Source organism: Bradyrhizobium sp. C9 (assembly GCF_002532045.1).
Lineage (GTDB): Bacteria > Pseudomonadota > Alphaproteobacteria > Rhizobiales > Xanthobacteraceae > Bradyrhizobium.
Genome location: NZ_NWTG01000001.1, coordinates 518,640 through 633,982, shown reverse-complemented (window position 1 = coordinate 633,982; position 115,343 = coordinate 518,640). Strand labels below are relative to the sequence as shown.

Here is a 115,343-nt window from a genome sequence, read left to right as displayed (position 1 = left end):
ATTCTTCATCGGCCCGTCGTTGAAGATCGAGCCATAGAGCAGCGACAATACGCCGCCGAAGCAATAGCCGATCACGGAGACGTCCTTTTCGCCGGAATCCTGCTGCACCCGGCGGACCGATTCCGGGATGAAGTCGAGGACGTAGTCCTCCATGCGCAGCGATTTCTCCTCCGGCTTCGGCGCGGTCCAGTCCAGCATGTAGACGTCGAAGCCGCGCTTCAGCAGGAACTCGATGAAGCTCTGGCCCGGCACCAGGTCGAGGATGTAGCCGCGGTTGGTGGTCGCCATCACGATCAGGACCGGCACGCGATAGACTTCGTCGGCCTGCGACCGGTAATGATAGAGGTTCATGGTGCCGCGCGAATACAGCACGTCCTTCGGCGTCGAGCCGAGTTCGGGGCCAGAACTCGAGAAGTACTCGACGCCCTTGATGCTGCGCTGGATCGCGCGCTGCACCTCGGACTGGACCCGCTCGGAGATCGAGGCGAAATCAAAGGGGGTGGAGGTGGGAGCATTCATTTGCCGTCTCCCTCCGATGGCGGACGCCTGGTGCGCGGCGGACGCGGCGTTGCGCCATGGCCGTCGTCCGGCGCCAGCGAATTGTGATGCACCTGCTGCAGCAGCGTCTTGATCTCGTTGAGCTGGGTCTCCATCGACTGCAGACGCTCGGCCATGCCGACGAGCTGCGCACGACTCGGCAGGTTCATCGCCAGCAGATATTTCTCCATCAACTCGCCGAGCTGCTTCTGCGCGCCCGCCGCAGCGCTGCCGGCCTGATTCATCACCTTCGAGAATTCAGGCGAGCTCATCAACTGGTTGCCGAAGGAGTTGAACCCCTTCTCCATCTCGCCAATCATCGTCTGCCAGATCACGGCAGGGTCGTTGCCCTTGTCGGCCATGCGGCCCTCCTCCATACCAATCTCGAGCGCTTGTCGCGCTTCCACTTGTTTGTGCCATACGACACTGTTGCCGTTGATCGGTCAACTGCGCGGCGCGCCCAGCGACGTCGAAGCTCTTCTGCGCTGCGTCAATCCGTGGCAGCATGCAGCTTCCTGACTGCGAACCCAGGAGAGGACGCCCGTGACCACGCTCGCCCATCAGTTGCCGCAACTCACCCGCGCCAACGGCATAGACATCTGCTACGAGATATTTGGCGATGCGAATGCGGAGCCGCTGCTTCTGGTCATGGGCCTCGGCGCCCAGATGATCCATTGGGACGACGAATTTTGTCGCCGGCTTGCCGCGCGCGGTTTTCGCGTGATCCGGTTCGACAACAGGGATATCGGCAAGTCCTCCCGCATGAGCGGCGGCAAGCGGCTGACCGCGCTCGAGCTGCTCAAGCTGCGCTTCCTGAAGATTCCGGTCGCAGCGCCGTACCGGCTGGCCGACATGGCGCGCGACACGATCGGATTGATGGATGCGCTCGGCATCCGCAAAGCGCATCTGGTCGGCGCCTCGATGGGCGGCATGATCGCGCAGGAGGTTGCCATCACCTTTCCCGAGCGCGTGCTCTCGCTGACCTCGATCATGTCGACCACGGGCAATCCGAAGATACCGGGTCCGACCCGCGAGGCCACCGCGGTGCTGATGGCGCCGCCGCCGAAGAGCAAGGAGGAGTATTTCGTCCGCTTCGGCCAGACCTGGAAGGTGCTGCGCAACGGCTCGTTCCCCGAGGATGAAGCGCTCGATCCCGAGCGCGCCCGGCGCACCTTTGAGCGCGGCCTCAATCCGGAGGGCGTCGGCCGCCAGCTCCGCGCCATCCTTGCCTCCGGCAGCCGCAAGGAGCGCCTGCGCAGCGTCAAGGCGCCGACGCTGGTGATTCACGGCACCGTCGATCCGCTGGTGCATCCCGAAGGCGGCAAGGACACCGCGGTCTCGATCCCCGGCGCAAAGCTCCTGATGGTCGAGGGCATGGGCCACGCATTGCCGATCCCGATGTGGCCGCAGATCATCGACGCCATCGACAAGCACGCGCATGGGGCTGCGGTGAAGGCGGCGTGAGGCCAATCGGAACGAGGCTCCAGTATCTCACGGTAACCATGTGAGCCGGGAGTGCGTTCTTCCGGCGCCCGCGCGGAGGCTGTAGAGAGCGCTGTGCGCCGCGCTTGTTGCGCGCCACCAGCCTCGGGAGCACCAGATGAAGACCCTTCTCCGGCCGCGGACAGCCGTTGCCGCTCTCTTCCTCACGCTCGCCTCTTCCGCCGCGATGGCCGCGACCAGCGAGGCGCAGCAGGAAGCCAACCGCAAGGCGGTACTGGCGTTCTACGAAAAGGGGTTGAACCAGAAGGACGCCGACGCCGCGCTCGCCTATGTCGGCAACCGCTATGTGCAACACAATCCCGGCGCGGCCGACGGCCCCGAAGGCTTCCGCAAGTTCATCGGCTTCCTTCGCGAGAAGTTTCCGAACTCGCACAGCGAGATCAAGCGCTCGTTCGTCGACGGCGACTACGTGATCCTGCACGTCCACGCCGTGCGCGAGCCCGGCACCCGCGGCAATGCCATCATCGACGTCTTCAAGCTCGAGGACGGTAAGATCGTCGAGCATTGGGACGTGGTGCAGCCCGTTCCGGAAAATCCGGCGAACAACAACACGATGTTCTGAGCGAGGTGAGGGCGTCGGATCGCGCAGCCGGAGCTACTGGCTGCGGCCGAGCCAGCGCTGCGTCGGAAACAATTGCACCTGCCAGCGCCGCGCCGCCGCACCCCACACGCCCCTCGGCATGAACAGCATGATCAGGATGGCGAGCGTGCCGAGCACGACGAGATACAGGCTGCCATACTGGGCGAGCCAGGTGACGAGCCCCCACAGCAGCAGCACGCCGACCATCGGACCCTCGATGGTGCGCACGCCGCCGATCACGACGATGAAAATGACATAGGCGGTCCAGTCGGTGACGCTGAAGGCGGCGTCAGGCGAAATGCGCGCCTTCTGCAGATAGACCACCGCGCCGACCATGCCGGTGGCGAAGGCGACCGCAATCCAAAGAACATGGCGAATCCGCGCGGTGCGCACGCCGACGCTGCGCGCCGCCGCCGCGTTGTCGCGGCTGGCCGCCAGCGCAAGGCCATGGCGCGAACGGATGAAGGCGTAGATGCCGAGCGTGACCATCACGGCCAGCAGCAGCGCCAGCCAGTAGACCAGCACGTCGCGCGCGGCCGCGGGGCGCAATCCGAGCAGCGCCTGCACCGCCTTCAGCCCGAACATCTGCGACAGCTCGCCCGGCGAGATCGACATCCCGGTGCCGCCGCCGAGCGACTTGAACTGGGCGCCGATCAGCCGCAGCGCTTCGGCGGCAACCCAGCTCCCGATCGCGAAATAAGGCCCTTCCAATCGAAAGAGCAGCGGGCCGAGCACCGCCGCGATCAGCGCCGCGAACAACCCGGCCAGCGGGATCGCCGCGACGGGATCGAGTCCGGCCAATACGATGCCGGCAAACAGCGCATAGGCGCCGAGCCCGACGAATGCCTGCTGCCCGACCGACACCAGCCCGCCCCACCCGGCCAGCACGTTCCAGAGCTGCGCCAATGTCAGCATGGTGAGGACGAAGATCAGATCCTGGATCAGGTTACGCGATGCGATCGCCGGCAGCGCGGCGAGCACCACCACCAGCACGATGCCGGCAACGGCCGCACCGCGCGACAACCGCGTGCCGACCCGAACTTGCCACACCGGCGGCTCCACCGCGCGCTCTCCCCGGCTTGCCGGCATATCGATGCTCTCGACGCTCATGTCCGCCTCGCCGGGAAGAGACCGCGCGGCCGCACCATCAGCACGGCCAGGAAGGTGAGATGGCCGGCCAGGATCTGCCACTCCGGATTGATCCGCCCGCCGATCGCCTGGGCGAGCCCGAGCACGATGCCGCCCGCCAGCGTCCCCCACAGGCTGCCGAGGCCGCCGATGATCACGGCCTCGAACGCATAGAGCAGCCGGGCCGGGCCGATCGACGGATCGAAGCTGGCGCGGATGCCGAACACGACAGCGGCGATCACCGACACCGCGAGCGAGAGCCCGACGGCGATCGCATAGACATTGCGCTCATTGACGCCCATCAACTGCGCGATCGCCGGATTGTCGGCGGTGGCGCGGAAGGCGCGGCCGAGCGAGGTGCGGTAAAAGATCAGCTGCAGCAGCGCGACGGCGGCGATCGCCGTCACCAGCGCGATCAGCGGCGCGAGGCCGACGCTCAGGCTTGGGGCGAGCGTCACCGACGAGGACTCGAAGGCGCCTGCCTGCAGCCGCCGGCTGTCGGCGCCATAGCCGAGCAGCAGTCCGTTCTGGATCACGATCGACAGGCCGAAGGTGACGAGCAGCGGCGGCAGGATGTCGTCGCCGAGCACGCGCTCCAGCACCAGCCGCTGCAGCACGAAGCCAAGCACGAACATCGTCACGACCACCAGCAGGGCTGCGGCTGCAAGCGGCAGGCCGAGCGCCGTGGTGGCGCTGAGCACCAGATAGGCCGCGAGCAGGATCAGGTCGCCATGCGCGAGGTTGACGAGACGCATGATGCCGAAGATCAGCGACAGGCCGAGCGCGAACAGCGCGTAGACGCCGCCGAGCAGCACGCCCTCAATGATGGTATCGAACCCGCTCATGGCTCCCTCATGCTCCGAAATAGGCCGCGCGGATCGTGTCCTGATCCACATCCTTGGGCCGCCCGCTCAGCGTCACCCGTCCCTCCTGCAGGCAGTAGAACCGATCGGCCGCGCGCAGCGCGCGGGCGATGTCCTGCTCGACCAGCACGACGGCGGTGCCGCCGGCGCGGATCTGCGGCAGCATGCGATAGATATCCTCCACCACGATCGGCGCGAGGCCGAGGCTGATCTCGTCGCACAGCAGGACCTGTGGATTGGACATCAGCGCGCGGCCGATCGCGACCATCTGCTGCTGACCGCCCGACAGCGCCGTGACGGCGCCGCGCCGCCTCTCCTTCAGCACCGGGAACATCCGGTAGACCGCGGCCAGATCCCACGGCGCGCTGCGTTCGCCGCCATAGGCGCCGATCAAGAGGTTCTCCTCGACGCTGAGCGAAGGAAACAGCTGACGGCCCTCGGGGACCAGAGCGAGGCCGAGCCGCACGATGCTGGCGGCGGATGCATCGCCGATTGCCCGCCCGCCGAGGCGGATCGCATCGGAACGGTTCTTCACGAGCCCGGCCAGCGACTTCAGCATGGTCGATTTGCCGGCGCCGTTGGCGCCGATCACCGCGATCGCCTCGCCCTCCGCCAATTCGAAATCGATGCCGAACAGCGCCTGGAAGTCGCCGTAGAACGCATCGAGCGCCGTGACATTGAGCAGCGCGGTCATGCCGGCACTCCCATGTAGATGGTCTCGACCTCGCGCGAGCGCATCACCTCTGATGGCACGCCTTGCGCGACGATCTTGCCGAAGTTCAGCACCACCAGCCGCTGCACCACCGCGAGCAGCGCGTGCACCACATGCTCGATCCAGATGATGCCGACACCCTCGGCATGGATGGTGCGGATGGTCTCGACCAGTTCGTGGCATTCGGCATCGGTGAGACCGCCTGCGATCTCGTCGAGCAGCAGCGTGCGCGGCTTGGTGGCGAGTGCCCGCGCCAGTTCGAGCCGCTTGCGATCGAGCAGCGGGAGGCTCCCCGCCAGGCGATTGGCCTTGGCTTCGACGCCGGTCAGTTCAAGCATGCGGCCGCAATGCTGGACCGCATCGGCCTCCGAGAGGCCGCCACCGAATTGGGCAGCGACCGCAAGATTCTCGAACACCGAGAGGTGGTCGAACGGCTGCGGGATCTGGAACGAGCGCCCGATGCCGGCGCGGCAGCGTGCTTCGGGCGACAGGCCCGTGATGTCGACGCCATCGAGCACGATGCGGCCGGCATCCGGCCGCAGCAGTCCGGTGATCAGGTTGAACAGCGTCGATTTGCCGGCGCCGTTCGGCCCGATCACGCCCAGCGCTTCGCCTGATACGAGTGTCAGATCGATCGCGTCGGTAACCACGATGGCGCCGAACCGCTTCGAGACGGCATGGAGTTCGAGCATGGTCGCTCACCGCGTCCGTTTGCTTCGAGGAGATGCGCGGGATCCCGCGCATCTCCGATGGCCAACCTGTCTGGAACGCACGCGTTAGCTCAGCGCCTGCATGTCGCCGCCGAGCGGAATCTGCGGCGCCAACTTGTTGTCGGTGATCACCATGTTGTACTTGTCGCCGTTCAGCCGCCATTGGCCGCCGACCAATGGCGTCTTGGCGATGTTCTTTGCCGCGAACGGCGGCACCGCGCTGGAGCCGAACGCGACCTGGCCCACGATGGTATCCAGCTTGGTGGCGCCGATCGCTTTCGCCAGCGCCGCACCATCCGCCGGGTCACCCGAGCGCTTGATCGCATCGATGGCGACCTCGAACAGCGAATGCACAAAACCGATCGGCTGGGTCCATTGCTTGCCCGAGGCCTGCTCGTATCCCTTGGCGAGATCGGCAGCGCTGACGCCGCTGAGGCTCGATTTGTAGGGATGCGTCGGGGTCCACCACACCTCGGTCGAGATGTTGTTGCCGCCCTTGCCCAGCGCCTGCACCGACGCCGGGAACAGCAACGCCTTGGCAACCGACACGACCTTCGGCTTCAGCCCCTTCTGCCGTGCCTGATTCCAGAACGTGGTGAAGTCGGGTGGGATGATGACGCCGGTGATGATCTCGGCATCGGCCCCTCGAAATGCGGCGATCTGCGAGCTGAAATCGTCGGTGAGATTCTGGAAGCGGCCGGGATCGGTGAGCTTGAAGCCCTGCTTGGCCATCACAGGCGGGAAGCCGATCGTGGTGTCGCCCCAGGCGTTGCCGTCGGCATCGTTCGGAAACAGCGCGCCGACCGACTTGTTGGTCGCGACCTGGCTCCACATGCTGGTGAAGACGCCGATCACGTCCTCGAGCCCCCAGAAATAATGGAAGGTGTAGTCGAACGGCTTCCAGCTCTTCGGATCGCCCGGATTGGCCTGCCGGCCGATGAAGTTGGTCTGCCACGGCGCGACGGTGGAGATGCACGGCACCTGCTCGAGCTCGCACTGCGTCGCCACGGGATTGTTGGTCTCGGGCGTGGCGCCGACCACGATCAGGCTGACATTGTCGCGGGTGATCAGCTCCTTGGCGACCTCGGCGGCGCGGTTCGGATTCGACTGGCTGTCCTTGGTCACCACCTCGACCGGATAGGTCTGCGATCCGACCTTGACGCCATCCTTGATGAACTTTCGGAATTCGCCGAGCACGAAATCATCGGCCTCGGCGAAGGCGGCGAGCGGTCCGCTCTTCGGCGAGACGTAGCCGATCTTGATCGGCTTGTTGGCTGCGCGCACTGCCGGCGCAAACAACGTCGTGCTGCCTGCGGCGGCGAGACCACCGGCGATACCCTGGAGCACGCGGCGGCGATCGAAAGACATGACGTTCAATTGATCCTTGCTCATTTTCCCCTCCTTGTGGCGAGCCGGTTGCATGCCGGCTGCCGTTCATTTCGTTCTGAAAAAGAATTGCCGGCGTCGCGCCGCATCACGCGGCGGCGACGGACTTCGTCTGCGCGCTCGCGCTGCGGCCGAGGATCCGGCCGAACACGTCGAGCAGCACGTCGGTGGCATCAGCCACCGCCTCTTTGGCGCGCCAGGCGACGTACATGTCGGGACGCACCAGCACGCAGCCGTCCTCGTCGATCTCGCTCTGGCGATACCAGTCGGCATAGATATCGAGCGCATCGCAGCCCTGCGGGCCGATGGTGACGACGTCGACCGGCAGGCCGTAGGCCTTCTCGACCGCGGCCGCGGCGGTCTTCCAGCCGTCGCCGCCGATTCCGGTGAGCAGCGTGAAGCGGCCCTTGCCGGTGAGATCGAGCGTCGACTTGCGCTCGCCCTGATGCTCGACCCAGACATGCGGCAGATGCGCGCCGGGCCAGGTGGTGGCCTGATAATAGAGCTCGTGATCTCGGGTGAAGGCCGGCATCGCCGTGCCGTCGGACACCACGGCGGTCGAGCCGTAGCGCTGGTTCATCTCGACGCCGTGGCAGTTGAACTCGTAGCTCTTGTTGGCGATGGCCTGATAGAGCTTCTTGCGGCGCGCCTTGCCTTCGGCGGTCGGCGCCTTGCGCGCGGCGATCGCCTTGCGCGCCTCAGTCGGATCGGTCGAGGCGACGAGGCCCACCGCCTCGAAGATCGGCGGGAAGTCGCCGATGCTCTTGTTGGCGCGGGTCACGATCTGCTTGCCGACCGGCTGGCGCTCAGCGGAATAAGTCTCGAGCAGCGAGGGCGCGGCGTGGCCCTCGAGCACCAGCTTGAGCTTCCAGCACAGGTTGAAGGAATCCTGGATCGAGGTGTTGGAGCCGAGGCCGTTGGTCGGCGGATGGCGGTGAACGGCGTCGCCGACGCAGAACACACGGCCGGACGAATAGTGGCCGGCATACATCTCGTTCACGGTCCAGGTCGAGGTCGAACGCACCTTGACCTCGAGCGTCTCGTCGCCGACGAGATTGCGCACGATCGAGATCGCCTCGTCATTGCTGAGCTTGCGCTCGCCCTGCTCGATGTCGTAGCCCCAGATGATCAGCCATTCGTTCCATGGCCGCACCATGCGGATCAGGCCGGCACCGATGCCGCCGATCTCGGCGCCGGGCTGCAGCACCCAGTACAGCACGCTCGGCCGGTGCGCGACGTACTTGCTCAGATCCGCCTGCACGATGATGTTCATGCTGCCAGCGCAGCCCATCTGGCCCTCCATCGGCAGTCCGATCACTTCGGCAACGCGGCTGCGGCCACCGTCGGCACCGATCAGGTATTTGGCGCGGATCTGATAGGTCTCGCCGGACAGACGATCCTTCACCGTCGCGGTGACGCCGTCGGCATCCTGTACCAGGTCGACGAACTCGGTGTTGAAGCACAGCGAGGTGCCGCGCTGGCCGGCGGCCTCGATCAGGATCGGCTCCAGGAAATTCTGCGGCAGGTCGCAGATGCGCGCCGGACTGGCGAGATCGTAATCCGCCTTGCGCGAGGGATGGTTGCCCCAGGAATACAGCCGGCCGAACTCCTCGCCGGCGAGGCTCTCGCAGAATACGTTGTTGGCCATCAAATGCTGCGGCACGGCCTGCGCCACCGCCTTGTCCTCGAGGCCGAGATCGCGCAGCACCTCCATGGCGCGCTGGTTGGTGATGTGGGCGCGCGGCGTATCGGCCAGCCAGCCATATTTCGTCACCAGGATGTGCTTGACGCCGTACATGCCGAGCAGCGCCGCCGCCGTCGCGCCGGCCGGGCCACTGCCGACGACAAGGACGTCGGTCTCGATCGGTTTGCTGGTCATGGTCGTCTCCTCCGTCGTCTTGTTGGTTGTGATCGTCATTCCGCGGCCGACATCATCGGCTGCGGCACCAGGCCGGCGCCGGGCCGCATCTGAAAATCGTAGGACATCAGGTGCCACGGGCCGGAGACGCGCTCGCCGTTCGGCAGCGCCGGCTCGCTCTTCGGCTCGACGCGCGCAATGAGTTCGTCCTTGACGCCGAACACGACGTCGCTGCGCAGATATTCGTCACCATCGAGGAAGACGTGGGTAATCAGCGGCTCATAGCCCTCGGCCTTGACCAGGAAATGCACATGCGCCGGCCGCATCGGATGGCGTTTCGTGGCGGTGATGAGATCGCCGACCGGGCCGTCGGTCGGGATCGGATAGCTGCACGGCAGGATGGTGCGGAAGGAGAAGCGGCCGTCGACATCGGTGACGAAGCGTGCGCGCAACGACGGGCCGTGCGTCGCGTAGTCCGCCTTCTGCGAATCGTAGAAGCCATCGTCGTCGGCGTGCCAGACGTCGATCTCGGCACCGGCGAGCGGTTTTCCGGCCAAATCCGTCACGCGGCTCTGCACGAACATCACTTCGCCGTCGATGCCTTCCGAGATGTTGGCACCGTGCGGCGTGACGCGGTGCTCGCCGACATAGAACGGGCCGAGCACCGTGGTCTCGGTCGCGCCCTCGCGCTCGCGCTCGCGGTGATTCACCGCGTCGACCAACATCGAAACGCCGAGCACGTCGGAGAGCAGGATGAACTCCTGGCGCAGCGGCGTGCAGGTCTGACCGGTGCGGGTCAGGAATTCGATCGCCTGATTCCATTCCTCGAAGGTGAGCTCGGTGCGGCGCACCAGATCGTGCAGCGACTTGACCGTCTCCTCGATGAGGAACTTGAGCCGCGCGTTCGGCGTGTTGGCGAAGCTGCTGATCACCTCGTCGGTGAGGTCATGCTCGTTGAAATTGGCCATCATGTTGTCCTTGAGCTGGTGAGGTTCAGTGCGGCATGGGCGCGTCGCCGCGCCAGGCCGCCGCGATCAGTTGCTCGATCCGGGCGCGTTCGACCGGTCTTGGATTGGCATAGGGGTTGCGCACCGCCATCTCGGCAGCGCGCGCGATGCCGTCTTCGGGCATTCCGATGTCGGAGAGCCGGCGCGGCAACGCGAGTTGCCGGGCAAGGTCAAACAGCCCCTGCGGTGCATTGGCGCTGTGCACTGCGCGCGCGACGCGGGCCATCGCCTCCGGCGCCGCGGCGGCGTTGTAGGCGGCGGCGTGGGGCAGCACGATCGCGTGGGTCTCCGCGTGCGGCAGGTTGAACATGCCGCCCAGCACGTGGCAGAGCTTGTGGTGCAGCGACATCCCGACCGCGCCGAGGCAGACGCCGCACAGCCAGGCGCCATAGAGCGCGTCGCGGCGAGCGCCGGGATCGGCCGGCGCCGTCATGATGCGCGGCAACGCGCGGGCCAGCGCGGCGATGCCCTCCTCCGCCATCAGCGAGGTCAGCGGATTGGCGTCGGGCGCATAAAGCGCCTCGACGGCGTGGGCGATCGCATTCATGCCGCTGGCGGCGGAGATGTGCGGCGGCAGGCTGACGGTGAGATCGACGTCGTAGATGACGGCATCCGGCACCAGGTCCTGGGAATGCTGCGTGGTCTTGATGCCGTTGCTGGTCTCGCCGAGGATCGGCGTCATCTCCGAGCCGGCATAGGTGGTCGGGACAGCGATATGCGGCAGCCCGGTGCGCAGCGACAGCGCCTTGCCGAGCCCGACCGTCGAGCCGCCGCCGATCGCGACCAGCCCGTCGATGTCGCGGGACTCGACGATGCCAAGCGCCTCGTTGGTGACCTCGACCGGCGTATGCATCCGTGCGCCGGCAAACAGCCCCGCGAGCCGGTCGCCGAGGCCTCTGCCGAGCCGGCGTCCGAGGTCCTGCTGCTCAGGCGTGGTCAGCACCAGCGCCCGCTTGATGCCAAGCCGCTCTGCCTCCTCGCCAAGCCGCGCCGAGGTGCCGGCGCCGAACACCACGCGATATTGCTGCGAGCAATACGCAAATGTGCCGCTGCCGGCATCTCCGGCCGCCACGACCGGCGGGGGTACGGCATCGGGAATCGCGACGCTCATGGCATTTCTCCCAAGCCGGCGAACCGGCAATTTCGTCTTTGTTGGGAGAAAGCTAGCGGCGGGCGGCCCCGGCGGGCCTGCACGAAACCGGAGAAAATCTGCACGAAACCGGAAAAATCATCCGCAGGCCTGGGCTGGCGCCTTCGCCCGTCCGAATCGCCGAGGGCCTAGTGGCTGCGGCGGTAGCGCCCCGGCGTCACGCCGGTGAAGCGGCGGAACATGCGCGTAAAATGCTCCTGATGGGAGAAGCCGCAGGCCAGCGCGATGTCGGCGAGACTCTGCGTCTCGTCGGCGAGCAGCGCCCGCGCGCGCTCGATGCGCAGATTGAGCACGTATTGGTAGGGCGAGATGCCGCTGGTCGCCTTGAACAGGCGCACGAAATATTCGGTGCTGCGGCCGCAGAGCTCCGCCAGCTGGTCGAGCCGGATATCGGTATCGAGATTGGCGTCGACGAATTCGCGGATCCGGGCCATCTGCCTGACGCTCAGCAGATTCGGATGCTTGCCGGCCTCCACGCTCGGCTTGTGGAAATTGATTGCGACGAAGCGGTTGGCGATCGCCTGCGCGATCGGATCGATGAACAGCGACGAGGCCGGCAGGCCGCCGGTGATGGTGTCGCCGATCGCCGCTGCGAGATGCTCGAGCACGGAATCCTGGTCGCCGAGCATCGGCGCGAGCCCGCCGATCAGGCTTGGGGCTCCGTCGCGGCCTGCGAACAGGTCCGCGCGCAGATAGATGTGGGTGGATTCCAACGCCTCGCGCAGCACCACGTTGCAGGCGTGCCCGGCCGGCAGGAAGAACACCCCGCCGCGCGGGATTTGCCGCGCAACCGACTTGCCGTCCATCACATAGGTGATCTCGACCGGGCCACCCCGGTGCAGCACCATCAGATTGTCGGACAGCGCGTGAAAGTGCCCGTCAAACGGCCGCTCGCGCTGGACCGAGGCATAGGCCGACGACCAGCCGAGCCCTTCGCTCGAACCGCGGAATTCGGCCTGAAAACGGTCCAGGATTCCGTGCGTCTCCTGCACCCCAAAATTCGACGTCGCCTGCATCCGACAGACCAAGGGCTAGAGGCTTCGGTGCCGGCGAGTGAAACCCAACGGCTCTCGATTTTCAATACATCGAACCGGAGGGGTCCCGGCGGTCTTGTTGCGTCGCAATAGCGGCGCCTGCTACTCCTTGACCGCGATCCAGATCACGTGGCGCACGCCGCGGCCACGGCCGGTGGCGCGGACGGCGATCTCGTTGACCGCGAACCCGGCCCGGGACAGCGATTTCGGGAACTTGGCGTTCGGACCGGACGACCAGACGGCGAGCACGCCGCCGCGCCGCAACGCCGTGTGCGCGATCTTCAGTCCGGAGATGTCATACAGCGCGTCGTTGGCCTTGCGGGTCAGGCCTTCCGGGCCGTTATCGACGTCGAGGAGGATGGCATCGTAGGTGCGCGGATTGCGCTCGATCACATCGGCGACATCCACCTCCAGGATGCTGACGCGCGGATCGCTCAGGCTGTCGCCAAAAATCTCCGCCATCGGGCCTCGCGCCCAGGCGACCACTGCCGGCACCAGCTCGGCTACTGTGATTTCCGCCTCGGCTCCAAGCACGGCAAGCGCGGCGCGCAGCGTAAAGCCCATGCCGAGGCCGCCGATCAGAAAATGCGGCTTTGCGACGTTCCCGATCTTCTTCGCGGCAAGCGTCGCCAGCGCGGCTTCCGAGCCCGACAGGCGGCTGTTCATCAACTCGTTGGTGCCGAGCATGATCGAGAACTCGCGGCCGCGCCGCATCAGGCGCAATTCACCTTCGGTGCCGGGAATGCGCGCGGTATCGATCTTTTCCCAGGGAATCATGCGGCAGCTTGTAACATGGCCCACGCGTTTGCGTAGCCCGGATCAAACCTACCCTCCGGCCCAGACGTCGAGCACGTAGCGGTTCCTGGTGCCCATCTCCTCGATCCAGCGCGCGGCCGCGTCGGCGTCGGCTCCAGTGCGCTCGCGATAGATCGACATCAACGTCGCCTTGACGTCGGGCTCCATCTTGCCGCCGTCGCCGCAAACATAGACGATCGCGCCTTTCTGGATCAGCTCCCAGACGCGATCCTTCTGCGTGGCAACGAGATGCTGCACATAGGTCTTCGGCCCGTCGGCGCGCGAAAAGGCGGTGTAGAGCTCGCTGACGCCATCGGCGGCAAACGCCTTCAGCTCATCCGCATAGATGAAGTCCTGCTCCGGATGGCGGCAGCCGAAGAACAGCATCGCAGGCCCCAGCGTCGCGCCCTTTGCCTTGCGCGCGGCGCGCTCCTGCAGGAAGCCACGGAATGGGGCTAAGCCCGTGCCCGGTCCGATCATGATGATCGGCACGGCGTTGTCGTCAGGCAGGCGGAAGCCGGCCTTGGTCTCCTTGATCGTGGCGTGGACGGTGTCGCCGGCGCGGCGGCGCGCCAGATAGTTCGAGCAGATCCCCTTGTAGATGCCGCGGCCCGAGCTCGCAGGCGCTTCCACCACCCCGACGGTGACGCTGCAGCGCTGAGGCCCGCCCGCCGGAGACGACGAGATCGAGTAATAGCGCGGCGCCAGCAGCGACAGCATTTCGAGGTAGAGGTGGAACGGCAGCTCGCAGGCCGGATATTCCTCGAGCAGGTCGAACACCGATTTGCGCTTCGCCAGCACCTCGATGCGATAGCGCTCGGCCGCGGCATCGTCGTCGCCGACATAGGCCATCAGCTTCGGCTTGGTAACCGGGCAGCGGGTGTGCTCGGCCATGATCTGGATCTGCTTGCGGGTCGCGACCTGTTGCAGCTCGACGAACTCGGTGAGCAGCCGCCCGACCGAGACGGCGTTGCCGACCGGTAGCTGCGCGCGGCGGCCTTCGGAGACCTGCAGGCGGATCTGGTCGGCCGGCAGGAAGCCGAACCGACGCGCCACGGAATCGACCAGGGTCGGATCGTTGCGCGGCACCACGCTGAGATGATCGCCGACGCGATACTTCAGATTGGCCGGCAGCTCGACCTCGATATGCCGGGTCGAGCGCTCCGACGGATGGGCACCTTCCTTGTTCTGCAGCTCGTTGTTGGCGAGCACCTTCATCGGCACCGCGCCGCCCTGCGTCACGATGGTGTTGACCGCGCCCTGCGCCACCGGCTCGATCGCATAGAGCGGTTCGTCCTCGGCGGTGCGGGTGAAATTCCAGTCGATGCCGAATTCCTTGGTCGCGACCTTCGCGGCCTCCGGGAACCATTTCTGGAACTGACCGTCGAGATCGCTGCGCGCATCGCCCTCGCCGCGCGGATAGACGGCGCGGGCGCCATGCTTGGTCAGCTGCTCGTCGATGAAGCGCGGTACCGACTGGTAGGTCGCGGCCCAATCGCTGTTGCCGCAGCCGAACACCGCATAACGCACCTTGGCGAAGGCATCCTTCGGCAGGTCGGTCTCAAGCCATTTGACGAACTGCGTCGCATTGTCCGGTGCCGCGCCGTTATAGGACGCGCAGATGATCAGGACGCCGCCCTCCTCCGGTAGCTTGCCGACATAATCGTCCAGCGGGCCAAGTCGTGTGGCAAAACCATTGATCTCCGACAGATCGGCCATCCGGGTCGCCAACTCCTCGGCCGAGCCGAGGTTGGAGCCGTAGAGCACCAGCATCGGCGTGTTGTGGCCGGGACGCGTGGTCGGCGCGCGCGGTGCCTTCGGCGCTGCCGCAACCGCGCCGGTGCTGCCGGCGAACGCGCCACGATCCCTGTCGTCGCGCGGCCGCACCTTGATCCTGAAGCCGTCGGGCTTGACCGTCAGCGTCTCCTTCAGATGCATCTGGTAGCGATGCGCGTCGAGCAGCTTGAAGCGCTGCAGGATCATCCCGATCGCGAGCGCCGCCTCGTGCATGGCAAAGCCGCGGCCGATGCAGGCGCGCTGGCCGTTGCCGAACGGCTTCCAGGCGTTGATCGGCCGCTTGGCCTCCGCCTCGCGGCTGAAATTCTCGGGATCGAACGCATCGGGGTTCGGGCCCCAGACCGAGGGATCGCGATGCAGCGCCATCACCAGGATGGTGATGAAGGTGTTCTTCTTCAGCTTGTACTTACCGCCGATCGTCTCGTCGTTGAGCGGCGCGATGCCGTAGGCCGGCGCCGGCGGCCATAGCCGCAGCGCCTCCTTCAGGCACTGGGTGATGTAGGTGAGCTGCGTCACCTGCTGATAGGTCGGCCGCGCATCGAGGTCGGGACCAAGGACGCGGTCGACCTCCTCATAGGCCTTCTTCAGCACCTCGGGATGCTTCAACAGCGCATAGATCGTGCACGACAGCAGGCCGCTGGTGGTCTCGTGGCCGGCGATCAAAAACGTGTTGATCTGGTAGCGGATGTTGACGTCGTCGAGCTGCTCGCCGGTGGCGCGGTCGACGCCGGTCATCATCGCGGCCAGCATGTCCTTCTTGTCGTCGGTCGCGGCGGTGTTGCCGCGGCGCTCGGCGATGATCTCGTCGACCATCTTGTTCATGAAGGCGACGTCGTCGGCGAGCGTCTTGCGCCGCTTCTGCATCCACAGGCCTTCGAGCGGCAGGCCGCGGGTCATCATGATGGTTTCGAGCGAGCGCACCAGCGATTCCACGAAGGGGTGGTAGTCGCGGCGATAGAACGAATTGAAGCGATAGTCGAAGCCGCACAGTCCGATGGTGTCGAGGGTCAGCGCCGTCATGTCGTGGACGACCTCGATCTCCTCGTCGGCGTTGAGGCGCTCCCATTTCTTGACCAGCTGCTCGGCGATATCGACCATGCTCGGGTGATACGACTGCATGGCGCGGTTGCCGAACGGCTGCATCAGGATGTTGTGCGCCTTGCTCCAGTTCGGCTCCTTGGTGTCGGCGGTGAACAGCCCGTCGCCGCCGACCGCGCGCACCCGGCGCAGCGAGCCGCGCACCGCCTTGTCGAAGCGCTTCTCGTCGGAGAGCTCGTCGACCAGATCGTGACCGGAGACGATCACGATCGGCGCGCCCATCATGTCGAGCCAGAAGATCGGCCCGAGCTCCTTGGAGAGCTTGACGAGATGCTGCACCGGCGCGTTCGAATCCAGCGACAGCATGTTGCCGACCACCGGCTTCGTCGGCGGATGCGGGATCGGACTCAGTCTGTTGCCGGATGCCATGTCGAGATTGCCCCCTCACTACGCGCCGTCATCCCTGCATAACGGCTTTGCCGTTATTGCTCGAGGAGCGCGCACCGCGCGCGTCTCGAAGGATGGCCGTTTGCTTCAGTCCCTCTCATCCTTCGAGGCGCGCCGAAGCCGGCGCGCACCTCAGGATGACCACTATCCGAATTTTCGCTTACGCCACTCGATCAGCTTGGAGCTGACCTCGTCCGGCTTTTCCTGCTGCGTCCAGTGGCCGCTGTCATGGACCAGATATTTTTCGAGGTCCGGCACCAGCTTCTCCATGCCGTCGGCGGCCGAGGGCGGAAGCACCGCGTCGTTCTCGGCCATGATCATCAGCGACGGCACCCGCACGTGATGGTCGAGTCCCGCCGACCGTTCCCAGTTGCGGGTGAAGTTGCGATACCAGTTGATGCCGCCGGTGAAGCCGGTCCTGGTGAAGGTGTCGACGAACACCTTCTTCTCCTCGGCCGACAGGATCGGCGTCCGCGGATCGTGCTTGGCGTCGTAGTTGGCGATCATCTGCGGGAACGCCAGGTTGAGCCGCGGCGAGGCGCCGACGCCGGCGATCGGCTGTTCCTCCGGCGCGCCCGGCGGGCGGGCCGCCGGCTTGCGCATGAATGCATCGAAGGTCTGCTCGACGCGGCTGCCGAAGATCCGGTCGGGCTCGCGCGCCGGATCCTGGAACTGGACGATGTACATCTGGTCGCCGAAACGCTGGCGGAAGAGCGCGATCGGGTCCATCGGCGCGCGGTTCAAATGCGGCGTGTTGACGCCGACGACACCGGCGACCCGCTGATGATGCCTGAGCGGCATCTGCCAGACGACGAAGCCGCCCCAGTCGTGACCGACGAAGATCGCCTTGTCGATCTTGAGATGGTCAAGCAGGCCGACCAGGTCGCCGGTCAGGTGCTCCATGTCGTAGGCCTCGACCGGCTCCGGCCGGTCGGTCGCGCCATAGCCGCGCTGGTCCGGCGCAATCACCCGGATGCCGGCCTCGCTCAGCGCCTTGATCTGGTGGCGCCAGGAGAACGCCAGTTCGGGCCAGCCGTGGCACAGCACCACGGGCGGCGTGTCGGTCTTGGGGCCTGCTTCGTAAAACCCCATGCGAATGCCGTTCGTCTCGGCGAACTGCAGCGGTGGCATGTCGATCATTGCAGGAATTCCTATTCGGCCGCGCCCTTGATGTCGGCAGGCGGGGGCGCGAACGCCGCCTCGAGTGCATCGAATTCGAGCGGCAGCATGTCGCACATCACCTGCACGTGCGGAATGATGTTGGCGCCGACGATGAAGCCGAAATCGAGTTGATCGCGGTAGCTCTGCACGGTGATGTTGAGCGCCACGCCGTGGGTCGAGATCGAAACCGGGAAGATGTGCAGCAGCTCCGCGCCGGCCGCGTACAGCGTCTGCCGCGGCCCCGGCACGTTCGACACCGTGATGTTGATCGCAGGCGGCAGCACGTTGGAGAGATCGGAGCGGCTGTAGAGCAACGCCAAGACCTGGACCACGATCGGCGCCCCCAGCAGCGAGATGTTGGAGACCTGCGGCACCAGGGCGCGCAGCGGATGCGACATCTCCTTGGACTTGGTGGACTGCGCGATGATGGTTTCCAGCCGCTTCTTCGGATCCTCGACGTCGGTCGCGATCGAGCAGATCATGCCGAACACCTGGTTGTTGGATTCGGCGTTGCCCTCCTCGCGCAGCGAGATCGGCACGCCGGCCGTCAGCGACTTGTTCGGCAGCGCGCCCTGGCTGATCAGATAGCGCCGCACCACGCCCGAAGCGAGCGCCAGCACGACGTCGTTGAGCTTGCCGCCCGATGCTTTCGCCAGCGCCTTGGCGCGCGACAGCGAGATCGAGGTGCCGGCAAAGCTGCGCTCCGACGAGATCGCCTTGTTGAGGATGGTCGGCGGCGAGGACATCGCCTGCAGGCTCTCGCGCGACCTCGGATCGGCGACCTTGGCGACGACGTCGGACAGGCTCTTGAGCACGGTCGGCATGGAGCCTGCGAATTTCACCGCGCTCTCGATCTGGAACATGGCGTTGTCGAACAGGATCGAGCCGAGGTCGCTCTTGCCGGAGCGCGGCAGCTCCAGGCTCTTCTGCGCGGCGGCTGCCGCCTCGAACGGCTGGGTCCAGAGCTGCTGATAGGCGTCGATCAGATTGGCCGCGATGTCGCGCGGCTCCTGCGCGATCTTTTTCGCGCTCGGCGGCTCGATCTGCCGCGGCACCGGCGTCAGGTCGTAGATCATGCTGGTCAGCGCCGCACCGGCGCCGCCGTCGATGCAGGCGTGGTGCATCTTGGAATAGAGCCCGATCTCGTTGTCCTTCATGCCCTCGAAGACGTAGAACTCCCAGAGCGGGCGGGCGCGGTTCAACAGCTTGGCGTGCATCCAGCCGACGATGCGCTCCAGCGTCGCGCGGTCGTGCGGCGCAGGCAGGCTGGCGCGGAAGATGTGGCGGTCGATGTCGAACTGGTCGTCCTCGACCCAGGAGGGGTGATCGATGTCGAGCGGCGCCTTCTGCAGGCGCGCCTTGAGGATCGGCGCGACGTGCAGCCGCGAGGCGATCATCGCCTTGAACTCCTCGAAGAAGTCGCCCTTGTAGCCGTCGGGCAGCCGGAAGATCGCCATGCTGCCGACATGCATCGGCATTTCCGGCGTTTCCAGATACAGAAACGATGCGTCCAGCGAGGACAGCTTCTTGGCGTCGCTCATGATTTCCTCCCGAGAGCCAACTCACGCGGGCGCCTTGGCGGCGCTTCTCGTCGTTCGGTCAGGATAGTGCCTGTTCTGCCGGCCCATAGGCAATGGCAAAGGGGCCCGAGCGGTCAAAATGCCGGAACTCCCCTTCCGGCTGTGCCAGCCGGTCCGCGATCGCCCACAAAGCTGCGGGGTTGACGCCGAGGCCGAGATGGCTGGCGAAATGCACCTCGATGTTCTCGGCGGTTACCGACGGCCGCACCCGCGAGGTCCGCCAGTTCACGATGCCGTCGGTGCGGGAATAGATCGAGGTTGCCGGCACCGGCATGTCGCCGGCGATCGCCGCGCGAATCTCGGGAATATCGTCCACCCCCTCGCCGGACAGCAGCTCGTACAGCCGGGTCGCGTTGGTGGCGCGGATGTCGTCGGCGAACGGGCTGCCGAGCGTGACGATGGAACGCACGAGCTCCGGCATCTGCGACGCCAGGTCGCGCGCATAGACGCCGCCGAGGCTCCAGCCGATGATCGAAACCTTGCGCCCCGACGCTTCATGGACCCGCTTCAGCAGGTCGCGCAGCGCAGCCCGCCTGCTGGAGATCCCGCCGAAATTGCGGCCCATGTTCCAGGCGTAAGCGTCATAGCCGAGCTGCTTCAGATAGCGCCGCATCGGCGCCATCGACAGGTCGCTGGCGAGGAAGCCGGGCAGCGCCAGCACTGGATGACCGTCACCCTTCGGGGCCTGCATCAGCAGCGGCGACAGCAGCAGGCTCGAATTCAGCTCGAGCACGCCGCGCGCTTCCGCCAGCATCAGAAACAGGCTGGGCGGGCGCAATCGGCGTTCGGTCCTATCGGCGCTCCCTTTCGCGGCCGCCACTATTTCTTGTCCTTCTTGCCCATGCCGCCGAGACCGGCCATCGTCACAAACATGTCCTGGAAGCGCTCGGCGAGCTTGGGATCGAAGGTGAACCAGCTTTGCATCAACGCTTCCGGCGAAACCTTCTCGATGTTCGACAGCATCTGCTGCTGCAGCCGGTCCATCACCGCGTTCTGCATCGGCGCCACGTCCGGCAGGCCGAAGAACTGCCGCGCTTCAAGGGGCGTACAATCTATCTCGACGTTGACCTTCATATCCGCCTCCTCAAATGCGCCTGGCTCGCCGCAGTATCGCCGGGACGGGGCCGGTCACGCAAGCGAGCCGTACCTGCCCCGATGTCTGGTCGGCCTCAATCATCCGTTATGGTCAACCAAACCGTTTGGAAACGACGGCTCCAAACCGTTTGGAGCGACCGCTCCGAACCGATTGGCGCGATCGGCATCAACCGGCCTCGCCGGCGATCGCTCCGGCTGCCGGCAAGCGGCACTCCGAAAGTCGAATGTCACGCGAGCGCACCAACCGCCTACTCTCATATCGCATTCATTGCGCTGCACCCGCGCAAGGTGATTAACCCTTTGGGAAATCGCGCTTGCGCAGCCGGTAAACTCTGGCAACATGCATCAATAATACCAGCCGGACAAAGCAGCCGGCGGACAAAAACGGGGACGCGGGATCACATGTCGGTACGTTGGAGTTCGTTTGCGGCGGCTGCCGTCGCGCTCGTCGCCTTTGCCTTGCCGGCATCGGCCCAGACGCTGAAATATGCCAATCAGGGCGAGCTAAAGTCGCTGGATCCGTACACGCTGAAGGAAACCACGACGATCGCGCACCACGCGCACGTCTACGAAGGCCTCACCGCGCGCGACAAGGACCTCAAGATCATCCCGGCGCTGGCCGAAAGCTGGGAAACGCTGAGCCCGACCAAATGGCGCTTCCATCTGCGCAAGGGCGTGAAATTCCACAATGGCGACCCCTTCACCGCCGACGACGTGCTGTTCTCCGCCGATCGCGTCCGCGCCAAGGGCTCCAACTTCCTCAGCAACGTGCCGGCCGACGCCAAGTTCACCAAGGTCGACGATTACACGGTCGACGTGACGCTGGACTCGCCCAATCCCATCCTGACCTCGCAATGGGATAGCTGGTACATCATGGACAAGAAGTGGTGCGAGGAGAACAACTCGGTCGCACCGACGCCGGCCTCCGCGACCACGCCGAGCTACGCGGCGCTGCACGAGAACGGCACCGGCCCCTTCACGATCGAGAGCCACCAGCCCGGCGTGAAGACCGTGTTCAAGGCGTTTGCCGGCTATTGGCGCAAGCCCGAGCATAATCTCAAGGAGATCATCTTCACCCCGATCGGCTCCGACGCCACCCGCGTCGCCGCGCTGCTCTCGGGCGAGGTCGATGTCATCGAACCGGTTCCGCTGCAGGACATCCAGCGCGTCAATTCCAGCGGCGTCGCCACCGTCATGACCGCGCCGGAGATCCGCACCATCTTCATCGGCATGGACATGGCGCGCGACGAGCTGCTGTATTCCAACGTCAAGGGCAAGAATCCGTTCAAGGACATCAAGGTCCGCGAAGCCTTCTACAAGGCGATCGACGTCGACCTGATCAAGACCCGCGTGATGCGCGGCATGTCGACGCCCTCGACCCTGATGATCGCGCCCGAGCTCTATCCGCTGTCGAAGGAGTTCACCCGGCCGAAGCTCGATCCGGAAGGCGCCAAGAAGCTGCTGGCGGAGGCCGGCTATCCGAACGGCTTCGAAGTCACGATGGATTGCCCGAACGACCGCTACGTCAACGACGCCGCGATCTGCCAGGCGGTGGTCGGCATGCTGGCCCGCATCGGCGTCAAGGTGAACCTGCTGGCGCAGCCGAAGGCGCAGTATTTCGGCAAGGTGCTGAAGCCCGGCGGTTACCAGACCTCGTTCTTCATGCTGGGCTGGACGCCCGCGACGTCAGACTCGCACAACGTGCTGCACGACATCCTCGGCTGCCGCGACGATCCGAAGGATTCGACCCGGGGCGAGGCCAATCTCGGCGGCTATTGCAACAAGGAAGTCGACGCGCTCACCGACAAGGTCCTGGTCGAGAGCGACACGGCCAAGCGCGACCAGTTGATCAAGCAAGCCTACGAAATCGTCATCAAGGACTACGGCTACATTCCGCTGCATCAGCAACCGCTGGTGTGGGGCGTGTCGAAAAAGGTCAAATTGACCCAGCGCGCGGACAACCAGGTGCTGCTGTACTGGGCGACCAAGCAAGGTGAATAGTGGTTGCAGCGAATTGGGTCCCGGAAGCGCAGGCTTCCGGGACCTCTCGGTTTTCGGCCGCGCAAAGCCGCGCGCGCCGGATGTCAAAAGCAGTGAAAGGTAGAGATGCTCGCTTTCACTCTTCGCCGCGTGCTGCAGGCGATCGGCGTGATGCTCGCCGTCGGCGTCATTGCGTTCGCGATGTTCCGCTTCGCCGGCGATCCGGTGAGCCAGATCGTCTCGATCGACACCTCGGCCGCGCAGCGCGCTGAGATCCGGCGCTCGCTCGGCCTGGACGATCCCGTGCTGGTGCAGTTCGGCCGCTACTTCATCAATGCGCTGCAGTTCAAGTTCGGCGTGTCCTACCAGTTCCGTCTGCCGGTGTCCTCGCTGCTGGCCGAGCGGCTGCCGGCGACGCTGGAGCTTGCGATCTGCGCGACGCTGTTCGCCATGATCGCCGGCATCCTGATGGGGGTCTATTCGGCGCTGCGCCGTGACACCGTGCTCGCCAAATTATTCCAGGCAGTATCGCTGATCGGCATTTCGTTGCCGACCTTCCTGATCGGCATCCTCCTGATCTATCTGTTCGCGGTGACGCTGGGCTGGCTTCCCTCCTTCGGCCGCGGCGAGGTGGTGAAGCTCGGCTGGTGGTCGACCGGGCTGCTCACCGCCTCCGGCCTGAAGGCGCTGATCATGCCGGCGATCACGCTCGGACTGTTCCAGATGACCCTGATCATGCGGCTGGTGCGCGCCGAAATGCTGGAAGTGCTGCGAACCGACTATATCCGCTTCGCCCGTGCCCGCGGGCTGACCACGCGTGCGATCCATTTCGGCCATGCGCTGAAGAACACCCTGGTTCCGGTGATCACGGTCGCCGGCCTGCAGTTTGGCTCGGTTATTGCTTTCTCGATCATCACCGAAACCGTGTTCCAATGGCCGGGCATGGGACTTCTGTTCGTGCAGGCCGTGCAAAACGTCGATATCCCGATCATGGCCGCGTATCTGTTGATGGTCTCGCTGATCTTCGTCACCATCAATCTGGTGGTCGACATCCTCTACACCGTGGTCGATCCGCGCTTGCGCTCGACCGTCGGCCGCGCGACGTGAGGGGCTGACCGATGTCCGACGCCGTTGTCCCCCATCGCTCCGAAGCTCACCCGCAGACGTCTGCCGGCTGGTTCAGGCGCGCGCTCGACAGCGACATCGTCTATTCGTTCCGCCGCTCCCGGCTGACGATGGTCGCCGCCGTGATCACACTGTTGTTCTTCCTGCTGGCGATCTTTGCGTCGTGGCTTGCGGTGCAGAATCCGTTCGATCCGGCCCAACTGCAGCTGATCAACTCGCGGATCGCACCGCTCTGGACCGCCGACGGCCAGAGCCCGTTCCTGCTCGGCACCGACGAGCAGGGCCGCGACGTGCTCTCGGCGATCCTCTACGGCCTGCGCATCTCGCTTGCGGTCGGCGTTGCCGGCGTGGTGTTCGCCGGTGCGCTCGGGATCGCCCTCGGGCTGGTCGCGGGTTATTTCGGCGGCGTGGTCGACAGCGTGATCATGCGGATCGCCGACGTCCAGCTCACCTTCCCGGCGATCCTGATCGCGCTGCTGGTCAACGGTGTCGCCAAATCGCTGCTCGGCAACCGGCTCGACGAGATGAGCACGTTCGGCGTGCTGATCATCGCGATCGGCCTCAGTTTCTGGGTGCAATATGCCCGCACCGTGCGCGGCTCGGTGATGGTCGAGAAGAACAAGGATTACGTGGCGGCGGCGCAGCTGATAGGCCTGCCGGCACCGAAGATCATGCTGCGGCACGTGCTGCCGAACACGATGGGCCCGATCCTGGTCATCGCCACCATCAACCTCGCGCTTGCGATCATCACCGAGGCGACGCTGTCGTTCCTCGGCGCCGGCATGCCCGACACCATGCCCTCGCTCGGCACCCTGATCCGGATCGGCAACAACTATCTGTTCGCCGGCGAATGGTGGATCGTCGCCTTCCCGGGCATTGCCCTAGCCGGCCTGATCCTCTCCATCAACCTGCTCGGCGACTGGCTGCGCGACGCGCTCAACCCAAAGCTCCGATGACCCAGCCTGTTCTCTCCGTGCGCAATCTCGAGGTGGAATTCGTCACCCGCCGCGCCACATTGCGCGCCATCAACGGCGTGTCGTTCGACATCGCCAAGGGCGAGGTGCTCGGCGTGGTCGGCGAGTCCGGCGCCGGCAAGTCGGTCACCGGGCTTGCGGTGATCGGGCTGATCGATCCGCCCGGCCGCATCTCCGGCGGCCAGATCGAGCTGTCGGGCACCCGGATCGACCATCTTCCGCCGGAAGATATCCGCCGAGTCAGGGGCAAGCGGATCGGCATGATCTTCCAGGATCCGCTGACCAGCCTCAATCCGCTCTACCGGATCGGCGACCAGATCATCGAGACCATTCGCACCCACACCAACCTGAGCGAAAGCGCTGCGCGCCGGCGCGCCATCGATCTTCTGGCTGAGGTCGGGATTCCCGCGCCGGAGAAGCGCATCGACGGCTATCCGCATGAATTCTCCGGCGGCATGCGCCAGCGCGTCGTGATCGCGCTTGCGATCTGCGCCGAGCCCGAGCTGATCATCGCCGACGAGCCGACCACCGCGCTCGACGTCTCGGTGCAGGCGCAGATCATCGCGCTGATCAAGCGGCTCGGCCGCGACCACGGCACCGCCGTGATGCTGGTGACCCACGACATGGGCGTGATTGCCGAGACCTGCGACCGCGTCGCGGTGATGTATTCCGGCCGCATCGCCGAGATCGGCCCGGTGCAGGAAGTGGTGCGCAACCCGCTGCATCCCTACGCCAAGGGCCTGATGGGCGCGATCCCAACGCTCGCCGGCGAGGACAAGCGCCTGGTGCAGATCCCGGGCTCGATGCCGCGGCTGTCGGCGATCCCGCAAGGCTGCCCGTTCAATCCGCGCTGTGCGTTCGTCTTCGATCGCTGCCGCGTCGAGCGCCCCGAGCCGATCCGGCAAGGCGACCAATCGGTCGCCTGCCATCTGTTCGAGCCGGCGGAGGAGACGGCGGCATGAGCGGGACATTGATCGAGGTCAGGAACCTGCGCCGCGTCTTCGACGTCTCCAAGCCGTGGCTCAACCGCGTGATCGAGGGCGGCCATCTCGAATTCCTGAAGGCCGTCGACGGCGTCAGCTTCGACATCAAGCGCGGCGAGACCTTTGCGCTGGTCGGCGAATCCGGCTCCGGCAAGACCACGGTTGCGCGCATGGTCGTCGGCCTGTTGCCGCCGAGCTCGGGCGAGGTCATCATCGACGGCGTCTCGATGACCGATCCGCGGCAGGGCCAGGCGCGCCGCCGGCTGCGCCGGCGTATCCAGATGGTTTTTCAGGATCCTTATGCGAGCCTCAATCCGCGCTACCGGGTCGCCGCCATCGTCGCCGAGCCGATCCGCGCCTTCGACCTGATCGAGGGCGAGCGCGACATCAAGGCCCGGGTCGGCGAATTGCTCTCGCTGGTCGGCCTGCACCCCGACGACGGCCAGAAGTTCCCGCACGAATTTTCCGGCGGCCAGCGCCAGCGCATCGCGATCGCCCGCGCACTGGCGTCGGAAGCCGAGTTCATCGTCTGCGACGAGCCGACCTCGGCGCTCGACGTCTCGGTGCAGGCGCAGATCCTCAATCTGATGCGCGACCTGCAGGACAAGTTCGGCCTGACCTATCTCTTCATCAGCCACAATCTGGCTGTCGTCCGCCACATGGCGAGCCGGATCGGTGTGATGTATCTCGGCCGCATCGTCGAGATCGCCGAGGGCCGGAAATTGTTCGAGAACCCGCGGATGCCCTACACCAAGATGCTGCTCGGCGCGGTTCCGGACCTTGCGATGTCCGGCCGCCAGCGCATTCCGGTCAAGGGCGAGATCCCCAACCCGATCGATCCGCCGCGGGGTTGCGCGTTCAACCCGCGCTGTCCCCTCGCCTTCGATCTCTGCCGCGAGAAGGCGCCGGAACTGATCGACGGCGTCGCCTGCCACGCCGTCAACAGCCCCGCCGCCGCCGTTCCGGCATGATCACGCGGATGGGAGCGGCCATGTCCACCAAGCGGTTGGCATACCAGCCGGCCTGTGATCAAGTGCGCGCGCCAAGAGACCCGTTGAGAGACCCAGCCGGAAGCGCCGCCCCATGAGCAACGTCAATCCCGATCCATTCACCACAAGGCCCGAGATCGAAGGCACCTTCGGTGTCGTCACCTCGACCCACTGGATCGCGACCGCCGTCGGCATGGCGGCGCTGGAAAAAGGCGGCAACGCCTTCGACGCCGGCGTTGCGGCGGCGTTCACGTTGCAGGTGGTCGAGCCGCATCTGAACGGCCCCGGCGGCGACGTCCCGCTCATCGTGCATGACGTCAAGCGCGGCAAGACCGAAGTGATCTGCGGCCAGGGACCGGCACCGGCAAAGGCGACGATCGCGCATTATCGCAGCGAAGGTCTCGAAATGGTGCCCGGCACCGGCCTGCTCGCGGCCTGCGTGCCCGGCACGTTCGAAACCTGGATGCTGTTGCTGCGCGACTACGGCACGATGAAGCTGCGCGACGTGCTGGAGCCCGCGATCGCCTATGCCCGCGACGGCCATCCGCTGGTCGAGCGCGCCTCCGCCACCATCAAGACCGTCGAACAGCTGTTCCGGAAATACTGGTCCACATCGGCCGACGTCTATCTGCCCAACGGCGAAGTGCCGAAGCCCGGCACCCTCTTCACCAACAAGAAGCTCGCGGAGACCTACGCACGCATCCTGACCGAGGCGGAGAGCGCCGGCAGTGACCGCGTCGCGCAGATCGAGCGCGCGCGGCAGGCCTGGTCGAAGGGCTTCGTCGCCGAGGCGATCGACAGGTTCTGCCGCACCCAGGAGGTGATGGACGTCTCCGGCTCGCCGCATCGCGGCGTGCTGTCGGCCGATGATATGGCGCGCTGGCAGCCGACCATCGAGGCGCCGCTGACCTACGATTACGGCCGCTACACCGTGCAGAAATGCGGCGTCTGGAGCCAGGGTCCGGTGATGCTGCAGCAACTCGCGCTGCTGAAGGGGTTTGAGCTCGACGGGCTCGATCCAGCAGGCCCCGACTTCATCCATTTGCAGATCGAAGCCGCCAAGCTTGCCTATGCCGATCGCGAGACGTTCTACGGCGATCCCAAGTTCGCCGACATCCCGATCGAAACGCTGCTGTCCGATGCCTACAACAACGAACGGCGCAAGCTGATCTCGAAGGACAAGGCGTCGCTCGACTTCCGCCCCGGCTCGGTCACAGGTTTCGGCGGCGTCGTGAAGCTGCGACACGCCGAAGGACATCGCGAAGCGGTCGGCGCCATGGGCGCGGGCGAACCGACCGTCGGCCGGTTCGGCGAGGTGCGCGGTGACACCGTGCATTTCGACATCATCGACAAGGCCGGCAACATGATCTCGGCGACGCCGTCCGGCGGCTGGCTGCAATCCTCGCCGGTGATTCCCGAGATCGGCTTCTGCCTCGGCAGCCGCGCCCAGATGTTCTGGCTGGAAGAAAACCACCCGGCCTCGCTGGCGCCGGGCAAGCGACCACGCACCACGCTGTCGCCGACCATGGCGCTGCGCGACGGCGAGCCGTATCTGTCCTGGGGCTCGCCGGGCGGCGACCAGCAGGACCAGTGGATCACGCAGTTCTTCCTGCGCCATGTCCATGCCAGGCTGAATTTGCAGGAGGCGATCGACGCGCCGGCCTGGCATTCCGAGCATTTCCCGATCTCGTTCTGGCCGCGCACTTCGCGTCCCGGCGTACTGGTGCTGGAAAATCGCGTGCCGAAACCGACCATCGACGAATTGAAGCGCCGCGGCCATGTGGTGGAGATTGGCCCGGATTGGTCGGAAGGCCGCCTCACCGCGGCCTCGAAGGTCGGCCCCCGCCGCCGCGCCGCCGCCAACCCGCGCGGCATGCAGGGTTACGCCGCGGGCCGCTAGAGGTTTCGGATGACCTGGTCGATCATCGCCCGCGACAGCGCCACCGGCCAGCTCGGCATCGCAGTCGCGACACGGTTTTTCGCGGTCGGCGCCCTCGTGCCGCATATTGCACCTGGCATCGGCGCCATTGCGACGCAGGCGCTGGTCAATCCCTATTACGGCATCGACGGCCTCGCGCTGCTGCGCGACCGCAACAGCCCGCATGAGGCAATCGCTGCGCTGCTCGCGTCCGACGGCGGCCGCGAGAGCCGACAGGTGCATATCATGGACAGCAAGGGCCGGATCGCTGCGCATTCCGGCAAGGATTGCATCGACTGGTTCGGCCATATCGCCGGCGACGGCTTCTCGATCGCCGGCAACATGCTGGCCGGGCCCGCCGTGCTGGACGAGACCGCGCGCGTCTATGCCGCAAACGAGAAGCTGCCGTTCGCGGAGCGGCTGATCAAGGCGATGTTCGCCGGCGAGGCGGCCGGCGGTGACAAGCGCGGCAAGCAATCGGCGGCCCTTCTGATCCACGGCACCGAGCAATGGCCGTTGCTCGACCTGCGGGTCGACGACCACGCCGATCCCCTGCGCGAGCTGGAGCGGCTCGAAGCGGTCAGCCGCGAGCACTGGGTGCCGTTCCGGGACTTCATGCCGACCCGCGACAACCCGGCCGGAATCAGCGACCGCGCCAGGATCGAGGCCGGCATCGCAGCGGCAACCAAGAGCCGCGCATGACCGCCGGCCCGCTGATCGAGATCGAGGGCCTGCGCGTCACCTTCCACGGCGACGACGGCCGCACCACGCATGCCGTCGACAGCGTCGACCTTTCCGTCGCCAACGGCGCCACGCTCGGCCTGGTCGGCGAATCCGGCTGCGGCAAGAGCGTCACTTCGCTCGCGATCATGGGGCTGTTGCCGAAGCAGTCCGCCGCGGTCTCCGGCGCGATCCGCTTCGACGGCTTCGACCTGCTCGATGTGCCGGACGCGACGCTGCGCGACCTGCGCGGCAATCGGCTCGCGATGATCTTCCAGGAGCCGATGACTTCGCTCAACCCGAGCTTCACGATCGGCGACCAGATCACCGAGACGATCTTGCGCCACCGCGGCGGCTCCCGGCGCGCCGCGCGCGAGCGCACCATCGAACTGCTGCGCCGCGTGCATATTCCCTCGCCCGAGAAGCGCATCGACGAATATCCGCACAAGCTGTCCGGCGGCATGCGCCAGCGCGTGATGATCGCGATGGCGCTGGCCTGCGATCCGCAGCTCCTGATCGCCGACGAGCCGACCACCGCGCTCGATGTGACGCTGCAGGCGCAGATCCTGGATCTGATGCGCGAGCTGAAGGCCGCGAGTGGAGCTGCGATCATCCTGATCACGCACGATCTCGGCGTCGTCGCCGAGGTCTGCGACGAGGTCGCGGTGATGTATGCGGGTGAGATCGTCGAGCGCGCGCCGGTCGACGAGCTGTTTGCCAATCCGCAGCATCCCTATACGGTCGGCCTGCTCGGCTCGATCCCGCGGCTTGACCGCCGCACCAGCCATCTCGCCACCATCGAGGGCATGGTGCCGAACATGGCGAATCCGCCGGCGGGATGCCGCTTTGCCGCGCGCTGCCCGTTCGTGGAAGATGCCTGCACCCGGTCGCCGCCGCCGCTCGCGTTGCTGAGCGCGACCCATGCCTCGCGCTGCCTCCGCGCGCCGCTGGAGCGGCTGGTATCATGACTGCGCTGCTCGAGGTCGAAGGGCTGGTGAAGCATTTCGTCGCCGAACGCTCGGTGTTCGGCCGGCCGACTGCTCACGTGAAGGCGGTCGACGGCGTCAGCTTCACGGTCGAGGCCGGCAAGACGCTGGCGCTGGTCGGCGAATCCGGCTGCGGCAAATCGACCGTCAGCCGGCTGGTGCTGCGGCTGATCGAGCCGGACGCTGGCCGCGTCACCTTCGAAGGCCGCGACCTCGGCGCGCTCAATGCCGAGCAGCTGCGGGCGTTTCGCCGCGACGCGCAGCTGATCTTCCAGGACCCCTACGCCTCGCTCAACCCGCGCATGACGGTGAGCCAGATCCTGACCGAGCCGCTGGCGCTGCACAATCTTGTCCCGCCGGCGGGCCGCCGCGAGCGGGTCGATGAGCTGTTGCGTCTGGTCGGGCTCGAGCCGCGCTTTGCGCGCCGCTATCCCCACGAATTCTCCGGCGGCCAGCGCCAGCGCATCGCGATTGCCCGCGCGCTCGCGGTCGAGCCGAAACTGATCATCTGCGACGAGCCGGTGTCGGCGCTCGATGTCTCGATCCGCTCGCAGATCCTGAATTTGCTCCGCGACCTGCAGGATCGCCTGAAGCTCGCCTACATCTTCGTCTCGCACGATCTGGCTGTCGTCAAACACATCGCCGACCGCGTCGCCGTAATGAATCTCGGCACCATCGTCGAGACGGCGGAGGCGCAGGCGCTGTTCGCCGCCCCGCGCCATCCCTACAGCCGCGCCCTGCTGTCGGCGATCCCGGTGCCGAAGCCGCGCGCCAGGCGCAGCCGCATCGTGCTGGAGGGCGAGCTACCGAGCGCGCTCAATCCACCCTCCGGCTGCCGTTTCCATACCCGCTGTCCCTATGTGATCGCGCGCTGCCGCAGCGAAGTGCCGCAGTTGCGCGAAGATGGCACCGGATATGCAACAGCCTGTCACCGGACGGGCGAGCTGCCCGGCGCGGAGGCGATCGTGCCGTCCGATGGCGGGTTCTCACCGGCACTGGAAAAGCTGGTGGCGGCGTTCAATTCGGCGGAAGCCCCGGGGCGGCCCGGGGTTCTTTCGTAGGGAATGAAGGCGTAGCGGATAAGGGGTTGGCGATGAGATTTTGGCGCTTGGCGGTCCTGATGGCAGCACTCGTGACCTGGTGCGGAGCGAGCGCGCGTGCCGAGACGACGCTTCGCATCGGGCTCGCCGAGGATCCCGACATCCTCGATCCTTCGATCGGGCGCACCTATGTCGGCCGCATCGTCTTTTCGGCCTTCTGCGACAAGCTGTTCGACATTGACGAGAAGCTGAATATCGTTCCGCAGCTCGCGCTGTCCTACGAGAACTCGGCTGACGGCAAGGAGATGACGATCAAGCTCCGGCCAGGCGTCAAGTTCCACGACGGCGAACCGTTCGACGCCGAAGCCGCCAAATTCTCGCTGGAGCGCCATCTGACGCTGCCGACCTCGTTTCGCAAGCCCGAACTGGCTGCGCTCGACCATGTCGACGTCGTCGATCCCCTGACCATCAAGCTGGTGCTCAAGACGCCCTACTCGCCGCTGATCGCGCAGTTGACCGACCGCGCAGGCATGATGGTCTCGCCGAAGGCGGTGAAGGAAGCCGGCGACAAATTCAGCCTGCATCCGGTCTGCGCCGGGCCCTACAAGTTCGTCGAGCGCGTGCAGCAGGACCGCATGGTGTTCGAGAAATTTGCGGATTACTGGAACAAGGACAACGTCTTCATCGATCGCATCGTGTTCCTTCCGATCGTCGATGCCACGGTGCGGCTCGCCAATCTGAAATCCGGCGGGCTCGATCTGATCGAGCGCGTGCTCGCCACCGACATCAAGGACGTTCGCGCCGACAAGCGGCTGGTGCTGTCGACCGCGCCCGAGCTCGGCTATCTCGGCCTCACCATCAACATCGCCAACGACAAGAGCAAGGGGCCGCTCAGCCAGTCGGAGAAGGTGCGGCAGGCGCTCGATCTGTCGATCGATCGCGAGGCACTCAACCAGGTCGTCTTCAACGGCGAGTTCACGCCGGGCAATCAGTGGGTCAGCCCGACGCATCCTTATTATCAAAAGGCGTTTCCGGTTCGGGGACGCGACCTTGCCAAGGCCAAGGCGCTGCTGAAGGAAGCCGGCGTCACACTGCCCGTCGCCATCGACTATATGGTCCCCAAGGGTGCCGAGAACGAAGCCGTGGCCCAGGTCGTGCAGTCGATGGCGGCCGAGGCCGGCTTTGACATCAAGATCCGCGTTGTCGAATTTGCGACCACGTTCAAGCAGGCCCAGGCGGGCGAATTTCAGGTGTTCCAGATCAACTGGAGCGGCCGGATCGATCCTGACGGCAATTCCTACGTCTTCCTGCACACCAAGGCGCCGCAGAACGACGGCGGCTATTCCAACCCGGAAGCCGACAAGCTGATGGAAGATGCGCGCCTGATCAACGATCCCGCCCAGCGCAAGGCGATCTACGAGAAGATGACCAGGATCGTGCTCAATGACGAGCCGATCATCTACATCTATCACCGCACGCTTTTGATCGCGCACTCCACCAAGGTCGAGGGTTACCGGCAGATGCCCGATGGATTGGTGCGCGTGGTCGGGCTGAAATTGAAATGATCGCGACAGCGCTGGGCACGCGGGGCCGACCATGCTGAACTTCCTCGCCAAGCGGCTGGTTCAGCTGGCCCCGACGCTGTTCTTCGTCTCGCTCCTGATCTTCTCGCTGCAACACCTGCTGCCCGGCGATCCGGCGCTCGTGATGGCCGGCGAGGAGCGCGATCCGGCCGTGATCGAACAGATCCGCCAGCAATACCGCCTGGATCAACCGATCCCGGTGCAATACGCCTATTGGGTCAAGGGCGTGCTCATGGGCGACCTCGGCGAGTCCCTGCGCAACAAGATGCCGGTGTCGAGCCTGATCGCGCAGAAGCTGCCGGTTACGATGCAGATCGCCGGCATGGCGATCGTGGTCGCCTTTCTGATCGGGATTCCCGCCGGCATCATCTCGGCGGTGAAGAAAGGCACCGCCTGGGATTACGGCGCCAACCTGTTCGCGCTGTGGGGTATCTCGACGCCGAATTTCTGGCTCGGCATCATGCTGATCTTCCTGTTCTCCGTCGAACTCGGCTGGCTGCCGGCCTCCGGCTATGTGCCGCTCAGCGAAAACTGGCGCGCCAGCCTCGCCGCATCCGTCATGCCGGCCTTCGTGCTCGGGAACGCGATCGCGGCGGTCCTGATGCGGCATACACGAAGCGCGATGCTGCAGGTGCTGGAGAGCGACTATGTCCGCACCGCGCGCGCCAAGGGTCTGTCCGAGCGCACGGTGATCCTCAAGCATGCGATGCGCAACGCGCTGACGCCGATCATCACGCTCGGCGCGCTCGAGCTCGGCACGCTGCTGTCGGGTGCGGTGCTCACCGAGCAGATCTTCTCGATCCCGGGCTTCGGCAAGCTGATCGTCGATGCCGTATTCAACCGCGACTATGCCGTCGTGCAGGGCGTGGTGCTGACCACGGCGACGATCTACATCACGCTCAACCTGATCGCCGACATCGCCTACATCCTGGTCAACCCGCGGCTGAGGGGCTGATCGGATGACCGACGCTATACTCGGGACATCAGCTGCGCTTGCCGCCGCCGAGACGCTGGAAAGCCCGGCACGGCGCGCCGGGCGGCGGCTGATCCGGCGCAAGGGTGCCGTGCTCGGGCTCGCGGTGATCGTGCTCTTTATCCTGCTTGCCGTGTTCGCGCCGCTGATCGTGCCCTATGATCCGATCGCCACCAGCTGGTCGCTGGTCCGCAAGGCGCCGTCGCTGCAGCACTGGTTCGGCACCGACGAGCTCGGCCGCGACGTGCTTGCGCGCGTCGTGTTCGGCGCCCGCGCCTCGCTGCTCGCCGGCGTCATCTCGGTCAGCATCGCGCTTGCGATCGGCGTGCCGCTCGGCCTGCTCGCCGGCTATCGCGGCGGCTTCATCGACGCGCTGATCAGCCGCATCACCGATGCGATGCTGGCCTGCCCGTTCCTGATCCTGGCGATCGCGCTCGCAGCGTTCCTCGGGCCGAGCCTCGGCAATGCGATGATCGCGATCGGCGTCTCGGCGACTCCGATCTTCATCCGCCTGACCCGCGGCCAGGTGATGAACGTCAAGGTCGAGGACTATGTCGAGGCGGCGCGCGCCATGGGCAATCCGCGCTGGCGCATCGCGCTGGTCCACATTCTGCCCAACATCCTGCCGGCGCTCTTGGTGCAGGCCACGCTGTCGATCGCGGCTGCGATCATCGCCGAGGCCGCGCTGTCTTTCCTCGGCCTCGGCCAGCAGCCACCGGCGCCGTCCTGGGGCAGCATGCTCAACGCCGCGCAACGCTTCCTGACCAGCGCGCCATGGATGGCGATCTGGCCGGGGCTTGCGATCTTCCTGGTCGTGCTGTCGTTCAACCTGGTCGGCGACGGCCTGCGCGACGCACTCGATCCGAAGGCGCGGTGACGTTGTCCCCGTCACAGCGCACGCCTTCATCCCCTCGTCGTCCCGGCGAAAGCCGGGACGACATCGAGTATGTTGCGTCATCGAGAGGCATAGATTCACGATCTCTCAGGGATGACGGAATCGGCAGGGCGTGCCCTCGAAACTGTTCGACCTAAACCACCACTTCCCTGAGCACCCTCCTGCAATCCATCTCGTATTCGAGATCGACCACCGGCGGGCGGCAGAAGTGCCAGGTCAGGCCCGAGCGCGTCGCGCCGCGGCGGACCAGCTCGTCGACGACCACGGGATGGATGTCGTGCACGGTGTAGGCCTGCACCGCGGTCGTCTCCTCCCAGCCGAAGCTGAACTCCGCGAGACGGCGCTCCATCTCGCCGGTGGTGAAGCGGACCTTCTCCCGCCACGCGCCGGGGCTGAGATCGCGGTAGCAAACGATGCGGTCGGGATAGCTGGCGGTGCCGCTGCGTGCCTCGGCGCCGCCCGCAATGACGAAGGACGGCGAGACACTCGTGCTCGGCCGCGTGAACGAGAAGGCATGGAACGACGGCTCGGCCGGCGGATCGATCTCGGGACAGACATTGCTGCGCGCCACCGGATTGATGGTGCCGTCGAACAGACCCCATTCGGCGAGCGTCTTGACGTAGTGCTGGTTGAAGGCGCGGAAGCCGTCTTCGGTGAAAGCCGCCGGCGAACGCAGTTCGCAGGCGCAGAACGCGGTCAGCGGCCGGCCGGCGTCCTTGATGTAGGCCGCGATGCGCGCAAAGCCTTCCGTAAGCGGCACCAGGCGATCGAAGCGCACCCGCTCGATCTCATAGCCGGCGTTCGCCTGCGCGCCGCTTGAATATTGGAACACCGCCGGAATGAACCGGTAATTGCCTGCTGCAAATTCGCTCGCCATGCCTGTTTCCTCCAGATCTTGTCCGCTTCACCTCTCCCGCAAGCGGGAGAGGGAGTGCAGCGCGGTCGCGGTTAGCGCTGACGGTCAACAAGGCTATCACGAGACAAAGAAAAGGCGGCAGTGGCTTTCGCCAGTGCCGCCTTTGCTGCGAGCAAGAGCTGGAGGGCTCAGGTCGGTTTCAGTGCGCCCTCGCGGGCATCGAGTTCGTAGTCGGCGATCTGCTTGGCACGCTCGGACCGGGCCGCCGCCTGGTGGTCGGTCGCAATCGTCATGTAGACGGCCGGCAGCACGAACAAAGTGAACAGCGTGCCGATCGTCATGCCGGCGACGACGACGAGCCCGATCGAGAAGCGGCTGGCGGCGCCGGCGCCCGAAGCGGTGAGCAGCGGCAGCAGGCCGGTGACCATGGCCGCCGTCGTCATCAGGATCGGACGCAGACGAATCCGGGCCGACATCTCGATCGCCGAACGGCGGTCCAGTCCCTCGTTGAGCTGCAGCTCGTTGGCGAACTCCACCATCAGGATGCCGTGCTTGGTGATCAGTCCGACCAGCGTCAGCAGGCCCACCTGGGTGTAGATGTTCATGGTGGCGACGCCGAAGAACAGCGGGATCAGGGCGCCGACGATCGCCATCGGCACGGAGATCATGATCACGAACGGATCGCGCAGGCTCTCGAACTGCGCCGCCAGCACCAGGAAGATGATGATGATGGCGAACGCGAAGGTGACCAGCAGCTGGTTGCCTTCATGGACGTATTGCCGGGAGTCGGCCAGGAAGTCGTAGCTGAAGCCGGACGGCAGCTTCTTGGCTTCACCCTGCAGGAACTCGACCGCCTGCCCCATCGAGACGCCGGGCATCGGCACGGCCTGGAAGGTCGACGAGTTGAGCTGGTTGTAGTGGGTCAGCGCATTCGGATCGACACCGGTCTCGACCGAAACCACGGTCGACAGCCGCACCAGCTGCCCGGTCGCGGTCGGGACGTAGTAATTGTCGAACGATTCCGGCGCGAGCCGGCTGGCGCGCGGCACCTGCGGGATCACCTGATAGGAGCGTCCTTCGAGGTTGAAGCGGTTGACGTAGTTGCCGCCGAGCAGCGTCGCCAGCGCGCCGCCGATCGACTGCATGGTGATGCCGAGGTCGCTCGCCTTGGAGCGATCGACCTTCACGCGGACCACCGGCTGGTTGAAATCGAGGTCGCTGTCGGTGACGATGAACAGGCCGCTCTTGCGCGCGGCATCCTTCAGCTTGCTCATCTGGTCGAACACCTGCTGGAATCCGGCCGTCGATGAGATCACCATCTGCACCGGCAGACCGCCAGGTCCGCCGGGCAACGGCGGCAGGCTGAACGCGAACGCGCTGACGCCCTCGATCTTCGACAGCTCGGCCTGCACCAGCGGCTGCAGCGTCTGGGCCGAGCGCTTGCGTTCATCCCACGGCTTGAGCAGCATGCCGGCGAAGCCGCCCTGCGGACCGGTGATGCCGTTCAGGATGAACCGCAGGTCGGTCTCGGGGAACTTCTGGAACTCCTTGTCCATCTTGTCGCCGTAGAAATCGATGTAGTCGATGTTGGCGTATTTCGGCGCCTTGGTCACCGCGAACACGATGCCCTGGTCTTCCTGCGGCGCCAGCTCCTTCTGGATGTGCATATAGAGGAAGCCGACCAGGCCGAGGATGGTCACGGCGAACAGCGCCGTGATCGGCCGGTAGTCGAGCGAACGGTCGAGCTGGCGGCCATAGGCGCGCGTCAGCGCGCCGAACACACGATTGACCAGCTTGGCGAAGCGGCCCTCTTCCGCGCTCTTCAGGAACACCGAGCACATCATCGGCGACAGCGTCAGCGCGATCACGCCCGACACGATCACCGAGCCCGCCAAGGTGAAGGCGAATTCGCGGAACAGCGTGCCGGTAACGCCGCCGAGGAAGCCGATCGGCGCGTACACCGCCGCGAGCGTGATCGTCATGGAGACGACCGGGCCCACGATCTCGCGCGCACCTTTCAGCGATGCCTGCACCGGTGGCAGGCCCTCCTCCAGATGCCGATGGATGTTCTCCACCACCACGATGGCGTCGTCGACCACGAGGCCAATCGCCAGCACCATCGCCAGCAGCGTCAGCAGGTTGAAGCTGAAGCCCGCGGCCAGCATCAGGATGCAGACGCCGATCAGCGACAGCGGAATGGTGACGACGGGGATGATCACCGAGCGGAGCGAGGCCAGGAACAGGAAGATCACGACGACGACGATCAGGACCGCTTCAGTCAACGTCTTCTCGACCTCGTCGATCGACGATTGGATGAACTTGGTGGAGTCGTAGGCCACCTTCATCTTCATCGACGGCGGCAGGTTGCGCTCGAGGTCGGGGAACAGCGCGCGCACGCCCTTCACCAGGGTCAGCGGGTTGCCTTGCGGCGTCGCCTTGATGCCGATGAAGATCGCATGCTCACCGTTGAAGGCGACGCTGGCGTCGGTCGACTGCGCCGCGAGCTCCACCGTCGCGATGTCCTCGATGCGCACGAAGCCGCCGTCCTTCGCCTTCACGATCATCCGCTTGAACTGATCGATGTTCTGAAGGTCGGTGTTGGCCGAGACGTTCGAGACGATGAAAAAGCCCTTGGTCTGGCCGGCGGCCGCCTGGAAGTTGTTGGCGGCGATCGCAGCCGCGACGTCGTTGGGCGACACGCCGCGTCCGGCCATCCGGGTCGGATCGAGCCAGACGCGCATTGCAAAGGTCTGGCCGCCGAGGATGTCGGCCGATGCGACGCCGTCGACCGTCGAGAGCACCGGCTGCACGACGCGGGTCAGATAGTCCGAGATCGCGGAGCCAGTGAGCTCCTCGCTGGAGAAGCCGAGATACATCACGGCGATGGTGTCGCCGGTCGCCTTGGTCACGACGGGGTCGAAGGCTTCCTTCGGGATCAGATATTTGACCGAATTGACCTTGGCGAGCACCTCGGTCAGCGCCTGGTTCGGATCGTGGTTGAGCTTGACGTAGACCTGGATCGTCGAGGTGCCGAGCACCGAGTTCGACGTCATGTAGTCGACGCCTTCAGCCGAAGCGACGGCTTGCTCGATCGGCGTGGTGATGAAGCCGTTGATCAGCTCGGGCGAAGCGCCGGGATACGACGTCGTGATCGTCACGACGGTATTCGACAGGTTCGGATATTGCCGGATCGGCAGCACCATCGCCGCGCGCAAGCCGATCAGCAGGATCAGCAGGCTGACGACGACCGACAGCACCGGGCGCTTGATGAAAATATCAGTGAAGGCCATCGCCAACTCGATTCGTGTTGTCTGCCGGTTGCGGCAACATGTGGCGGAGGGCCAATCGGCCCTCCGGGTTTAGATGATGAAGATCAGTAGCGCGGCGGCTCGGCCGGAACCGGCGGCGGCGGATCGTTCGAGATCGCAACGGCCATGCCCGATTGCAGCTTGATCTGGCCGACGGCCACGACCTTGTCCCCGGCCTTCAGGCCCTTGAGGATCTCGACGCGGCCTTCGACGCGATTGCCCGTCTTCACGAAGGTACGGTCCGCGGTCAGGGTCGTCTTGCCGTCCTCGCCCTTCTTCTCGGTGATCAGGAACACCGAGTCGCCGTACAGCGTGTAGTCGACCGCGGTTTCGGGAATGGTCACGACCGGCGGCTTCTCAGGCATCACGATCGTGGTGGTCGCGAACATGCCGGGCTTGAGGATGCTGTCGGGATTCTGGATCGTCGCCTGGACCCGGATGTTGCGGGTCTCGGTCGCGATCTGCGGCTCGACGGTGGTGATCTTGCCCTCGAAGGTGCGGCCCGGATAGGCGTCGACCGCGACCCGCACGACCTGACCCACCTTGATCTGCGAGCTCTGCTTCTCGGTCACGGTCAGGTTGGCGTACAGCACGGAGAGATCGGTCAGCGACACGATCTGCGTGCCGGCCGTCAGATACTGGCCGACTTCGACCTGGCGAACGCCGAGATCGCCTTCGAACGGTGCGCGCACCAGCTTCTGCGAAATCAACGCTTCGGTCTTGGCGATGCCCGCCTTGGCCTGGTCGTAGGTCGCCTGCGCCGTATCGACGGTCGACTGCGGCCCGAACTGGCGTGACGCGAGCTGCTTGGCGCGGTCGAGCTGCTGCTCGCCCACGGTCGCCTGCGCCTTGAAGCTGGCAAGGTCGCCCTGCTCCGGTGCGTCGAACAACTGCACCAGCGGGGTCCCCGCCTTCACATGGCTGCCGGCGGTGAAATGGATCTCGGTGATGCGGCCCGGCACGTCGGTCGTGACATTGACCTGGTGCACGGCGACGAGGTCGCCGACGGCGGTCAAGAGGTTCGGAATCACCTCGGTCTTCGCCTCGGCGACCGAGACATTCGACGGCGGCGGCTTATTGTTGGCGAAGAACTGCGCGATCATGTGGCTGCGGAAGGCATTGAAGCCGACCAGCGCGCCGACCAGCAGGGCCAGCAACAATCCCACGATGATGAACCAACGCACCAGGCGGACGGGACGCTTGGCTTGCTTCTCCTTGATCGGTTGCCCCGAGATGTGGCTTTCGGTCTGAATATTCATGTCATGCACTTTCTGCAGTTACCGACGGTCCTGCGCTCGGCGACGGCTGGCGGCCCAAATGAGTTGAAATTGCGGCTTCGGTAAGTCCGATACCGCGAAGAATGAACTGGCAGAGCTGCTGCTCGGCCGCGGCGGCATCCCCATAGGGGAGACAAGGTGTCGCAGGCAGCTGCGTCAGCGCACCCATAAGCACGGTATGATGCGCAAACCAGAACAAGTTGAGCGGCTCGTCGCCGATCCGCGTCGCCTCGCCGGCCGCGATCGCGCTCTCGAGCGAGGCGGCGAAGGTCGGGCCGATCAGCTTGCCGACCTTGTCGTAGAGCAGGCGCGCAAACTCGCCGTCGTCGAGATGGCTCGTCACCATCAGCCGCATCCGTTGCGCCTCTTCCTGGTCCGGCGCGTCGCGCAGCTGCATGAAGTGGCCGACCATGCCCTGCACCAGTTCGACCAGCGTCGCGGTGGAGGGCTCCTGGCCGAGCAGATGCGCGAGATCGGGATCCGCCTCGCACTCTTCGGCAAGGATTTCGGCGTACAGCGCCGCCTTCGACGGGAAGTGCTTGAACAGCAGCCCTTCCGAAATGGCAGCCGCGGCCGCCACGCTCTTTGTCGTGGTGCCGGCAAAGCCGTTGCGGGCGAAACACCGCTTGGCGGCGCTCAGGATCAACTGACGCCGCAAGTCACTCGTCATGCGTAAGGTAGACATTTGGGTCGTGAGTAATCACTCACTTTACCAAAAGTCAAGGTTCTATTGCACCGCGAAAGTCACTTTATATCGGAGTGTGTCCGATCGACCCTCTGATGCGGTTGACGATGTAGGTGCCGTCGCGGCTGGACAGCACGCGTTCCTGATTGGCCCCATCGATCTTCGCGCTGGCGAACCGTGGCCCCGCCGTAACGTCTTGCAAAGACGAAGCAAAAGCCTCGACCTCAGCCATCGTGCTGATCGAGCGGCTATCCCCGATTCCGCAGGCCTTGGCAACGCCGACGAGGTCGGCGGGGCCGCCGGTATGGCTGGCCTGGCCGCCGGTCTCTCCATAGGCCTCGTTGTCGAGCACGATGATCGAGAGGTTTTTCGGCTGTTGCAGCGCAACTGTCGCGAGGCTGCCCATGCCCATCAGCATCTCGCCATCGCCGGTGATCACGACGACCGGCAGCGTCGGCTGGGCCAGCGCGAGGCCGAGCCCGATCATCACCGCGCCGCCCATGCCGCCCCAGAGATAGAAATTGCGCTCATGGTCTCCGGCCGCGGCGATGTCGTACGTGGAGGCGCCGAGCCCGCCGACGGCGAAGGCGCCCTTGCGATCCCGCAGCAGTTCGGAAACCACGGCGCGGCGGTCGAGGAGATTGGCTTTGCTCATTTGGTGAACACCTTTGCCCCGATCAGACGCTGCGACAGCAGCACGGCGGTTGGCGTGCAGGCGTTGTAGGCCTGCGCCGCGCCCGCTTCGACGACCTCGCGCACCTCGTCCGGACGCGAGGCGCGCAGCACCTTGATCCCTGCCAATTCGAGAATCCCTTGGGTGTTCGAGCCCATCGGCACCTGCCAGGGATTGAACTCGCCCCATTCGCCGCGCATCGTCACCAGCGTGAGGAACGGCAGGCGGAAGATCTGCACCAGCGACAGCATGTTGATGCAATTGCCGACCCCGCTCGACTGCATCAGCAGCACGCCGCGCTGGCCGCCGGCCCAGGCGCCTGCGAGCAGCGCCACGCCTTCCTCCTCGGTGGTGAGCGCAATGCCGCGCATCGCGGATGATCCCAGCACGCGCTCGATCAGCTCCGAATGCCCGGCGTCCGGCACGTAGGGCACCTGACGCACCTCGAAGCGCTGCAATATCGAAAAGATCTCCTCGGGCCAGGAGGCCGCGGTGTCGGCTCGGGCATGCATCGGCGTTTCCGGTCTCTGTTGTTTGGCCGCGACTGTAGAGAGGCGCGCGCGCTTCATCAAAGCGCAAAACCGCATATGGCTCTGCGATTTGCTCGCATCGCGCGGCGCATGGCGCGCAATGCCCGGTACGCAAATTCTGTTGCGCGGTGGTCGCCCGCGGCCTACGATAGTTGCAAATGAAACCAATTGGGCTGGATCGCCATGAACGGGCACGCGCGAGAGCTGGCTGACGGCTTCGACCTGGAAAAGCTGACGGCCGACTTCTACGCGGACCCCTACCCGACCTATCGCGCGCTGCGCGGGCACGCGCCGGTCAAGCGGCTGCCGAACGGCTGCTATTTTCTCACCCGCTACGACGACCTGATCGCCGCCTACAAGAACACCAAGACGTTCTCCTCCGACAAGAAGAAGGAGTTCCTGCCGAAATACGGCAACTCGCTGCTCTATGAGCACCACACGACCAGCCTCGTCTTCAACGATCCGCCGGCGCACACCCGCGTCCGGCGGCTGATCATGGGCGCGTTGTCGCCACGCGCGATCGCCGGCATGGAGCCGGACCTGATCGCACTGGTCGACAGCCTGCTCGACCGGATCGCCACGAAAGACCGCTTCGAGCTGATCGGCGATTTCGCCTCCGCAATCCCGGTCGAGGTGATCGGCAATTTGCTCGACGTGCCGCACGACGAGCGCGAACCGCTGCGCGACTGGTCGCTGGCGATCTTGGGCGCGCTGGAGCCCGTGATCGCCAAGGACGCCTTCGACCGCGGCAACGATGCGGTGAAGGATTTCCTCGCCTATCTCGAAACCCTGGTCGAACGCCGCCGCGCCAAGCCAGGTAATCCCGAGCGCGACGTGCTGACGCGATTGATCCAGGGCGAGGACAATGGCGAGCGGCTGACCGCCAAGGAATTGCTGCACAACTGCATCTTCCTGCTTAACGCCGGCCATGAGACGACGACCAACCTGATCGGCAACGGGCTGGTGACGCTCACGCAACATCCCGAAGAGAAGCAGCGGCTGATCGCGCAGCCCGAGCTCATCAAGACCGCCGTTGAAGAGATGCTGCGCTACGAGAGCTCGAACCAGCTCGGCAACCGGATGATCGTGGAGGAGACCGAGCTCGGCGGCATCAAGATGCCCCCCGGCACGCTGGTCACGCTGTGCATCGGCGCCGCCAACCGCGACCCCGCGCAGTTCCCCAACCCTGAAGGTTTCGACGTCGCACGCACGCCAAACCGCCACCTCGCCTTCGGGACCGGCGCGCATCAATGCGCCGGCATGGCGCTGGCGCGCCTCGAAGGCGCCATCGCGATCTCACGCTTCCTCAAGCGCTTCCCGAACTATGTGCTCGACGGCGAGCTGGTGCGCGGCGGCCGGGTGCGCTTCCGCGGCTTCCTCAGCGTGCCATGCCGGCGCGGTGCGTGATCCGATGACCGTCCAGCAATTGCGCGAGCGCTGGGGCGATTCGCTGCTGACGGTGCTCACCGTGCTGCTGCTGATCATGATGTTCGTGGTGGCGCCGCTGCAGGCGCTCGGCCTGTTCGAGTTTCAGGTGTTCGAGCTGCTGCTTGCGATCTTTCTGGTCGGCGGCGTGTTCGTGATGTCGGGCAGCGCGATCGCCGTCGTCACCATGCTGGTCGCGCTCGCGATGATCGTGACCGGCGCGATCCTGCGGCTGCGCTCGCCCTCGATCCTCGACCTCAATCTGTTCGCGGGCTCATGGCTGCTGGTCGGCATCACCATGGCGGTGACGGTGGCGCGCGCGACCTTCGCGCCCGGACGCGTCACCTATCACCGGGTGATCGGCGCAGTCCTGCTCTATCTCACGGTAGCGGTGGTCTTCTCGGCGCTCTACACCTTCATCGGCACACTGGTGCCGGATGCGTTTGCCGGCATGAAGGTCGAGGACCGCCCGTCGCTCGCAAGCCAGCTGATCTATTTCTCCTTCGCGACGCTCACGACAACAGGCTATGGCGACGTCGCGCCGCTGCATCCGATTGCGCGCAGCCTGTGCAATGTCGAGGCGGTCTTCGGCCAGCTCTATCCGGCGACACTGCTCGCCCGGCTCGTCACGCTCGAGATCGCGCACCGCGACCAGGATTTGTAGCGCAGCGACGCTGACGGAATTCACCAAATTTGGTCCACAGCAATCCTTTAAGCGGTGCGGGCCGATACCCAAATCAGTGATAATGTGCAGGACGGCTCCCATTGTGCCGGCACAGCTGGAGCGACGAAGCATGCGTCCGCCAGTCACCGATTTCATTGCGAGAGAAGCGCAGTTCGGCGCCCAGAACTACGCGCCGCTCGGCGTCGTGCTGTCGCGCGGCGAAGGCGTCTGGGTTTGGGATACCGACGGCAAACGCTACCTCGATTGTCTTTCGGCCTATTCGGCGGTCAATCAGGGCCACTGCCATCCAAAAATCCTCGCCGCCATGGTGGAGCAGGCCGGCCGGCTGACATTGACCTCGCGGGCCTTCCACAACGACCAGCTCGCCCCGTTCTACGAGGAACTCGCCGAGCTGACCGGCTCGCACAAGGTGCTGCCGATGAACAGCGGCGCGGAGGCGGTGGAGAGCGCGATCAAGTCGGTGCGCAAATGGGGCTACGAGGTCAAGGGCGTGCCTGACGGCGAGGCCGAGATCATCGTCTGCGCCGACAATTTCCACGGGCGCACGCTGGCGATCGTCGGCTTCAGCACCGACCCGGACACACGCGCGCATTTCGGTCCGTTCGCGCCGGGCTTCAAAATTATTCCCTTCGGCAACGTCAAGGCGCTGGAGGATTCAATCACGCCCAACACCGTTGCCTTCCTCGTCGAGCCGATCCAGGGCGAGGCCGGCGTCATTATCCCGCCCGCGGGCTATTTCACCGAAGTCCGCGCGCTCTGTACGCGCAACAACATCATGCTGGTCCTCGACGAGATCCAGACCGGGCTCGGCCGCACAGGCAAACTGCTGGCGGAACAGCACGAAGGCATCGAGGCCGACGTCACGCTGCTCGGCAAGGCGCTGTCCGGCGGCTTCTATCCGGTCTCCGCGGTGCTCTCCAACAACGAGGTGCTGGGCACGCTGAAGCCCGGCCAGCACGGCTCGACCTTCGGCGGCAATCCACTAGCTTGCGCGATCGCACGCGCAGCGCTGCGCGTGCTGGTCGACGAAGGCATGATTGAAAACGCAGCAGCACAGGGCGTGCGCTTTCTCGAAGGATTGCGCAGCATCCGCGCCAACACGGTTCGTGAGGTCCGTGGACGCGGGCTGATGCTCGCGGTCGAGCTTCACCCCGAGGCCGGTCCCGCCCGCCGCTATTGCGAGCTGCTGCGCGAGAAGGGCATCCTCGCCAAGGACACCCACGACCACACCATCCGGATCGCCCCGCCACTGGTGATTACGCCCGATCAGGTCGATTGGGCGCTGGAGCAGATCGGCACCGCGCTGACGCAGGACCTTCCGTGACTGCGAGATAGCGGGCGGCTACCTGAACCGCAGGTTCGCGCGGGAGAGCTGGCTGATCGAGGAACACCCCATCAGCCGGATGTCCCGGACCAACTCAGCCTGCAAGAGACCAAGCGCGCGCTCGACTCCGGCCTGGCCGGCCGACGCCAGCGGATAGAGGTAGAAGCGTCCGAGGCCAACGGCTTTGGCGCCCAGCGACAGCGCTTTCAGCACGTGACTGCCGCGCTTGATGCCGCCGTCCATCATCACATCGATCCGGTCGCCCACGGCATCGACGATCTCGGCGAGCTGATCGAACGCCGCCCGTGAACCGTCGAGCTGCCGGCCGCCGTGGTTGGACAGAATGATGCCGGTGCAGCCGATCTCGACCGCGCGCTTCGCATCGTCAACCGACATGACGCCTTTCAGGCAAAATTGGCCATTCCACTGCCGAACCATTTGCGCGACGTCATCCCATGTCATGGCCGGATCGAGCATTTCCGTGAAATAGCGCCCGATCGACATCGCACCGCCGCTCATGTCGACGTGCTCGTCGAGCTGCGGCAGCTTGAAGCTTTCATGGGTGACGTAGTTGATGGCCCAGGCAGGCTTGATGGCGAATTGCAGCATGCCGCCGAGCGTGAGCCGGAAAGGAATCGAGAACCCGGTGCGCAGGTCGCGCTCGCGATTGCCGCCTGTGATGCTGTCGACCGTCAGCATCATCACGTTGACGCCGGCCTGCTTGGCGCGCTGCATCATCGCCGTGTTCAGGCCGCGGTCGCGGTGAAAGTAGAACTGGTAGACCTGCGGCGTCGCGTAGGCCTTGCGCAGTTCCTCCAGGCTCACGGTCCCGAGCGAGGACACGCCGAACATCGTTCCGTATTTCGCCGCGGCGGCGGCGACGGCCCGCTCACCCTGATGATGAAACAGGCGTTGCAGCGCGGTTGGCGAGCAATAGAACGGCGTTGCCAGCTTCTGGCCCATCACAGTGACCGAGAGATCCACATTCTCGACGCCGCGCAGGATATTCGGCACCAGATCGCAACGCTCAAAACTCGCGGTGTTCTGCCGAAGCGTCGCCTCGTCGTCCGCCCCGCCGTCGATATAATCGAAGATCGGCCCCGGAAGCCGGCGCCTTGCCAGTTCGCGGAAGTCATGGAAATTGTGGCAATCGCTCAAGCGCATGTTGTGCTCCGAAAGTCCGGACCGCGGGGTCTAGCGGCTCCCAGTGCCGTTCACACCCACAGCATTCGGAATAACGGGCACGCCTCGCCTTGTCCACCGAACCGGTGGTCGGGTCAGACCATCGTCCGGTGCCGCTCGATGCAGGTTCGCAGCACCTCGTCCAGCGGCCGGCTCCACCAGTCATTCGAGAAGATCTCGATCTCCGAATAACCGGCAAAGCCCTGCGCTTCGACCATCGCGCGCACCGATCTGATGTCGATGACGCCGTCGCCCATCATGCCGCGGTCGTTGAGGATGTCCCTGGTCGGCACCAGCCAGTCGCAGACGTGGAACGCGAGCAGCCGGTCCTTGCCGGCGCGCGCGATCTGGCTCTCGAGTTCGGGATCCCACCAGATGTGATAGACGTCGAGCGCAACACCGATCGCGCCGGTGCGGCCGGGATCGAGCGCGTCGCAGATGTCGAGCGCATGCTTCGTGGTGTTCACGCAGGCGCGGTCGGCGGCATAGGCCGGATGCAACGGTTCGATCGCGAGCGGCAATCTGGCCTGTTTTGCATAGTCCAGCATCTCGGCGATGCCGTCATGCACCTGGGATCGAGCCGTCACGATATCCTTGGACGCTGCGCTGCCCGGCCGCGAATATTGCGGCAGGCCGCCGACCACCAGCACGATGCAGGACGCGCCGAGCGCGACCGCCTCGTCGACCGCGCGGCGATTGTCGTCGCGCACCTCGCTGCGGTGAGCGCTATCCGCCGTGAACATGCCGCCGCGGCAATAGCCTGAGAGATCGAGGCCGGCATCTTTCACCGCGCGCACTGCACGGTCGAGGCCGACGGCTGCGACCTGGTCGCGCCAGGGATCGATGGCGCGGATGCCGTGGCGTGCGCAGGCCTCGATGATGGCGATGAGATCGTCCTGCTTGCGGACGGTCGCCGTGTTCAACGACAGCCAGCGGTGATCGCTAGAGAAATCACGCATCAGGCGTCAACGCCCCGTGTGGCCATGATCGCCGCCATCCGGCGCGTCGCAGCTTCCGGATTGGCGAGCAGCCCGGCCTGGTCGGCGAGCCGGAACAGCTCGGCGAGATGCAGGGTCGAACGCGCGCTTTCCTGTCCGCCGACCATCGTGAAATGATCCTGGTGGCCGTTGAGATAAGCCATGAACACGATACCGGTCTTGTAGAAGCGGGTCGGCGCCTTGAAGATGTGGCGCGACAGCGGCACGGTCGGGCCCAGCACGTCATGGAAGCCGGCCTCGTCGCCCGCAGCCAGCCGCGACAGCGCATAGGACGCCGCCGGCGCGATCGCGTCGAAGATGCCGAGCAGCGCGTGGGAGAAGCCCTTCTCGTCGCCGGCGATCAGCTCTGCATAATTGAAGTCGTCACCGGTGTACATCTTGACGCGCGGATCGAGCCGGCGCCGCATGTCGATCTCGCGCTGCTTGTCGAGCAGCGAGACCTTGACGCCATCGACCTTGGCCGCATTGGCGTTGATGATCGCAACCGCAATGTCCATCGCTTTGTCGAGATCGGCCGTGCCCCAGTAGCCCGACAGCGCCGGATCGAACATGTCGCCGAGCCAGTGGATGATCACAGGCTCGCGGACCTGCGACAGCACGCGGTCGTAGACCTTCGCATAGTCTTCCGCGCTCCTGCCGAGTTTGGCGAGCGCACGCGAGGCCATCAGAATGATGCGTCCACCGGACTTCTCGATCGCGGCGATCTGTTCCTCATAGGCACGGATCACATCGTCGATCGACCTGGCGTCCTCCACCGCGAGATGGTCGGTGCCGGCGCCCGAGAACACCAGCGCGTTGCGCCTGGCCTTCGCAGCCCTGACCGAGCGCTGGATCAGTTCGAGCGAGGTCGCCCAATCAAGGCCCATGCCGCGCTGCGCTGTGTCCATCGCCTCGGCAACGCCAAGGCCGAGATCCCAGACGTGCTCGCGGAATGCGATCGTCCTGTCCCAGTCGATCGCTGCCGTCAGCCAGGGATCGACGTCGGCGCGCGGATCCGCCACCACATGCGCGGCAGAGAACGCGACGCGATTCAGCGTGCCCTCGAGCTTCGCCGGAAAGGTCCGCGAGGCCGCCAGGCGATAGGTCTGGAGGCCGCCGCCAGCGGTCGGCAGCTTCAGCGACAGCGACGATTTCGGCAGGACCGGCTTGTTCATGACAAAGTCCTCTCTCAGACCGTGATCGCGGCGACGTCGATCCAGCGCCGCTCCTTCCAGCTCCTCAGCGCACATTCGGCGAGCTGCACGCCCTTGGCGCCTTCGAGCAGGGTGTATTTATAGGGCGCATCCTCGCAGACATGGCGGATGAACATCTCCCACTGCTCCTTGAAACCGTTGTCGTAGACGACGTTCTCGGGCAGCTTCTGCCAGTCGGCATAGAAATCGTGCATGCGCTTCTCGTCCGGATTCCACACCGGCCGCGGCGTCGCCTGGCGCGCCTGAATCACGCAGTCGGTCAGGCCCGCTACCGCCGAGCCATGGGTGCCGTCGACCTGGAAGGTGACGAGGTCGTCGCGGTAGACCCGCGTCACCCAGCTCATGTTGATATGCGCGATCACGCCGCCCTTCAGCCTGAAGGTGGCATAGGCGGAATCGTCGGCGGTCGCCTGGTACTGCTTGCCCTTCTCGTCATAGCGTTCCGGGATATCCGTCGTCCCGATGCAGACCACGCTCTCGACCTCCCCGAACAGATTGTCGAGCACGTAGCGCCAGTGGCAGACCATATCCAGGATGATGCCGCCGCCATCCTCGGCGCGGTAGTTCCAGGACGGCCGCTGCGCCTCCTGCCAACCACCCTCGAACACCCAATAGCCGAATTCGCCGCGCACCGAGAGCATGCGGCCGAAGAAGCCGGAGTCGCGCAGGAAGGCAAGCTTCTTCAGTCCCGGCAGGAATAGCTTGTCCTGCACTGTGCCGTGCTTCAGGCCCTTGGCATTGGCGAGCTTCACGACCGCAACTGCTTCCTCCAGATTGGTCGCGATCGGCTTCTCGCAATAGACATGCTTGCCGGCATTGATCGCCCTGGTCAGCAGCGAGGGCCGCGCCTGCGTTGTCGCGGCATCGAAGAACACGGTGTCGCTGTTGTCGGCCAGCGCGCGATCGAGATCGGTGGTGTGGCGCTCGATGTTGTAGCGCCTTGCCAAAGCGGCAACCTTCTCGGCATCGCGGCCGACCAGGATCGGATCGGGCATGATGCGGTCGCCGTTGGCCAGCTGCACGCCGCCCTGCTCGCGGATCGCGACGATCGAGCGGATCAGATGCTGGTTGAGACCCATCCGGCCCGTAATGCCGTTCATGATCAGGCCGAGGCGTTTGGTCGTCATCCTGTCTGCTCCTGCGAAACGCGTGGTGTTGGCCGCTTGAGCGGCTGCATGGTGGACCAGTCCGGATGGATCGAACTGGCAAAGCCCGGTGCTGCGGCGATCGACCCCGTCAGCAGATCGCCGTCATGGATCGCAAGGCGAACCTTGCCGCCGGCGCGCGAGTAGAGATCCGGATGCGCGGTGAGGAAAGCGTCGGCTTCGTCGGTCGGCGTGTCGGCAAAGCCGTCGACGTAATGGTGGCCGTTGCGTTCGGCATGGGGGACACCGATCAAAATCAGCGCGCCCAGCGCCAAATCCTGCTGCACGGCCAGGCCAGCCTGGCAGGTGAGATCCTCACAGCAAATGACGCATTCCGCACCGTCATCGTTCCACTTCGCAATGCGCGTCATGTTGACGATCGACTTGTAGAGCCCCTTGCACGACTTGGACGAAATCCCGTGATAGCCGAGCGACCTCGCAGCCAATAAAGCGCCGTAGCCATCATCGGCTTCGTCGATGATGAAATCACGGCGGCTGAGCGCGCCGAGCGGCGATTGCCAGGTCACATCGCGCGGCATCGGCTGCTCGATGTAGCACAATTTCCTCATGATCGGGATCAGGGCGGGATCACGCTCAAGGCGATCGACGAGCGCACCGAGCCCAGCGATATCGGCGTATTGCTCGTTTGCGTCCAGCGTGACGCCGTAGTCATAAGGAAGCGAAGCCAGCTCTTTCCCGATGCTGATCAATCGCGCCGCGTCGTGCTCCGGATCGCCATTGAGCTTGAGCTTGAAATAGCGCGCGCCACTATTTTCCCTAACGTCTGCGACCCCGCCCTCGCCTTCGATCTTGTCATCGAGCCCGACCGTATGGCGGATCGGAATCCGGTGGTTGCGGTATTCGTTAGCTAGTATGAGGACCCTCGCGACATCGTCGTCTTGCAAATCGGGCGATAATCTCGCATCGATGCCGGCGATGTTGCCGGCCATGCCATCGAAGAAATTCGCGCCGGCGCAACGCAGCAATGCATCGAGAACGGCCTTGTCGATCTCCGCCGGACCAAAAGCTGCGGCGAGCGGGGGAATGTCCTCTTTCGCGCAAGCCTCGACTTGGGCGCCAATGCAAGCAGCGTGCAGGCCGAACGCAGTATCAAAACCCTTGTTTGCCAGATAGAGCTCGCGCGCGATTGCGAGCGCGCGGCGTAGCTCGTCAACCGTCTGCTCGGCCGTCAGATGCGGCCGCTTGTCGAACCATTTCGGCGCCAACATCTCGGCGCTGGCGCCGGTGGCGCGGCCCTTGCCCTCCACCTCGATCTCGACCCGCACGAACAGCTGCGTCGACGCGGTGATCGTCACCGCGCCGAAGCGGAACGGCCGGGCGAAGGCCAGCGGCCGTTCGAAGAAGGCGATATCATTGACTTTGACGCGAAGCGGCATTGGAGGCTCGGTGTTAGTCCAGCGACCCCTGCGTGAAGAAATGCTTGCGGATCCGCTGCACCAGCTCGGTGAAGACGGGATCTGACATCGTCTCGAGCGAGCGCGGGCGCGGCATTGGCACGTCGTAGATCGCCGCGATCGCGCCGGGCCGCTCGGTCATGACAAGCACGCGGTCGGCGAGGAAGACGGCTTCAGGGATCGAGTGCGTGATCAGCAAAACGGTCTTGCCGGTCTCGCGCTGGATCCGCATCAGCTCGACATTCATCCGCTCGCGCGTCATGGCGTCGAGCGCGCCGAACGGCTCGTCCATCAGCATGATCTTGGGATCGTGCACCAACGCGCGGCAGATCGAGGCGCGCTGCTGCATGCCGCCGGACAGCTGCCAGGGCAGCTTCTTCTCGAACCCCTCGAGCCCGACCAGCTTCAGCAGCGCCTTGGCGCGGGCGAGATACTTGTCCCGGGCGAGCTGCTTCATGTCGATCGGCAGCATCACGTTGGAGAGGATGTTGCGCCACGGCAGCAGCAGCGCGTTCTGGAACACGATCCCGACATTGCCGTGCGGTTTCGTCACCGGCTCGCCGTCGACCAGCACCTCGCCGGTGGTCGGCGGCAGCAGGCCCGAGATCATCTTGAGCAGCGTGGACTTGCCGCAGCCGGAGGGCCCGACCACGACAAAGAACTCGCCCTCATTGATGGTGAAGTCGAGCGGCCGCAGCGACGGCACGTCGCCGTCGCGCGAGCGGTAGGTCTTCGAGACGCCCGACAGCTTGATGCCGGCGATGGCGCCGGCCGCGCGGTCCGACACCAGGCGCAGATGCGCGGCGGGCTGGCTGACGGGGGTTGGTTTCGTCGCGGGATTCGTCACAGCTCCCTCCCCCCGTCGTCCCGGCGAAGGCCGGGACCCATACGCCGCGGCCTTTCATTCGGGCACATGGGGAGAGACCTCTCGCAACAACTGAGGCCGGTGGTTATGGGTCCCGGCCTACGCCGGGACGACGGTTGAGTGTGGGTCACGAGTCACCCTTCGGCAGATAGTCGTTGGTGTAGAGTGCCTTCGGATTGGCCTTCGCCTTGGCGTCGAGGCCGCCATATTCGACCATCAGATTGACCGACTCGGTCATGTTCTGGTCGGTGACCTGGAACGGGCGCTTGTCCTTGGTTTCCGGCGTGCGGTAGAGCGGGATCGTCAGTTCGAAGCCCTGGGTCAGCGTATCGATCTTGCCGCCCTTCGGATTGGCGTCGAGGATCGATTGCGCCGCGGCCTTCGGATCCTTCTCTGCTGCTTCCACCGCCTTGGTCGTCGCCGACATGAAGCGGCGGACCAGGTCGGCATTGGCCTTCACATAGTCGGAATTCGCGATGATGCCCGACGACACCATGTTGATGCCGTAGTCGGCGAACTTGATCGGATAGACGTCCTTGCCGGTGGCGTCCTTGATCTTCATCGACTGGTCCATGACGTAGCCGAGCAAGAGATCGGCCTGGCCGTTGATCACGGCATTGAGCTTGGTCTGACCGTCGCCGGCGACGGTATTGAAGTCGCTTTCCTTGAGGCCAGTCTTCTTCAGGAACAGCGGCCAGATCTGCGTCATCGAATCCGCCGGCGTGATCGCGACCGTTTTGCCCTTGATGTCCTCCGGCTTCCGGATGTTCTTGTCGACGAAGCCCATCGCCGACATCGGGCTGGTCTGCAGCAGCACGCCAGTGGCGATCACCGGCGCCCCCTTCACCGCCGCACGCATCATCGTCGGCACGTCGACATAGCCGAAATCGGCGGTCTTGGCCGCCACCGCCTGCGTGGTCGCGGCCGAGCCGCGGCCTTCCTGGATCTCGAGGTCGATGCCCTCAGCGGCATAGATGCCCTTGGCCTTGCCATAATAGAACGGCGCGTGCTCGCCATAGACGTACCAGTTCAGCATCAGCACGACCTTGTCGGCCGCGGACGCCGGCACCACCGCAAGCGCGGTCCAGGCCAGCGCGGCGCCGGCAACCGCAATGAAACGCTTCATGGTTGTTCTCCCTTTATTGTACCGCGGCCCTTGTGTGGGCCGCTTGTCCGGTTGCTGCGCTAGGAGGCGAAGATGATGTCGTCGCGCTGGCTGACGTGCCAGGGGATCACCAGCCGCTCGATGCGGTCGACGATCCAGAACAGGATGACGCCGAGCAGCGCCAGGATCACCAATGCGGCGAACATCGTCGGCAGGTCGAAGGTGCCGATCGAGCGCTGCATCACGTAGCCAATGCCGGAATTGGAGCCGACGAACTCGCCGACCACGGCGCCGACGACAGCAAGCGTCACCGACACCTTCAGCCCGGAGAAGATCGCGGGCATCGCATGCGGCAGGTTGACCGCGCAGAACACCTTGAAGCGGCTGCCCTGCATCGCGCGCGCGAGATCGACCATATCAGGGTCGACCGACTTGAAGCCCTGCACCGCCGAGACCACGACGGGAAAGAAGCCGAGCAGGAACGCGGAGATCACCTTGGGGATGATGCCGAAGCCGAACCACACCACGAACAGCGGCGCGATCGCAATCTTCGGCACCGATTGGGAGAACACCAGCAGCGGATAGACGTAGCTCTCGACCGTCCTCGAGCCCGCGATCAGCATCGCTGTGGGAATGCCGAACAGCGCCGAGAGCAGGAAACCGCAGATCGTCGCATAGGTGGTCGGCCAGGACTGCCGCAGCAGTTCCGACCAGTCGCTCCACAGCACTGCGACGACGTCGGCGGGCGACGGGATCTGATAGGCCGGGATGTGGAACAGGCGGATCGAAAGGTCCCAGGCCACCACGATGACCACCAGGAACAGGAACGGACGCACCCACGCCGCATTCAGCACCTTCGACACGCCCGAAGGGCTCTTTGCTTCCGCCACGTCACGCTCCCTTGCAGTCCTTGTTCTTCGTCTAGAAATTAACCCGTTGGATAAATACTGTCCAGCCCCTCACGCGCGGCAAAATCGCGCTCAGGCACGCGACTTTCGTCAGGCGAGATTTTTATCGGTGAATATTGCGTAGTCCGGAGCAGCGCAGCGAAGTCCGGAGCCACATCATCCGCGGATATAGTTCCCGGATTGCGCTTCGCTGCATCCGAGCTACGGATCATCGCGATGATCGCGCGACCGTACTGCCGTGCGTTCACACCACCCGGTGTTCCGCCGTGCGCAGCACCGGCATCGCGCTGCCAAACGCCGCGGTGGACTTGCCGGTCAGCGCCGCCAGCACCAGCGCGGTCATGTGCGCGAGCCGCTCGTCGCGGGCGTCCTTCTTGAGCAGGTCGCGGCCGAAGATCACGCTCAAGGTGGCACTGTTGGAGAGATAGAAGAACGCCATCCCCGCGATCGAGATATAGAGCTGCACCGGATCGACCGCGTCGCGGAAATCGCCGCTCTCGACCCCGCGCGTCACCACGGTGCGGATCATCTCGACAAAGGGCGAATGCATCGACTTGACCTTGGTCGAGCGCTTCAGGTGTTTTGCCTTGGCGAGGTTTTCCGTGTTCAGCAGCGCCAGGAACTCGGGGTTGCGCAGAAAATAGTTCCACGTGAAGTCGATCAGGCGCCCGATCGCCTCGGGCGGGTCGAGATGCTCGAGGTCGAGCGTGCGCTCCTCGGCGCGGATCTTCTCGTAGGCGCCTTCAAGCACCTCGAGATAGAGATCCTCCTTGTTGCCGACATGGTAGTACAGCATGCGCTTGTTGGCGTCGGCATTGGCCGCGATGCGGTCGACCCGCGCGCCGGCGAGGCCATGGGCGGCGAATTCCTGCTTGGCCGCTTCGAGAATCCGCAGTCGCATCCCCTGGGGATCACGCTGCCATCTCTGTATTCGCTTTGCCTTCGCCAAATCGATCGCCCGTGATGCTGAATTGATGAATGTAGCATGACGCGCGGCGTTTGAGAACGAATGTTATCGCGACGGCTATACGGGAAATATTTTTCGCAGTTGGTTTTTCGTCATTCCAGGGCTTGCGAAACGAGAACCCGGAATCCATCGCGCCGCGTGTTCCGTGGATCAACGGATTCCGGGCTCGCGCCAAAGGACGCGCCCCCGGAATGACGAGGGAGCGGAGACCTGTATTCCCCGTCGCGCACTCTGCCGGGACGTCGCGCGGACGGAACGCGGCCTAGTCTGGCTTTCCCTGTGAGGGCTGCACCAGAAGCGTCGGCACGCCGCACGTACCGTTGCGCACCGTCATCACGCGCGTGCCGGGCTTGCGGCCGGTGCGAATCTCCGAGACGTCGACGCCGGCGGCAACCAGTCGCGCACGTGTGGCATCGGCGTCGGCGACGCGCCAGCAGATGCCGCGCAGCCGGTCCGGCACGTCGGTCTCCGCCTTGATTTTTTCCTTGGCCGGCCGGTGCGTGACCTCGACCACGAGGTCGCCGCAGCGGAAGAACATCAGCCGGCCCCACTCGGGATGCGACCGGTCGAGCGCCATGTCGAGCCCGAGCCGCGCGCCATAGAGCGCCGCGGCGCGCTCGGGGTCAGCGGTCGAGACCACCACATGATCCATCGCGGTGATCGAGGCCGGCGTGGTGCGCACCGACAGCGGCCGCTCCTGTTCCCGCTCCAGGAAGAACATGCGCACACCCCGTGTCGCATCGGTCGCCGCGCGCGTCCGCTTCCACGACAGCGCGGCGCCGCTGGTCTCGTCGCGGCTCTCGACCTCGGCGACGGGCTCGGGCTTCAGCGTCAGCCGGTCGAGCCTGCGGTGTGTCCTTACGATATCGCTGGTGCGGAAGCAGAGGCTCGCGAGCCCCTCGCCTTGCGTTGCGAGCGCGCTGCGGACGCGCTGGGCGGCATCATCGTCGCCGCGCGGCGCCATCAATTCCAGCGTCGTGTTGTCGAGCGTGAACAGCACGCGGTCGGCGCCGTCGCCGCTGTTGCGCCAGGCCGGCGCCCGCGCGAACAGCGTCTCATAGGCGGCGCTGGCGGCGGCGATGTCGCCAGTGAGGACGACGACATGATCGAGACCGGTAATCATGGCATTGGCCTCCCCGAATCTGCCGTCATTGTGCTTCTCCTTGCGAATCCCGGAACCACGGCCTGCCGCCGGCCGTTATGCCGCATACCAGAACGGGGCGGCACATCCATCATCTCTACCTGTAAACCAAGCAGGGTTGCGAATAATTTCAGCGATATCGGCCGATCAGCGGTGCTAGTCTCAGCGTCGGCCGGGACCACACCAAGCGACGACGGGAAGCGAATGCAGGCTCTCTTCATTGGACAGACCTATATCGACGTCACCTTCATCACGGATCACATGCCGGTCGGCGACGAGAAACACGTTGCGGACGCCTATGCTGTGTCGTTCGGCGGCAACGCGGTGACCGCGGCGTTCTGCTGCGCCAAGCTCGGCATCGAGCCCGACCTGATCGCCACCATGGCCAATGACTGGCTGGGACGGATGTTCTGGGACATGGCCGACAGGTACGGCATCTCGTTCCATCCCCGCAAGGTGAACTCCTCCTCGCTGTCCTTCATCATGCCGAACGACGGCAAGCGCGCCATCGTGCGCTGCCGCGACGACCAGCACATCCACCCCTTTCCGCTGCTGAACATCAAGGGCTGCCGCGCGCTGCACATCGACGGCCACCAGCCGGACGCCGCGATCCACTATGCGAAGCTGTGCCGTGAGGACGGCATCCTGACCTCGCTGGACGGCGGCGGCCTGCGCACCAACACCCACGAGCTGCTTGCCTTCATCGACGTCGCGATCGTGGCCGAACGGCTGTGCGAGCAGATGGACAAGACGCCGGAGCAGATGCTCGACTATCTCAAGAGCCGCGGCTGCAAGATCGGCGGCGTCACCATGGGTGAGCGCGGCCTGCTCTGGTATGACGAGGCAGGCAAAGTGCAAACGCTGCCGGCATTTCCGATTCCGCGCAAGCGCGTGATCGACACCAACGGCGCCGGCGACGTCTTCCATGGCGCTTACATCTATTCCTATCTCGCCAATCCCGGCAAAGCCTGGCATGAGCATTTCGAGTTCGCGCGCGCGGCGTCGACCTTCAAGATCCAGAAGCTCGGCAACGAGGCCGGCCTGCCGACGCTCGCCGATATCGCCGCGGTCAAGCAGGAGTTTGGCGCTGCGGTCTGACAGGACGGGGTGGGATTAGGCATGGGGCGCGTCTTCGTCGCCGGCAGCATCAATATGGACGTGGTGGCGACCGCCGAGCGCCATCCGAAGGTCGGCGAGACCGTGGCCGGCGATGCCGTGCTGTATTTTCCCGGCGGCAAGGGCGCCAACCAGGCGGTGGCATCGGCCAAGCAGGGCGTGCCGACCACGCTGGTCGGCCGGCTCGGCACCGACGCCTTCGGCAAGGAGCTTCGAGCCTTCCTTGCCGCGCAGGGCGTCGATCTCAGCTTCGTCAAGGACACCGGCAGCACGCATTCGGGCACGGCGATCATCACGCTTGCCAATGCCGACAACACGATCGTCGTCGTGCCGGGCGCCAACGGGCTGGTCGATGCCGACGATGTCGCAGCGCCCGTGCTTGCCAAGGGCGACGTCGCGGTCAGCCAGTTCGAGATCCCGCTGCCGACGATCGCTGCGTTCTTCCGCCGCGCCCGCGCCGCCGGCGCCACCACGATCCTCAACCCGGCACCGGCCAAACGGGCCGACAAGGCGCTGCTCGATCTGGTCGATGTCCTGATCCTCAATGAGACCGAGCTTGGGCTGCTGACGGGGGCGGAGCTGCGCGACAGCGATGATCCATCCCGCTTCGCCGATGCGGCGCGGATCCTGGGGCGTGACAAGACCGTCTGCGTCACGCTCGGCAAGCGCGGCGTGCTGGCGCTGGTCGAGGACCAACCGCTGCTCGTGCCCGGACGCGAGGTCAAGGCCGTCGACACCACAGGCGCCGGCGATTGCTTCGTCGGCGCCCTCGCCTCGCAGCTTGCCATCGGCAAGCCGCTCGGTGGCGCGCTGGCCTATGCGAACATTGCCGCGTCGATCTGCGTGCAGCGGATGGGGGCCGCGCCGTCGATGCCGACGGCGCAGGAGGTTAGCGCCGTTCTTTCCACGGGTCGTCCCGGCGAAGGCTGGGACCCATAACCACCGGCCTCAATTGTCTTGAATTGACGTCAACCCGCACCGCCTCAAATCGAGAGGCCGCGGCGTATGGGTCCCGGCCTTCGCCGGGACGACAATGGTGCTAGCCCAGCGCACTCTTCAAATCAAAGCTCGCATCCGCCGCTTGCTCCGGCGTGATCGAACCGCCCGCGCCGAGCAGCCGGCGGCCGAACATGTGATCGCCGGCGCGATTGACCGACTCGATGCCGAGCAGCCTGTCACCGCGATAGCAGAACGCCGAGAATGCCCCCTGCGCGCGGTCGCCGCGCACCACGACGCGGTCGTAACCGGTGGTCAGACCCGCCATCTGCAGCTTGTCCGGACCCTGGTCGCTCCAGAACCACGGCAGACCGTCATAGACCTCGGTCTTGCCGGTCAACCGTGCCGCCACGCAGCGGGCGTGGTCGGTCGCGTTCTGCACCGACTCCAGCCGCAGCGATCCGCCGAAGCGCTTGCTGGTATAGAGCGCGCAATCGCCGATCGCGGAGATATTCGGATCGGCGGTCAGAAGATGCTCGTCGACGATGATGCCCGATGCGACCGGCAGGCCGGCCTCGGCGGCGAGCTCGACATTCGGCAGCACGCCGACGCCGACCACGACGAGATCGGCGGGGATATGCGTGCCGTTGCTCAGGCTGACGCCGGTGACCCTGGCGCCATCGGCCTCAATCGCCGTGACCTGGACGCCGAGATGAATCCGGATGCCGGCCGCGCTGTGGCGAGACTGCGAGAACTCGGAGATCTCCGCGGTCACCGCGCGCGCCATCACGCGCGAGGCGAGCTCGACCACGTCGACCTCGAGACCCTTGCCCCGCGCGGTGGCGGCGAATTCGAGCCCGATGAAGCCCGCGCCGATCACCACGACGCGCATGCCGGGTGCGATCAGATCGCGCAGCGCCTGGCTCTCGTCGAGGATGCGCAGGTAGCGGACGGCGTCGAGCTTTGCGTTGGGAATATCGAGCAGCCGGTTCCGCGCGCCGGTCGCGAACACCAGATGGCCGTAATCGAGCGAGGTGCCGGAGGCGAGTGCCACCTTCCGCGCATGGCGGTCGACCGCATGGGCGCGATCGGTGATCAGCTCAATCTTGTTGTCCTCGTAGAACTTGGCGGGCCGGAACATCAGGGACTCGGGCCCGCCGGTCCCCTTCAGATAGGCCTTCGACAAAGGCGGCCTCTGGTACGGCAAATGGCCTTCGTCATTGAGCAGGGCGATGCGCTCGGCAAAGCCGGCCTGGCGCAGCGACGCTGCGAGCTGGAAGCCGGCATGTCCGGCGCCGACGATGATGACCGAGCCCGTCATCGGAACAACCCAAATACGCGCGAGCAGGAGTGACCCATCCCGTTTCCTCTTGTCGATGTTAGCTTGCGTGCCCCGTCACCACAGCGCTCGTGTCTGCGTACCGAAGGCGCGCGCTATTTGGCCTCATGGCTCGCGCTGATGCAAGGGGGTCCCGGGCAAATCTGGGCCCCCGAAAGCCGCCTCCAGGCCCCTGCCGGATTGCCACAGCTCCCGCCAAGGCCTTAAATGCCCGGAAATAACAAGCCCAAGGTCTTCAAAATGCCAGCACCCGCCTCCGCCAACGACCCTGCCCTGCTCCGCATCGACGGCGCCATCGCCACCATCACGCTGAACCGGCCGGCCGCGTTCAATGCGATCGACATGACGATCGCCAAAAAGCTCGAGCAGCTCGGCGCCGAGGTCGAAGCCAACAAGGACGTCCGCGTGCTGGTCATCGAGGGCGAAGGCCGCGCCTTCTGCGCCGGCGGCGACCTGCAAACCATCGGTGCTGCGACCGAGGCCAACAACGTCACGCCCGTGGTCGGCGAGATGCTGCACCACTATCACGCCTTCATCGAGACGGTACGGCGGATGCCGAAGATCGTACTGTCCAGCGTGCACGGTTCGGCGGCCGGCGCCGGCATGGGCCTCGCCTTCGTGACCGACCTGTGCATCGCCGCGGAGGATGCCCGTTTCACGTCCGCCTATGCCAAGATCGGCGTATCGCCCGACGGCGGCAGCACGGTCGGCATCGTCGGCACGGTCGGGACCCGCCGCGCGCTGCAGATTTTCCTGGCCGAGGACGGCTTCACCGCGCAGCAGGCCTATGAATGGGGGCTGGTCGTCAAGACCGTGCCCGCGACAGAGCTGAAAGCCGCCACCCGGCAGCTCGCCGAGCGCCTGGCGAAAAATCCGCCCGCCGCGATCGCGGGGACCAAGTCACTGGTCTATCAGGCCGCCACCACGCCGACCAAGCAGCAGCTCGACGCCGAGGAACACAAGATCATCACGTCGATGCATACCGAGGATTTCCGCGTCGCGGTGAAGAAGTTCACCAGCAAGTCGAAGTAGGAACGAGGCTCGCTAATTCGGGCAGATGTATCCGCTGCCGCCGGGTGCCTTGAAGCAACCGACCGATTCCGGGATCACCTGCTTGGGCAGCCACAGCACGACCTTCGGAAAATAGATCGTGAAGCAGATCGTGACCAGGAACACGACGTAGATCGGCAGCGCCGCCCGCAACGCTTTTGCAAAGCTGATGCCGACGAATTTCGATGCCATCAGCAGCACGAGCCCATAGGGCGGCGTGATCAGGCCGAACGCCAGTGTCGCGATCAGCACCACACCCATATGCACGCCGTTGATGTCGCCGGCCTGGGTCAGCGCGTTCACCAGCGGCATGAAGATGATGATGGTCGGCACCGGCTCGATGAAGTCGCCGACCACCGTGAACAGCAGCACCATCAGCAGCATGATCAGATGCGGGTCATTGCCGGCGATCGAGGTGATCCAGTCGGCGATGTAGATGGCGCCGCGCAGATAGGCCAGCATCCAGCCGAACGCGTTCGCAGCCCCGATCGTGATCAGCGGCAGCGAGAAGATCAGGCCGGCCAGGCAGAAGTCATACGGAATCTTCTTCAGGTGCCCGCGATTCAGCGCCGGGATCACGACGATGATGATGTAGGCGACCGCGACCACGCCGGCCTCGGTCGGCGTGAACCAGCCGGTCAGGATGCCGCCGAGCAGGATCACCGGGATCATCAGCGGCAGCGCGGCGTCGCCGGCGGCGAATGCGATCTGGCGCAGCGGCGCGCGCGGCTTGCGCAGGCCTGACGGGCCGAAGAAATAGCAATAGATCATCAGCCCGAAGCCGATCATCAGGCCGGGCACGACGCCGGCCATGAACAGGCCGGCGATCGAGACGTTGCCGACCGCGCCGTAGACCACCGCCGTGATGCTCGGCGGCACCAGCGCGGCGATGGTCGAGGCGGAGGCGATGATCGCTGCGATGAAGGGCGGCTCATAGCCCTCCCGTCGCATCGGGCCGCCGAGTGCGCGGCTCATGACAGCGACGTCGGCGGTGGTCGAGCCCGACATTTCCGAGAAGAACATGCTGAACACGACGACGACCTGCGACAGCCCACCCCTGATGTGACCGACCAGCGAGACCGACAGGTTGGCGATACGGACCACGACATTCGCCGAACTCATGAGCTCGCCGACCAGCAGGAAGAACGGGATCGCAAGCAGCGCCTCGGAATCGACGCCGTCAAAGATCTTCTGGATGATCGCGGCGAGCGATACGTCCGACAGTGCCGCGCCGATGAACACACCGGCCATTAACGAGAACGGCACGGGCACGCCGAGATAGCCGAAGAACAGGAAGCAGGACGACATCAACACCAGCACGACCGGTGCGCTCACGACTGCGCTCCCGTGGTGGCACCAGTGTTGATCGCGGGAATCGCAAGATCCTCGTCCGGCGGCTCCGGATGCTCAAATCCGTTGCGGATGCCGTTGACGAGCTGCTCGACCGTGAACAGGCCGATCAGGATGCCGGACAGCGGGATCACCGCATAGAGCGAAGCGATCGGCGTGCCGGACGGCAGCCGGAAGCTGCCGAAACCGCGGAGGTAATTTTGATAACCGTACCAGACTAGGCAAAAGGCGACGCCGAGCACCACCAGACGGATGACGATCTCGACGACCAGCCGCGACCTGCCGTGCATCGCCTCCGAAAGCGCGGTGAGATAGAGATGATCGTTGCGCCGGGTCGCGACCGCGGCCCCAATGAAGATCGCGTAGATGAACAGCGTCGAGGTCACCTCCTGCAGCCACAGCCAGGGATGACCGATGGTGCGGGTGACGATGTCGGCGGTGACCGAGAGCGAGAAACCGAAGCACAGCAGCCCACACAGCATCATCAGGATCAGCTCGAGCCGATCCAGCGCCGGCCATTTCAGGTGCCGCTGCCGTTGCAGCACCAGTCTGTCGGCGATGGCCATGCTTCAAACTCCGTCGTCGTCCCGGCGAAGGTCGGGACCCATAACCACCGGCCCGAGTTTTTCGCAACGAAAGGTGGCCACCGGATTGCACCACTGAGAAGCCGCGGCGTATGGGTCCCGGCCCCCGTGCGCAATTGCGCACTCGGCCGGGACGACGTGAGGCGTCCGTTCAATTGACCGCGCGGATCAGGTTCTTGATCTTCTCCGCATGCGGGCCGAGCTCCTTGGCGAGCTTGTCGAGATAGGGATCGGCGACCGCGGTAAAGCTCTTCTTATCCACGTCATCGACCACCTTGACGCCGAACGACTTCAGCTTGGTCAGCGCATTCCGCTCCAGCTCGAAGGCCTTCTGCGGCTCCTTGGCGCTGACCTCATTCGCAGCCGCCTGCACCCATTGCTTCTGCTCGGCGGAGAGGCTTTGCCACAGCTTGTCGGAGACGAACAGCAGGGCATTGTTGGCCTCGTGCTCGGTGATCGACAGCACGGGCGCGACCTCATAGTGCTTGTTGACGAGATAGACGTTGATGCTGTTCTCGGCCGCATCGACCACGCCGGTCTGCAGCGAGGTGTAGACGCTGCCGAACGGCATGTGCACCGTCTGCGCGCCGTAGGCCGGGAACATGGTGTCCTCGGTCGCGGTCGCCTGCACCCGGACCTTCACGCCCTTGAGATCGCCGACGTTGTGGATTTCCTTCTTGCTGTAGATGTGACGGACGCCCTGCGAACCGGTGCCGATCACATGCAGGCCCTGCGCGGTCTCGTCGATCATCGTCCTGATGGCGTCGAACACCTGCGGATCCGCCAGCGCCTTGATCACGTGGGCGTCGTTGCGGAACAGGAAGTGCAGCGACATCACGCCGGCCTGTGGCGAGATCGTCGCCGTGTTGGCGGAGGAGACGATCGCGAACTCGATATCGCCTGATTTCACGAGCTGCAGCAGCTGCGGCTCCTGGCCGAGCTGCGCGCCGGGATACTGGTCGACGATCATCGTCCCCTTGCTCAATTCCTTGAGCTTCTCGGCGAACAGATCGCCGGCGACCGAGTAGCCGGTGTTGCGCGGCTGGTCATAGGCGAAGCGGAAATGCTTGACCTCCTGCGCGCCCGCGCGCGCCGGCAGCAGCAACGCTGCCGCGGCCATGGCGATCCCGACGATCCTGGCTGAATAGCCCATCGCGACGTTCCCCCTGTTTTTGATTGACGCGATCATCCCACCAGTCCTGCGGGATTGTCAATAAAACAGAAGAAATCAGACAGCCATCGAGGGCTATCGAGCGTCGCATCACCAAAATTATCGACAATTGGCTACGGCGCCGAACGGCGGCGGCTACTTCCCCTTGGCGCGCATGAAGTCGAAATCGCAGCCCTCGTCGGCCTGCAGGATCGTCTCATTGAACAGATGCGCATAACCACGCTTGGCCCAGTCCGGCGTGCCGGCAGGGGTCAGCGCGGCGCCACGCTTCTGCAACTCGGCTTCGTCGACCAACAGATCGATGCTGCGCTTCGCAACATCGAGCCGGATCATGTCGCCGTTCTGCACCAGGCCGAGCGGACCGCCGACGGCGGACTCCGGCGTGATGTGCAACACGATGGTGCCGAACGCGGTGCCGCTCATCCGCGCATCCGAGATGCGGACCATGTCCTTCACGCCGGTGCGCGCGAGCTTCTTCGGGATCGGCAGGTAGCCCGCCTCCGGCATGCCGGGGGCGCCCTTCGGGCCGGCGTTGCGCAGCACCAGCACGTCGTCGGCGGTCACATCGAGCGCGGGATCGTCGACCCGCAGCGTCATGTCCTCGACCGACTCGAACACCACCGCGCGCCCGGTGTGCTGCAGGAGCTTCGGGCTCGCCGCCGACTGCTTGATGACGGCGCCGCGCGGCGCGAGATTGCCGTGCAGGATCGCCATCGCGCCTTCGGACTTGATCGGGTTCGCCTTGGAGCGGATTGCATCCTGCCCCGGCACGTCCTCCGCATTGGCGACGACCTCGCGCAGGGTCTGGCCGCTGATGGTCCTGGCATCGAGGTCGATGAGGTCGCCGAGTTGCGCCATCAGCTTCGGCACGCCGCCGGCATGATGGAAATGCTCCATGTAGTGTTCGCCGGACGGCTTGAGGTCGACCAGCACGGGCACCTCGCGGCCGAGCTTGTCGAACGCCTCGAGGTCGATCTTGTGCGGCGAGCGGTTAGCGATCGCCGTGAGGTGAATGAGCCCGTTGGTCGAGCCGCCGATCGCCTGCAGGACGACCTGAGCGTTGCGGAACGACGACGGCGTCAGGATCTCGCTCGGCTTCGGTCCCTTGGTCTTCGCCATTTCGGCGGCGACGCGGCCGCTGGCCTCTGCGGAGCGGAAGCGTTCGGCGTGCGGCGCCGGGATCGTTGCGCTCATCGGCAGCGACAGGCCGAGCGCCTCGGTGATGCAGGCCATCGTGGAAGCCGTGCCCATCACCATGCAGGTGCCGACCGATGGCGCGAGGCGGCCGTTTACCGCCTCGATCTCGGCATCGTCGATCTCGCCGGCGCGATACTTGCCCCACAGCCGGCGACAATCGGTGCAGGCGCCCAGCACCTCGCCCTTGTGATGACCGACCACCATCGGTCCGACCGGAATCACCACCGTGGGCAGATCCGCACTGATGGCGGCCATGAGCTGCGCCGGCAGGGTCTTGTCGCAGCCCCCGATCACGATCACCGAATCCATCGGCTGGGCGCGGATCATCTCCTCGGTATCCATCGCCATCAGATTGCGCAGATACATCGAGGTCGGATGCGCAAAGCTCTCGGCGATCGAGATGGTCGGGAACACGAACGGCATCGCGCCCGACAGCATGACGCCGCGCTTCACCGCTTCGATGATCTGCGGGACGTTGCCGTGGCAGGGATTGTAGTCGCTGTAGGTGTTGGTGACGCCGACGATCGGGCGGTTGAGCGCGTCATCCGAATAGCCCATCGCCTTGATGAAGGCCTTGCGCAGGAACAGCGAGAAGCCGGCGTCACCATAGCTGGTCAGTCCCTTGCGAAGTCCGTCGGCCATCTTCTTCTCTTCCCGTGGTTGTTCGGCCGCACTTAAGGAGCGGCAGGAATTATTGTCAATATGAGATAATCTGACGGGCGAGCGCGGCTGACCTGCGGCAAAATCGCCCCTATTATTGACAATAGCCATGGCGTCATGCTGACCTCCGGCATCGACCCGAAGCCGAGCGCGCATGACAGCCGAGCCCACCTTGCCCGAACTCCAAACCCCCTCGCGCGAGGAGGAACAGGCGGAAGTGATCCGCCGGCTGGAGGAGGACATCATCTTCGGCCGCTTCGCGCCCGGCCTGCGGCTGGTCGAGGATACCCTGATGCAGCGCTACGGCGCGAGCCGGCATTTCGTCCGCCAGGCGCTGTTCCAGCTCGAACGTCAGGGCATCGTGCTGCGCGAGAAGAATGTCGGCGCCACGGTGCGGTTCTATTCCGCCGACGAGGTGCGGCAGATCTACGAGGTGCGCGAGATGCTGACGCGCCAGGCCGCGCTGATGATCGCCCTGCCCGCGCCGGACAGCCTGATCGACCAGTTGAGCGAGCTGCAACGGCATTACTGCCTCAAGGCCGATGCGCAGGACATGCGCGGCATCCATGAGACCAACGATGCATTCCATCTCGCGCTGTTCTCCGCCTGCGGCAATCCTTACCTCGTCCGCTCGCTGCAGGACTACATGAACCTGACGCTGCCGATGCGCGCCAAGAACCTCGCCGACAGCGAGGGCCTTGCGCTGTCGCGCCGCCAGCATGAATTGATGATCGAGCTTTTGAAAGGCCGCGACAGCTGGGCGCTGGCGCAGCTCTGCGTCGATCACATGCAGTACAGCAAGGCGGATTATCTCGTCCGCATCTCCAACGACAAAAAGCCGCAATAGCGCGATACGCGGCCTCCTCGTGAAGGAGACGGCGATGCGTTATGTGGCTTTGATGATGGGATCGATCGCCGTGCAGCTCGCATTTGGCGGAATTGCCAACGCGGCCGATCCGCGCGCGACCGAGCTCACCTATGAGCCCTGGACCAAGACCTGCCTCACCGAAGCGAGCTGCTTCGTCGCCGCCGCCGCGCGCGGCCAATGCGCGCCGTCGGGCGGCACCATCAGCATCTCGCCGCAGAGCAGCACCCGTGCGCTGCTCACCGCGAATGTCGGAACGCGGACCATGCTGGAAGGCACGATCAGTCTGCGGATCGATCAGGACGAACCGATGCAGATCGCCAGGACGCACTGCTACACGCTCGGCTGCGGCGGCACGCTGGAGGCCAATGGCGAGCTGATCGAGCGGCTGAAGCACGCGCAAACGATCGTGGTTGAGGCGAAGAACCTGACCGGGCAGAAGATCAGCCTCACCTTCCCGCTCGCCCACTTTTCCCAGACCTATGACGGGCCCGGAAGCGCGCCCAAGGCATCCGGGCAAAGCTCGAATGAGCCGCAGCGCCAGCACACCGAAGCGGTGAAGCAGCTGCCGCAGTGCGACGACTGATCACTTCTTCCAGTCGATCACCCTCGTCCTGTCGCCGTCGAACTCCATGCTGCAGAACGCCCCGCCCTGGTAATAATCGCCAACCGGATCGGGCGGCAGCTTGGCCTGCTCGGCCATTGCATGCTCGCGGAAATCCTCGCCACGACCGGTCGGGCGATAGCCGAGATCATAGGCGCGGTGATTGTCCCACCAGGAGCGCTCGTTGTAGGACGCGCCGTACAGCACCTCGAAATGGATATCGGGATGCTCGAGCCCGATGCGGCAGAGCTGCACCAGATCCTCCGGCTTGAGCCAGATCGACAGCCTGCGGTGATCGAGCGGCGCCTCGCCGAAATTGCCGATCCGGATGCAGGTCACCTTGATGCCGTGCTTGTCGGCATAGAGTGCGCCGACGCCCTCGCCGAACACCTTGCTGACCCCATAACGACTGTCCGGCCGCGCGGTGACATCGGGGCCGATGCGGTGATGGCGCGGGTAGAAGCCGACCGCGTGATTGGATGAGGCGAAGATCACGCGCTTGACGCCCTGCTTGCGCGCCGCCTCGAACAGATTGTAGCCGCCGATGATGTTGGCCTGCAGGATCGCATCCCAGGGACCTTCGACCGAATAGCCGCCGAAATGCAGGATGCTGTCGACGCCCTCGCAGACCGCCTCGACCTGTGTGAGGTCGGCGAGATCGGCGGCCTTGAACTTCTCGTCGCTGCGGAGATCGGACGGCGGCTTGATGTCGCTCAGCAGGAGATCCGGATAGATCGGCGGCAGCAGCTTGCGCAGGCTCGTGCCGATTCCCCCCGATGCGCCGGTCATCAATATGCGTGGCATGCCGTCCCTCGTCTTTCCGGTTTGCTGCAGCCGAATTGCGGTCGCAGGCCGACAATGATAGCAAACCATGCGCTCAAGGAAACACCATCGAAACACAACAACGAGAACAGCAAATGTCCGATGTTCATTCCGCCGGCTGGCGTCCCGCGACCTGTTATCCCGATCCCGCGATCCACGCGCTCGACCCGCGCTTCGAGAAATACTGGCTGAAACTCTCCGCCGTTGAGCGCATCGCCACCGGCCTGCGCTGGGCCGAAGGCCCGGTGTGGTTCGGCGACGGCCGCTATCTGTTGTGCAGCGACATCCCGAACCAGCGTATCCTCAAATGGGAGGAAGAGACCGGCGCGGTCAGCATCTTCCGCAAGCCGTCGAACTTCGCCAACGGCAACACCCGCGACCGCCAGGGCCGGCTGATCACCTGCGAGCATGGCGGCCGCCGCGTGGTGCGCACCGAATATGACGGATCGATTACGGTGCTGATCGATTCCTTCGGCGGCAAGCGGCTGAACTCGCCGAACGACGTCGTCGTGAAATCCGACGGCGCGATCTGGTTCACCGATCCGATCTTCGGCCTGCTCGGCAATTACGAGGGCTACAAGGCCGATCCGGAGATCGAGCCCAACGTCTACCGGCTCGATCCTGAAACCGGCAAGGCCAGCATCGTCGCCGAGGGCGTGCTCGGCCCGAACGGGCTGTGCTTCTCGCCGGACGAGAATATCCTCTACGTCGTGGAATCCCGCGGCGAGCCGAACCGCAAGATCCTCGCCTATGACGTCTCCGCCGACGGCAAGACGATTTCAAACAAGCGCGTGTTCATCGATGCCGGTCGCGGCACGCCTGACGGCATGCGCTGCGACATCGACGGCAATCTGTGGTGCGGCTGGGGCATGGGCGATCCCGAGCTCGACGGCGTCGTGGTGTTCGCGCCCGACGGCGTCATGATCGGCCGCGTCGCGCTGCCGGAGCGCTGCGCCAATCTCTGCTTCGGCGGCGTGAAGCGCAACCGCCTGTTCATGGCGGCGAGCCAGTCGATCTATGCGCTCTACGTCAACACACAGGGTGCGCTGGGCGGTTAGCTTGTCGTCCCGGCCGAGTGCGCGCTTGCGCACGGGGGGCCGGGGCCCATAACCACCGTTGGATGTTGGATCGGCGAGCTGGGGCCACGATCTTCGCAAAACGAAAGCCTGTGGTAATGGGTCCCGGCCTTCGCCGGGACGACGATAATAGCTTCTACCTTCCAAAACGTCTGACGCCGGAGCGGTGATCCGCCCCGGCGCCAAATCGTGTCTCTCGTGGCTCGGCTTACGCGGCGTTGTAGCCGGCGACTGCCTTGGCCTCGAGATATTCTTCCAGACCGTAACGACCCCACTCGCGACCGTTGCCGGACTGCTTGTAGCCGCCGAACGGCGCGCTGCGCTCGTTCGGCACGCCCTGCAGGTTGACGTTGCCGGCGCGGATCTGGCGGCCGACGCGGCGCGCGGTTTCCACGGTGTCGGCCGAGACGTAACCGGCGAGACCATACGGCGTGTCGTTGGCGATCTTCACCGCCTCAGCCTCGTCCTTGGCGCCGAGGATGGTCAGCACCGGCCCGAAGATTTCCTCGCGGGCGATCGTCATGTCGTTGGTGACGTCGGCGAAGATGGTTGGACGGACATAGAAGCCCTTGTTGACACCCTCGGGCAGGCCCGGACCACCGGCGACGAGCGTTGCGCCCTCGTCGATGCCCTTCTGGATCAGCGCCTGGATCTTGTCCCACTGGCCGCGGTTGACCACGGGGCCGATCGTGGTGCCGTCGGCACGCGGATCACCGGCCTTGGTCTTGTCGGCGACGCCCTTCGCGATCGCGGCCACTTCCTTCATCTTGGAGAGCGGCACGATCATGCGCGACGGCGCGTTGCAGGACTGGCCCGAGTTGTTGAACATGTGCATCACGCCGCCGGTCACCGCCTTGGTGAGGTCGGCACCCTCGAGGATCACGTTCGGCGACTTGCCGCCCAGCTCCTGGCTGACGCGCTTCACGGTCGGCGCCGCACGCTTGGCGACGTCGACGCCGGCGCGGGTCGAGCCGGTGAACGAGATCATGTCGATGTCCGGATGCTCGCTCATCGCGGCACCCACCTCCGGGCCGAGGCCGTTGAGGAGGTTGAACACGCCCTTCGGCACGCCGGCTTCATGGAGGATTTCCGCGAAGATCAGCGCCGAGGTCGGGGTGAACTCCGACGGCTTCAGGATCATGGTGCAGCCGGCGGCGAGCGCGGGCGCGACCTTGCAGGCGATCTGGTTCAGCGGCCAGTTCCAGGGCGTGATCATGCCGACGACGCCGACCGGCTCGCGCACGATCACGGCGGTGCCCATGGTCTCCTCGAACTCGTACTTCTTGAGCACTTCGAGGGTGTTCATGAGGTGGCCGAGGCCGGCGCCGGCCTGCAGCTTCTCGGCCATCGGCAGCGGAGCGCCCATCTCGTCGGAGACGGCGGCGCCGATCTCCTTCATGCGGCCCTTGTAGACCTCGACGATCTTGGTGAGCAGCGCGATGCGCTCCTCGCGGCTGGTCTTGGAATAGGTCTCGAAGGCGCGCTTGGCGGCAGCGACTGCCTTGTCGACGTCGGCCTTGGAGCCGAGCGCAATCTCATACATCGCTTCTTCAGTCGCCGGATTGACGACGGGGGTGGACTTGCCTTTGACGACCGGATCGACCCAGGCGCCGTCGATGTAGAATTGCATGCGATTGACCATCGGAAACCTCTTGTAGGGGGCGTATGGATAAGGGGAACGGAAAGCGTTCGGCAGGCATCCTTGCACGAAAGCAGGGCGAATTGAACCCGCCATATGCGGGGCGCGGCTCGTGCACGCCCACGGCATATAATGTCGCTGCCGCACCGGTGGCAAGGCGTGCCACCGGTCCCTCGTCGATCGCCTCACACCGCCATCTTGCGATGCCGCACCGGGGCGCCGACCGACACGCTTTCCGCCGCGTCGATGATGGCGTTGGCGTCGATGCCGTAGTGCCGGTAGAGGTCGCCGATCGTCCCGGTCTGGCCGAAATGCTCGACACCGAGCGCCTCGACCCGGTGGCCGCGCACGCTGCCGAGCCAGCCGAGCGAGGCCGGATGGCCGTCGATCACGGTCACGATGCCGCAGTCGCGGCCGAGCGGCGCCAGCATGCGCTCGATATGACTCAAATGCTGCGTGCCACGGCGGTCGCGGCGCAAATTCCGTGCGGCGGACCAACCCGCATAGAGCCGATCGGCCGAGGTTACCGCCAGGAGACCGACATCGCGGTGGCTCTCGCCGATCAGGCCGACCGCCTCGATCGCCTCCGGTGCGACGGTGCCGGTATACGCAATGACGATGTCGCAGTTCGGGCCAGGCTTGCGCATCCAGTAGGCGCCATCGGTGATGTCGCGCTGCAGGTCCGGCGTCATGATACGTTGCGGCTGCTCCAGCGTCCGGGTCGAGAGTCGCAAGTAAACCGAACCGCCCTCGGCACCCTCGTGCTGCATGTGGCCGAAGCCCCAGCCCATGATCACGGCAAGTTCATCGACGAAGGCCGGATCGAATGAGGCGAGCCCGTCCTGTCCGATCCCGATCAACGGCGTCTTGATCGACTGATGCGCGCCGCCTTCCGGCGCCAGCGAGATGCCCGAGGGCGTTGCCGCCACCATGAAGCGGGCATCCTGGTAGCAGGCATAGTTCAACGCATCGAGGCCGCGCTCGATGAAGGGATCGTACAGCGTGCCGACCGGCAGCAGCCGCGCGCCGTTGATCTGCTGCGACAGGCCGAGCGCCGACAGCATGATGAACAGGTTCATCTCGGCGATGCCGAGTTCGAGGTGCTGGCCCTTCGGCGAATATTCCCAGGTGTAGGCTGACGGGATCTTCTCCTGCCGGAACAGGTCGTGGTTCTCCGCCTTCGCGAACAGGCCGCGGCGATTGACCCAGGCGCCGAGGTTGGTCGACACCGTGACGTCGGGCGAAACGGTGACGATGCGCGACGCAAGCTCGCTGTCGCCGCGCGCCAGCTCATGCAGCACGAGGCCAAAGCCCTGCTGCGTCGACATCTGCGCGGACGCCTTGAACGCCAGTCGCTCCGGAACATCGATGACGGGCGCCGAGAGCCGGCGGCGTCCTTCGCGGTTGAACGGCGCCTCGGCAAGGAACGCCTCGAGCTTCGCGGGCTCTTGCGACAGGCCCTCGAACTTGTCCCACTCGTGGCCGGCACGGATGTTCTGCACCGTGCGCCACTTCTCCATCTGTGCCACCGTCATCAGGCCGGCGTGGTTGTCCTTGTGGCCCTGCATCGGCAGGCCGACGCCCTTGATCGTGTAGGCGATGAAGCAGACCGGACGGTCGTGATCGATCGCCTCGAAGGCCTCGATCATGCTCGCCATGTCGTGGCCGCCGAGGTTCGACATCAGCGCCAGCAATTCGTCGTCGCTGCGGCGCTCGATCAGCGCCGACACGTCGCCCTGGTCGCCGATATCGTCGCGCAGATGCTTACGGAACGCAGCACCCCCCTGGAAGCAGAGCGCCGCGTACATCTGGTTCGGGCAATTGTCGATCCAGCGCCGCAACGCCTCGCCGCCGGGCTCGGCGAACGCCTCGAGCATCAGCTTGCCGTATTTCACGATCACCACGTCCCAGCCGAAATTGCGGAACATGGTCTCGAACTTGGCCCACAGCCCCTCGCGCACCACCGCGTCGAGCGACTGCCTGTTGTAGTCGACCACCCACCAGGTGTTGCGCAGGCCGTGCTTCCAGCCCTCGAGCAGCGCCTCGAAGATGTTGCCCTCGTCCATCTCGGCGTCGCCGACCAGCGCGATCATGCGGCCCTCGGGCCGGTCGCCCATCCAGCCATGCGCCTTGACGTAGTCCTGCACCAGCGAGGCGAACAGCGTCTGCGCCACGCCGAGCCCGACCGAGCCGGTGGAGAAGTCGACGTCGTCGGTGTCCTTGGTGCGCGACGGATAGGACTGCGCGCCCTTGTAGCCGCGGAAATTCTCCAGCTTGTCGCGGGTCTGGTGGCCGAACAGATACTGGATCGCATGGAACACCGGGCTCGCATGCGGCTTCACCGCGACGCGGTCCTGCGGACGCAGCACCGAGAAATAAAGCGCCGACATGATGTTGGCGAGCGAGGCCGAAGAGGCCTGATGGCCGCCGACTTTCAGCCCATCGGTGGAGGGCCGCACATGGTTGGCGTGATGGATGGTCCACGACGACAGCCACAGCACCTTGCGGGCCAGGGCAGACAGCATCTCGAGGCGTTCAGGCGCAAGTCCCATGTCGGTGTTCCTGGCAATGCTGCGGGCGATATCTCCGATGTTACTGCCGCCGCAGCCGCCGAAAATCTCAATTCCACGCGACAGCACAGGAAAAATTGGGATAAATTCCCACGATCCGGCCCTCACCTGCGAGTTCATCCCAATGCCAGCCCTCGACACCATCGACCGCAAGATCCTGTCCCTGCTCCAGACCGACAGCCGCATGACCATGCAGGAGCTCGCCGACAGGGTCGGGCTGTCGGTGTCGCCCTGCCACCGCCGGGTCAAACTGCTCGAGGAGCGCGGCGTCATCTCTCGCTACATCGCGACCGTCGACCAGAAATCGCTCGGGCTGCATGTCTCGGTCTTCATCTCGATCAAGCTGGCGCGCCAGAAGGAGGAAGACCTCAACCGCTTCGCGCGCGCGATCTCGAAATGGGACGAGGTGCTCGAGTGCTATCTGATGACCGGCAACCGCGACTATCTCTTGCGCGTCGTCGCCGCCGACCTCTCCTCCTATGAAGCGTTCCTGAAGAACAAGCTGACCCGTCTCGACGGCATCGCCTCGATCGAGTCGAGCTTTGCGCTGAGCCAGGTGAAGTATTCGACGGCGTTGCCGGTGTGAGGGCGTTGGTTGAGAGCTCCGCTGGCACCAACACCTCGCTGTCGTCCCGGCAAAGGCCGGGACCCATACGCCGCGGCGGATGTTGTGAAGGGGGCTTGTCGTTCCGGCGCTGTTCAACAATGACCATTTGTGGTCATGGGTCCCTGCTTTCGCAGCGACGACGGCGAATGTGTTGTACGACCGCTGAGTCAAATATCAGCATTCTCGCGACATGAAATCGTCCGAGTTTTGGTTTGCGTTTCGCCCTCTCTCTTGAAGAGGGCGCAGGGAAAGCCGGGTGCCGATCGCACCCATGGGCCCCGTGCAAAAGGTAGAAAGCACGGGGGTAGGACCACAGGTGTAACCGGAGCAATCCGACTTTCCCTGCGCGATGGGTTACGGCTTACTTCGTGCTCTCCCCGGCGAGACTGGGCTTGCTTGTCACCGTCTTCACAACGCGTACCGCGCAATTGGAAAAGACACCTGCCGCTAGGGCGTCAGGACCACACGACTTCACCGTCCGCCTCATGCGCGTTCGTCAACTGCGCACTCCTCGTCCACCGCATCTCGACCCACGTTCGTGACGACCGCGGAGCGCCCCTCGATCGGGCGAGACGGGGCATCTATAGCATTGAGTTACGCTTCGGATAAAGCGAAATATTTTTGCGGCGGGGGCTTGCGCCGTCGGGCAACTCAGTGATCGGCGTTCGGCCAGATACCGCTACGGCATGGGCACGGCGCGTGCAATTCATAAGCCATTTTCATAAGTCTATACGAATTCAACCATCTAATCGCATGGCGGACCGTTCAATATAACAGCCTCCGACAGGACAGCGATCGCCTCGCAGGACAATTCCTCTCGCGACGGCGGGAACTCGTTTCGCCGTAGGTGCGCCCGAGCGGATCGATGCCCGGGATGTCCATCACAGGAGGTTCCCCGTGAAGCCTTACATCGCCGCTGTCGCATTGCTGTCGCTGGCGGTGACGGCGCCGGCGACCACAACGGAGACCGCGATGACCGGATCGAAGCCAATGCTGACCTCTGACGAATTGCGCAACGTCGCGCCCGCGCTCGACGCCTACACCCACAACCGCCTTCTCGGTGATGCCTGGAAACGTCCCGGGCTCGCGCCGCGTGACCGCAGCATTGTCACGCTGGCGGCGTTGATCGCGCGCAACCAGACCATCGAGCTGCCGTATCATCTCAATTTGGCGCTCGATAATGGCGTCAAGCCACGCGAAATCTCGGAGATCATCACCCACCTCGCCTTCTATGGCGGCTGGGCCAATGCGATGTCGGCGGTCGCTGTCGCAAAGGACGTCTTTGCCTCCCGCAACATCGGCGCCGAAGAGCTGCCCGCTGTCGCCGTGACGCTGCTGCCGATCAACGAAGCGGCCGAGGCCCAACGTGCCGCATCCGTCGAGGAGCAGTTCGGCTCGACGTTTCCGGGGATCGTGCAATACACCACCGACGTGTTGTTCCGTGATCTGTGGCTACGACCGGATCTCGCACCGAGGGATCGCAGCCTGGTGACCGTCAGCGCCTTGATTGCCAACGGGCAGACAGCGCAGCTGACGCCGCACCTCAACCGGGCGATGGATAACGGCCTGACCCAGACCGAGGCTTCGGAGGCGATCACGCAACTTGCGTTCTATGTCGGCTGGCCGAACGTGTTCTCGGCGATGCCCGTCGCGAAAGACGTCTTCGCAAAACGTCCCCACTGAGGCCAAAGGCACGCGTCGTGAACATATCGTTCGACAACCAGGTTGCCCTCGTCACCGGCGCGGGATCAGGGCTCGGCCTTGCGGCGGCGAAGGCCTTTGCGGAGGCAGGCGCAGCGGTGGTGCTGGCCGATACCAACAAAATGGCGGTGGCGTCCGCCGCCGCGGAACTATCCGCCCGGGGGCACAAGACTCTCGCCATCCGATGCGACGTCGCCGACGATGCGGAGGTCGAAGCGATGGTGGAGCGCACCGTCGCGACCTTCGGTCGGCTCGATGCCGCCTACAACAACGCCGGCGTTCAGAACGTGGTCGCGGAAGCCGCGGAGGCGACCCGCGAGGATTTTGACCGCGTCATGGGTGTCAATCTCCGCGGCGTCTGGAGCTGCATGCGGTTCGAGCTGCGCCAGATGCTGAGGCAAGGCAGCGGCGCCATCGTCAACTGCTCGTCGATTGGAGGATTGGTCGGCGGCGCGAAACGCGGGACCTACCAGGCTTCCAAGCACGGCGTGCTTGGCCTCACCAAGAGCGCGGCGCTGGACTATGCGGCAAGAGGCATCCGGATCAACGCCGTTTGTCCGGGCATCATTCATACCGGGATGCTCGACAAGATGATGCAAACCCAGGCCGACGCTCTTGGCGCGATGCTAAAGGACGTCCCGATCGGCCGGCTTGGCCGTCCCGAGGAGATCGCGAATGCCGTGCTCTGGCTGTGTAGCTCCGCCGCAAGCTTCATGGTCGGTCATGCGCTGACAGTGGATGGCGGATATACGATCCGATGAGAGCAGACGCCGGAGCTTCATTGCTCCCTTGGGAGAGGTGGGCCAAGCCGGCAGCGAGCAAATAACTATCGCGCTAGTCGCGATGCCGCAGCGCTTCGACAAGGAGCGCGAAAGCCGCAGATGGCTGGCGCCGGCTCGGGTAATAGAGATGGTAGCCCGGATAAGGAGCGCACCAATCCTCGAGCACCCGCTTGAGGCGGCCCTTGTTGACATACGGTTGAACCAGGCCTTCCGGCAGGTAGGTCAAGCCGAGACCCGCGAGCGCCGCTTCCAGCATCTGGCTCGTGGTGTTGAAAAACAGCTGGCCCTCGACCCTCACCTTGAGTTCCCGCGCCCCCTTCTCGAATTCCCAGGCGTATAGCCCGCCATGGGTGGGCAGGCGCAGATTGACGCAATTGTGCTCGACCAGCTCCTGCGGCTTCTTCGGCTCGCGTCGAGACCGGAAATAGGACGGAGAGCCGACCACCGCCATGCGCGCGTCGGGGCCGATGCGCACGGCAATCATGTCCTTGGCGACCTGCTCGCCATCGCGCACGCCGGCGTCAAAACGTTCAGTGACGATGTCAGTCAGGCCGTAGTCGCAGATGATCTCGACCTTGATGTCCGGATATGAGCGCAGAAGCTTGGCAAGCTTTGGCAGCAGCACAGCGTTGGTGGCATATTCAGTGGCGGTGATACGAATGGTGCCGGAGGGCTTTTCACTCAATTCGCTCAGGGCCGCGAGCTCCGCCTCGATTTCCGCGAGACGCGGACCGATGCTGCGCAGCAGCCGCTCCCCGGCCGCGGTCGGCGAGACACTGCGCGTGGTACGGGTCAGGAGACGCAGCTTCAGGCGCGCCTCGAGCTGCTTGATGGTGTAGCTGAGCGCGGATTGCGAAACGCCTAGCTTGGCAGCTGCCTTGGTGAAACTGCCCTCGCGGGCGACGATCACGAAAGCCGAGAGGTCATCGAGATGGCCGCGCTTCATTTATCGATCCAGTTTCTAAGTCCATGCCGATTATAGCGGCTAGTCGTTATAGCCGCATGCATTAAATCCTGCGCAGGCGGCGACCTCGATAGCGTCGCCCCGTGAGCAGACGGAACTATGGTCCATGGATCGATCGGACGCCCGGCTTCTGCGCGGAAAAAGCGCGGCAGTCACGCGAAGGCACATACTGGCGGTTGCAGGCGGCCTCGTGGCCGGGGCCCCGCACAGCAACCTTGCCGCCGCTCCGGCCACGCTGGACATGACAGAGAAAAGGATCGGAACGATGGATATCAAACGCTGCGGCTCACGTCCCTCAGGCAAGGGGCCTGAGGCCTGGTTCACCGGCGCGGTCCACGTCGATCCGCTGTTCCAGGTCGGAGATCCCGCCCGTATCAACGGCGGGCACGTCACCTTCGAGCCCGGCGCCCGCACGATGTGGCACACCCATCCTCTCGGCCAGACCTTGATCGTCACGTCAGGTCTCGGCTGGGTGCAAAGCGCGGGCGGACCCGTCGAAGAGATTCGTCCCGGCGACGTCGTCTGGTTTCCGCCTGGCGAGAAGCACTGGCATGGCGCGACCACGACGACCGCAATGACCCATATCGCCATCACGGAATCGCGCGACGGCAAGAATGTCGATTGGCTGGAAAAGGTCAGCGACGAGCAATACCGCAAGTGATCCGGCCGCGATGAAATGAAAGGAAATCCACCATGAACCCCACCTACGACTTCACCGGCCAAGTCGCACTCGTCACCGGCGCGAGCTCGGGCCTGGGTGCGGCCACCGCCAAGGCGTTCGCAAAGGCCGGGGCTACCGTGATCCTGGTCGACCGAAGCGAGGAGAAACTGAATGCGGTCGCGGGAGAACTGACTTCCGCCGGCGCCAAAGCGATTGCCATCGTTGGCGACGTGTCGGACGAGAGGCTGGCTAAGACTGCGGTCGATCGCGCGGTCGCGCAGTTCGGCCGGCTCGACATGGCCTACAACAATGCCGGCATTCTCGGCCCAATGTGCCCGATGAACGAGGAGACCGGAGACGGGTATGACGACGTGCAGCAAGTCAACCTGCGCGGCGTCTGGACCTTCATGAAGCACGAGCTGCTTCAGATGAAGCGACAGCGCAGCGGCGCGATCGTGAACTGTTCGTCGCTCGGTGGACTGGTGGGTTTGCCCGGCCGCGCCGCCTATCACGCCAGCAAACATGGGGTGATCGGTCTGACCAAGAGCGCCGCGCTTGATGTCGCCGCCGAAGGCATCCGCGTCAACGCGATTTGCCCGGGCTGCATCGAGACGCCGATGGGCGACGCCATCGATCCCAACGCGATGAAGGAATTTCTGAAGCAGCAGCCGATCGGCCGGATGGGCAAGCCCGACGAGGTTGCCGCCGCCGTGCTGTGGCTGTGCAGTCCGGCCGCGAGCCTGGTCCTTGGCGTCGCGCTACCCGTCGACGGCGGCTTCGTCGCGCACTGACCGGTAAGGCTGTGCTTTTCGGCCGCCGTCCTCGCCGCAGGTCCCGCGCTGCAAATTAAATCCTCGCGACCGGATCGCCCGCGGGAACCCGGCGGCGGCTTGCGATGTTGATCTCAGGCATCACTGAGTATCCGGAGGTGAGCAGAAATGCTGAGGGCCGCCCGTAGCAAACACGTCGTGTTGACGTTCGCCGCGATCCTTGCAGTCGCGGCATCGGCCGCGCTGTTCGCAGGCGGCGCCTATGCTCGCGGCGGCGGCGGCGGTCATGGCGGTGGCGGCCACGGCGGTGGTGGTCACGGCGGGGGCGGATTTCATGGCGGCGGGGGTGGCTTTCATGGGGGCGGAGGCGGCTTCCACGGAGGCGGTTTCCACGGTGGCGGATTTCACGCCGGCGGCGGGCGTGGCGGCGGCTTTCACACCATTCATCCCGCGGCAAGAGGAGGCACGAGACTCAGCGGTAGCTCCGGCGCGCGTCATAACCAATTCCGGCCCGCCGCTCATGCCGCGCGCGTCGCGCCGAGCGTAGCTGCCGGCCGTCATGCCGCCTCCCCGACCGCGATGCGGCACAATGCGAGCGCCGTGGGACACGCGCTGACCTCGCGTCAGGTCAGCGCTGCCCTGCGCCAGCCCGGCGGCTTGCGCAATCCGATGACTCGCGCCGCAATCACGACGGCCGCCGCCGGAGCCGCCATGGGCGGCGTTGGCTGGTGGCGCCATCCGAACGGCGGCTATGGCTGGGTCGGCCCGATCTTCTGGCCCTATGCCTATTACGATCTCTATGACTACGCCTGGTGGGGCTGGGGCTACGACCCGTACTTCTGGGATTACGGCTATGGCGATCTCTATGCCGGCCTGTTCGCTCCATACGACTACGATGCCTTGAGCGGCTATGCCTACTACCTGCCCGGTTATACCGGTCCGCGGCCACCGGTCACGCGTCGATCGCGGGCCACCGGCCAAGCCACGACCCAAGCCACGACCCTTGCCGACATGTGCGGCAGCGACAGGAGCGATATCGCGGGCTTCCCGATCGAGCAATTCCGCAGCGCCATTCAACCCAACGCGGAGCAGAGTGCCGCACTCGACGACCTCGCCGGCGCTTCGCAGAAGGCATCCGCGACCATTCTCAATTCGTGCCCAAAGGACGTGCCGTTGACCGCGCCGAGCCGTCTCGCAGCGATGCAGCAGCGCCTCCAGGCCATGCGCGACGCGGTCGGCATTCTGCAGCCGGCGCTGGACAAGTTCTACGGGCTGCTCAGCGACGATCAGAAAGCCAAGGTGACGGCGCTGGTGGCAGATCAGCACCGCGGCCAGCGCGAAGCGACGGCGGACAACGGCAGTTGCAATACGGCGCAGCCTGTCCCCATCGCATGGCCCGGCGACATCATCGAGCGCGAAGTCAAGCCGACCGACGCGCAGCGGGCGAGCCTCGACGCCTTGCGGGATGCAGCGACAAAGGCCGAGGACACCTTGAAATCGTCCTGTCCGCCCGTCGACGCGCGCACGCCACCGGCACGCCTTGCGGCGGTCGAGGCACGACTCGATTCCATGCTGCAGGCGATCGGCACGGTGCGTCCGGCCCTGGATGGCTTCTACGGAGCGCTCAGCGACGAGCAAAAGGCCGCGTTCGATGCGATCGGCCCCGAGCGTGACGGCGGCAGGAGCGCGATGGCGGCCGCTGGCGGCGAAGAACCGCCGCGAACCCATCATCGCCGTCATCACCATCACGGCCCCTATATCGGAGGCATGATCTTCCGGATGATGGGCTTGTGAGGCGCGCGATCGCCTCACGCGCTTTGCCGGATACCAACCCGTGGCATCTCGGCGGGGCAACCAGCCGGAGCAACCGGGCTACGGCGCGATCCATATGCCGATCACGATGATTGCCAGCGAAACCGCGATCACCAGCATGTCGGTCGTGAGCCATTCGGGCATTCCATTTGATGGCTGCTCGCTCATGTCCGCGACTCCTTCTGTTCGCGTCGAGCCAATATGCTGAAGCGGAACAGCGCGAACGAGGATGAACTAGATCACATAACGGCGCGACAAGCGGTCGCTCCGAATTTCATGCATCCGCGCGCCCTCAAGTTGCAGCACGCGATTGACCTGCCGCGCAGGTTTCTGAACATGTTCGGCAGTGCTTGCGGCGTCAGCAAGCACAATAGCACGTCACCGCACAGCGCCACGTGGCAGGGTGGGTTACGCCGTCACGCGGCCTGTCGAGCCAACCCACCCTGCGCTCTAGCTCACAGTACCTTGCGCTGTGCGAGGTTCTTCATCAACGCGCCAACGCCGATGGTCCATGGCTCGCATTCGTCGCTGCCCCGCATGCGGTTGACGAGCTTGCCGAGCTGCGGCGCGTCGATGGTGACGATGTCGTCGCGCTTGTGGGTGAAGCCTTCGCCCTTGGTGTCGCGGTCCTTCACCGGCGCAAACATCGTGCCGAGGAACAGCGCAAATCCATCGGGATATTGATGCACGGGCCCGATGGTCTGGGCGACCAGATCGGTCGGATCGCGGCTGATCTTGCTGATCGAGGAATGGCCCTCGAGCACGAAGCCGTCGGCGCCTCTCACGGTAAGGCCGACATCCATCTTCCTGACGTCGTCGAGCGAGAAGGTCTGATCGAACAGCCGGAGCAACGGGCCGATCGCGCAGGACGCATTGTTGTCCTTGGCCTTCGACAACAGCAGCGCCGAGCGGCCTTCGAAGTCGCGCAGGTTGACGTCGTTGCCGAGCGCGGCGCCGACGATCTTGCCGGCGGCGGAAACGACGAGCACGACCTCCGGCTCCGGATTATTCCAGGTCGACTTCGGATGCAGCCCGGCATCCATGCCCGTGCCGACCGAGGACAGCGTCGGCGCCTTGGTGAACACCTCGGCGTCGGGGCCGATCCCAACCTCGAGATACTGGCTCCAGGCGTTCTGGTCGATCAGCACCTGCTTCAACCGCATCGCCTGTTCGGAGCCGGGCTTCAGCTTGGAGAGATCGTCGCCGACGAGGCGCACCACTTCCTTGCGGATCGCCTCCGCCGACGACGGATTGCCGCGCGCCCGCTCCTCGATCACGCGCTCGAGCATCGAGATCGCGAAGGTGACGCCGGCGGCTTTCAGCACCTGCAAATCGACCGGCGCGAGCAGATGTGGTTTTGTCACGTCGCGCCCGTCGGGCGGCGTGTTGGCGAGAATGGCCTCGAAATCGCCGATCCGCTCGCCGCGCGTGCCGCGCAACGCGGCCGCGGGATCGGCCTCCTCGCACAACGCGCTCACAGTGGGGTAACGCGCGGTGACGTCGAACACGCCGTCAGCCCGCACCGCAACCACGGCGGGTCCGCCGGCCTGCGGCAGCCAGACCCGTCCGACCAGCGTGCCGGCGGTGCCGTCCTCCGGCAGGACGTCTTTTGGCGTGAGCGAAATCATCGGCGTCTCCTTTTTTGATCTTGTCAGCGCTTGTTAGCACAGTCCGCGCGCTCGCGTGAAACAGCGGTCATGCCGTTGTCATAGAGGGGTAACATCGCCCGTCAATGCTCCCGTCGCTCCATCTAACATACTGAAAGACGGACCTTCATGACCGCCTCCGACCTCACCGACGAAGCCACCCGAGATGAAGCCTTGCGCGACGAAGCCTACCGCGACGAAGCCTTGCGCGCCCGCATCCATCAGGAGATGGCCGACAGCCTCGACGAGGAACTCGAGCTCGAGCTCGACGACATGAGGCTCGACGAGCTCGACCACGACGGCGCCGCCCGACAGCCATCGATCGACCGCAAGCTCTACTTCCGCGAATTACTGAGGCTGCAGGGCGAGCTCGTCAAGTTGCAGGACTGGGTGCAGCACGAGAAGCAGAAGGTCGTGGTGCTGTTCGAGGGCCGCGATTCCGCCGGCAAGGGCGGCGTCATCAAGCGCATCACCCAGCGGCTCAACCCGCGCATCTGCCGCGTCGCGGCGCTGCCGGCGCCGAACGAGCGCGAACGCACGCAATGGTACTTCCAGCGCTATGTCTCGCACCTGCCGGCCGGCGGCGAGATCGTGCTGTTCGATCGCAGCTGGTACAACCGCGCCGGCGTCGAGAAGGTGATGGGGTTCTGCACCGACGAGCAATATGAGGAGTTCTTCAAGTCGGTGCCGGAATTCGAGCGCATGCTGATCCGCTCTGGCACCATCCTGCTGAAGTACTGGTTCTCGATCACCGACGAGGAACAGGCGTTTCGCTTCTCGATGCGGATCCACGATCCGCTGAAGCAATGGAAGCTGAGCCCGATGGATGTCGAGGCGCGCACCCGCTGGGAGCTCTACACCAAGGCCAAGGAGACGATGCTGGAGCGCACCCATTTGCCCGACTCGCCGTGGTGGATCGTCGATGCCGTCGACAAGAAGCGCGCCCGGCTCAACTGCATCTCGCATTTGTTGAGCCGGATCCCCTATCAGCAGGTCATCCACCAACCGGTGGTGCTGCCGCCGCGGGTGCGCAACCCCGACTATCACCGCGGCCCGATCCCGCCGGAGATGTACGTGCCGGGACGGTATTGAGCTGGGCAGTCTCAATTTTCCCTCTCCCCGTTCTCACGGGAGAGGGGAAACACGCCTGCGCAATTTCGGAATAATAGAATAGTGCCACTGATTTGCCCGACATGTCAAGTTGACCTGTCGAATGCAGGTACGCTTCCGGCTACTGTGCATGGGGTTGTTTTCGATATTTTGGCAGTGCGCCCCTGTGGAGGCAGGCTAGATGCGATTAGCCTGCCGCGAGCCGGGCGAGCTGAAGAGATAGGCATCTCCCCTTCGCCACGCCTACCAATGGCGCAGCTGTGCGCCCTTGCTGGCACCGGAACCCGACGCTAGGCTTCCCCGATCTGGTGCATGGAGGCCCGCTTGACTCAATCCGACGACATCACAATTTCCGAAGACCGCCGCGACGCGCTGCGCTATGCGCTCGGGATCGGCAGCGGCGCGGCGCTCGCGGCCGCCATGGCCACCCCGGCCTCGGCGCAGACGACAGCCGACAACACGCTCGACCGGATCAGGGCCAACAAGGTGCTGCGGATCGCGGTGCTGCCGGGCGAGCTGCCCTATTTCAACAAGGACCTCGCCACCGGCACGTGGTCCGGCTTTTCGATCGAGATGGCCAACGATTTGGCCAAGCTGCTCGACGTCAAGCTGGAATATGTCGAGTCGACCTACGGCAATTCAATTCTCGATCTGCAGGCCAACAAGATCGACCTCGGCTTTGCGCTCAACCCGACGCCGCAGCGGGCGCTGGTGGTGGACTTCACCAACCTCGTATTCCCGCATCCGTTCGGCGCGATGCTGAAGAAGGGGCTGGAGGCCAAGACCTGGGCCGACATCAACAAGCCCGAGGTCAAGATCGCGGTCGACGTCGGCTCGGCCAACGAGGCGGTGGCGCGGCGCTTCGCGCCGAACGCCACCATCAAGTCGCTGAAGTCGCGCGACGAGGTGATGCTGGAAATGTCGTCGGGCCGCGTCGATTGCGTGGTCAACGCGCTGGTGCTCGGGCTGACCGCGATCGCCAAGAACGCGAACCTCGGCACCTACAAGATCCTGGCCTCGCCCTCGGTGACGATCGCCAGCGGCATGGCGGTGCGGCGCGAGCAGGACAAGCGCTGGCGCGATTTCCTGTCGGTGTGGGTCGACTACAATCGCGGCATCGGCCAGATGCGCGAATGGTTCGTCAAGGGCCTCGGCCTTGCCGGCGTCAAGCCCGAGGACGTGCCGGTGGAGCTGAATATCTGACGTCAGGCTGACCGTATCGGCACTGCGCCCCCCCTCTCCCGCTTGCGGCGGAGGGTCGGGGTGGGGGTGTCGCCGCGAGCGAGGCTCTTTGTGTGTAGAGAGCCCCCACCCGCTGCGCTTCGCGCAGCGACCTCCCCCGCAAGCGGGAGAGGTGAACCGCCGATGCCGCGATAACTGTGACTTCACACCTTGTCATACGTCAGCCCGCGCTCCAGCCGGCGCGCCACCAGCGTCGACGGAAACAGGATTGCAAAATAGATCAGCGCCACGATGGTGTAGACCTCGAGCGGCCGGTAAGTGTCGGCGTTGATCAGGGTGGCGTTGTAGACGAGATCGGGCACCGCGATGATCGAGACCAGCGAGGTGTTCTTCAGCTGCGTCACCGACTGGTTGACATAGGGCGCCATCATCGGTTTCAGCGCCTGCGGCAGGATCACGAGCCGCATCAGCCGCCAGCCGCGGAAGCCGAGCGCCTTCGCCGCGTCCCACTGCCCGACCGGTACGCTCTCGATCGAGCCGCGCACGATCTCGGCATAGAACGCGCCGCCATAGAGCGACAGCACGCTGACCGCTGCGACATGCGCCGGGATGTTGACGCCGATCACGACCGGAAACGCGTAGTAGAACCAGATGATCTGCACCAGCAGCGGCGTGCAGCGGAACAGCTCGATATAGGCGATCAGCAGCCAGTCGATCACGGGAATCCGCCGCAGCCGCAGCATGCCGACGATCAGGCCGATCAGGGTGCCGAGGATGATGGTGCCGATCGTGTAGGCCATGGTCCAGCCGAGCCCGAGCCAGAACAAATGGCTGTACTTGGCGAGGATCCCGAAATCCCAGACGTAGTTCATCCTGCCCCTCGGTTGCCACGCGCCTTGCGCTCGCCTTGCGGGCCCAGCATCGCAGGCGGCCTCGCGCGAGTCACGCGATATACCGGCCCGGCGAAAAAGCCTTCACGTCGAACGGCGGCGCAGCGCCCGCGATCATCGCCGCGACCGCGGACCCCGTTCCGGGGCCGGTGGTGAAGCCGATATGCTGGTTACCGAAGGCGAGCCAAAGGCCGCGATGCCGCGGCGCTTCGCCGATCATCGGCAGGCTGTCGGGCAGCGTCGGCCGCGCGCCGCGCCAGCGCTCGCCGACCGAGTCGCCGAATTCGACGACGCTGCGCGCCATCGGCACCACCGCCTCGAGTTGCGCATAGTTCGACGGCGCGTCGCGCGCAGTGAGCTCGACGCCGCTGGTGACGCGAACGCCCTGCTCCATCGGCGTCATCAGGAAGCTGCCCTCCGCATCATGGATCGGGCGCAGCAATTTGCGTGCCGGGTTCGGCACGAAATGCTGGTGATAGCCGCGCTCGAATGCCAGCGGCACCCGATAGCCGAGCGGCCGCAGCAGCTCGGCCGACCACGGCCCGAGCGCGACCACGACATGGCGCGCGGCGATCTCGCCGTCGGCAAGCTGCACGCGCCAGCCGTCGCCTTGTTGTGCGATCCGCCGGATCTCGGATTGCCGCACCGTGCCGCCGCTGGCGGCGAGCATCTGCGCATAGGCCTTGACCACCGCGCCGGGTGAATCGACCGATGCCGTCTGGCTGTGCAGCAGGCCGACACTGTAGGCAGGGATGATGTTCGGCTCGAGCGCGGAGATCGCCTGGCGATCGAGCACCTCGCTTTTGATACCGAATTCGGCGAGCGCCGCCTGCTCGGCCTTGGCGGTCGCAAGCCCGTCGCCGCGCCAGGCCTTCAGCCAGCCGGTCTCGCGGATGCGATGGCCGGCGCCCGCCTGCACGATCCAGTCGCGATGCAACGTCAGCGAAGTCCCGATCAGGCCGTGCAGCGCGGCGGCGCGCGGCCTGGTTTGCGCCGGTGTCGCCGCGGCGAGGAAGCGGATCACCCAGCCGGCATTCGCGAGCGCCCACGGAAGATTCCAGCGCAGCGCCGGATGCGTGTTGGTGAGGTATTTGGGCAGGTTCTTCAAAAGCTGCGGCGTGTTGAGCGGCAGGATCGAGCCGGACGAGATGATGCCGGCATTGCCGTAGGAGGTTTCGCTGCCCGGCTCGCGGCGGTCGACGATGACGACGGAGAGCCCGCGCTGCCGTGCGGCGAGGCCTGCCGAGACGCCGACCATGCCGGCGCCGAGCACGACGACGTCAACCTGTTGTGCGGACGCGCCTTCGCTCATGCCGTCACATCAAGGTCAGGCCGCCATCGACCGGCAGCGTGGCGCCGGTGATGTGGCCCGCTTCCGGCGACAGCAGGAAGGCGACGACCGCGGCGACCTCGTCCGGCTCGGCCAGCCGCTGCATCGGATTGGCCTTCGCCACCCGCTCCCAGGTCGCGGTGTCGAGCGCGCCGAACAGGCCGGGATCCTTGCGCGTATAACCGGGCATCACCGCATTGGAGGTGGCGCCCGATGCCGCGAGCTCGATTGCCAGCGACTTCACCAGCACTTCGAGCGCGGCCTTAGCGGCCGCCGATCCCGGATAGGTCGCACCCGGCACGAAACGATGCGGCCCGAAACTGGAGACCGCGACGACGCGGCCTTGCGCGTTGCGCGCGAGGTCGGGCAGCGCAGCCGCAGCGATTTCATGAAATGCCGCCGCCATCACCGCAAAGGCGCGCTCCAGCGCCTCGCGCGGCAGGCTGGCGAACTCGCGGCGGTCGGCAAAGCCCGCGGCGTGCACGATGCTGTCGATCGGCCCGAATGCGGCGCGCGCAGCCTCGACCAGCGACGTGCCCGCGCCGGCTACGGCGAGATCGCCGGTAGAGACCGCGACCTTCGCGCCCTTGCTGCGGCATTCTTCCGCAACCGAATTCAGCCGCGCGAGCCCGCTGGCTTCGGCGCCCTGGCCGTGCAGCATCAGCCCCTGACCGGGGCCGGCGAGCCGGCGTGCAACCGCGGCGCCGATGCCGGAGCCGCCTCCCGTGATGATTGATACGCGCATGTGGTGCGTGCTGTCAGTGCGATGAGAGACGGCGAACTATAGGTTCGACGTCGCGAAATGCAAACCGCCCCGTCAGCTCAACGCCACGGCTCGACCAGAATCTTGGTGTGCGCCTCGGGATTGGCGAGATCGGCAAAGGCCTGCGCGACGCCGTCGATGCCGACGCGGCCGGTGACCAGCGATGCGGCATCGACCTGGCCTTCCGCGATCAGCCGCAGCGAATAGGCAAACTCCTCCGGCGTGTAGCCGAGCACGTACTGGACGTTGAGCTCCTTGATGATGCCGAGCATCGGCTCGGACTTGTCGGTCTCCATGCAGACGCCGACCACGACGACACGGGCGCTGCGCGGCGCGCCCTCGAACACCTGCTGCAGCACGCCGGGCACACCGACGCATTCGAAGATCAGCGCCGGCTTCAGTGGCGGCAGCAGCGCCTGCATCGGCGGCCGCGCCGCCTTCTCGGCTTCGGTCATCTGGGCGTGCTCGGCCCAGCTCGCATAGGGCTGCGTCTTGGCAGGATCGACCACGACATCGGCGCCCATCTTCTCGGCGAGCAGCCGCCGTGCCGGCGAGTAGTCGGCGGCGACGATCGGGCCGAGCCCCCTGATCTTGAGCGCCGCGATCACCGCGAGCCCGACCGGTCCGCAGCCGATCACCAGCGGCACCTCGCCGCCCTTGATGTTGGCCATCGCCACCGCATGGACGCCGACCGCAAGCGGCTCGGTGAGCGCGGCGTGCTCGGCGGCAAGCCCATTCGGCACCTCGAGCAGCAGCGGCTCGCTGAGCAGCATCTGCTCGGCATAGGCGCCGAGATAATCGTTGGAATAGCCGATGCCCTTCGGGCCCTCCGGCGTCAGCAGCGCCGGCAATGAGCAGACGCGCGTGCCGGGCTTCAGCTTGCGCGTGGTGCCCGAGCCGTAATCGAGGATCTCGCAACAGAACTCGTGGCCGAACACGACGTCACGCGACAGATCCATCGGCGTTCGACCCGGCAGGAATTTGCTCAGCTCCACCATGCGGTGAGCATGCTTGCGCGCGTGCAGATCGGAACCGCAGATGCCGCAGGCGAGCGATTTGACCAGCACCTGGCCGGCGCCCGGCTTCGGCTCCGGCATCTGGTCGACGATAATCTCGCCGTTTCTGAAGATCGCAGCGCGCATGTTTCCTCCCGCGTGGGTTTCTTCCCACTCATTTTGATGCGTATTTCGTCCCGCGAAATACACTGTCGCGGATCAAGTCCGGGACAGGCTTTCGCTGCGGGAGGCTATAGCACGGAGGGTCACCACGTATAGCGCATAACGCCTTTGCCGGCGTAGGACTGGGTGACGTTGGAGAATTCACCCTCGAACGTCGCGGCCGCCGACCAGCCGTTGCGCCACTTGATCTCCGCCGAAGCCGTGGTCAGCGCGGACTCGCTGGCCTGCGCCGCGCCGTTGACCACGAAGGCCCCGCCCGGCAGCGCCTGGAACACGGCAGCGGCGGTGCGGTCGGGGTTGAAGTCATGCGCCCAGGCGACGCGGCCGCGCAGCGTCACGATGCCGCTATCGACCGCGAAGGACTTGTCGGAGCGCAGACCGAGTTCGCTCCTGACGTCGGTGACGCTCTTTGCCGCGTAATTCAGCGCGAAGGCGCCGCTGCCGGAGACCACGCTCTCCGCATAGTTCGGCAACTCGAAGCTGGTGAACTGCGCCGCCGCGTAAGGCGTCAGCCCGATCCAAGGTGTCGGGTAGCGATAGCCACCCTCGAGCCGGCCCGACCAGGCATTGGCCTTGAAGTCGGCGCGCAGATGATCGGCGCCCGCAGCGGTGACGATGCGGTCGGTGGTGATATCCTGCCAGCCATAGGCGAGCGCTGCGCTCACATACGCCGCGCCGACGGCGTGGCGGACGAACGCACCGGCCTGGAACAGATCCGAGCGGCCCCAGCCAAGACCGTTGACGCTGAAGCTGGTGGCGCCGCCGGCCAGCGCAAAGCCGGCGATGGTGTTCGGCGACAAACGATAGTCGGCGCCGACCGCGGTGCCATAGATGCTGCTGCTGGTGCTGTTGGAGCCCAGCACCGCGTTGCCACTGGTGGTCTGCGAACCGCCGTAGCCCGCCGCCCAGACGCTCCAGCGTTGCTCGAAGTCGAGCTGCCGCGGCGGCGGTGCCTTGGCGTAAATCGCGGCCAGCGCATCGCGTGGCTCGGTCGTGCGCGCCGCATACGCCAGCGACACGCTCTCCTCGGCAAACGGAGTGGCGCTCGCGCCGCTACCGAAGCCACCATCGCGCTCGGCGACGAACGGATCGGTCAGCAGCCCGAGGAACTGGTTCATCGCGTTGAACGTCGCCTGCTGCGAGCCGGTCGCGCTCTCGCCCGAGGCCTGGGTCAATCCATTCGGCGAGAGTCCCGCGTAAGCCACGTTGATGCCGCCATTGGCACCAAAGAAGTTCTGCAGCGTCGCGGCAACATTGCTCTGGTTGACGTTGAGCTTCGATTTCACGGCGTAATCGAGCGCGAGATTGAGATAGGCATTGTTTGCGTCGTAGCCGAGCGTTGCAACCAGACCCGACGGCAGCCCGGTTGAAGCGACACCGGCGAACACGCCGTTGCGACCGCCGGCCGCCGACAGGATGGTGTATTGCCTGGCGATCGTGCTGCCGGCGGCGATGCTGACACCCACCGATCCGGCAAGCGCCGCGGTGCCAGTCACCTTGGCTGACGTGGCGGCGGTCGCATTGAGCCCGACGAGATACGCCGCGCCAGACTGGAAGGCGAGATTGCCCGCCACGTTGAGGAATGTACCTGGTGTCGCATTGCCGGGCAGCAGAATGCCACCGCTCGCAATCGTCGTATTGCCGACGGTGCCGATACCGGAGAGCGCGCCGCCTGAATTCACCGTGACTGAACTCGACGACACGATCGAACCATCGACTTGCAGGACGCCGCCATTGACTACGGTGGCTCCGGTATAGGTGTTGACACCCGAGAGAGTCAGCGTGCCACTGCCGCTCTTTTCCAGATTGCCAGGCCCGGCCGGGCCGCAACCGCAGGGATCGGAATCGGCGATCACACCGCTGACGACGGTCGACAGATTGTTGCCGCCGACCGCGAGCGTGTTGCCGCCACCGATGTAGTAAGTGCCCGAGCCCGCGATCGAACCTGCGGTGATGCGACCATCACCGTTCGGCCCAAGGCTGCCGCCGAAGTCGACATAGCCGGTTCCCTGGGTGATGAACTGCGCGGCACCGCCGGTCGCGTTGTCGACGAACTTGACGCTCGCGCCGCTCTCGGTCGTGATCATGGCGTTTCCGGCCGTCGCATATGCGGCAAAGATCAGCGCGCCGCCGGACCGGTTGGTGATCGTCGCGTTGCCTGCGGTCGGCGCTTCGGTCGCGTCGCCGAACGGGCCGAAATAGGTCACGCCGCTGTTGTCGATGGTCGCGTTCGCCGCGGTGCTGCTCTGGAAGAAACTGACATAGCCGGTGGCGGACGTCGTCATCTTCGCCGACGCCGCCGACGAAAATCCGAGGAAATACGTCGAGCCGACGTTGTTACCATTGGTGTTGTCACCATTGGTAATGGTGGAATTGCCCGCGGTGCTGCTGTCGCCAAACACCGTGGCGCCGAAATTCCGGTTGACGATCACGGCCGTCGACGCCGTGGTGGAATTGTGGAACGTCGTGCTGGCGAACCCGTTGAAGCCGTCGTTGACGATCTTGGTGATGCCCGCCGTGTTGGCGTTGACGATCTCGAACCTGCCGTTGACAGTGACTTCGCCGACGATCGAGGCGGTGTGGCTGGCGTCGCCGAGTTGCAGCGTTGCGCAATTGCAGATCGTGGTGCCGCCGGCATAGGTGTTGGAGCCTGTCAACACCACGCGGCCGACGAAGGCCGAAGCGCCCAGCACTGACAGTCCACCGGCGCCGCCAATGTTGCCCGAGTAAGTGAAGGTGGATCCGTTGCCGTCGATGCTGCCGCCGGTAGCGCTGACCTGTGCGTTGTTCGCGATCGTGTAGTTGCCGCCGGCCTGCAGCGTCCCGCCGTCGAAAGTCAGCAGGCCGGTGCCGATCGCCGACGAGACGATCGCGCCCGGCGTACCCACGGTGCCGACGCCGACTTGCAGCACGCTGCTGCCGCCGGCAACGCCGCACGCAGTGCCGCAGATCGTGGTGCCGCCGGTATATGTATTCGCTCCGGACAGCACCAGCCTGCCGCCCCCGTTGAGCACGATATCGCCGGCACCGCTGATAGGCCCCGACATCGTGTTTGTGGTACCGGCGGCGACGGTGATGATGGGATCGCTGTTGATGACGATGGTGTTGGCGATGTTGAGGCCGTTGCCGTCCAGCACCAGCTTGGTGAGACCGGCAAGCGTCTCGCCCATCTTCAGCGTGCCGCTGCCGAGTGCATTGCTGTTGCGGATGACGAGCGTCGATCCGTCGCTCACCGAGGTGCCGCCGGTGTAGGTGCTGGCACCGGTGACGATCAGCGAGCGCCCACCATCCAGCTTGACGGCAACCGAGGCGTCGGTGGCCAAGCCATTGAGGCCCGTGATGCCGGAGATGGTGACATCGCCCGACGCGCCGGCCGCGCTGGTTTGCAGGAACGTCAGGCTGGCACCGACGCCATTTGCAATCGCAAGATTGCCACTGAGCGTTCCACCAATCGACGTCAGCGTATTGGCTCCGCCGGTGAAGCCGATCGCGTTGCCCTGCGCACCCGGGCCGCCGCCACCGGTGATCGTCCCGCTGTTGATGATGGTCAAGCCGCTACCGACGATTCCGGAACCGCCCGTGCCTGCTGCACCGGGCTTCCCCCGCGTGCCGCCGGTGGACGGCTCGCCTTGATTAGCGTCGACATCGGACACCTGCGCGCCGCCACCGCCGCCCGCGCCACCCGAGATCGAGCCGGAATTCCTGATCGTTGCGCCTGGCGCACTGACGACGATGCCGGTGCCGCCGTCACCGCCGCCGCCACCGACATCACCGGCGCCGCCCGCACCGCCATTGCCGCCTGTGATGCTGCCGCTGTTTGAGTGGATTCCTGCGCCGGTGATGGTGAATGCACTACCGCCCGCACCACCACCACCGCCGCCGCCAGCGATTTGGGCTGAAGGGTTCGAGGCGTTGACGCCACCGTCGCCGCCCCTGCCGCCATTGCCGCCCATCACTATCCCGGTGTTGTTCAGCGTCGCGCTGGACGTTCCGCTGAGACCGCCGCCGCCACCGCCACCACCACTCGCGGTAAATGAACCGATCGTTCCAGCAACGCCATCCTGTCCGGCCGCGCCACCGGCACCGCCGCCGGGAGAGGCGTTATTCCCGCCAGGGCCACCGGCACCTCCGGCGGCGCCCTCAGCGCCGCCGCCGCCACCACCACCGGTGCATTGGCACGACCGGTTCGGAGCGCCGCCGTCGCCGCCGACGCCACCGCTCACACCGGGAATGCCGCCGGCGCCGCCATATTGTCCTGTCGACTGATAATTACCCTCGCCGCCGACGCCGCCGTTTTGTGCGACAACCGGCCCGGCGAGCAGAGCGGTTGAAAGGATGATCGCGACCATCAACCAGCCTCGCAGACGGATTCGCGCGCAGCCCCACTTCCGCATTGCCCCAGCCCCAAATCGATAGCGCCGCGCGGACGCGGCTTGACCCGAATGGGCTATCTTGCAACTCGCGGGAGGCGCGTCTTCTCAAGCCGTGCACGGTCAGCGCATCAGGTCGGATTCAGGGCGTCTGTTGTAAAATGGATACGCGCGGTCAGGCGTTCGGCGACGGCTCGCTGGCCACCGCGATCAACTGCGAGCGGCGCATGCGCTCGCGGTGCGCGGTATAGAGGCCGGAGGCGACGATGAAGCCGGCGCCGAGAATGGTCCAGCGATCGGGGACTTCACCGAAAATCAGGAAGCCGAGGATGCTGACCCACAGCAGCTGCGTGTAGGAGAACGGCGCGAGCACCGAGGCATCGCCATAGCGGAACGCCAGCACCACGATCCACTGTCCGACGGTGGACGCAACGCCGATCAGGATGCCGAACATGATGTCGTGCCAGCTCGGCGCGACCCAGACGAACGGCACCAGCGCGCTGACGATGGCGACGCCGACGATGGACGAATACGTCATCACGGTGATCGGACGTTCGCTGCCGCTCATCATGCGCGTCAGGATCAGCGTGCCGGCCCAGGCCAGCGCCGAGACGAGCGGGAAAACCGCCGCGGGATGGAAGGCGCTGGTGCCGGGCCGCAGGATGATGAACACGCCGGCGAGGCCGACCGCAGTCGCGATCCAGCGGCGCATGCCGACCTTCTCGCCGAGGAAAGCAATCGACAGCGCGGTGACGAACAGCGGCGAGACGAAACTGGTGGCCGAGGCCTCCGCGATCGGCAGGAAGCCCAGCCCCGTGATGAAGATCAGGGAGGAGCCGAGCAACGCAGCACCGCGCAGCACATGCAGGCCGGGACGGCTGCTGCGCAGCGCGAACAGCGGCGTGCCCGGCAGCATCGCCGGCGTCATGATCAGCGCGAACACCAGGAAGCGGATCCAGGCGATCTCGATCGAGGGCAGCGAGGACGACAGATATTTCGCGGTGACGTCGGAGGTGCCGAGGAAGACCGTCGACAGCAGGATCAGCGCAATGCCCTTGAACGGCCGGTCGGTGCGCGCCGGTGCCTTGTTGCGTGCAACGGATGTTTTCGCGGGCAATGCAAGAGGAACGCTGTCCAGCCTGGCGGCTACGGCGGGGGGCGGTGTCACGGCAATCTCGATGAGCAAAATAAGGGGAATCTGCTGTTCGTACAGAACTCCAATTCCGCCGCAAGAACAATGCCCGAAAACGGGACTCCGATATGCACCAGCGCGCGCGACCGCCCGCCGCAGCCTGCGCGCGGGCCACGATCGCAACCGTTTGTTAAGGACTGTGTGGTGCGGAGCTTCTGATGATCCCGCAGGTTAGAGCATCGGCAGTGAGCGCGGCTTCGGCCCGCGCGGGAACGCCGCGTCGAGCGCGGCGATCTCGTCGCCGCTGAGCTTGAGCGTTCCCGCCGCGGCGTTCTCCGCGGCGTGGTCCGCGTTCGACGCCTTCGGGATCGCGAGCACTGACGGCAGCCGCGTGAGAAAGCTCAGCGCGACCTGCCGCGGCGTCGCCTGGTGCGCCTGCGCGATCGATTGCAGCACCGCGCCTGATTTGCTCGACGCGGACGGAAAATCATTGTGGCCGAACGGCGAGTAAGCGACCACGGCCACGCCATGCCGCTCGCACCACGGGATCACGGCGTGCTCGATGGCGCGCTCCCGCAGATGGTAGAGCACCTGGTTGCAGGCGATCTTGCCCTCGCCAGCGACATCGAGCAGTTCGTCGAGATCGTCTGCGTCGAAATTGCTGACGCCCCAGGAGCGGATCTTGCCAGCTGCGGTCAATTCCTCGAACGCCGCGACCGTCTCGGCGAGCGGAATGGTTCCACGCCAGTGCAGCAGGTAGCAATCGAGGCGATCGGTCTTCAGCCGCTTCAGCGAGCGCTCGCAGGCGGTGATGGTGCCACGCCGCGAGGCGTTGCTCGGCAGCACCTTCGAGACCAGGAACAGCTCGTCGCGGCGGCCCGTGATCGCGTCCGCGATCACGAGCTCGGCGTCGCCATACATCTCGGCGGTGTCGATATGGGTCATGCCGGCATCGATACCGCGCTTCAGCGCAGCGACCGCCGCCTTGCGGTCACCGCGATCGAGATACCAGGTGCCCAGCCCGATCACCGAGACCTGCGGCCCGTTGCTGCCGAATTTTCTTGTCTGCACGATCGCCTCGTTCTGCGTGGGTCGTATCTGGCCCTACGCGAGGACGATAAAGCAAACGGGCGACCGTGTCTCCACATCGTCGTCCCGGCGAAGGCCGGGACCCATACTCCGCAGCAGGCATAGTTGGCGGGACTCGTCATTCCACGCGTGCGTAACAACAGCGACTTGTGGTTATGGGTCCCGGCCTTCGCCGGGACGACGGCGGAATATGCAGCGCGTTCCCGCACCAACCCCAACGGCGCGGATCCTCCGATCCGCGCCCCGTATTGACTGCGTTACGCGCGGTCACACGTTGAGATTCATCCACACCGCCTTCGGCTCGGTGAAATTGTCGAGCGCGGCGGTGCCGTGCTCGCGGCCGAGGCCGGAGTCGCGCTCGCCGCCCCACGGCAACCGCACGTCGGTGTAGCCATAGGTGTTGATCCACACCGTGCCGGCGCGGGCCTTTTTCGCGAAGCGCTGCACGCGGCCCATGTCGGCGCTCCAGACGCCGGCGGCGAGACTGTAGGCGGTGCCGTTGGCGATGCGCAGCGCATCGGCCTCCTCCTTGAACTTGATCACGCTGACGACGGGTCCGAAGATCTCCTCCTGCGAGATGCGCATCTCGTGCGCGACATTGGCGAACACCGCCGGGCTGATGAAATAGCCTCGGTCGCCGACGCGTTCGCCGCCAGTGGCGAGCTGCGCGCCCTCGTTCTTGCCGATCTCGACATAGTCGAGGATCGAGCGCATCTGCTTCTCGGAGATCACAGGTCCGAGCACGGTGGCGCGATCCGCGGGATCGCCGATGCGCAGGCTTTCCGCGCGCGCGACCAGCCGCTCCACCACCTCGTCATAGGCGTTCTCCTGCACCAGGACGCGCGATCCTGCCGAGCAGACCTGCCCGGCATTGAAGAAAATGCCGGCCGCGGCAGCCTTGGCGGCGGCCTCGAGATTGGCGTCGTCGAAGATCACATTGGCGGACTTGCCGCCGAGCTCGAGCGAGACCCGTTTGAAGTTGCCCGCGGCGCCTTTCATGATGCCGCGGCCGACGCCGGGCGAGCCGGTGAACGTGACCTTGTCGACATCGGGATGATTGACCAGCGCGTCGCCCACGACTCGACCAGGTCCGGTCACGATGTTGAGCACGCCCTTCGGCAGCCCGGCCTCGAGCGCGAGCTCGCCGATCCGCAGCGCCGACAGCGAGGTCAGCTCGGCCGGCTTCATCACGACCGTGCAGCCGCAGGCCAGCGCCGGCGCGAGCTTCCACATGCCGATCATCAGCGGGAAATTCCACGGCACGATCGCGGCGACCACGCCGACCGGCTCGCGCACCGTGTAGGTCAGGGCATCGTCGCGGGTCGAGACGACGTCGCCGCTGATCTTGTCGGCCCAGCCGGCGTAGTAGGTCAGCGTGTCGATCGCGGCAGGAAAATCCTGGCGCAACACTCCCGCGATCGGCTTGCCGGCATCGAGGCTTTCCAGAGTAGCGATTTCATCGGCGTGCTGCTTGAGCAGCTCGGCCCACTTCAGCAGGATGTGGCCGCGCTCGGCAGCGCGCATGGTGCGCCACGGACCTTCGAAGGCGCGGCGCGCGGCGGCGACCGCGCGGTCGACGTCGTGCTCATTGCCTTCGGCAATGGTCGCGATCACCTGCTCGGTGGCGGGATTGAGCGATTTGAAGGTTTTTCCTGACAGCGAGCGGACGCGGGCGCCATCGATCAGCAGCAATTCATCCCGAACGGTTGGGGCGCGGGCGTCGCGCTCATAGTCATATGCAACCGACATCATATTTCCTCCTGGTGTTGTGACTCAACGTAGGAGGCTCTGATCAGCAGTAAATATGATATCTTGTGCCTATTGGTATGCCAGGATATGAAGTCGACTTCATAAATGGTGACCACGATGCTGCAGATCGAGATCGAGACCGTCTGGCGTTTTCGGAAAGAGAACTCGCCGCAGACCGCGGTCGTGATGCTCGGCATCCTCAACGAAATCAGGAAGACCGGGAAGATCACCAGCGCCGCCAGCGATGCGCAGCTGTCCTATCGCCATGTCTGGAATCTGATCGAGCAATGGTCCGAGTTCTTCGGCGTGCCACTGGTCGAGACCCAGCGCGGCAAGGGCTCGAAGCTGACGCCGTTCGGCGAACGGCTGGTATGGGCCGGCGAGCGCATGCAGGCGCGGCTCGGGCTGCAGCTCGAGAACCTCGCGCAGGAATTGGTCACCGAGATCAAGCCGTTCCTCGAACAGCGGCCGCAGGTGATCCGGGTCCATGCCAGCCACGGCTTTGCCGTATCCAAGCTGCGCGAGTTCCTCGATCGCGAGGGCGGCGTCGGCGTCGACCTGCGCTACGTCAGCAACCAGAACTCGCTGGTCTCGCTGGCTCAGGGCGCCTGCGATCTCTCCGGCGTGCATCTACCGCACGGCGAATTGCGGGCGCGGGGCATCAAGGCCTGCCGGGAATGGCTCGACCCGCGCGAGGATCGCGTGATCAACTTCGTGACGCGCGAAATGGGCCTGATGGTCAAGCGCGGCAACCCGTTGAAGATCACCTCGCTGAAGGATTTGGTCGAGCGCAAGGCCCGCTTCGTCAACCGCGACCATGATTCCGGCACGCGGCTGCTGTTCGATCAATTGCTGACGCTGCACAAGATCCAGCAAGGCCGGATCAACGGCGCCCAGCACATGGAGTTCACCCATGCCGCGGTCGCCGCCTATGTCGCAAGCGGCATGGCGGATGCGAGTTTTGGCGTCGAGGCCGCCGCTCGGCAGTTCGGCCTCGATTTCATCCGCCTGCTCACGGAGGATTACTTCTTCGTCTGCAAGCGTGCGTTCCTCGAGACCGAGCCGATGCAGCGGGTGCTCGACATCATGAAGAGCAGCGAGTTTCACACGGCCGTGGGCGCACTCCCCGGCTATGTCGCCTCGAATACCGGCGCCGTCAGCGGCGTGAAGGATTTCCTGGAGAAGATGCATTCCGACCGCTGATCAGCCACCCGCCGTGGCGGCTGGACTCACTGCGATCCGCCGCGCTATATTTGAGATTATATAGCGAAAGACTGGACGTTGCCGATGCGACCACCGCGCTCCGCCATTGCGATCCGCCATGTGGCGTTCGAGGACCTCGGGCTGCTGGCCCCGATCATGGAGCGCGCGGGCTGGAGCGTGTCGTTCTGCGACGCACCGGTCGACGACCTCTCCGATCGCGGGATTCGCGATGCGGACCTCCTGATCGTGCTGGGCGGGCCGATCGGAGTCTATGAGACGGACACCTATCCGTTCCTCTCGACCGAGCTTGCGCTGTTGGAACACAGGCTGCGCCGCGGACTGCCGACGCTCGGCATCTGCCTCGGCGCGCAACTGATGGCGCAGGCGCTGGGCGGCCGCGTGTTTCCGGGCACGGTCAAGGAAATCGGCTGGGGCCCGATCGACCTGACGGCGGACGGCAGATCATCCTGCCTGCGCAACCTGCACAGCAAAGTGCTGCACTGGCACGGCGACACCTTCGACCTGCCCAAGGAGGCCGTGCGGCTGGCCTCGAATGCCAATTACGAGAACCAGGCCTTCGCCTGGGGCCGCAACGCACTGGCGCTGCAATTCCACCTCGAGGCCGATCCGCGGCAGCTCGAGGAATGGTATGTCGGCCACGCCGTCGAGTTGTCCACGGCGAAAGTCTCGGTTCCCGAGCTGCGCGCGACGACGCAGGCGCTGGCGAGGTCCGTCGCCGCACAGGCAGAGCAGGTGTTCGGCGACTGGCTGTTATCCATCGCGCCCGGCGACAGCGTGCTTCGTTCCAGCGCCGGTTCGTAAACCGGACTAGCGCGTCGAAGGCAGGCGGTCGCCCTTGAAGCAATCAGGCGTTCATGACCTGCTGCCGGCATTCACCGCGTAGCTTCCGGGCCCGTAGACCGCGATCATCGCGAGTGCCCCGAGCAGGCCGAGGTTCTTCAGGAAGTTGATGGTCTGGGTGACGACCTGCGCCTCCGGTGCGGTCCAGAAATTGTGGAACATCAGCGTCGCCGCGATCGTGAACAGGAACAGGATGACGGCGGCGGGGCGTGCGAGCAGGCCGAGCAGGAGTGCGATGCCGCAGCCGAGCTCGACTGCGGTCGCACCGGCCGCAAGGACCGCACCGATGCCGTCGGCGCCGCCGAGACGTCCGGCGGTCGCGGAGAAGGCCATCAACTTGCCGATGCCGCTGTAGAGGAACAGCGGCGCAATCGCCAACCGGGCAAACAGCAGCACCGGGGAATCCGGAAGTCGTGCTGCGCCGGCATTCGCGGCCGTATGGGTAGAGCTGGACATCAGAGGCTCCTTTCGTCTTGATCGCTATTCCGCGGGCGCCGTGTCGATGGCCGCAGGCCGCACCGCAGCGGTCAGTCCAAGCGAGCCGATCGCAAAGGCACCGACGATCGCGGCGCCGCCGATCACCCAGAACACGATGTCCGGACCACCGGTCACCTGCTGCAGCAGCCCGATCACATAGGGCCCGAGGATCGCGCCGACCCGGCCGACGCCCAATTCCATGCCGACGCCGCTGGCGCGCAGCAGCGTCTCGTATGAGCCCGCGGTGAAATTGTTGAGCACGTGCTGTGCGCCGATGATGCAGAAGCCGGCGATGGCGACGATCGCGAGATTGACGCCGTGACCGCTGACGAACACCAGCGCCAGCACGGCGATGCCGCCGGTCAGCCACCGTGTCGCGAGGTAGCGCGGCGTCAGCGATATCTTGCGGTCGGCCAGCATCGCAAGCGTCAGCCCGCCGACGAACGACATCCCCTGCATCAGCGCGCCGAAGCCGAACGATGCGGCAAACGTTTCGCCGCGCTTCTGCATGACAGTGGGAATCCAGCCGGTCAGGCCGAAGATCGCGAACAGGCTGAGGAACGCGGTGATCCAGATCGTCAGCGAGACGCGGCGATAACGCGGGCTCAGCAGCGCCGCGATCGGGTTCGGCACGCTGCCGGCGTCGGCCGAGACGAAGCTCGCGTTGCGATAGATGGCGGCGCGTTCCGGGCGAAGCCGCGCGAGCAGCGCACGCAACTCTTCGGTGTGCCGCCGCGCCGCCAGGAATTGTGGGCTTTCGGGCAGCACCGAATGCGCGACGAAGGTCAGCGGGATCGATAGCGCGCCGAGGTAATAGAGGATCTGCCAGCCGTAATGCGGCGTCAGATAGACACCGACGAGCCCTGCGCAAACGCCGCCGAGCGACCAGCCCAGCGTCACGCCCCACAATGAAAATGCGTTGCTGACGCGGCGCGGCGCCAGTTCGTTGACAAAGGTCGTGCCGAGCGGCAACAGCACGCCGAGACCGAGGCCGGTCGCAAAGCGCAGCGCGCAGAAGCTCCAGAAATCGCTGCCGACCGTTGCGGTCAGCAGCGTGAAGACGTTGACGATCCAGAGGCCTGCGAGCAGCGTGCCGCGCCGGCCGAGCCGGTCGGCGACCGTGCCTTGACCGACCGCCCCGAACAGGAATCCGACGAGGCCCGAACTCACCAGCAGCCCCGCTTGGCTCGGCGACAGCCCCCATGGCTTTGCCACGTAGTGGATGACATAGGCCGGATTGAACGTGTCATAACCGTCGAACAACGTGATGAGCGTGATCAGGATGCCGAGGAGGATGTGCAGCCGGCCAACGGCCGCACTGGACAGCTCCTCATGCACGTCGATGTCTCGCGAAGTGCTCACGGTTTCCTCCATTGCAACTGATGCTGCGCCCTGCTCTGCGGCAGGTTGAAATAAACGCGTCTAGAGCTTGAACAGGCTGCGGGCGTTGTCGCGGCCGATCTTGATGCGGTCGCCTTCGGCGATCGTCGCCGCGTCGAACCACTCGGCGGCATGGTCGATGTTCTCGAACGGCCAGTCGGCCGAGAACAGGATGCGGTCGGCGCCGATCTCGAGCATCGCGTCGATCAGCGCCTGGGTGCGGAAATTGCCTGACGTCGTGATGTAGAAATTCTCCCGGAAGTAATCGGCGATCTTGCGCTTGGCCGGATAGACGTTCTGCGCGCGCATCCACTTGTTGTGATTATCGACCCGCCACATCGAATACGGCAGGCCCTCGCCCATGTGGCCGAGGATGATCTGCAGCCGCGGATAGGCGTCGAACAATCCCGAACCCATCAGGCGCAGTGCGTGCACCGCGGTCTCCTGGCCGAACGCCCAGGTCGGCCCCATCAGCCAGCGATGGCCCTCGTAGATCGCGGCATCCTTCGCCAGCGGATTGCGCGGATGCAGATAGAACGGAACGTCGAGGCGCTCGACCTCGGACCAGAACGGCCAGAACTCCTCGCGGTCGTAGTAGAGCGCGCCGTCGTGGCCTTCGACCTCGCTGAAGCCGTTGACGAGTGCGCCGCGGAATTTCAATGCGCTCACGCAGCGATCGAGCTCGCGTGCGGCGGCTTCCGGATCCTGCATCGGCAGCGCGGCCAGGCCCTGGAAGCGCTGCGGCCGCCGCGCGACCTGCTCGGCGAGGAAATCGTTGGCGCGGCGCGACAGCTCGAGCGCGCGGCCGCGGTCGGGAATGGCCTGGATCGCCGGCGCGTTGAGCGACAGCAGCATCAGCTCGATGCCGTGGGCATCCATCTCGGCAAGACGGCGGTCCTGAATGTCGAGCAGCCGCGCCTTGAGCTCGACCCAATCGTCGGCGGGCGAGAACCCGGCGCTGTCGCGAACCGTCTCCTCGATGGCGAAGTGCTCCTCCAGCGCGATCTTTCCCTGCATGGCGTCGTCCTTTCCGGCTCGCGGCGTTTCCGTGTTGACAGGACAAGACATCCGGTCCAAATACTTGTCAATGATAAAGTTGTAAATGCAAATAATTGAGATGCAACTGTTGCCGATGCGAAGACCGGCGGCTATTCCGGGCGGACCTCTCCTGCCAGGACCTAAGCCCGTGTACCGATTTTCGAATTCGCTGCCCTATCTGCTCGCCCGGCTCGGCGTGCGGATGGGCGACCTCTTCGTCCGCGTCATCCGTCACGAGAAGTTGACGCTGCCGATGTACCGCGTGCTCGCCGCGCTTTCCGAGCAGGGACACCCGTTGCGGCTCGGCGAAATTGCCGAGCTGACGTCGGCCGACGTCTCGACGCTGTCGCGCATCGTGGCCGAGATGAGCCGCGCCGGCCTCTTGACGCGCGACCGGCCGGAAAACGACCAGCGCAGCCTTCAGGTCGCGCTGACGCCCAAGGGCGCCGAGCTGGCTTCCCGGCTGATGCCGATCGCCCAGCATTATGAGGAAGTCGCAACCGGCGCGATGTCGGCAAAGGAAGCGGCCGAGCTCAAGCAGGTGCTGGTCGAGCTCTACAAGAATCTCGATCGGCTCGAGCAGGAGGTCGAGGCCGGCCTGATCGAGGTGCCGGCGGCGGCGGCGAAAGAGACGCGCGAGCCCAAAGTCGACGTCAAGGGCAGTACCGGCCGCCGGCGCAAGATACCGAGGAAATAGAGCCACAAATTCAGGGAGAGGACATGCGCAGGGACCCGATCATCATTGCAGGCGGCGGCATCGGCGGACTGGCCGCGGCAGTCGCGCTGGCCCGCAAGGGATTTCAGGTCACCGTGCTGGAGCGCGCGCCGCGCTATCAGGAGATCGGCGCCGGCATCCAGCTCGGACCGAACGCCTTCCATGCCTTCGACCATCTTGATCTCGGCGATGCCGCCCGCTCGATTGCGGTGTTCATCGATCAGTTGCGGCTGATGGACGCCATATCCGCCGCGGAGATCACCAGCATCGATCTCACCAGCTATTTCCGCCAGCGCTTCGGCAATCCCTATGCGGTGGTGCATCGCGGCGACCTGCATGGCATCTTCCTGCGCGCCTGCGAGGCGCATCCCCTCATCACATTACGCAGCGATTGCGACGTGGTCGGCTACGACCATGACGGCGAGACGGTGATCGCGCGGCTCAAATCCGGCGAGCGCATCACAGGCTGCCTCTTGATCGGCGCCGACGGACTGCGGTCTCGGATTCGCCAGCAGATGGTCGATGACGGCCCGCCGCGGATCGCCGGCCATACCACCTATCGATCGGTGATCCCGACCGAACAGATGCCGGAGGATCTGCGCTGGAACGCCGCGACCCTATGGGCCGGCGCCAAGTGCCATCTGGTGCACTACCCGCTCTCGGGCTGGAAGGTGTTCAACCTCGCCATCACCTGCCACAACGATCCACCGGAAGCCTTTGCCGCGAAGCCGGTCACCCATGAGGAGGTGCTGGAAGGCTTTCGCGACGTCCATCCCCGCGCCAAGGCGATCATTCACCATGGCAAGGACTGGAAGGCGTGGGTGACCTGCGATCGCGATCCCATCGAGCGCTGGGTTGACGGGCGCGCGGTGCTGCTCGGCGACGCCGCGCATCCGATGCTGCAATACTTTGCCCAAGGCGCCTGCATGGCGCTGGAGGACGCGGTCTGGATCGCCGAGCTGCTGGGCGAGATGCCGGATCGCTTCGAAGATGCTCTGGAGAAGTACCGGCAGGTTCGGCTGATGCGCACGGCGCGGGTTCAGCTGCAGGCCCGCGAACTCGGCACCCATGTCTATCATCCATCCGGCGTGCACGCGCAATTGCGCAACCAGCTGGTCCGCGAGACCAGCCTCGAGCAATTCTGCGACAAGCTGGCCTGGCTGTACGATTCGCCGTTCCCGGAAAGGCCCCGTGTCGCGGCCTAGCCGAGCCCGCTGATGTCGGCGACCAGCACCGTGCCCGTCACCGATTCCGTGATGTAGAGCCGGTCGCGGTTGACGCCGCCGATCGCGACATTGGTGCAGCTTTGTCCAGCGCAGGACTTGATCCGCGCGACGCACTCGCCGTTCGGCGCGAACACGAACACATGGCCGAGCGAGGCGTGCGCAACGAACAGCCGCCCCGCTTGGTCCATTGTCATGCCGTCGGGTCCGCTGGGACCGAACAGCGAGCAGAAGCGCCCGACCTTGGACACGCTGCCGTCCTTCATGAACGGCGCGCGCCACACCGCATTGTCGCGCGTCATGGCGACGAACAGCACCGCCTCTTGTGGATCCAGCACCAGCCCGTTCGGGCTGATGCCGGTGTCGATCAGGCAGTCGAGCTGCCCGCCGGTTTTCAAACGATAGACCCGGCCGGTCGGATCGTGCAGCCCGGTCTGGCCCTGGTCGGTGAAGTAGATATCGCCGTTCGAGGCGATGTGCAGGTCGTTGCAGCCGCGGAACGATTCAGAATTGCGCGAACGCAGCAGCGGCGTGACCTCGCCCGATTTGACATCGAGCTCCATCAGCCCGTGCCGGTAGTCGGCGATCAGGATGCGGCCCATCGGATCGATCTTCAGCCCGTTCGGCCAGCCGTCATATTCGGCGACCTGCGTCCATGACCTGTCTGGCGCGATCCTGAAGATGCGGCCGAACGGAATGTCGACGATGTAGAGATTGCCTGACGCATCGAACGACGGTCCCTCGATGAAACAGTCGGTCACCGCGCCGGGCCGGTTGGCGTCGGCCCATTCGCTCGCCACCTTGCGGCGGAATTCGGCCGGCACGGCGGAAAAGACCTCGGTCGGGATCAGTTTCGGCGGCGTTTCCAGGAACATCATTTTTTTGGTTCACCCGTTAGCGGAACGAGGGGACCATAGATCGATCCTTTCGTCATTGCGAGCGAAGCGAAGCAATCCATCTCTCGACAAGTGGAGGTATGAGTTGCTTCACGGAGCCTGTCATCGGGCACGCGTTCGCGCGACCCGTTGGCTCGCAATGACGTGGATAGAGCTTCCGCTCGCAGCGAAACCGATGTTCCGCGGCAAGCTCGGACGACCGCCTACTCGGCGGCCTGCGCGCTGCCGTAGGCTTCCGAGATCATGTAGCCGGACAGCGTGCCGTAGGCTGCGGTCCATGCGGCGGCGACGTCAGGCGTCCAGGCTTCGCCGAGGCCCTGCTCCAAGGTCCACAGCAATGCGCCGCCGACCACCGGATAATGCTCGGGCTTGGCGCCATAGCCGACATGACGCTTGGCGAGCGCACTCGCGGCCGGAAGCACCGACGGCAGATTGCTCAATCCATTGACGACGACGGCAAGCGTTCCCATCAGCTTCTTGCGCTGCTCGGTCATGTCGGATGGAAACATCGCCTTGACGCCGGGCGCGACCTCGAACAGGCGGTCATAGAAGATGACCGCCGCCTGCTCCGAGATCGGTGCGACCTTGGCGAAGGTCTCTTGGACGAGCTTGACCTGGTCTTCCGTCATGTGTGCCTCCGTGCACGCTGCTTCCTCGCCGCGCCATTGCGGCGAGGCAGAAAAAACTCTCACGTGAGCAACGCGCTGCTCATGCCGCCTCGACGAAGCTGTGGCGCTCATAGAGGAATTCGAGCACGCGCTGCCGGCATTTCAGGTAGCCCGGGTTGGTCGCGAGTTCGAGCCGCTTGCGCGGGCGCGCCAGGGGCACCTCGAGCACCTCGCCGATCCGCGCGCTCGGGCCGTTGGTCATCATGACGATGCGGTCCGACAGCAGCACGGCCTCGTCGACGTCGTGGGTGATCATCAGGATGGTATTGCCGAGCTTCTGGTGCAGCGCCATCACCGAATCCTGCAGATGCGCCCTGGTCAGCGCGTCGAGCGCGCCGAACGGCTCGTCGAGCAGCAGTACCTTCGGCTCCATGGCGAGCGCACGCGCGATGCCGACGCGCTGCTTCATGCCGCCGGAAATCTCGCTCGGTCGCTTGTCCTTGGCATGCGCCATCTGCACCAGGCTGAGATTGTGCATCACCCAGGCGTCGCGCTCGGTCCTGCTCTTGGTTCTGGCAAACACCTTGTCGACGCCGAGCTTGACGTTCTCGTAGACGGTCAGCCACGGCAGCAGGCTGTGGTTCTGAAACACCACGGCGCGATCCGGCCCCGGCGCGTTGACCTCGCGGTTCTCCAGCAGCACGCCACCATTGGTGGCGCCGGTGAGGCCGGCGACGATGTTGAGCAGGGTCGACTTGCCGCAGCCGGAATGGCCGATGATCGAGACGTATTCGCCCTTCTCGATTGTGAGGTTGATGTCCTTCAACACCTCGGTGGTGGCGCTGCCGCGGGTAAAGGTCTTGTCGATGTGATCGAGCTTCAGATAGGCCTGCATGACCGGTCCTCCTCAGTTCGCAGCCGTGCCGCGGGTCACGACTTTGCCGAGGCCCGCAATGAGCCGGTCGAGCACGAAGCCGATGATGCCGACATAGAACAGCGCCAGAATGATTTCGCTGATGTGCGAAGAATTCCAGGCGTCCCAGATGAAGAAGCCGATGCCGACACCGCCGATCAGCATTTCCGCGGCGACGATCGCGAGCCAGGACAGGCCGATGCCGATGCGCAGGCCGGTGAACATGTAGGGCGCGGCCGCCGGGATCATGATCTTGGTGAAGAACTCCAGCGGATTGAGCTGCACCACGGCAGCGACGTTGCGGTAGTCCTGTGGAATGTTGCGGATGCCGACTGCGGTGTTGATGATGATCGGCCACACCGAGGTGATGAAGATGACGAAGATCGCCGAGGGCTGGCCGTCGCGGAATGCCGCCAGCGACAGCGGCAGCCAGGCCAGCGGCGGGATGGTGCGCAGCACCTGGAACAGCGGATCGAGCCCGCGCATCGCCCAGACCGACTGGCCGACCAGCGTGCCGAGCCCGATGCCCACGATCGCCGCCAGCGAATAGCCGTAGGCGACGCGCTGAAGGCTGGCGGAGAGATGCCAGAACAGGCCCTTGTCGATGCCGCCATTGTCGAAGAACGGATCGAGGATCAGCTCCCTGGTGTCCTTGAACACTTTTGACGGCGGCGGCAGGCTGGAGCCGGCGCGCCGGCAGATCAGCTCCCACACCACCAGCAACAAGGCGATCACGATCAGCGGCGGCACCACGCGCGCCGCGGTCTCCTTCGCAATCTTTGCGTAGGTATCGGCGCGCGGGGCGCGCTTCGGCGTCATGGTCACGATCGGCGCCGCGGCTGTGGCCTGCGGGATCGCCACCGCCGACACTTCGGTCTTCATGGCAGGCATCGACATTGAATGAAAATCTCCGTGGTCGAAGGACGGGCCGCGCATGCGCGGCCCTATGGTCAACTCAGACGTCGACACGCTTGATGGACAGCGACTTCAGGTAAGCGGCAGGATCGGCGGGATCGAACACCTTGCCGTCGAACAAGGTCTCCTTGCCGCGCGACGTCGATGCCGGAATGTCCGATACGCCGAGCTCCTTGGCGGCCTCCTTCCAGAGATCCTCGCGGTTGACCTTGGCGATCAGCGCCTTGGTGTCGAATCCCGCCTCGTACTTGCCCCAGCGGATATCCTCGGTGAGGAACCAGAGATCGTGGCTCTGATAGGGATAGGATGCGTTGTCCTTCCAGAACCGCATCTGCTGCGGCGAGTTCTCGACCACCCGGCCGGTGCCGTAGTCGAACTTGCCCTTCATGCGGTCGGTAATGTCTTCGACCGGGCAGTTGATCCATTGCCGCTTGGCGCAGATCGCCGCGGTCTCCTCGCGGTTCTCCGCCTTCTCGCACCACTGTTGCGCTTCCATCACCGCCATCAGCAGCGCCTTCGCGGCCTTCGGGTTCTTGTCGACCCAGGCCGCGCGCAGGCCGAACGACTTCTCCGGATGCTTGTCCCAGAGCTCGCCGGTCGTGATCGCGGTGTAGCCGATGTCCTGATGGATGAGCTGCAGATTCCACGGCTCGCAGACGCAGAAGCAATCCATGGTGCCGACCTTCATGTTCGCCACCATCTGCGCGGGCGGCACCACGATGGTCTCGATGTCCTTGTCGGGATCGATGCCGCCGGCAGCGAGCCAGTAGCGGATCCACAGATCATGCGTGCCGCCCGGGAAAGTCATCGCGGCCTTCACCGCCTTGCCGGAGGCCTTCTTCTTCTCGAGCGCCGCTTTGAACGGCGTGGTGTCGACGCCGACCTTGAGATCGGCATATTCCTTGCCGACCGAGATGCACTGACCGTTCAGATTGAGCCGCGCCATGATGTACATCGGCGTCGGCTGATTGTTCTGCGTTACCTTGCCCGCCGAGATCAGATACGGCATCGGGGTCAGGATATGCGCGCCGTCGATGCCGTTGCCCTCGGAGCCGAGCACGAGATTGTCGCGCGTGGTGCCCCACGAGGCCTGCTTCTGCACCTCGACATCGGGCATGCCGTATTTGGCGAAGATGCCCTTCTCCTTGGCGACGAACAGCGGCGAGGCGTCGGTGAGCGCGATGAAGCCGAGCTTGGCGCCTTTCACTTCCGGACCCGCGCCTTCCGCGAATGCACCAGCGGGAAAGCTGAGCTTGGCTGCGGCGAGCAGCGCGGCGGCGCCGCTGCTTGCCTTCAGGAGCTGGCGACGGCTGATCGCGCGGCCTGGGGGCTTGTTGCTGGGCTTGGTCATCGGTCGTCCTTTGCGTCGTTGCGTTACGGTGTTGCGTCTTTGCGTCGAGCACCGTTCATCGGGTGGCGACGCGCGCAGGGCGCAAAAGGGCATGCACCGGGGATGCCCCGGACTGGCAGCGTCAGAAATCCGATGGGGTGGCCTCGAGGGACGGCTTCAATGGCGTCGACACCTGACTATTCAAGCCTTGTGCCAAGCTACCGCAGTGCAAAAATCGATTTTAATGCAATGTTTTGCGCAACTTGTCGCAGCACGCGCGGAGTTCTCGCACGCTGCCAAAGAATGCGATCCGCCCAATTCTTGTGCGCCGCACATGAATTGAGCAGAGCGCTTGGAGACCGCAGTGATCAGGCGTCTTCGGCGACCTTGGTGCCGAGCGGCGCTGGCGCCATTCCGCCGCCGGGCTTCACGTGGAATTCGTAGGTCATCAGGCTCCACGGGCCATCCGACCGCTGGCCGTCGGGCATCACAGGATCGGTGCGCCGCTCGACCTTGGCGATCAGTTCGTCCTTCACGCCGAACACGACGTCGGAGTCGATGTACTTGTCGCCCTCGACGAACACATGCGTGATCAGCGGCTCATGGCCCTTGGCGTTGACCAGGAAGTGCACATGCGCCGGCCGCATCGGATGCCGGTTGGTCTGCGTGATCATCTGCCCGACCGGACCGTCGGTCGGGATCGGATAGCTGCACGGCACGATGGTGCGGAAGAAGAAGCGGCCGTCGGCATCGGTGACGAAGCGCGCCCGCGAGGACGGGCCCTCGGCGGCATAGCTCGGCTTCTGCGAGTCATAGAACCCATCGTCGTCCGCGTGCCAGACATCGACCGGCACATTGGCCAGCGGCTTGCCGTCGAGGTCGGTGACGCGGCTCTGCACGAACATGCGCTCGCCGGGTAGGCTTGCCGAGATGTCGGTGCCGTGCGGCGTTACCTTGTGCTCGCCGACATAGAACGGGCCGAGCACGGTGGTCTCGGTCGCGCCGTCGCGATCCCGGTGGTTGACCGCATCGACCAGCATGGACACGCCGAGCACGTCGGACAGCAGGATGAATTCCTGGCGGATGTCGGTGCACTTCTGACCGGTGCGGGTCAGGAAGCCGATCGCGTGGTCCCATTCCTCGAAGGTGAGATCGGTCTTGCGCACGTAATCGTGCAGCGACTTCACCAGTTCCTGCAGCAGGAACTTGGCCCGCGGATCGGGCGTCTGGTCGAAGCTGCGGATGACGGCTGTGGTGAGCTCGGTTTCGTTGAACTGGGTCATCTCGGCGTTTCCCTTCGGCTCCCTTGAGGGCGCGATTGCAGGGGCGACCGTACACCACCGGCCCGGTGCCGGTAAGCAGCAGCCGGTTGGTGAAAGGGACACTTTTCGGCTATCAAGGCAGCCTTGCCAGCCGGAGAAACGCCTGATGTTAGCCCCCACGCCTGCCTCGCCCGAATCCGCGGGAATGTCGACCACCGCCCTCAACCGCCTCGAAGCGCATCTGAAGAGCCGCTACATCGATTCCGGCCGGTTTCCCGGCACCCAGCTCCTGATCTACCGCCGCGGCAAGATCGTGCATTCCACCGTCCAGGGCTTTGCCGATCTCGAGCGCAAGGTGCCGGTGAAGGACGACACCATCTTCCGCATCTATTCGATGACCAAGCCGATCACCTCGGTCGCCTTCATGATGCTGGTCGAGGAAGGCAAGGTCGCGCTCGACGAGCCGGTCGCCAAATACATTCCGGAATGGAAGAACCTCGGCGTGTTCGTCGCCGGCACCGCGCCCGCCTTCCTGACCCGCCCGCCGACGCGGCCGATGCTGATCGTCGACCTGCTGCGCCACACCTCGGGCCTCACCTACGGCTTCCAGCAGCGCTCCAATGTCGACGCCGCCTATCGCGAGAAGAAGATCGGCGAGGTCATCAAGGCCGGCACGCTCGACAGCATGATCGAGGACCTGGCGAAGATCCCGCTGGAGTTCTCGCCGGGTGAAGCCTGGAATTACTCGGTCTCCACCGACGTGCTCGGCTATCTCGTCGGCAAGATTTCAGCCATGCCATTCGAGCAGTTCCTGAAGGAGCGGATCTTCAAGCCGCTCGGCATGAACGATACCGACTTCTTCGTGCCTTCAGACAAGGCGCACCGCTTTGCCGCCTGCTATTCCGCCGACCCGCAGGGCGGCTTCAACCCGCTCGCCGCCGAGCGCAAGGGCACGCTGACGCTGCAGGACGATCCGGCGACCAGTTCGTTCCTGTCGCCGCCCTCGCTGGTCTCCGGCGGCGGCGGGCTATGCTCGACCGCGGCCGACTATCTGACCTTCTGCCGCGCGCTGCTCAACGGCGGCGAGCTCGGCGGCGTCCGGCTGCTCGGCCCGAAGACCTTGAAGCTGATGGCCAGCAACCATCTGCCCGGCGGCGTCGACCTGCCGGCCATGTCGCGCTCGATGTTCGCCGAGGCCGCCTATAACGGCATCGGCTTCGGCCTCGGCTTCGCCGTCACCATGCACCCGGCGCAGACCCTGATCGCGGGCAGCCCGGGCGAATTCAACTGGGGCGGCGCCGCGACGACCTCGTTCTTCATCGACCCGGCCGAGGAGCTGATCACGATCTTCATGACCCAGGTGCTGCCGTCGAGCGCCTATCCGCTGCGGCGCGAGCTTCGCACCATGGTCTACGCCGCGATCACCGAGAGCAATCTCTGACCAAAGGTTCTTCCGCGGCGCACGGTGTGCGCCGCGGAATTTTTCAGATTGCCGGTCATTTCCTTTGGCGGACTTTTTCCGCTTCCCCTAAGCTCACCGCAAACGGGCACCGACCCGGGGACATCGTGCCGAAACTGACATTGCCAGCGCGTCTCGCGCTTCTGGTCGCGGGGACGATGTTGCCGCTGCTCATTTTCGCGGTCGGGATCGTCTTCCACAATTACCAGCGGGATCGTCAGGCGGCCACGCAGCGCGTGCTGGAGACGGCGCGCAGCATCCGCCTGCTGCTCGATGCGGAAATGCAGCGCATGACCGGCGGGCTGCAGGTGCTGGCGCTGACCAACTCGCTGCGCGACAGCGATTTCGGCAATTTTCGCCGCGTCGCGGCCGGCTTCCTCGACCAGTACGGCAAGGACGGCGTGGTGCTGGTGGCCGACCGCAGGGGACGCCAGGCGTTCTCCTCGCTGACGCCGGACACCGCGAGCCTGCCGCCGCGCAACAATCTCGAGATCGTCGAGAAGGTGTTTACGACGCGGCAGCCGCAATACTCCAACCTGTTCTTCGGTGAGGTGAAGCGGCAACTGATCATCACGGTCGAGGTGCCGGTGATCCGCGACGGAGAAGTGCTCTACGACATCTCCTTCAGCCCGCCGATCGAGGTCTTCCAGGCCATGATCGAGCGCCAGCGCCTGAACCAGGACTGGACCATCTCGATCTTTGACGGCGACGGGATCAACCTCGCCCGCGTCCCGAATCCGCAGGCAACCATCGGGCAGCGCGCCGCGCCAACGTTGTTTACCGAGATGTTCCGCCGTAGCGAGGCGACACTGCCGACGGTCTCGCTCGAAGGCGTCGCGCTGATCACGGGCTTCACCCGATCGCGCGTCACGGGCTGGACGGTCGCCGCCGGGATCGCCGAGAACTCGCTGGTGGCGCCACTGTGGCGCTCGCTTGCGATCACCAGCGTGATCGGCGGCGTCCTGCTCCTGGTCGGCCTCGGCTTTGCGGTGCGGATGGCAACCACGATCGCGCGCGGCGAGATGCTGCACGACCTCCTGATCGAGGAGCTCAACCACCGCGTCAAGAACACGCTGGCGATCCTGCAATCGATCGCCACACAAACCTTCCGCAGCGCGAGCCGTGCCGAGCGCGACAAGTTCGAGGGACGGCTCGGCGCGCTCGCCGAGGCGCACAATCTGCTCTCGACCGACAAATGGCAGGGCTCCGACCTGCAGGACGTGATCAGCCGCGTGCTGCGGCCCTATCTGCTGAACGCCTCCGAACGGGTCAGGATGTTCGGACCCCGCGTGCCGCTGTCGCCCCGGCTTGCCTTGGTGCTGTCGATGCTCCTCCATGAGATGGCGACCAACGCCGCCAAATATGGCGCGCTGTCCAACGACACCGGCACGGTGACGCTGGACTGGGAAATCCTCAGCGAGAGCCCCGGACCGATGCTCCGGATAATCTGGACGGAGGCCGGCGGCCCACCGGTCGCGGCGCCGGTGCAGCGCGGCTTCGGCTCCCGCCTGATCGAGCGCAGCGCCCGCGACCAGCTCGGCGGCGAGGCCACGGTGGATTTCCTGCCCCACGGCGTCGTCTACACGGTGACCAGCACCCTCGAAACCGGCGACTGAGGGGGCAAATGGCCCCCGATCCTGCGACATCTTGGCACGCAAGTTGCTAAGATGGGGCGGGATCGGCCGGCAGGAACACCGGCCAAAGACAGGGGGAGTTCATGTCGACCATCGCCGCGAACGCTACAGTTGCACGCAAGCCGCTCTACACATCGCTGTTCGTGCAGGTGCTCGTCGCGCTGCTGCTCGGCATCATCATCGGCATGGCGGCGCCCGATTTCGCGATCGGGTTGAAGATCTTCAGCGATGCCTTCCTGAAACTGATCTCGATGATCGTGGCGCCGATCGTGTTCTGCGTGGTGGTGCATGGCATCGCCGGCGCCGGCGACCTCAAGAAGGTCGGACGCGTCGGCGTCAAGGCGCTGGTGTATTTCGAGGCGATGACGACGGTCGCGCTCGTGGTCGGCTTGATCCTGGCCTACCTGTTCGGGCCCGGTCACGGCATGAACATCGATACCTCGACGCTGGATGCCAAGGCGCTCGGCAGCTATGCCAGCAACGCGCAGAAGCTGAAGGGCGAAGGCATCGGCAGCTTCCTGCTCAACATCATCCCGACCACCTCGTTCGACGCGCTGTCGCGCAACGACGTGCTGCAGGTGCTGTTCTTCGCCATCATCTTCGGCGTCAGCCTGGCGCTGGTCGGCGGCGAGAAGGGTGAGAAAATCTCCTCGTTCATCGACGCGGTCTCCACCGTGCTGTTCCGCGCCATGGGCCTGATCGTGCGCTTTGCACCGATCGGCGTGCTCGGCGCCGTCGCCTACACGGTCGGCAAATACGGCGTCGGCTCGCTGAAGCAGCTGCTGTCGCTGGTGGCGCTGTTCTACGTCTCGGTCGCGATCTTCGTGCTCGGCGTGCTTGGCGCCGTGATGGCGCTGGCCGGCATCAACATCCTCAAGTTCCTCGGCTACCTGCGCGAGGAGCTGATGATCGTGGTCGCCACCGCGTCCTCCGACGCGGTGCTGCCGCAGGTGATGCGCAAGCTGGAGCATTTCGGCGTCAAGGATTCGGTGGTCGGCCTCGTGATTCCGACCGGCTATTCGTTCAACCTCGATGCATTCTCGATCTATCTGACGCTTGCGGTGGTCTTCATCGCGCAGGCGACCAACACACCGCTGTCGTTCGGCGACCTGCTGCTGGTGCTCGGCGTGTCGCTGATCACCTCGAAGGGCGCGCATGGCGTGCCGGGCTCGGCGATCGTCATCCTGGCGGCGACGCTCAATGCGGTGCCGAGCATCCCGGCGATCGGCCTCGTGCTGGTGCTCTCGGTTGACTGGTTCATCGGCATGGCACGCGCCGTCGGCAATCTGATCGGCAACTGCGTCGCCACCGTCGTGGTCGCGGCATGGGAAGGTGACCTGGACCGGGACAAGGCGCGTCGTGTGCTCGAAGGCACCGAGGCGGTCGACGTGACCGCGGGCTGAGCCACGCGGCACAGGGCCGGCAGCGTCCCGCGCATGGCGCGGGGCGCGCGCTTACTTGATAAGCCGCAGATACGGCGGCAACTGCCTGGTCGCCGGTTCCTGCACCGGCTCGTCCGACGCGATCATGTCACACAGCGCCTTCAACTCGGAATCCGTCACCTTGTGCAGCTCCATCCGAAGCTCGAGGATGGCAAGGGACAACAGCCGCGCCGTTTCCGTGTTCGCCCGGTCAGTCAGAAATGCCTGACATTCCTCCAGGGTTGCCAGCAGCGCCAGCAACCGTTCTTCCGTATTTGCGACCGGCATATCTTCCACTCCCGAAGCCGCGAGGTAGAGTCGAGGTGTTCCCCTCTTCCGCTTCATTTGGCCTCTCCTGCCAGAGTTCGCCGGCTTTCCGTAGGCGCACAATTGTTCCCGATGATTCAGAACTTTTAGGCAATTGTCCAGCAACATTCCGAAAGCCTGACTTGGACTTACGTCAAACTTTTCGCATTGGCGGCGATTCAGTCAAGCAACCGCAGACCGTCGCCGCGACCTCAGGATGCACTAGCTGGGGTTGCATCCATACTAGGACGCTCGTACAATATTGGCTGCCCGTAGAACTACGGGCGAGTGCAATGCCGCCCAGTAAGCATGCGCGCAAAATCTGTGTCGATCAAACTCGCGCTAGTTGTGGTTTGGTCAATATTTTGCCAAATGTAGAGGGCGGGGTGTCGACAGACACCTTGGCGCGGTCGACTACAGGTAGTCGACCGAGTCGGTACTTGGGTGCTTCCAATGCGCATGTGCGTCTGGATACCATCCCGCGATCTTCTTGGATTTCGTCGTTCAGACGAACTGACGATCCACTCGAGCTTAACGCGGTACATCATGAACGTGTCCCTGACCCGACCGGGCCAGGGATTCTCGATTTGAAGGACGGGTCACAAGAATGAACAGATCAGCAGCAAAGAAGATGAAGCAGCGCAGCGCCGGCAAGCCGGACATCGAGTTGGGCAAGCGGATTCGTTTGCGCCGTGTCGAGCAGAAGATCTCGCAGGCGGAACTCGGCGACAAGCTGGGCGTCAGCTTCCAGCAGGTTC

100 protein-coding genes (2 of these 100 cut by a window edge) are annotated in these 115,343 nt (G+C 65.1%); 39 read left to right on the top strand and 61 right to left on the bottom strand.

Going from position 1 to position 115,343, the window contains the following annotated elements; all coding sequences use genetic code 11:
• Window positions 1–519, bottom strand: partial view of a PHA/PHB synthase family protein gene (locus tag CO675_RS02790; protein ID WP_097670471.1) — the 5' portion only. Its footprint begins 570 nt before the window's first position; the window shows 519 of its 1,089 coding nt (coding positions 1–519); its start codon is at window positions 517–519; its stop codon lies beyond the left edge, outside the window.
• On the bottom strand, window positions 516–899 hold the full coding sequence (locus CO675_RS02785) for a hypothetical protein (RefSeq protein ID WP_097670892.1): 384 nt from the start codon (window positions 897–899) through the stop codon (window positions 516–518). Before CO675_RS02785 ends, CO675_RS02790 begins: the two co-directional genes overlap by 4 nt.
• A 181-nt stretch (window positions 900–1,080) precedes the next feature.
• Here CO675_RS02785 and CO675_RS02780 point away from each other — a divergent pair, with 181 nt between their 5' ends.
• Window positions 1,081–2,001 (top strand): alpha/beta fold hydrolase, encoded by a 921-nt coding sequence (locus tag CO675_RS02780; RefSeq protein WP_097670470.1) that lies wholly within the window; start codon window positions 1,081–1,083, stop codon window positions 1,999–2,001.
• A 205-nt stretch (window positions 2,002–2,206) separates the two neighbouring features.
• Entirely contained in the window at window positions 2,207–2,602 is a 396-nt protein-coding gene (locus CO675_RS02775; protein WP_502693362.1) for a nuclear transport factor 2 family protein, read from the top strand.
• 33 nt (window positions 2,603–2,635) lie between these two features.
• Here the strand turns inward: CO675_RS02775 and CO675_RS02770 are convergent, their stop codons facing one another.
• The 15 genes from CO675_RS02770 to CO675_RS02700 form a co-directional block, all read right to left on the bottom strand.
• The gene (locus CO675_RS02770; protein ID WP_097670891.1) at window positions 2,636–3,709 is read right to left on the bottom strand and encodes a branched-chain amino acid ABC transporter permease; all 1,074 of its coding nucleotides are present in this window, start codon (window positions 3,707–3,709) and stop codon (window positions 2,636–2,638) included.
• A 17-nt stretch (window positions 3,710–3,726) separates the two neighbouring features.
• Window positions 3,727–4,593: a branched-chain amino acid ABC transporter permease gene (locus CO675_RS02765; protein ID WP_097670468.1), complete on the bottom strand. Its 867-nt coding sequence runs from the start codon at window positions 4,591–4,593 to the stop codon at window positions 3,727–3,729.
• A gap of 7 nt (window positions 4,594–4,600) precedes the next feature.
• A complete protein-coding gene (locus CO675_RS02760; protein WP_097670467.1) occupies window positions 4,601–5,305 on the bottom strand; it encodes an ABC transporter ATP-binding protein in 705 nt (234 codons plus the stop codon).
• Window positions 5,302–6,015, bottom strand: coding sequence for an ABC transporter ATP-binding protein (locus tag CO675_RS02755; protein WP_097670466.1), 714 nt, complete (start codon window positions 6,013–6,015; stop codon window positions 5,302–5,304). The genes CO675_RS02760 and CO675_RS02755 overlap by 4 nt, the downstream gene beginning before the upstream one ends.
• Window positions 6,016–6,099: 84 nt before the next feature.
• Window positions 6,100–7,425 carry an ABC transporter substrate-binding protein gene (locus tag CO675_RS02750; RefSeq protein ID WP_502693353.1) on the bottom strand — a complete coding sequence of 442 codons (1,326 nt, stop codon included), beginning with the start codon at window positions 7,423–7,425 and terminating at the stop codon, window positions 6,100–6,102.
• A gap of 82 nt (window positions 7,426–7,507) precedes the next feature.
• On the bottom strand, window positions 7,508–9,298 hold the full coding sequence (locus CO675_RS02745) for an FAD-dependent oxidoreductase (RefSeq protein WP_097670890.1): 1,791 nt from the start codon (window positions 9,296–9,298) through the stop codon (window positions 7,508–7,510).
• 35 nt (window positions 9,299–9,333) lie between these two features.
• Complete coding sequence (locus CO675_RS02740; RefSeq protein ID WP_097670889.1) at window positions 9,334–10,245, bottom strand: intradiol ring-cleavage dioxygenase; 912 nt, start codon at window positions 10,243–10,245, stop codon at window positions 9,334–9,336.
• Between the two features lie 25 nt (window positions 10,246–10,270).
• A complete protein-coding gene (locus tag CO675_RS02735) occupies window positions 10,271–11,395 on the bottom strand; it encodes a maleylacetate reductase (RefSeq protein ID WP_097670464.1) in 1,125 nt (374 codons plus the stop codon).
• A gap of 167 nt (window positions 11,396–11,562) precedes the next feature.
• Entirely contained in the window at window positions 11,563–12,426 is an 864-nt protein-coding gene (locus CO675_RS02730) for a helix-turn-helix domain-containing protein (RefSeq protein WP_158231175.1), read from the bottom strand.
• 144 nt (window positions 12,427–12,570) lie between these two features.
• Window positions 12,571–13,245, bottom strand: a complete 675-nt coding sequence (locus CO675_RS02725) for a spermidine synthase (protein WP_097670462.1) — start codon at window positions 13,243–13,245, stop codon at window positions 12,571–12,573.
• A gap of 48 nt (window positions 13,246–13,293) precedes the next feature.
• Window positions 13,294–16,527, bottom strand: a complete 3,234-nt coding sequence (locus tag CO675_RS02720; protein WP_097670461.1) for a bifunctional cytochrome P450/NADPH--P450 reductase — start codon at window positions 16,525–16,527, stop codon at window positions 13,294–13,296.
• Between the two features lie 162 nt (window positions 16,528–16,689).
• Entirely contained in the window at window positions 16,690–17,685 is a 996-nt protein-coding gene (locus CO675_RS02715) for an alpha/beta fold hydrolase (RefSeq protein WP_097670460.1), read from the bottom strand.
• An 11-nt stretch (window positions 17,686–17,696) separates the two neighbouring features.
• Window positions 17,697–19,247 carry a WS/DGAT/MGAT family O-acyltransferase gene (locus CO675_RS02710; RefSeq protein ID WP_097670459.1) on the bottom strand — a complete coding sequence of 517 codons (1,551 nt, stop codon included), beginning with the start codon at window positions 19,245–19,247 and terminating at the stop codon, window positions 17,697–17,699.
• Between the two features lie 58 nt (window positions 19,248–19,305).
• A complete protein-coding gene (locus CO675_RS02705; RefSeq protein ID WP_245452636.1) occupies window positions 19,306–20,040 on the bottom strand; it encodes an alpha/beta hydrolase in 735 nt (244 codons plus the stop codon).
• Window positions 20,041–20,105: 65 nt separating this feature from the next.
• Window positions 20,106–20,360, bottom strand: a complete 255-nt coding sequence (locus CO675_RS02700; RefSeq protein WP_050404552.1) for a DUF6489 family protein — start codon at window positions 20,358–20,360, stop codon at window positions 20,106–20,108.
• A 423-nt stretch (window positions 20,361–20,783) separates the two neighbouring features.
• Here CO675_RS02700 and CO675_RS02695 point away from each other — a divergent pair, with 423 nt between their 5' ends.
• From CO675_RS02695 to CO675_RS02640, 12 genes are all read left to right on the top strand, one after another.
• Window positions 20,784–22,382 carry an ABC transporter substrate-binding protein gene (locus CO675_RS02695; protein ID WP_097670457.1) on the top strand — a complete coding sequence of 533 codons (1,599 nt, stop codon included), beginning with the start codon at window positions 20,784–20,786 and terminating at the stop codon, window positions 22,380–22,382.
• A 105-nt stretch (window positions 22,383–22,487) separates the two neighbouring features.
• Window positions 22,488–23,468 carry an ABC transporter permease gene (locus CO675_RS02690; protein WP_097670456.1) on the top strand — a complete coding sequence of 327 codons (981 nt, stop codon included), beginning with the start codon at window positions 22,488–22,490 and terminating at the stop codon, window positions 23,466–23,468.
• A gap of 11 nt (window positions 23,469–23,479) precedes the next feature.
• Entirely contained in the window at window positions 23,480–24,442 is a 963-nt protein-coding gene (locus CO675_RS02685) for an ABC transporter permease (protein ID WP_097670455.1), read from the top strand.
• A complete protein-coding gene (locus tag CO675_RS02680; RefSeq protein WP_097670454.1) occupies window positions 24,439–25,422 on the top strand; it encodes an ABC transporter ATP-binding protein in 984 nt (327 codons plus the stop codon). The genes CO675_RS02685 and CO675_RS02680 overlap by 4 nt, the downstream gene beginning before the upstream one ends.
• Window positions 25,419–26,414, top strand: coding sequence for an ABC transporter ATP-binding protein (locus CO675_RS02675; protein ID WP_097670453.1), 996 nt, complete (start codon window positions 25,419–25,421; stop codon window positions 26,412–26,414). Before CO675_RS02680 ends, CO675_RS02675 begins: the two co-directional genes overlap by 4 nt.
• Before the next feature lie 112 nt (window positions 26,415–26,526).
• Window positions 26,527–28,332 carry a gamma-glutamyltransferase family protein gene (locus tag CO675_RS02670; protein ID WP_097670452.1) on the top strand — a complete coding sequence of 602 codons (1,806 nt, stop codon included), beginning with the start codon at window positions 26,527–26,529 and terminating at the stop codon, window positions 28,330–28,332.
• 9 nt (window positions 28,333–28,341) lie between these two features.
• On the top strand, window positions 28,342–29,052 hold the full coding sequence (locus CO675_RS02665) for a DUF1028 domain-containing protein (RefSeq protein ID WP_097670451.1): 711 nt from the start codon (window positions 28,342–28,344) through the stop codon (window positions 29,050–29,052).
• Entirely contained in the window at window positions 29,049–30,038 is a 990-nt protein-coding gene (locus CO675_RS02660) for an ABC transporter ATP-binding protein (protein WP_097670450.1), read from the top strand. The genes CO675_RS02665 and CO675_RS02660 overlap by 4 nt, the downstream gene beginning before the upstream one ends.
• Window positions 30,035–31,117 carry an ABC transporter ATP-binding protein gene (locus tag CO675_RS02655; protein WP_143278862.1) on the top strand — a complete coding sequence of 361 codons (1,083 nt, stop codon included), beginning with the start codon at window positions 30,035–30,037 and terminating at the stop codon, window positions 31,115–31,117. The genes CO675_RS02660 and CO675_RS02655 overlap by 4 nt, the downstream gene beginning before the upstream one ends.
• Window positions 31,118–31,149: 32 nt before the next feature.
• The gene (locus CO675_RS02650; protein ID WP_097670888.1) at window positions 31,150–32,661 is read left to right on the top strand and encodes an ABC transporter substrate-binding protein; all 1,512 of its coding nucleotides are present in this window, start codon (window positions 31,150–31,152) and stop codon (window positions 32,659–32,661) included.
• A 31-nt stretch (window positions 32,662–32,692) separates the two neighbouring features.
• Window positions 32,693–33,634: an ABC transporter permease gene (locus CO675_RS02645; RefSeq protein WP_097670449.1), complete on the top strand. Its 942-nt coding sequence runs from the start codon at window positions 32,693–32,695 to the stop codon at window positions 33,632–33,634.
• A 4-nt stretch (window positions 33,635–33,638) separates the two neighbouring features.
• The gene (locus CO675_RS02640) at window positions 33,639–34,529 is read left to right on the top strand and encodes an ABC transporter permease (RefSeq protein WP_097670448.1); all 891 of its coding nucleotides are present in this window, start codon (window positions 33,639–33,641) and stop codon (window positions 34,527–34,529) included.
• Between the two features lie 151 nt (window positions 34,530–34,680).
• On the opposite strand, the gene cnbZ is transcribed toward CO675_RS02640, so the two are convergent.
• The 6 genes from cnbZ to CO675_RS02610 all read right to left on the bottom strand — a co-directional run bounded on the left by cnbZ (window position 34,681) and on the right by CO675_RS02610 (window position 41,858).
• A complete protein-coding gene (gene cnbZ / locus CO675_RS02635; protein WP_097670447.1) occupies window positions 34,681–35,424 on the bottom strand; it encodes a 2-amino-5-chloromuconate deaminase CnbZ in 744 nt (247 codons plus the stop codon).
• 167 nt (window positions 35,425–35,591) lie between these two features.
• On the bottom strand, window positions 35,592–38,693 hold the full coding sequence (locus tag CO675_RS02630; protein ID WP_097670446.1) for a multidrug efflux RND transporter permease subunit: 3,102 nt from the start codon (window positions 38,691–38,693) through the stop codon (window positions 35,592–35,594).
• Between the two features lie 83 nt (window positions 38,694–38,776).
• A complete protein-coding gene (locus CO675_RS02625) occupies window positions 38,777–39,970 on the bottom strand; it encodes an efflux RND transporter periplasmic adaptor subunit (RefSeq protein ID WP_097670445.1) in 1,194 nt (397 codons plus the stop codon).
• Between the two features lies 1 nt (window position 39,971).
• On the bottom strand, window positions 39,972–40,673 hold the full coding sequence (locus CO675_RS02620) for a TetR/AcrR family transcriptional regulator (protein WP_097670444.1): 702 nt from the start codon (window positions 40,671–40,673) through the stop codon (window positions 39,972–39,974).
• Between the two features lie 64 nt (window positions 40,674–40,737).
• Window positions 40,738–41,328 carry a thiamine pyrophosphate-dependent enzyme gene (locus tag CO675_RS02615; protein WP_097670443.1) on the bottom strand — a complete coding sequence of 197 codons (591 nt, stop codon included), beginning with the start codon at window positions 41,326–41,328 and terminating at the stop codon, window positions 40,738–40,740.
• Complete coding sequence (locus CO675_RS02610; protein WP_097670442.1) at window positions 41,325–41,858, bottom strand: thiamine pyrophosphate-binding protein; 534 nt, start codon at window positions 41,856–41,858, stop codon at window positions 41,325–41,327. Before CO675_RS02610 ends, CO675_RS02615 begins: the two co-directional genes overlap by 4 nt.
• A gap of 201 nt (window positions 41,859–42,059) precedes the next feature.
• On the opposite strand from CO675_RS02610, the gene CO675_RS02605 reads away from it, so the two are divergent.
• The 3 genes from CO675_RS02605 (at window position 42,060) to rocD (ending at window position 45,310) form a co-directional block, all read left to right on the top strand.
• The gene (locus CO675_RS02605; protein WP_097670441.1) at window positions 42,060–43,283 is read left to right on the top strand and encodes a cytochrome P450; all 1,224 of its coding nucleotides are present in this window, start codon (window positions 42,060–42,062) and stop codon (window positions 43,281–43,283) included.
• A 4-nt stretch (window positions 43,284–43,287) separates the two neighbouring features.
• Window positions 43,288–43,965, top strand: a complete 678-nt coding sequence (locus tag CO675_RS02600) for a potassium channel family protein (protein WP_097670440.1) — start codon at window positions 43,288–43,290, stop codon at window positions 43,963–43,965.
• A gap of 130 nt (window positions 43,966–44,095) precedes the next feature.
• Window positions 44,096–45,310, top strand: a complete 1,215-nt coding sequence (gene rocD, locus CO675_RS02595) for an ornithine--oxo-acid transaminase (RefSeq protein WP_097670439.1) — start codon at window positions 44,096–44,098, stop codon at window positions 45,308–45,310.
• 18 nt (window positions 45,311–45,328) lie between these two features.
• Here the strand turns inward: rocD and CO675_RS02590 are convergent, their stop codons facing one another.
• The 10 genes from CO675_RS02590 to CO675_RS02545 form a co-directional block, all read right to left on the bottom strand.
• Window positions 45,329–46,474, bottom strand: a complete 1,146-nt coding sequence (locus CO675_RS02590; protein ID WP_097670438.1) for an alpha-hydroxy acid oxidase — start codon at window positions 46,472–46,474, stop codon at window positions 45,329–45,331.
• Between the two features lie 113 nt (window positions 46,475–46,587).
• A complete protein-coding gene (locus CO675_RS02585; RefSeq protein WP_097670437.1) occupies window positions 46,588–47,451 on the bottom strand; it encodes a sugar phosphate isomerase/epimerase family protein in 864 nt (287 codons plus the stop codon).
• Complete coding sequence (locus CO675_RS02580; protein WP_097670436.1) at window positions 47,451–48,644, bottom strand: dihydrodipicolinate synthase family protein; 1,194 nt, start codon at window positions 48,642–48,644, stop codon at window positions 47,451–47,453. Before CO675_RS02580 ends, CO675_RS02585 begins: the two co-directional genes overlap by 1 nt.
• A gap of 14 nt (window positions 48,645–48,658) precedes the next feature.
• On the bottom strand, window positions 48,659–49,810 hold the full coding sequence (locus CO675_RS02575; RefSeq protein WP_097670435.1) for a Gfo/Idh/MocA family protein: 1,152 nt from the start codon (window positions 49,808–49,810) through the stop codon (window positions 48,659–48,661).
• Complete coding sequence (locus CO675_RS02570) at window positions 49,807–51,225, bottom strand: enolase-like domain-containing protein (RefSeq protein WP_097670434.1); 1,419 nt, start codon at window positions 51,223–51,225, stop codon at window positions 49,807–49,809. Before CO675_RS02570 ends, CO675_RS02575 begins: the two co-directional genes overlap by 4 nt.
• Before the next feature lie 13 nt (window positions 51,226–51,238).
• Complete coding sequence (locus tag CO675_RS02565; protein WP_097670433.1) at window positions 51,239–52,090, bottom strand: ABC transporter ATP-binding protein; 852 nt, start codon at window positions 52,088–52,090, stop codon at window positions 51,239–51,241.
• Between the two features lie 145 nt (window positions 52,091–52,235).
• Complete coding sequence (locus CO675_RS02560; protein ID WP_097670432.1) at window positions 52,236–53,234, bottom strand: ABC transporter substrate-binding protein; 999 nt, start codon at window positions 53,232–53,234, stop codon at window positions 52,236–52,238.
• Between the two features lie 59 nt (window positions 53,235–53,293).
• Window positions 53,294–54,103 carry an ABC transporter permease gene (locus CO675_RS02555; protein ID WP_097670431.1) on the bottom strand — a complete coding sequence of 270 codons (810 nt, stop codon included), beginning with the start codon at window positions 54,101–54,103 and terminating at the stop codon, window positions 53,294–53,296.
• Between the two features lie 262 nt (window positions 54,104–54,365).
• Window positions 54,366–55,022: a TetR/AcrR family transcriptional regulator gene (locus CO675_RS02550; protein ID WP_097670430.1), complete on the bottom strand. Its 657-nt coding sequence runs from the start codon at window positions 55,020–55,022 to the stop codon at window positions 54,366–54,368.
• 328 nt (window positions 55,023–55,350) lie between these two features.
• On the bottom strand, window positions 55,351–56,211 hold the full coding sequence (locus tag CO675_RS02545; protein WP_097670429.1) for a VOC family protein: 861 nt from the start codon (window positions 56,209–56,211) through the stop codon (window positions 55,351–55,353).
• A 222-nt stretch (window positions 56,212–56,433) separates the two neighbouring features.
• Between CO675_RS02545 and CO675_RS02540 the strand changes: the two genes are divergently transcribed.
• Window positions 56,434–57,327, top strand: a complete 894-nt coding sequence (locus CO675_RS02540) for a sugar kinase (protein ID WP_097670428.1) — start codon at window positions 56,434–56,436, stop codon at window positions 57,325–57,327.
• Between the two features lie 21 nt (window positions 57,328–57,348).
• A complete protein-coding gene (locus CO675_RS02535; protein ID WP_097670427.1) occupies window positions 57,349–58,284 on the top strand; it encodes a ribokinase in 936 nt (311 codons plus the stop codon).
• Window positions 58,285–58,384: 100 nt separating this feature from the next.
• Here CO675_RS02535 and CO675_RS02530 read toward each other — a convergent pair whose 3' ends face one another.
• Window positions 58,385–59,602 (bottom strand): NAD(P)/FAD-dependent oxidoreductase, encoded by a 1,218-nt coding sequence (locus tag CO675_RS02530; protein ID WP_097670426.1) that lies wholly within the window; start codon window positions 59,600–59,602, stop codon window positions 58,385–58,387.
• Between the two features lie 258 nt (window positions 59,603–59,860).
• Between CO675_RS02530 and CO675_RS02525 the strand changes: the two genes are divergently transcribed.
• Window positions 59,861–60,652 carry an enoyl-CoA hydratase/isomerase family protein gene (locus tag CO675_RS02525; protein ID WP_097670887.1) on the top strand — a complete coding sequence of 264 codons (792 nt, stop codon included), beginning with the start codon at window positions 59,861–59,863 and terminating at the stop codon, window positions 60,650–60,652.
• Between the two features lie 12 nt (window positions 60,653–60,664).
• Here the strand turns inward: CO675_RS02525 and CO675_RS02520 are convergent, their stop codons facing one another.
• The 4 genes from CO675_RS02520 to CO675_RS02505 form a co-directional block, all read right to left on the bottom strand.
• Window positions 60,665–62,005, bottom strand: coding sequence for a TRAP transporter large permease (locus CO675_RS02520; RefSeq protein ID WP_097670425.1), 1,341 nt, complete (start codon window positions 62,003–62,005; stop codon window positions 60,665–60,667).
• Window positions 62,002–62,586, bottom strand: a complete 585-nt coding sequence (locus CO675_RS02515) for a TRAP transporter small permease (protein ID WP_097670424.1) — start codon at window positions 62,584–62,586, stop codon at window positions 62,002–62,004. Before CO675_RS02515 ends, CO675_RS02520 begins: the two co-directional genes overlap by 4 nt.
• Window positions 62,587–62,755: 169 nt before the next feature.
• A complete protein-coding gene (locus CO675_RS02510; RefSeq protein ID WP_097670886.1) occupies window positions 62,756–63,757 on the bottom strand; it encodes a TRAP transporter substrate-binding protein in 1,002 nt (333 codons plus the stop codon).
• A 153-nt stretch (window positions 63,758–63,910) separates the two neighbouring features.
• Entirely contained in the window at window positions 63,911–65,614 is a 1,704-nt protein-coding gene (locus CO675_RS02505; RefSeq protein WP_097670423.1) for an IlvD/Edd family dehydratase, read from the bottom strand.
• Between the two features lie 172 nt (window positions 65,615–65,786).
• Between CO675_RS02505 and CO675_RS02500 the strand changes: the two genes are divergently transcribed.
• Together CO675_RS02500 and CO675_RS02495 are read left to right on the top strand one after the other, a co-directional pair.
• Window positions 65,787–66,479 carry a GntR family transcriptional regulator gene (locus CO675_RS02500; protein ID WP_097670422.1) on the top strand — a complete coding sequence of 231 codons (693 nt, stop codon included), beginning with the start codon at window positions 65,787–65,789 and terminating at the stop codon, window positions 66,477–66,479.
• A gap of 34 nt (window positions 66,480–66,513) precedes the next feature.
• A complete protein-coding gene (locus tag CO675_RS02495) occupies window positions 66,514–67,083 on the top strand; it encodes an invasion associated locus B family protein (RefSeq protein ID WP_143278861.1) in 570 nt (189 codons plus the stop codon).
• Here the strand turns inward: CO675_RS02495 and CO675_RS02490 are convergent, their stop codons facing one another.
• Window positions 67,084–67,905, bottom strand: a complete 822-nt coding sequence (locus CO675_RS02490) for an NAD-dependent epimerase/dehydratase family protein (RefSeq protein ID WP_097670420.1) — start codon at window positions 67,903–67,905, stop codon at window positions 67,084–67,086.
• Window positions 67,906–68,018: 113 nt separating this feature from the next.
• Between CO675_RS02490 and CO675_RS02485 the strand changes: the two genes are divergently transcribed.
• Window positions 68,019–68,981: an SMP-30/gluconolactonase/LRE family protein gene (locus CO675_RS02485; protein ID WP_097670419.1), complete on the top strand. Its 963-nt coding sequence runs from the start codon at window positions 68,019–68,021 to the stop codon at window positions 68,979–68,981.
• Between the two features lie 226 nt (window positions 68,982–69,207).
• On the opposite strand, the gene CO675_RS02480 is transcribed toward CO675_RS02485, so the two are convergent.
• Together CO675_RS02480 and CO675_RS02475 are read right to left on the bottom strand one after the other, a co-directional pair.
• The gene (locus CO675_RS02480) at window positions 69,208–70,641 is read right to left on the bottom strand and encodes an aldehyde dehydrogenase family protein (protein WP_097670418.1); all 1,434 of its coding nucleotides are present in this window, start codon (window positions 70,639–70,641) and stop codon (window positions 69,208–69,210) included.
• 182 nt (window positions 70,642–70,823) lie between these two features.
• On the bottom strand, window positions 70,824–73,190 hold the full coding sequence (locus CO675_RS02475; RefSeq protein WP_097670885.1) for a thiamine pyrophosphate-binding protein: 2,367 nt from the start codon (window positions 73,188–73,190) through the stop codon (window positions 70,824–70,826).
• Between the two features lie 142 nt (window positions 73,191–73,332).
• On the opposite strand from CO675_RS02475, the gene CO675_RS02470 reads away from it, so the two are divergent.
• From CO675_RS02470 to CO675_RS02460, 3 genes are all read left to right on the top strand, one after another.
• A complete protein-coding gene (locus CO675_RS02470) occupies window positions 73,333–73,794 on the top strand; it encodes an Lrp/AsnC family transcriptional regulator (protein ID WP_097670417.1) in 462 nt (153 codons plus the stop codon).
• Between the two features lie 918 nt (window positions 73,795–74,712).
• Window positions 74,713–75,498, top strand: a complete 786-nt coding sequence (locus CO675_RS02465; RefSeq protein WP_245452604.1) for a carboxymuconolactone decarboxylase family protein — start codon at window positions 74,713–74,715, stop codon at window positions 75,496–75,498.
• A 17-nt stretch (window positions 75,499–75,515) separates the two neighbouring features.
• A complete protein-coding gene (locus CO675_RS02460; RefSeq protein ID WP_097670415.1) occupies window positions 75,516–76,277 on the top strand; it encodes a glucose 1-dehydrogenase in 762 nt (253 codons plus the stop codon).
• 73 nt (window positions 76,278–76,350) lie between these two features.
• On the opposite strand, the gene CO675_RS02455 is transcribed toward CO675_RS02460, so the two are convergent.
• Window positions 76,351–77,244 (bottom strand): LysR family transcriptional regulator, encoded by an 894-nt coding sequence (locus CO675_RS02455; RefSeq protein WP_097670414.1) that lies wholly within the window; start codon window positions 77,242–77,244, stop codon window positions 76,351–76,353.
• 283 nt (window positions 77,245–77,527) lie between these two features.
• On the opposite strand from CO675_RS02455, the gene CO675_RS02450 reads away from it, so the two are divergent.
• The 3 genes from CO675_RS02450 (at window position 77,528) to CO675_RS02440 (ending at window position 80,487) form a co-directional block, all read left to right on the top strand.
• Window positions 77,528–77,923: a (R)-mandelonitrile lyase gene (locus tag CO675_RS02450; protein WP_198964463.1), complete on the top strand. Its 396-nt coding sequence runs from the start codon at window positions 77,528–77,530 to the stop codon at window positions 77,921–77,923.
• A 32-nt stretch (window positions 77,924–77,955) separates the two neighbouring features.
• Complete coding sequence (locus tag CO675_RS02445; protein WP_097670412.1) at window positions 77,956–78,714, top strand: SDR family NAD(P)-dependent oxidoreductase; 759 nt, start codon at window positions 77,956–77,958, stop codon at window positions 78,712–78,714.
• 177 nt (window positions 78,715–78,891) lie between these two features.
• Entirely contained in the window at window positions 78,892–80,487 is a 1,596-nt protein-coding gene (locus tag CO675_RS02440; protein ID WP_245452603.1) for a Spy/CpxP family protein refolding chaperone, read from the top strand.
• 473 nt (window positions 80,488–80,960) lie between these two features.
• On the opposite strand, the gene CO675_RS02430 is transcribed toward CO675_RS02440, so the two are convergent.
• Entirely contained in the window at window positions 80,961–82,133 is a 1,173-nt protein-coding gene (locus CO675_RS02430; protein ID WP_097670410.1) for a fumarylacetoacetate hydrolase family protein, read from the bottom strand.
• Window positions 82,134–82,280: 147 nt separating this feature from the next.
• On the opposite strand from CO675_RS02430, the gene ppk2 reads away from it, so the two are divergent.
• Together ppk2 and CO675_RS02420 are read left to right on the top strand one after the other, a co-directional pair.
• Window positions 82,281–83,243 carry a polyphosphate kinase 2 gene (gene ppk2 / locus CO675_RS02425; RefSeq protein ID WP_502693352.1) on the top strand — a complete coding sequence of 321 codons (963 nt, stop codon included), beginning with the start codon at window positions 82,281–82,283 and terminating at the stop codon, window positions 83,241–83,243.
• Between the two features lie 342 nt (window positions 83,244–83,585).
• Window positions 83,586–84,464, top strand: coding sequence for a transporter substrate-binding domain-containing protein (locus CO675_RS02420; RefSeq protein ID WP_097670883.1), 879 nt, complete (start codon window positions 83,586–83,588; stop codon window positions 84,462–84,464).
• A gap of 182 nt (window positions 84,465–84,646) precedes the next feature.
• Here the strand turns inward: CO675_RS02420 and CO675_RS02415 are convergent, their stop codons facing one another.
• The 8 genes from CO675_RS02415 to CO675_RS02380 all read right to left on the bottom strand — a co-directional run bounded on the left by CO675_RS02415 (window position 84,647) and on the right by CO675_RS02380 (window position 96,944).
• Window positions 84,647–85,315: an amino acid ABC transporter permease gene (locus CO675_RS02415; protein ID WP_097670409.1), complete on the bottom strand. Its 669-nt coding sequence runs from the start codon at window positions 85,313–85,315 to the stop codon at window positions 84,647–84,649.
• Between the two features lie 70 nt (window positions 85,316–85,385).
• The gene (locus CO675_RS02410) at window positions 85,386–86,645 is read right to left on the bottom strand and encodes an NAD(P)/FAD-dependent oxidoreductase (protein ID WP_097670408.1); all 1,260 of its coding nucleotides are present in this window, start codon (window positions 86,643–86,645) and stop codon (window positions 85,386–85,388) included.
• 4 nt (window positions 86,646–86,649) lie between these two features.
• Window positions 86,650–87,408, bottom strand: a complete 759-nt coding sequence (locus CO675_RS02405; RefSeq protein ID WP_097670407.1) for an SDR family NAD(P)-dependent oxidoreductase — start codon at window positions 87,406–87,408, stop codon at window positions 86,650–86,652.
• 77 nt (window positions 87,409–87,485) lie between these two features.
• Window positions 87,486–88,568: a zinc-binding dehydrogenase gene (locus CO675_RS02400; protein ID WP_097670406.1), complete on the bottom strand. Its 1,083-nt coding sequence runs from the start codon at window positions 88,566–88,568 to the stop codon at window positions 87,486–87,488.
• Between the two features lie 119 nt (window positions 88,569–88,687).
• Complete coding sequence (locus tag CO675_RS02395; protein ID WP_283808096.1) at window positions 88,688–92,953, bottom strand: autotransporter domain-containing protein; 4,266 nt, start codon at window positions 92,951–92,953, stop codon at window positions 88,688–88,690.
• A gap of 196 nt (window positions 92,954–93,149) precedes the next feature.
• Window positions 93,150–94,091 carry a DMT family transporter gene (locus CO675_RS02390; protein WP_502693361.1) on the bottom strand — a complete coding sequence of 314 codons (942 nt, stop codon included), beginning with the start codon at window positions 94,089–94,091 and terminating at the stop codon, window positions 93,150–93,152.
• A gap of 246 nt (window positions 94,092–94,337) precedes the next feature.
• Complete coding sequence (locus tag CO675_RS02385) at window positions 94,338–95,177, bottom strand: aldo/keto reductase (protein ID WP_097670405.1); 840 nt, start codon at window positions 95,175–95,177, stop codon at window positions 94,338–94,340.
• Window positions 95,178–95,462: 285 nt separating this feature from the next.
• Window positions 95,463–96,944: an aldehyde dehydrogenase family protein gene (locus CO675_RS02380; protein ID WP_198964462.1), complete on the bottom strand. Its 1,482-nt coding sequence runs from the start codon at window positions 96,942–96,944 to the stop codon at window positions 95,463–95,465.
• Between the two features lie 117 nt (window positions 96,945–97,061).
• Between CO675_RS02380 and CO675_RS02375 the strand changes: the two genes are divergently transcribed.
• Entirely contained in the window at window positions 97,062–98,147 is a 1,086-nt protein-coding gene (locus tag CO675_RS02375; RefSeq protein ID WP_097670880.1) for a substrate-binding domain-containing protein, read from the top strand.
• Between the two features lie 84 nt (window positions 98,148–98,231).
• A complete protein-coding gene (locus tag CO675_RS02370) occupies window positions 98,232–98,969 on the top strand; it encodes a glutamine amidotransferase (RefSeq protein ID WP_097670403.1) in 738 nt (245 codons plus the stop codon).
• 51 nt (window positions 98,970–99,020) lie between these two features.
• Here the strand turns inward: CO675_RS02370 and CO675_RS02365 are convergent, their stop codons facing one another.
• The 3 genes from CO675_RS02365 to CO675_RS02355 are packed head-to-tail and all read right to left on the bottom strand — an operon-like array spanning window position 99,021 to window position 101,882.
• Window positions 99,021–99,464, bottom strand: coding sequence for a DoxX family protein (locus tag CO675_RS02365; protein ID WP_097670402.1), 444 nt, complete (start codon window positions 99,462–99,464; stop codon window positions 99,021–99,023).
• A 24-nt stretch (window positions 99,465–99,488) separates the two neighbouring features.
• On the bottom strand, window positions 99,489–100,847 hold the full coding sequence (locus CO675_RS02360; RefSeq protein ID WP_198964461.1) for an MFS transporter: 1,359 nt from the start codon (window positions 100,845–100,847) through the stop codon (window positions 99,489–99,491).
• 60 nt (window positions 100,848–100,907) lie between these two features.
• Complete coding sequence (locus tag CO675_RS02355; RefSeq protein WP_097670400.1) at window positions 100,908–101,882, bottom strand: amidohydrolase family protein; 975 nt, start codon at window positions 101,880–101,882, stop codon at window positions 100,908–100,910.
• Between the two features lie 169 nt (window positions 101,883–102,051).
• Between CO675_RS02355 and CO675_RS02350 the strand changes: the two genes are divergently transcribed.
• Together CO675_RS02350 and CO675_RS02345 are read left to right on the top strand one after the other, a co-directional pair.
• Entirely contained in the window at window positions 102,052–102,600 is a 549-nt protein-coding gene (locus CO675_RS02350) for a MarR family winged helix-turn-helix transcriptional regulator (protein ID WP_158231174.1), read from the top strand.
• Window positions 102,601–102,623: 23 nt separating this feature from the next.
• Window positions 102,624–103,823, top strand: coding sequence for a 3-hydroxybenzoate 6-monooxygenase (locus tag CO675_RS02345; protein ID WP_097670398.1), 1,200 nt, complete (start codon window positions 102,624–102,626; stop codon window positions 103,821–103,823).
• Here the strand turns inward: CO675_RS02345 and CO675_RS02340 are convergent.
• The 6 genes from CO675_RS02340 to CO675_RS02315 form a co-directional block, all read right to left on the bottom strand.
• Window positions 103,820–104,719 (bottom strand): SMP-30/gluconolactonase/LRE family protein, encoded by a 900-nt coding sequence (locus tag CO675_RS02340; RefSeq protein ID WP_198964460.1) that lies wholly within the window; start codon window positions 104,717–104,719, stop codon window positions 103,820–103,822. The genes CO675_RS02345 and CO675_RS02340 overlap by 4 nt on opposite strands.
• 221 nt (window positions 104,720–104,940) lie before the next feature.
• Window positions 104,941–105,366 (bottom strand): globin family protein, encoded by a 426-nt coding sequence (locus CO675_RS02335; protein ID WP_097670397.1) that lies wholly within the window; start codon window positions 105,364–105,366, stop codon window positions 104,941–104,943.
• 79 nt (window positions 105,367–105,445) lie between these two features.
• Entirely contained in the window at window positions 105,446–106,240 is a 795-nt protein-coding gene (locus CO675_RS02330) for an ABC transporter ATP-binding protein (RefSeq protein ID WP_097670396.1), read from the bottom strand.
• Between the two features lie 12 nt (window positions 106,241–106,252).
• Window positions 106,253–107,155, bottom strand: coding sequence for a nitrate ABC transporter permease (gene ntrB / locus CO675_RS02325; RefSeq protein WP_097670878.1), 903 nt, complete (start codon window positions 107,153–107,155; stop codon window positions 106,253–106,255).
• A 58-nt stretch (window positions 107,156–107,213) separates the two neighbouring features.
• Window positions 107,214–108,524, bottom strand: coding sequence for a CmpA/NrtA family ABC transporter substrate-binding protein (locus CO675_RS02320; protein ID WP_097670395.1), 1,311 nt, complete (start codon window positions 108,522–108,524; stop codon window positions 107,214–107,216).
• A 347-nt stretch (window positions 108,525–108,871) separates the two neighbouring features.
• Window positions 108,872–109,786 carry an intradiol ring-cleavage dioxygenase gene (locus CO675_RS02315; RefSeq protein ID WP_097670394.1) on the bottom strand — a complete coding sequence of 305 codons (915 nt, stop codon included), beginning with the start codon at window positions 109,784–109,786 and terminating at the stop codon, window positions 108,872–108,874.
• A gap of 145 nt (window positions 109,787–109,931) precedes the next feature.
• On the opposite strand from CO675_RS02315, the gene CO675_RS02310 reads away from it, so the two are divergent.
• The 3 genes from CO675_RS02310 (at window position 109,932) to CO675_RS02300 (ending at window position 114,261) form a co-directional block, all read left to right on the top strand.
• Window positions 109,932–111,206 (top strand): serine hydrolase domain-containing protein, encoded by a 1,275-nt coding sequence (locus CO675_RS02310; RefSeq protein ID WP_097670393.1) that lies wholly within the window; start codon window positions 109,932–109,934, stop codon window positions 111,204–111,206.
• A gap of 176 nt (window positions 111,207–111,382) precedes the next feature.
• A complete protein-coding gene (locus CO675_RS02305) occupies window positions 111,383–112,840 on the top strand; it encodes a sensor histidine kinase (protein ID WP_097670392.1) in 1,458 nt (485 codons plus the stop codon).
• Between the two features lie 101 nt (window positions 112,841–112,941).
• Window positions 112,942–114,261, top strand: coding sequence for a dicarboxylate/amino acid:cation symporter (locus CO675_RS02300; RefSeq protein ID WP_097670391.1), 1,320 nt, complete (start codon window positions 112,942–112,944; stop codon window positions 114,259–114,261).
• A gap of 51 nt (window positions 114,262–114,312) precedes the next feature.
• Here the strand turns inward: CO675_RS02300 and CO675_RS02295 are convergent, their stop codons facing one another.
• The gene (locus tag CO675_RS02295; protein WP_143046883.1) at window positions 114,313–114,624 is read right to left on the bottom strand and encodes a hypothetical protein; all 312 of its coding nucleotides are present in this window, start codon (window positions 114,622–114,624) and stop codon (window positions 114,313–114,315) included.
• Between the two features lie 568 nt (window positions 114,625–115,192).
• Here CO675_RS02295 and CO675_RS02290 point away from each other — a divergent pair.
• On the top strand, window positions 115,193–115,343 hold the beginning of the coding sequence (locus CO675_RS02290; protein ID WP_094194089.1) for a helix-turn-helix domain-containing protein. 245 nt of this gene lie beyond the right edge of the window; 151 of the gene's 396 nt are visible here — the first part of the coding sequence; its start codon is at window positions 115,193–115,195; the stop codon falls past the right edge of the window.

Coding starts and splice junctions, on each gene's coding strand:
- CO675_RS02545 (WP_097670429.1), bottom strand. CDS start 56,211: ATGATTACCGGTCTCGATCATGTCGTCGTCCTCACTGGCGACATCGCC.
- CO675_RS02315 (WP_097670394.1), bottom strand. CDS start 109,786: ATGACCCAGTTCAACGAAACCGAGCTCACCACAGCCGTCATCCGCAGC.
- CO675_RS02620 (WP_097670444.1), bottom strand. CDS start 40,673: ATGTCTACCTTACGCATGACGAGTGACTTGCGGCGTCAGTTGATCCTG.
- CO675_RS02685 (WP_097670455.1), top strand. CDS start 23,480: ATGTCCGACGCCGTTGTCCCCCATCGCTCCGAAGCTCACCCGCAGACG.
- CO675_RS02770 (WP_097670891.1), bottom strand. CDS start 3,709: ATGCCGGCAAGCCGGGGAGAGCGCGCGGTGGAGCCGCCGGTGTGGCAA.
- rocD (WP_097670439.1), top strand. CDS start 44,096: ATGCGTCCGCCAGTCACCGATTTCATTGCGAGAGAAGCGCAGTTCGGC.
- CO675_RS02330 (WP_097670396.1), bottom strand. CDS start 106,240: ATGCAGGCCTATCTGAAGCTCGATCACATCGACAAGACCTTTACCCGC.
- CO675_RS02490 (WP_097670420.1), bottom strand. CDS start 67,905: ATGCCACGCATATTGATGACCGGCGCATCGGGGGGAATCGGCACGAGC.
- CO675_RS02535 (WP_097670427.1), top strand. CDS start 57,349: ATGGGGCGCGTCTTCGTCGCCGGCAGCATCAATATGGACGTGGTGGCG.
- CO675_RS02450 (WP_198964463.1), top strand. CDS start 77,528: ATGGATATCAAACGCTGCGGCTCACGTCCCTCAGGCAAGGGGCCTGAG.
- ppk2 (WP_502693352.1), top strand. CDS start 82,281: ATGACCGCCTCCGACCTCACCGACGAAGCCACCCGAGATGAAGCCTTG.
- CO675_RS02355 (WP_097670400.1), bottom strand. CDS start 101,882: ATGCAGGGAAAGATCGCGCTGGAGGAGCACTTCGCCATCGAGGAGACG.
- CO675_RS02670 (WP_097670452.1), top strand. CDS start 26,527: ATGAGCAACGTCAATCCCGATCCATTCACCACAAGGCCCGAGATCGAA.
- CO675_RS02515 (WP_097670424.1), bottom strand. CDS start 62,586: ATGGCCATCGCCGACAGACTGGTGCTGCAACGGCAGCGGCACCTGAAA.
- CO675_RS02775 (WP_502693362.1), top strand. CDS start 2,207: ATGGCCGCGACCAGCGAGGCGCAGCAGGAAGCCAACCGCAAGGCGGTA.
- CO675_RS02710 (WP_097670459.1), bottom strand. CDS start 19,247: ATGAGCGACGCCAAGAAGCTGTCCTCGCTGGACGCATCGTTTCTGTAT.
- CO675_RS02380 (WP_198964462.1), bottom strand. CDS start 96,944: ATGTCGGTTGCATATGACTATGAGCGCGACGCCCGCGCCCCAACCGTT.
- CO675_RS02320 (WP_097670395.1), bottom strand. CDS start 108,524: ATGACCAAGCCCAGCAACAAGCCCCCAGGCCGCGCGATCAGCCGTCGC.
- CO675_RS02400 (WP_097670406.1), bottom strand. CDS start 88,568: ATGCGCGCTGCGATCTTCAGAAACGGCGAGATTATCGTCGACCAGATG.
- CO675_RS02765 (WP_097670468.1), bottom strand. CDS start 4,593: ATGAGCGGGTTCGATACCATCATTGAGGGCGTGCTGCTCGGCGGCGTC.
- CO675_RS02625 (WP_097670445.1), bottom strand. CDS start 39,970: ATGAATATTCAGACCGAAAGCCACATCTCGGGGCAACCGATCAAGGAG.
- CO675_RS02375 (WP_097670880.1), top strand. CDS start 97,062: ATGCTGCAGATCGAGATCGAGACCGTCTGGCGTTTTCGGAAAGAGAAC.
- CO675_RS02640 (WP_097670448.1), top strand. CDS start 33,639: ATGACCGACGCTATACTCGGGACATCAGCTGCGCTTGCCGCCGCCGAG.
- CO675_RS02785 (WP_097670892.1), bottom strand. CDS start 899: ATGGCCGACAAGGGCAACGACCCTGCCGTGATCTGGCAGACGATGATT.
- CO675_RS02690 (WP_097670456.1), top strand. CDS start 22,488: ATGCTCGCTTTCACTCTTCGCCGCGTGCTGCAGGCGATCGGCGTGATG.
- CO675_RS02725 (WP_097670462.1), bottom strand. CDS start 13,245: ATGATTCCCTGGGAAAAGATCGATACCGCGCGCATTCCCGGCACCGAA.
- CO675_RS02740 (WP_097670889.1), bottom strand. CDS start 10,245: ATGGCCAATTTCAACGAGCATGACCTCACCGACGAGGTGATCAGCAGC.
- CO675_RS02470 (WP_097670417.1), top strand. CDS start 73,333: ATGCCAGCCCTCGACACCATCGACCGCAAGATCCTGTCCCTGCTCCAG.
- CO675_RS02680 (WP_097670454.1), top strand. CDS start 24,439: ATGACCCAGCCTGTTCTCTCCGTGCGCAATCTCGAGGTGGAATTCGTC.
- CO675_RS02675 (WP_097670453.1), top strand. CDS start 25,419: ATGAGCGGGACATTGATCGAGGTCAGGAACCTGCGCCGCGTCTTCGAC.
- CO675_RS02745 (WP_097670890.1), bottom strand. CDS start 9,298: ATGACCAGCAAACCGATCGAGACCGACGTCCTTGTCGTCGGCAGTGGC.
- CO675_RS02600 (WP_097670440.1), top strand. CDS start 43,288: ATGACCGTCCAGCAATTGCGCGAGCGCTGGGGCGATTCGCTGCTGACG.
- CO675_RS02310 (WP_097670393.1), top strand. CDS start 109,932: ATGTTAGCCCCCACGCCTGCCTCGCCCGAATCCGCGGGAATGTCGACC.
- CO675_RS02475 (WP_097670885.1), bottom strand. CDS start 73,190: ATGGGACTTGCGCCTGAACGCCTCGAGATGCTGTCTGCCCTGGCCCGC.
- CO675_RS02455 (WP_097670414.1), bottom strand. CDS start 77,244: ATGAAGCGCGGCCATCTCGATGACCTCTCGGCTTTCGTGATCGTCGCC.
- CO675_RS02590 (WP_097670438.1), bottom strand. CDS start 46,474: ATGCGCTTGAGCGATTGCCACAATTTCCATGACTTCCGCGAACTGGCA.
- CO675_RS02610 (WP_097670442.1), bottom strand. CDS start 41,858: ATGCATGCCCGAGCCGACACCGCGGCCTCCTGGCCCGAGGAGATCTTT.
- CO675_RS02615 (WP_097670443.1), bottom strand. CDS start 41,328: ATGAGCAAAGCCAATCTCCTCGACCGCCGCGCCGTGGTTTCCGAACTG.
- CO675_RS02345 (WP_097670398.1), top strand. CDS start 102,624: ATGCGCAGGGACCCGATCATCATTGCAGGCGGCGGCATCGGCGGACTG.
- CO675_RS02525 (WP_097670887.1), top strand. CDS start 59,861: ATGCCAGCACCCGCCTCCGCCAACGACCCTGCCCTGCTCCGCATCGAC.
- CO675_RS02365 (WP_097670402.1), bottom strand. CDS start 99,464: ATGTCCAGCTCTACCCATACGGCCGCGAATGCCGGCGCAGCACGACTT.
- CO675_RS02495 (WP_143278861.1), top strand. CDS start 66,514: ATGCGTTATGTGGCTTTGATGATGGGATCGATCGCCGTGCAGCTCGCA.
- CO675_RS02750 (WP_502693353.1), bottom strand. CDS start 7,425: ATGAGCAAGGATCAATTGAACGTCATGTCTTTCGATCGCCGCCGCGTG.
- CO675_RS02445 (WP_097670412.1), top strand. CDS start 77,956: ATGAACCCCACCTACGACTTCACCGGCCAAGTCGCACTCGTCACCGGC.
- CO675_RS02605 (WP_097670441.1), top strand. CDS start 42,060: ATGAACGGGCACGCGCGAGAGCTGGCTGACGGCTTCGACCTGGAAAAG.
- CO675_RS02540 (WP_097670428.1), top strand. CDS start 56,434: ATGCAGGCTCTCTTCATTGGACAGACCTATATCGACGTCACCTTCATC.
- cnbZ (WP_097670447.1), bottom strand. CDS start 35,424: ATGGCGAGCGAATTTGCAGCAGGCAATTACCGGTTCATTCCGGCGGTG.
- CO675_RS02645 (WP_097670449.1), top strand. CDS start 32,693: ATGCTGAACTTCCTCGCCAAGCGGCTGGTTCAGCTGGCCCCGACGCTG.
- CO675_RS02295 (WP_143046883.1), bottom strand. CDS start 114,624: ATGAAGCGGAAGAGGGGAACACCTCGACTCTACCTCGCGGCTTCGGGA.
- CO675_RS02755 (WP_097670466.1), bottom strand. CDS start 6,015: ATGCTCGAACTCCATGCCGTCTCGAAGCGGTTCGGCGCCATCGTGGTT.
- CO675_RS02760 (WP_097670467.1), bottom strand. CDS start 5,305: ATGACCGCGCTGCTCAATGTCACGGCGCTCGATGCGTTCTACGGCGAC.
- CO675_RS02370 (WP_097670403.1), top strand. CDS start 98,232: ATGCGACCACCGCGCTCCGCCATTGCGATCCGCCATGTGGCGTTCGAG.
- CO675_RS02575 (WP_097670435.1), bottom strand. CDS start 49,810: ATGACGACCAAACGCCTCGGCCTGATCATGAACGGCATTACGGGCCGG.
- CO675_RS02705 (WP_245452636.1), bottom strand. CDS start 20,040: ATGCTGGCGGAAGCGCGCGGCGTGCTCGAGCTGAATTCGAGCCTGCTG.
- CO675_RS02480 (WP_097670418.1), bottom strand. CDS start 70,641: ATGGTCAATCGCATGCAATTCTACATCGACGGCGCCTGGGTCGATCCG.
- CO675_RS02735 (WP_097670464.1), bottom strand. CDS start 11,395: ATGAGCGTCGCGATTCCCGATGCCGTACCCCCGCCGGTCGTGGCGGCC.
- CO675_RS02410 (WP_097670408.1), bottom strand. CDS start 86,645: ATGAGCGAAGGCGCGTCCGCACAACAGGTTGACGTCGTCGTGCTCGGC.
- CO675_RS02550 (WP_097670430.1), bottom strand. CDS start 55,022: ATGCGACTGCGGATTCTCGAAGCGGCCAAGCAGGAATTCGCCGCCCAT.
- CO675_RS02665 (WP_097670451.1), top strand. CDS start 28,342: ATGACCTGGTCGATCATCGCCCGCGACAGCGCCACCGGCCAGCTCGGC.
- CO675_RS02530 (WP_097670426.1), bottom strand. CDS start 59,602: ATGACGGGCTCGGTCATCATCGTCGGCGCCGGACATGCCGGCTTCCAG.
- CO675_RS02715 (WP_097670460.1), bottom strand. CDS start 17,685: ATGATCGACATGCCACCGCTGCAGTTCGCCGAGACGAACGGCATTCGC.
- CO675_RS02405 (WP_097670407.1), bottom strand. CDS start 87,408: ATGCGCGTATCAATCATCACGGGAGGCGGCTCCGGCATCGGCGCCGCG.
- CO675_RS02300 (WP_097670391.1), top strand. CDS start 112,942: ATGTCGACCATCGCCGCGAACGCTACAGTTGCACGCAAGCCGCTCTAC.
- CO675_RS02485 (WP_097670419.1), top strand. CDS start 68,019: ATGTCCGATGTTCATTCCGCCGGCTGGCGTCCCGCGACCTGTTATCCC.
- ntrB (WP_097670878.1), bottom strand. CDS start 107,155: ATGTCGATGCCTGCCATGAAGACCGAAGTGTCGGCGGTGGCGATCCCG.
- CO675_RS02395 (WP_283808096.1), bottom strand. CDS start 92,953: ATGGTCGCGATCATCCTTTCAACCGCTCTGCTCGCCGGGCCGGTTGTC.
- CO675_RS02585 (WP_097670437.1), bottom strand. CDS start 47,451: ATGCGTGATTTCTCTAGCGATCACCGCTGGCTGTCGTTGAACACGGCG.
- CO675_RS02415 (WP_097670409.1), bottom strand. CDS start 85,315: ATGAACTACGTCTGGGATTTCGGGATCCTCGCCAAGTACAGCCATTTG.
- CO675_RS02335 (WP_097670397.1), bottom strand. CDS start 105,366: ATGACGGAAGACCAGGTCAAGCTCGTCCAAGAGACCTTCGCCAAGGTC.
- CO675_RS02570 (WP_097670434.1), bottom strand. CDS start 51,225: ATGCCGCTTCGCGTCAAAGTCAATGATATCGCCTTCTTCGAACGGCCG.
- CO675_RS02500 (WP_097670422.1), top strand. CDS start 65,787: ATGACAGCCGAGCCCACCTTGCCCGAACTCCAAACCCCCTCGCGCGAG.
- CO675_RS02580 (WP_097670436.1), bottom strand. CDS start 48,644: ATGAACAAGCCGGTCCTGCCGAAATCGTCGCTGTCGCTGAAGCTGCCG.
- CO675_RS02630 (WP_097670446.1), bottom strand. CDS start 38,693: ATGGCCTTCACTGATATTTTCATCAAGCGCCCGGTGCTGTCGGTCGTC.
- CO675_RS02430 (WP_097670410.1), bottom strand. CDS start 82,133: ATGATTTCGCTCACGCCAAAAGACGTCCTGCCGGAGGACGGCACCGCC.
- CO675_RS02700 (WP_050404552.1), bottom strand. CDS start 20,360: ATGAAGGTCAACGTCGAGATAGATTGTACGCCCCTTGAAGCGCGGCAG.
- CO675_RS02340 (WP_198964460.1), bottom strand. CDS start 104,719: ATGATGTTCCTGGAAACGCCGCCGAAACTGATCCCGACCGAGGTCTTT.
- CO675_RS02510 (WP_097670886.1), bottom strand. CDS start 63,757: ATGGGCTATTCAGCCAGGATCGTCGGGATCGCCATGGCCGCGGCAGCG.
- CO675_RS02660 (WP_097670450.1), top strand. CDS start 29,049: ATGACCGCCGGCCCGCTGATCGAGATCGAGGGCCTGCGCGTCACCTTC.
- CO675_RS02650 (WP_097670888.1), top strand. CDS start 31,150: ATGAGATTTTGGCGCTTGGCGGTCCTGATGGCAGCACTCGTGACCTGG.
- CO675_RS02560 (WP_097670432.1), bottom strand. CDS start 53,234: ATGAAGCGTTTCATTGCGGTTGCCGGCGCCGCGCTGGCCTGGACCGCG.
- CO675_RS02505 (WP_097670423.1), bottom strand. CDS start 65,614: ATGGCCGACGGACTTCGCAAGGGACTGACCAGCTATGGTGACGCCGGC.
- CO675_RS02720 (WP_097670461.1), bottom strand. CDS start 16,527: ATGGCATCCGGCAACAGACTGAGTCCGATCCCGCATCCGCCGACGAAG.
- CO675_RS02655 (WP_143278862.1), top strand. CDS start 30,035: ATGACTGCGCTGCTCGAGGTCGAAGGGCTGGTGAAGCATTTCGTCGCC.
- CO675_RS02695 (WP_097670457.1), top strand. CDS start 20,784: ATGTCGGTACGTTGGAGTTCGTTTGCGGCGGCTGCCGTCGCGCTCGTC.
- CO675_RS02305 (WP_097670392.1), top strand. CDS start 111,383: ATGTTGCCGCTGCTCATTTTCGCGGTCGGGATCGTCTTCCACAATTAC.